Genomic DNA, 103,925 nt, shown 5'->3' on the forward strand with positions numbered 1-103,925 from the left:
GACCTACAACCCACTGCGCCCCACCCCTCATGTGTGCCCGGGGGCGGCGCTGGTGTCGGTGTGCAGGTCGCCTCTCGGCGAGTGGCACTACGCGGCTCCAGCCGGACGGTATTCCGCGAAGGCTATTTAGGTGAGGCCCGGGGACACTGGACACACCGACACCCCTGTCAACGAGCCGACCCCCGCTCGTGTTCCGTGCGCTGAGGTGTTGGCGGTCACACCGTCGTCGGCAGGGTGGCCCGCCGGGCCCGCACGGCCGAGGCGAGGTGGTCGAGCACCTCGGCGGTGTCGTCCCAGCCCAGGCACGCGTCGGTGACCGACCGGCCGTACTCCAACTCCCGAGTCGGGTCGAGCTCCTGCCGGCCGGGCAGCAGGAACGACTCCAGCATCACGCCGGTGATCCCACGCTGGCCGGCGGCCAGCTGGGCGGCCACGTCCGCGGCGACCAGCGGCTGGTTGCGGTGGTCCTTGCCGCTGTTGGCGTGACTGGCGTCGATCACCAGCCGCTCCGGCAGATCGGCGGCGCGGAGCAGGTCGAGTGCCCCGGCGACCGACTGGGCGTCGTAGTTGGGTCGGCCGCCCCCACCGCGCAGCACCAGGTGCCCGTCGGTGTTGCCCCGGGTGTGCATGATCGCCGGGGTGCCGGAGAAGTCGATGCCGGGGAAGACGTGCGGCACACCGGCGGCGCGGATCGCGTCCACGGCCGTGCCGATGCTGCCGTCCGGGCGGTTCTTCATGCCGATCGGCATGGACAGGCCGGAGGCGAGCTGGCGGTGCACCTGGCTCTCCACGGTGCGGGCACCGATCGCGCCCCAGCCCACCGTGTCCGCGATGTACTGCGGGGTGATCGGGTCGAGGAACTCGCAACCCACCGGCAGGCCCAGGCGGAGCACGTCGAGCAGCAGCGCCCGAGCCAGCCGCAGGCCGGTGTTGACGTCCCCGCTGCCGTCCAGACCCGGGTCGTTGATCAGGCCCTTCCAGCCGACCGTCGAGCGGGGCTTCTCGAAGTAGACCCGCATGACGATCAGCAGGTCGTCGGCCAGCCGGTCGGCTGCCGTCCGCAGCCGCTGCGCGTAGTCGAGGGCGGCGGCCGGATCATGCACCGAGCAGGGGCCGACCACCACCAGCAGGCGGTCGTCCTCGCGGTCCAGTACGCGACTGACCGCGCGACGGCCGGTCAGCACGGCCGCCGCGAGCGGGGCGTCCAGGGGCAACTCGTGGTGCAGCAGGGCGGGCGTGGTCAGCGGCACGACACGGTCGATCCGCTGATCGCTGACCCGATCGGTCTCCGGGGTCGTCACGGTGGGCATCCTTCCGCCGACCGTGCCCGGGGCCGGTGCCCGGGACGAGCCGGCTGCTCGTACGCAAAAGGGCAGGAACGACAGCTCCTGCCCAGCCGGCTCGGTCCGTGGTGACGTCAGTTCATGGGGAAGTCACCGGCGTGCGAGCCGGCCGCCTAAACCATCGATAGGAACGCGTCACCGGGCCAGCGTACCCGACCGGAGGCGGTCACCCGGACTGTCGTCCCAAGATGCGGGGCGGACATCGCGTGCCGGGGGCGCGGTCGGGGTAACAGGGGTGCCATGACACACGAGCAGAGCGATCAGGAGCGGGTGGAGTCCCGCGCGCACCACCTCCTGCCTGAGGAGAAGGCGGTGGGCAGCGACGACCCGGAGGCGCAGGCGGAGGCCATCCTCGCCGAGTCGGACATCCGCGAGGCGGACCAGAACGCAGCCCCGGACACGGTGCTGGAGCGCCGTACCTCGGATCAGACAGTGGTGGCGGTCGAACCGCCGGACTGAGCGGTTGCTCCACGGGCCCGACGAGATCCCCGGTAGGTCTGGTCGCGCAGCCAGGCAAGCGGGCCTGCCACCCGCAGTTCGGGTGGCAGGTTGCGCACCGGGTCGAACGCGAGCGCCGCGTCCTCGTCGGCGCTGAGCTGAGCATCGAGGCTGACCTGCCCGACCAGCCGCCAGGGCCCCACGGCTGACGCGACCGCGAGCACCAGGCGCGGGGTGTCCGTCCGGGTCGCGGCGGCCGCCGAGGCCAGGCTGCGACCGAGGTCGGCCGAGTCGGGGTCGGCCAGCGCGGCCAGCCAGAGCCGACGCCGACCCGCGCGGTAGCAGGTGATCGTGCTGTACGTGCCGGTGAAGCGGCGTCGGGGCAGCGGCAGGTTCCGCAGCACCGGGGCCGCGCCGCTGGAGCTGACCAGCAGGTCGAACGGTCGGCCGCCGTCGCGGTGCAGGCGCAGTGCGAGGCCCAGAACGTCGGGCCAACTGCCGGGCGTGGGCGTCCCCTTGGAGAGCCGGATGATGGTCCGGTACCGGCCGGGGTGGTCCAGCAGGGCGACCCCGGTCGGCGGTCCGGGCGTACCCCAGATCACCGTCTCGCCGACGAACGAGCGACCGGCCGGATGCAGCAACCGGCCGCGGCGCAGCCGGCCGAGTGCGGTGCTGGCGCGTTCGACGGCGGTGGCGGCCCGGGACGGAGGCGGGGTGACGGTCATTGCTCACCGGTACCCCGCGCGGCGGCTCCGATGCGGCCCGGGTCGGCTCGCCGACCGACCGCACGTCACCTTTCCGCCTCCGAGATCGGATAGCGTCGGGGGCATGCCCGACAGCGGTTACCCCTGGCCCATTCAGACGTCCCGACTGGACAACGGCCTGCGCGTGGTGGTGAGTGAGGATCGCACCGCGCCCGCCGTGGCCGTCAACCTCTGGTACGACGTCGGCTCCCGGCACGAGCCGGCCGGGCAGACCGGTTTCGCCCACCTCTTCGAGCACCTGATGTTCGAGGGCTCGGTGAACGTGGCGAAGACCGAGCACATGAAGCTGATCCAGGGCTCGGGCGGCTCGCTCAACGCCACGACCAACCCGGACCGGACCAACTACTTCGAGACGGTCCCGGCCGAGCACCTGGAGCTGGCGCTCTGGTTGGAGGCCGACCGGATGGGCGGCCTGGTCCCCGCCCTCACCCAGGAGACGCTGGACAACCAGCGGGACGTGGTGAAGAACGAGCGCCGGCAGCGCTACGAGAACGTGCCGTACGGCGACGCCTGGCTGCGGTTGCTGCCGCTGCTCTACCCGCCGGGGCACCCCTACCACCACGCCACGATCGGTTCGATGGCCGACCTGAACGCCGCCGACCTGGGCACCTTCCAGGCGTTCCACCAGACCTACTACGCGCCGAACAACGCGGTGCTGACCGTGGTCGGCGACGCCACCGCCTCCGACGTGTTCGCGCTCGCCGACAAGTATTTCGGCGCGTTGCCAGCCCGCGACGACATCCCGCCGGCACCGGACGGCCGCAACGTCCCCGCCACCGGGCAGACGGCCGTCGAGTCGGTGAGCGCCGACGTGCCGGCGCCACGGGTCTACATCGCCCACCGCAGCTACCCGTTCGGCAGCGCGGGATACAACGTGATCACCGTGCTCGCCACCATCCTGGGCAGCGGCCGGGGCAGCCGGCTCTACCAGCGCCTCGCCGACGGCGAGCGGATCGCGCAACCGGACCTGGTCGGGGCGTACGGGGTGGACCTCGCACACGCCCCGGCACCGCTGATCGCCACCGCCACCGCCCGCCCCGGAGTGAGCGCCGAGCGGCTGGCCGAAGGGCTGGCCGAGGTCGTCGACGAGTTGGCCACGGTGCCGGTCACCGCCGCCGAGCTGGATCGCGCCAAGGCGTTGCTCAGCACCGGGTGGTGGCGTCAGCTGTCCACCGTCGACGGCCGCGCGGACCTGCTCGGCCGGTACACCACGCAGTTCGGTGACCCGGCCCGCATCGCCGAGCAGTTGCCGGCCCTGCTCGCGGTCACCGCCGAGCAGATCGCCGAGGCCGCCGCCGAGGTGCTCGCCACCGACCGGGTGACCCTGACCTACCTGCCCGAGGAGACCTCATGACGCTGATCGCCGACCGTCCCGGCCCGGGTGCCGCCCGCCCGTACCGGTTCCCGCCGGTGGTCCGCCGCGCCGCCGCCGGTGGTCAGGTCGTCGCCGCGCACCTGCCGGGGCAGAACCTCGCCGTGGCCCTGCTGCTGCTCGACGTGGGCGCGGGCCAGGAGCCGGTCGGCAAGGAGGGTCTGTCCGGCGTGCTGGCCAAGGCGTTGGAGGAGGGGACCGCGCAGCGGGACGCCGCCGCGTATGCGCTCGCCGTCGAAGGGCTCGGCACCGCGTTGTCGACCGGTCTGGACTGGGACTCGTTCCAGGCCAGCGTGGTGATCCCGGTGGACCGGCTGAGCGCGGCGGTGGAACTGCTCGCCGAGGCGGTCCGGACGCCCAGGCTCGACCCCGTCGACGTACGCCGGGTCCGCGACGACGAGGCGACCGCACTCCGGATGGACTGGGCCAACCCCGGCCCTCGCGCCGACGCCGCGCTGCGCGCCGACCTGTTCGGCGCCCAGAACCGCTGGGGACGGCCGATGCACGGCGACCCGGAGTCGGTCGCCGGGTTGGACGTGGAGGACGTGACGGTCTTCCACTCGGAGTGGTTCCTGCGCCCCGGCACCCTGATCGTCGCCGGTGACCTGGACCGGATCGACCTGGACGCGCTGGCCGCCGCGGCGTTTGCCGGCACCGGTGGTGGCCCCGCCGAGCGGGGCGGTCCCATCGAGGTGCCGCTGCACAGCGGTCGGCGGATCATCCTGGTGGACCGGCCCGGCTCGGTGCAGTCCACGCTGCGGCTGGGCCACCCGTCACCACACCGGGCGCACCCCGACCACGTGCCGATGACGCTCGCCGGCACTGTGCTCGGCGGGGCGTTCACCTCCCGACTCAACCACCTGCTGCGGGAGGTGCACGGCTACACCTACGGCATCCGGGGCGACTTCGCCGCGTCGCGGCGGTTCGGGCGGTTCGCTGTCAGTTCCGGCGTGCAGACGGCGGTCACCGCACCGGCCCTGGTCGAGGCGGTGGGCGAGATCACCCGTACCCAGGCCACCGGGGTGACCGAGGAGGAGCTGGAGGTGGCCCGCTCCTGGCGGGCCGGGCAGCTCTCGGTCGAGTTGCAGAGCCCTCGGGCGATCGCCTCCGCGCTGACCACTCTGGTGGTGCACGACCTGCCGGACGACTACCACGCGCGGTTGCGCGAGTCGTTGCTCTCCGCCGACGTGGACCAGGTCTCCGCGGCGGCAGCCACCCACCTGCACCCGGAAGCTCTCACCCTGGTCATCGAGGGCGACGCCGCAGTGATCCGCGACGACCTGGAGGCCACCGCCCTAGGAGATCTCCTCCCCTAACCCGCGCCGGACGAACGTCGTTGATCAAGAGGTTTGCGTCATCCGGAGCACGGTTTCTGACGCGAATCTCTTGATCGACAGATGTAGGGCGGGTGTGAGGTGGGACCCGGGGGGTGGGAAAGGGGTCCCGGTTTCGGGGGTGGGGTCGGTAGCCTCGCGGGCATGAGGATCGGCATTGTGGGGGCCACCGGCCAGGTCGGTGGCGTGATGCGGCAGGTGCTGGCGGAGCGGGAGTTCCCAGCGGAGCAGGTGCGGTTGTTCGCCTCGGCGCGGTCCGCCGGGCGTACGCTGCCGTGGCGCGACGGCGAGGTGACAGTCGAGGACGCCGCTACCGCTGACTATTCCGAGCTGGACATCGTGCTGTTCTCGGCCGGTAAGGGCACCGCTCGCGAGTTGGCGCCCCGGGTCGCCGAGGCCGGCGCCGTGGTGATCGACAACTCGTCGGCGTTCCGGATGGACCCGCAGGTGCCGCTGGTGGTCGCCGAGGTCAACCCGCACGCCGCCCTGGACCGACCCAAGGGCATCATCGCCAACCCGAACTGCACCACGATGGCCGCGATGCCGGTGCTGCGTCCGTTGCACGCCGAGGCCGACCTGGTCGGCCTGGTCGTCTCCACCTACCAGGCGGTCTCCGGTGCCGGGCTGGCCGGCGTCGCCGAACTGGACGAACAGGTCCGCAAGGTGGCCGAGCACGCCGCCGGGCTGGCCTTCGACGGGTCGGCAGTGGAGTTCCCCGCGCCCCGCTCGTTCACCCAGCCCATCGCCTTCAACGTTCTCCCGCTGGCCGGTTCGATCGTCGACGACGGCTCGTTCGAGACCGACGAGGAGCAGAAGCTCCGCAACGAGAGCCGCAAGATCCTGGAGATCCCCGACCTGTTGGTCTCCGGCACCTGTGTCCGGGTGCCGGTCTTCACCGGGCACTCGCTCCAGATCAACGCCCGGTTCGCCCGGCCGCTCACCCCGCAGCGCGCCCACGAACTGCTGGCCGACGCGCCCGGGGTGGCACTGACCGACGTCCCGACGCCGTTGCAGGCCGCCGGCCAGGACCCGACCTACGTGGGCCGGATCCGCGTTGACGAGACCGTCGAGTACGGGCTGGCGCTGTTCTGCTCCAACGACAACCTGCGCAAGGGCGCCGCGCTGAACGCGGTGCAACTCGCCGAGCTGGTCGCCGCCGAGCGCCGCTGACCGGCACGGTCGCCGAAACACCGAACTCTCACCGAGCCCTCGCCGTCCGTCGGCGAGGGCTCGGTGCCGTTCCGGGTGGTCGCCCCGCCGTTCCGGGTGGTCGCCAGCGGCGGCCGGCAGGTCGTGCTTGGATGGGTTCGAGACGATCGTCCAACCTGGAGGACACCATGCCGGATGACCACACCCAGCAGGCGTTGACCGATCTGGTGGCCGGCCGCTCGATGGGCGTGCTCGCCACCATCAAGCGGGACGGGCGTCCGCAGCTGTCCACGGTGCTCTACTCCTTCGACCGGGACGCGGGCCTGATCCGGGTCTCGGTCACCGACGGCCGCGCCAAGACCGCCAACCTGCGCCGTGACCCGCGTGCCAGCTTCCACGTGAGCAGCGAGGACGGCTGGGCGTACGCGGTCGTCGAGGGTCGCGCCGAACTGACCCCGCCGGCCACCGAACTCGGCGACGAGACTGTCGAGGAGTTGGTGGCGCTCTACCGGGGGCTGAGCGGCGAACACCCCGACTGGGACGAGTACCGCCAGGCCATGGTCGACGAGGGACGGATCGTGCTACGCCTGCACGTCGAGCGGCTCTACGGGATGCCGCCCCGGGGCTGACCCGCCCACAGCCGATCAGCCCGGCTCGATCACTGTCACGCCGGGCCAACGTTGCGCCGGCCGGTGCCGGGCCAACCGCTCCCGCGACCGGGCCACGTCCACCCGGGCCGAGTTGTGCCGCCACACCCCTGCCAGCAGATCCGTCAGGCCGTACGGGGCGCAGACCCGGAGTCGGCCGGCCGGGTCCAGGCTGACGGCCACCGCTGTCGCGTACTCCGGCCAGGTGGCGACCGCCTCGGCCACGCTGCGGTACGGCGCGATCGGGTCGCCCCCGAACTTGGCCGCGTACCAGGTGTGCACCGCCGCCTGGTTGCGCGCCTGCCATGGCGGCTGCGGCCACATCTCCGCCAGCCGGGCGGTGGCCCGGTCGTCGTCGACGCGGGTCAGCCGCACCGGGTCGAAGAAGACCACGTCGACGTCGCGGACCCGCGCCGGGTCGAACCCCTCGCCGTACCGCTCGCCCCAGACCAGGTCGCGCAGGGCGCCCGCGCCGATCCAGGCGTCCGGCAACCCGGAGTCACGCACCACCGTCAGCGCCCGGGTCAGCCAGTTGCTGCCGGCGACCAGTTCCCGCAGCTCATCCTCGCCCGTCATCATCCGCCCACCGTAGGCAGCCCGACCCTGCGGCGGGAAACCTCCCGGTTGCTGTCGTTCAGCGACGGGGTCCTCGCAATCACGAACTGCGACACCCGCGCGGATAGGCCGGGGCCGTCGGCGTTACCCCCTCCCGGGCGGCGGGTAGACGGGCCGTGCCGACACCGAGAGGGGAGCACCATGACAACGGTCGGAGAGTTCATGACGACCCGGTTGGTGACGATGGACGGCAACGACACGCTCATCGCCGCCGCGCAGGAGATGCGTGACAGCGCGATAGGCGACGTGGTGGTGACCGACGGCGACAGTGTGGTCGGCATCGTCACGGACCGGGACATCACGGTCCGAGGCGTCGCGGAGAACATGGACCCGGGCTCGACCCGGTTGAGCCAGATCACCACTCGCGACGTGATCACGGTGAGTCAGTACGACGATGCCGTGGCCGCCGCGGACCTGATGCGGACGTACGCCGTACGCCGACTTCCGGTGATCGACGACGGGCGCCTGATCGGCCTGGTGTCGATGGGTGACCTCGCGGTCGAGCGCGAACCGCAGTCGGTCCTGGCCGACATCAGCGCCGACGACCCGAACAACTGACCCGTCCGCCGCGGCGCGCGCCGGCTCTCCCTTCCGGGAGGGCCGGCGCTGTGGCGTCTCCACCGGGGCGGGGCGGGCTCACCCGATTTGGGCGAGGTTGACCAGGGGAGCGGCGGGGACCCGTGCGGGGACGTGCAACGCCGGCCGTCCGTGCGACGCGAGCGCGGTGGGTGGGATCCCCGGCCCGGCAACTGGGAGGAGTGGACCCGATGGTGGACGCGACCACGAGGTTCTTCGAGGACCTGGACCGGCGGGGGTACGAACCCCTGCTGGCCAAGACCTCCGGGACGCTGCGGATCGACCTGCACGAGGGGGCGCAGACCCGGCACTGGCTGCTGAGGATCGACCACGGCCGGCTGAACGTCAGTCAGGAGGACCAGGAGGCCGACACGGTGATCGGCGCGAGCCCTGTCCTCTTCGACGACATCGCCTCGGGGCGCGAGCACGGCCTGGCCGCGCTGTTGCGGGGGGACATGACGGTCTCCGGTGACGCTCGGCTCGTCGTACAGGTGGAGCGGATCTTTCCGGGTGCCCCGGACGCCCGTGGGCCGCGTCGGCGATTCGCCGGGGAGGTGCACTGATGGGGCAGAGCAACACGATCCGGATCCTGGACGGCAACACGTTCGTCGTCTGCGAGGACACCGGTGACATCGAGGCGACGCCGAGCGAGCCCACCGGGCTCTTCTCCATCGACACCCGGTTCCTGTCGACCTGGGTGCTGACCGTCAACGGTGAGCGACTCAACTCGCTCTCCTACGACGACCTGCAGTACTTCGAGTCGCGATTCTTCCTGGTCCCGGGAATGGCAACGCACTACGTGGACGCCAAGCTGTCGATCATCCGGGAGCGCACCGTGGGCGGCAGCTTCTGTGAGCAGCTGACCATCCTCAACCACGACGAGAAGCCGGTCGACCTGGAAGTCCGGATGGACGCCGCGTCGGACTTCGCCGACCTGTTCCAGGTCAAGGACGAGATCCTGAACAAGAAGGGCGAGATCTACACCGAGGTGGAGTCGGACCGGCTGCGGCTGGGGTACCGGCGGGGCAACTTCCGGCGGGAGACGGTCATCTCGTCGTCGATGTCGGCCCGGTACGACAGCAAGGGCTTCGCGTACACCGTGCACCTGGAGCCCAACGAGCAGTGGGACGCCTCGATCGACGTCCAGACCCACGCGGTGGGGCCCGGCGGCCGGGACCTGCGGTTCGGGCTGCGCAAACACGGCACCGAGCGGCTCGCTCTCCAGCACGACCTGGAGAAGTGGATCGCCGACGCACCGAAGGTCAACAGTGAGCACGGCCGGGTGGCCAGCACGTATCGGCGCAGTCTGATCGACCTGGCGGCGCTGCGCTTCTCGCCGCTGTCGCTTGGCGGCGCCACCCTGCCCGCCGCCGGTCTGCCCTGGTTCATGACCATGTTCGGCCGGGACAGCATCCTCACCTGTCTGCAGACGCTGCCGTTCACCCCGCAGTTGTCGAAGACGACGCTGCGCATCCTGGCGTCCCTTCAGGGCAGCCGGTTCGACGACTTCCGGGACGAGGATCCGGGGCGCATCCTGCACGAGATGCGCTACGGCGAGACCGCGGCCTTCGAGGAGCAGCCACACTCGCCGTACTACGGCTCGGTCGACGCGACGCCGCTGTTCATCGTGCTGCTCGACGAGTACGAGCGGTGGAGCGGGGACGTCGCGCTGGTCAAGGAGTTGGAGCAGGAGTCCCGGGCGGCGCTGAGGTGGATCGACAACTACGCCGACCTGGTCGGCACCGGCTACATCTGGTACGAGCGACGCAACACCGACACCGGCCTGGAGAACCAGTGCTGGAAGGACTCCTGGGACTCGATCTCCTACTCCGACGGCACGCTGCCGCCGTTCCCACGGGCCACCTGCGAGGTGCAGGGGTACGCGTACGACGCGAAGGTCCGCGCGGCGCGGTTGGCGCGCGAGTTCTGGGGTGACCCGGAGTTCGCCGACCAGTTGGAGCGGGAGGCGGCAGAGCTGAAGGAGCGGTTCAACCGGGACTGGTGGGTGGACGACGGCGAGTACTTCGCCCTGGCCCTGGACCCGGACGGCCGGCAGTGCGACATCCTCAGCTCCAACATCGGCCACCTGCTGTGGAGCGGGATCGTCGAACCGGAGCGGGCGGAGAAGCTCGCCGCGCACCTGGTCGGGCCGCGGCTCTTCTCCGGCTGGGGGGTGCGCACCCTCGCCGAGGGGGAGGCCCGCTACAACCCCATCGGCTATCACAACGGCACGATCTGGCCGTTCGACAACTCGTTCATCGCCTGGGGCCTGCGCCGCTACGGCTTCGCCGACGAGGCCGCGACCATCGCCAACGGCATCCTGGACGCGGCCACGTACTTCGACGGCCGGTTGCCGGAGGCGTTCGGCGGCTACCCGCGGGAGCTGACCAAGTTCCCGGTCGAGTACCCGACGGCGTGCAGTCCGCAGGCATGGTCGACAGGCACGCCGCTGCTGCTGCTGCGCACCATGCTCGGTCTGGAGCCGCACGAGGGTCACCTGGCGGTCGAGCCACGGCTGCCGGTGGGGATGGGTCGCATCGAGGTGCTGGACATCCCCGGTCGTTGGGGCCGGGTGGACGCGTTCGCCAGGGGTCGACTGGACCTGGACAAGCTCTCCGACTGACCGATCCGGCCGCCGAACCGGCGGTGGCGCGCCGCCCGCGTCGCCGCCGGTTCGCCACCCAGCCGATCCCCAGCCGGTCAGGGTAGATTCTGCGAATGCCGGAGCTCGTGTACCCGCCCGTTATCGCCGCCGCCAAGACGTTGTTCCGGGTCCTCGACCTGAAGATCACGATCGAGGGCGCCCACCACGTACCCCGCACGGGCGGGGCGGTGTTGGCCAGCAACCACGTCAGCTACCTCGACTTCATCTTCGCCGGTCTGGGCGCGAACGCGTCGGGCCGGCTGGTCCGCTTCATGGCCAAGGATTCGGTCTTCACACACAAGATCTCCGGCCCGCTGATGCGTGGGATGCGGCACATTCCGGTGGACCGGCAGGCCGGCGCGGCCTCGTTCCGCGCCGCCGTGGGGGCGCTCAAGAAGGGCGAGGTCGTCGGCGTCTTCCCCGAGGCGACGATCAGCCGGTCGTTCACCGTCAAGGAGCTCAAGAGCGGCACGGTCCGGATGGCCCGCTCGGCGAAGGTGCCGGTGCTGCCTGTCGCGTTGTGGGGCACCCAGCGCCTCTGGACCAAGGGCCGCCCGCGCACTCTGACCCGCCGGCACACGCCGATCACCATCCTGATCGGCGAGCCGATCAACCCGGCGGACTTCCCGGACCCGAACGTGCTGGCCGCCGAGCTGACCACCCGGCTCAGCGCCCTCGTCGACCGGGCGCAGCGGGACTATCCGGACACCCCCGCAGGCCCGGACGACACCTGGTGGCAGCCCGCGCACCTGGGCGGCAGCGCGCCGACACCGGAGGAGGCCGCCGCTCTGGACGCCGCCGCCGAACACCGCGCCCCCACGCCCTAGTTGGCCGGATCGTTCCGCACCCGGGCAGAATGGTGTCTGCCGGCGCGAACGCCGTCCGACCAGGATCGACGTCATGAGCAGAGCAGCACTCGTCGTGATCGACGTGCAAGAGTCCTTCCGTCAGCGCCCGATCTGGGCGTACGGCTCCAACCCCAACGTGATCCGCCAGGTCGACCGGCTGGTGACTGCCGCCCGGCAGCGCGGCGACCTGGTGGTCTGGGTCCTGCACTCGGAGCCCGGCACGGGCGGGTTGTTCGACCCTGCTCTCGGGTACGTCCGGCTGATCGACGGGCTGGTCCCCGCCGAGGGTGAGGCGACGCTGGTCAAGACCGCGCACAACGCGTTCACCACAACGAACCTCCAGCAGCGGCTCACCCAGGCGGGCATCACCGACATCACCGTCTGCGGCATCCGCACCGAGCAGTGCGTGGAAACCACCACCCGGGTCGGCGCGGACCTCGGCTACCGGATGACCTTCGTCACCGACGCCACGCTGACCTTCCCCATCCCACACCGGGACCTGCCGGAGACCGCCACGGTCGCGGAGATCCTCGCCGACCCGCGCACCCTGACGAACGAGGAGATCGTGACCCGGACCGAGTACGCGCTGGCTGGCCGCTTCGCGACCATCCGCACCGTGGACGAGGTCACCGGCGCGACCCTCGCCGGCAGCCGGGGCTGACGTCGTGACCCGGGTCGTCTTCCTGCTGGTCCCACAGCTGCACCTGCTGGACCTCGCCGGGCCGGCCCAGGTCTTCTCCAGCGCCGCCGACCTCGGGTACGACTATCAGCTGCACTACGTCGCGGAGCGCGAGCAGGTGCCCACCGTGCAGGGCGTACCACTGGTCGCCGACACCCGGTGGCCCGAGCTAGCCCCGGACGACCTGCTGATCGTGCCCGGTTGGCGGCCGGCGGCACACGGGCCGCAGGGACCGGTGTCGCCCGGCGACCTGCGGCGGCTCGCCGAGCACCACGCGGCCGGTGGCACCGTGGCCAGTGTCTGCGCCGGGGCGTACGCGCTCGGGCGGGCCGGACTGCTCGACGGCCGACGCTGCACCACCCACCACGAGGTACAGGACGACCTGGCCCGCCGGCACCCGGCGGCCCAGGTCGTCCGCGACGTGCTGTACGTGGTGGACGACCGGGTGGTCACCTCGGCGGGCATCGCCAGTGGCATCGACGTGGCGCTGCATCTGGTGGCTACCCGGCACGGCCCGGCGACCGCCGCGAAGATCGCCCGCACGCTGGTCGTCTACGCGCGCCGCAACGGCCACGAGCCGCAGGCCAGCGCGTTGATGCGGCACCGCTCACACCTGTCCGACTCGGTGCACCGGGTGCAGGATCTGATCGACAGCCGGTACGCCGAGCCCCTGCCGCTTGCCGAACTGGCCGCCGCGGGTGGCGTGGCCGAACGAACCCTGACCCGGCTCTTCCGGGCGAGCACCGGCCTCACCCCGCTCGGCTACCAGCAGCTGCTCCGGGTGGAACGGGCCGAACACCTGATCGGGCACGGCACCACTGTGGAAGCCGCCGCCCGGGCTGTCGGTTTCACCGATGCCCGGATGCTGCGCCGCCTGCGAGCCCGCCCCACTCTGTCGGATCCGGTCTCGAGCGGTAGTAGTCGTCCCGGGAGTGGAACTCCACAGGCAACGAGCCGGGCAGCGTGATCCGGGTGTCGCCGGCGAGCAGACCGGGGCCGGCCCGCACCAGCAGCACGTCGCGCTCCTGGGCCGAGAGGTCGACCAGTTGTGGACGGTTGAGCCGGAACATGGCCACCGCCCGGCGGACCTGCCGGGCCAGCGCCACGACCTCGGCGGTCGTTCCGCTGAGGGCCAGCGCCGGCTGCTGAATGGTGCGCAGCGCGTCGCAGACGATCAGCAACTGCGCCGGGGCGTCCGGCGCGCTCGCCGGAAGCTCCAACCGGGACGGCCACTGCCAGCGGACCTGACCGCTCATCAGGCCGTTCAGTCGAGCCGGCGGTCGGGCCCGGTGCGTGCCGTCGGCGACCAGCGACAGCTGCGAGCCACTGCCCACCCAGCAGATCCGCTGGTCGGTGACGGTCACCGCGACCGGCTCGGGCATCTGCCAACGGCGTCGTACCTCGCTGGGCCCGAGCAGGTAGCCCGCGACCAGCAGCCGGTGTCGCCGGAGCAGCCGCTCGCCGGGAATCGGTCGCAGGTTGTAGCGGCGGTCCAGGGTCGGGCCCACGTCGTCGTCGGGGGCGTCGAACCGGTGGGGACCGATGAAGAAGGGGGACGCGTCGGCGTGCATCGTCACGACCTTCCGGTCAGCTGGCTGTGTACTGAAGCCTTCCGGACCGCAGCGCCCCTGTCATGACGCCTGTTAGGGGGTCGGCCGGTCGTGTGTCGCCTGTGACCGGTAGATGCCGATCTCCTCCGGGCGGACGAGACCGTCCTCGATCGCACGGGCGAGCAGTGCCGCCTTTGTGGCGGCTGGTCGCCCCGCCCGGGTGTACTTGATCCGCGCCCGGTCGACGTACTGCTTCACTGTGTGCTCGCTGATCTGCATCCGCCGGGCCACCGACGCCTTGGACATCGACTGGAACCAGAGCAGCAGTGCCTCACGTTCCTTGTCGGACAACATCGGCCGGTCCGGCCGTGGGTCGCCGACCATCGCACCGGCCAGCGCCGGCGGCACGTACGGGCGGTCGCTCGCGGCGGCCAGCACCGTTTCCACGCAGTGTTCCCGGCCCTCGTGCTTGGCCAGGAACGCCACCGCCCCGGCGTCCAGCGCGGCGAGCATCGTCTGCGGGTCGGTGTGCTCCGAATAGACCACCACCCGCCGGCCGGCGGCGCTCAGCTCGGCCAACTTGTCCAACGCCATCCGCCCGTGCAGTCGCAGATCGAGCAGGACGACGTCGGCGTCCGGCGCGGCCCGCAGCACCGCGTCCGGGTCGTCGCCGGTGGCGAGCACCGTCAGGCGAGGCTCGGTGGCGAGCCAGGCGCGGACCCCCTCGACCACCACCGGATGGTCGTCGACGATCGCCACCCCGACCGGCCGATCGCCGCTCACCGCCGCCACCGGGTCTGCGCCCATCTGATGTTCCCGTCCCGTTCGTAGAGGTACTGCACCGGCCCGTCGTCGTGCTCCCCGGGGGGCGGGCCGGTCGACTCCGGCCCCTCCCGATCCGGGGTGACCAGGCTGACCACCACCTCGTCCGAGCCGGAGACCACCGTCAGACGCGCCCATCCCCGGGCGTCGGCGAGGGTGCCGGTGAGCGGGTCGGCCAGCCGGCGGCGGACCTCCACCGGCAGTGGCGGCGGGGTGCCGATGGTGACCAGGTCGATCGGAAGGCCGTTGCGTTCCGCCAGGTCGGCGGCGGCTCGCAACTCGTGCAACAGCGGGTCGGGCACGTCGTCGGACTCGGCGATCAGCCGGCGCAGCCGGGCGGCGGCCAGCATGCACCGGCGCTGCACCTCCGGGTCGTCCGGGTCGGCCTGGCCGCCGGCCAGGTCCCCGAGGACCCGCCCGGCCGCCGAACTGACCAGAGCGAGCCGGTCCCGGCGTTCCCGACGGCCCCGCTCGGCGGCATCCCGCTCTGCGGCCATCGCGTGACCGGTGGCCGAGACGGCGGCCCGTTCCCGAGCCAGGCCGACGATGACAGTGCTGCCCACGAAGACCGCCACCGGCAGGGAGAACGTGCCGTAGACGTACATCACGTAGCGTGCGACGTCGGCCGGATCGGGGCCGTGCACGAGCACGGCGACCAGGGCGATCAACGCGTGCGTGCTGAGGAGCGCGATCAGCCCCATGACGCGCCGGCCCCACACCGCGAGCACGAAGAACCAGCCCAGCGTGCCCCACACCCAGTTGGCGGCGGTGAACAACTGCCGCTCACCGGCCGCGGCGAAGACTGCCGCGTCGACGACCAGCAGCAGCCCGGCCAGCGGCCACGGCGGCAGTGGCGAACCTTGCAGTAGCCGTACCCCGGCCACCGCGCCGGTCACGGCGACCAGTATCCAGGCGCCGAGCACCACCGCTGGCGCGGCGAACTCCGCGCGGGCGGAGAGCACCGCCGGCAGCGCGATCGCGACGTGCCAGGCCAACGCGATGGCGACGGCGGCGATCCGGGCACCCCGGTCGGACGCGTGCGCCACGGCGGCCGGCGCGGCGAGCGCTGCGGGGGAGTCCGGCTCCCGGGGCGTCGGAACGCTGGTCCGGTCCGGTGCCTCCGGCGCGTCGGTGGGGTGTGCCGCGGCGTTCAGGTCAGCCGACACCGGGCCACTCCAGTCGGATCCGGGTGCCCGCGCCCATGGCCGAGTGCACGTCGGCCCGGCCACCGACCGTCGCCATCCGGCCGCGGATCGACTCGCGCAACCCGTACCGGTGCGGTGGGACGGTGGCCAGGTCGAAGCCGGGGCCGTCGTCGGCGACCTCGACCACGACGCCGATCGCGTCGCGGGTCAGTCGCAGGGTGGCCCCGGCGCCCGGCGCGTGGCGGACCACGTTGGACAGCGCCGCGTAGGCGCTCTCGCTGATCGCGTCGGCCACCCCGACCGGGACGGCGCAGGACGCCAGGTCCAGCCGTACCGCAAGCTCGGGCAGCCGGCCGACCACCAACCGCAACCGCCCGTCGAGCGGCACCGGGCCGTCGCCGGCCACCGGGCCGACGTCGGTGAGCGTGACGAGGGTACGCAGGTCGGCCGCGCACCGGTCCCGGAAGACGGCCGAGGGCCCAGCCACCGCGCCCAGCCCCACCATGGTCAGCGTCCCGAGCACCGTGTCGTGCAGGTCGCGGTTCTGCTGGCGTTCGGCCTCGCGGGCGGCGCGCGCGACCAACGCCTCCCGGGTCAGCCGCTGGTGCTCGACGAAGGCGCGGTCCGCCCGGCCGATGCGTCGGCGCATGACCGCCGCCATCATCGCCGTGCAGGCGGTCTGCGCCAGTAGCGTGGCCGCGTGCGCCCGAGCTTCGGTGGGGTTGCCGGCGGCCTGCGCCCCGGTCACGTAGGTGGCTATCACGAGCAGCCCGGCCGGGATCGACCAGCGGGCCGAGGTCGTGGCCTGTGTGTTGATCACCGTGGTGCTGGCCAGCACGGCGATCCAACTGCCCTCGCCGGGCAGCACCTCGGGCGCCACCAGCACCGGGATGAGCAGGCAGGTCAGCGCGGTGACCGCCACGTCACCGGCGACGAGGCCGGGGCCGATGCCGTGGCGCAACGCGCGGTGCGCGTACCAGAGGGACCAGCCGGTCAGCACGGCCACGGCGGGCAGCAACACCGCCTGCTGCACCGGCGGGGTCTGCACCGACACGGCCACCGCCGCGCCGAACAGCCCGCAGCTCAGCCGCAGCAGCGCTGGCAACGTGGTGAAGATGAGGCCCAGAGCCCCGCCGGCCGGATTGTCGAGCGTGGGCGGCGGCACGGTTGGGGTGGCAACGGCCGGCATCGGGAAGTGTCCTTCCGACAACGACCCGGTCCGGGTCCACGCGGCGTAGATCGACATCGGACAATAGCATGGTGGACCGTGACGGGGTGATCCTTTGTGTGCGGAGTGTCGCTAATGTGTCACTCTGTGCTGCGGGGCTGAAGGAGGTCCCAGCGGTTGCCGTAAATATCGACGAACACCGCTACCGAACCGTACGCCTCGTGCCGCGGTTCCTCCAGAAAACGCACCCCGGCCGCCACCATCCGGGCATGGTCCCGGGCGAAATCCTCCGTGTAGAGAAACAGCCCGACCCGGCCGCCGGTCTGGTCGCCGATCCGAGCCTGCTGCTCGGCGCTGCTCGGCCGGGCCAGCAGCAGTGCGGTCTCCCGGGCCCCCGCCGGGCGGACCACCACCCAGCGTGAACCGTCGGGTCGGGCGGTGTCCTCCACCAGTTCGAAACCGAGGTCGCCGACGTAGAAGTCGATCGCCTCGTCGTACTCCCTGACCAGCAGCGCGACAAGTCCCAGATGTGCCATTCGGCCATTCTGCCGGCGGACGCCCCGGGCCAGCCGGCGACGCCCCCACCGGTCGCCCACGTCACGCCTCGGGCTGGCCGGCCGGAACCGGACGCGTCTGTCGTCCGTCTCATCCTCGGGTGGAAGGGTGGTGAGCCGGATGCGCTCGTCCCGGACGGTACTGGCGGTGGCACTGCTCGGCATGGCGATGGGTGGCTGCGGTGGCACGGTGGTCGGGCCGGGCGATCCGAGGGAGCCCGGTCCGGCCCAGATCGTCGACGGGTGGACCTCCTGCGCCGAGGCGGCACCCCGGGCCGGCGAGATGATCACGGTGCCGACCACGGAGACGTCGCCACCGGCCGGGACAGAGCCGACGATCGGTCGCATCGACCCGGCGTTCACCCCGGTCGCGGCCGTGATCTGCGGGCGTGAGATTCGGCCGGGCCCCAACGGCGGCCAGGAGCAGATCGCCACCGAGCGACGCGCCGAGCAGATCGCACCGCTGCTCACCGCACTTCGCCTGCCCAGCGAGCAGACCGGCGGGGAGGTCGCCTGCACCCTCGAGATGGTCATCCCGCCGTGGTTGGCCCTGGTGGACGACCGGGGGCGCTGGCTGCGGCCCCACATCCCAACAGACTCCTGCGGCAAGCCTCGCGCCGAGGTGATCGCCGCGTTGGCCGGGCCGCGGTGGACCACTGTGGACACCCGTACCATCCGGCAGATCGAATCCGCGGCGGCCGAGGCCGCCGGATGCGCGCAGCAGTGGACGGACATGGTGTGGGTGGAGACCCGGAACGGTAGCCCCAGGCCGCCCGGGCCGGGGCTACCGCCGGCCGCCGGGCCGCTGCGCCTCTGCGTCTACCAGGTGCCCGCGTCGCTTCAGGAAGGCGAGAAACCCGCGGGCGACTTCGTGTACGGCGGTCCGCTGCCAACCGAGCGCCAGGCGGGCGTGCTCCGGGCGCTGTCCAACCGCCGGGCCGTGACCGACTGTGCCACCCCGGCGACCCGCTTCGCGGTGCTACGCCCGCTCGAAGGTGCAGGCCCCGACCGGTACGTGGAACTCGATGGCTGCCGCCGTTTCCTGGTCGCGCCGGCGAGCGGCGCTGCGCAGCTCGGCCAGGGCGACGACACGCTGGTCGCCCTGCTGAAGCCCGTCTGAGCCGACTCGGCAGGTCCAGGACGCCCGCCGTGTCGGGGCGGGCAACGCGGCTGCTACTTCGACAGGGCACGCTCCAATTCGCTCTTCGACATCGAGGAGCGGCCCTTGATGCCGCGTTGCTTCGCCTCGTTGTACAGCTGCTCCTTGGTGCGACCCTGGGCGCCGCTGTGGGAGCGCTTACCGCCACGGTGCCCTGACGACACGTCGTTCCGGGAGGACCGGCTCGCCGTTCGGGACTCACCGGAGCGGGCCCGTTCCTTGTTGACGGTGCGGGCCGCGATCTCCTTGGCCCGCCCCGAGGAGGCGCCCCGCTGTTGCGCGCTCTCCTTGATGTGCTCGTACTGTCGTTCTCTCTTCGGGCTTGATCCTGCTGGCATCGGTGCCTCCCACCTCCGCTGTCGGGTGCGGTCGAGGCCCGGCTCGTGCGCTGCTGAGCTGACGTCGGCACATTCCGAGCCGGGGCATGGTGTTCACGCTGTCTGAGCACGATGCCCCGCCGTCCGGGGGGTCAAACGGGTGCGCCCGAACCGATCCGGCTGCTTCGGGGACGTTCCACTCCGCGTCGTATAGTTGTCGCCGCAGCCGACGCCTGTGCGTCGGTCAGTCAGCGTCCAGCAGCGGGCGCCCGGGCTCGGTTGGCGAGTCCGTGCGGCGCCCCGTGCTCGCGGTGCGCCATCACCACGCGCGCTGCCGTCGCCTTCCTGCAACCGGTACGCGCCCCGGGCACGAGGACCTTGAAGTCATGGCACAGCAGCCCATTGACCCCAATGCGGCGATCTCCGAACTCGGTCAGATCAAGCTCGGCGAAACCGACCTGTCTGGAGTGTTGACCCAGGTCTCCGAGTTGGCACGGCGAACGGTCCCCGGCGCCGAGGAGGTGTCGGTGACGTTGCTGAAGCAGGAGGGTGCGCACACCGCAGCGTTCAGCGGTGAGATGGCGCTGCAGCTCGACGAACTGCAGTACGAGCATGGTGAGGGTCCCTGTCTGGAGGCGGCCAGAGACTCCGCCGTCGTGTCCGTCCCCGACATGTCCGAGGAGATCCGCTGGCCGCAGTGGGCGGCCGAAGCCGTGCAGGGCGGAGCGCACAGCTCACTGTCGATCGGGTTCCCGATCCAGGAGTCCGTGCTCGGTGCGCTGAACATCTACGGGGTCGAGGCGGGTGCCTTCGACGACGACGCGGTCGCCCTCGCAGAGACGTTCGCGGGGTACGCCGCTGTCGCCCTCGCCAACGCCCACCTCTACGACACCACCGCCACCATGGCCGCGCAGATGCAGTCGGCCATGCAGAGCCGGGCCGTCATCGAGCAGGCCAAAGGCATCATCATGGGCGAACGCCGCTGCACCCCCGACGAGGCGTTCGCCGTCCTGGCGAAGGTTTCCCAGGACTCCAACCGCAAGCTGCGGGAGGTCGCTGCCGCCCTGGTGGAACGGACCACCCGACCGCCGGGTCTCAAGCGTGACCGCGGTGCGTCCGGCAACCTACCGTAGGCTTCCGGCAACCGACTGCTGTTCTCCGGAAGTGGCGGCCCGCCAGCGCAGCACCGACTGAGGTCGGCCGGGAGCGGACGCGCGGAGTGGCGGACGACTGCCCAGGCGGTTATCGTCGAGGTTGGTCAAGCCACGCGCCAATCCTGTTACGGATTTCAACAGGAGGCGGGTGCTCCCATGACTGAGCGTTCCTGGCCCTTCCAGAGCCATCTCGACAGATCCCCGACGGCAGTCACCATCGGTCAGGTCACGTCAGCGGTGCTTGCCGGCAGCAAGTGGGACGGCCGCCTCGACCTCGACTCCTCCGGGCCGTCGTTCCAGGTGACCCGCTACACCGAGCCCACGAACATGTCCGCGACCATCTCGGCCGACCGGATGGTCGTCGCCCCGGTGGGGTACGTCGACATGGACACGGCGCCACGCCTGGCCACGGCCCTGATGATCGCCATCGACAGCCATCCGGAAGTCTGTTGCGACCTGACCGGCGTCGGCTTCTTCAGCGCCGCGGGCGTGCGCGTACTTCTGCTGGCGCGGAACCGGGCGGACCAGGCCGGCTCCCGCTTCTCGATCCGAGGCGCCTGGGGAATCACCCAGCGGGTGCTGCGGATCACCGGGGTGGAGCGGCTGCTCCTCGGCCCCGAACAAGACACCGGCCCAGCCGCGCGGCTCGGGTGATCCGCAGCTCATGAATCACACACCCTCGTCAGGTGGTGGCGTCACCAGGTGTCCGGGCGGTCGAGATCGCGGGCCGGCTGGTACCCGCCGAGGATCGCCAAGCCCTCCGCCTCGGTGTAGCCGTTCCCCCAACCCTTGCGAAACGCCTCGACGAAGCAGCGCTCGACCACCATCTCCAGCACGTCCCTGCCTTGTCGGCGGGCCCGGTAGGGGCCGGCGACAAGGTCTCCGCGGCGGGCGTCGTCGCCGGCCGGGGCGAGTTGCGCCCGAACGGTCAGCCAACGACCGGATGCGTCACCGACCACCAGAGAGCCCTCGACGAAGGAGTCCCGCGCCGACCGGCCGAGCGTGACCGAGCACTCCAGCAACCGTCCGTCGGGCGGCAGCGACTCCAGGCGGAACGGCACGACACAGCGGTGGGCACCATCGAACCGGACCCGGCTCGCCGTGCTGGCCGCCTCGTCCCGGGTGGTCGCGTAGATGTCCAACTGGGCCCAGAGCCCGTCGGCGGGTTGCCAGCGGACGAACCACAGCTTCCGGTCGCCGGACGGATCGAACCAGGCGGCCCCCGGGCGGTCGCCGACCCGCACCTCGGTCCGTCCCTGCGGTCGACCCTGCGAGGACAACGTCTGCTGAAGCCCGTCCAGCAATCCTTCGGTACGCGCCAACACGAAACGGGCCCCCCCGGTCGGGCCCCGAAACTCGACGCTCTCGATGCCGCGCCCGGTGCGCCACGACGCGGAGCTGGCATCGCTCACCAGCGTGTCGGTCGAGAAGTGCACGGTCGCGGGATCGGCACCGACCTCCTCGGGGCGTACGGTCCCATCGCTGTGTGCCTCCGGCAGCATCAACGCCGCGGCCGGCATGATCCGGTCATCGGTGGTCCCGCCGCCCGGAATCACCAGCACCACCGAGGTGAGAGCGGCACACGCCGCTGCCACGCCGCCGGCGATCAGTCCCCGTCGCCACACTCGCAACCGCCGGCCGCGATGCCGGGCCTGTTGCACGATCGGCGTCGGATCGATGTCGCCACCCGCCCGATGCTTGAGCGTGGTGGCGAGCTGCTCATCGAGGTCACTGAACATCAGAGCTCTCCTGCCCATGCGTGGGTAGCTGCAACCTGACGCTGACGCAGCGCCGCCAGGGCCCGCCTCGCGTGTGTGCGTACCGTCCCGGTCGAACAGGCGAGGATCTCGGCGATCGACGTGTCGTCCAGATCCTCGTAGTAGCGCAGGACGATCACGGTGCGCTGACGCGCCGGCAGATCACAGACCAACCGCCACAGTGCGTCGCGCTCGGCGACCCCGGCGGCCTCGTCCACCTCGCCAGCCCGATCGAGCACCGCAGCAACCGAGACCTCGCGGCTGCTGAGCCGACGCCACCACGAGTTGTGGGTGTTGACGAGCATGCGTCGGACATAGGCATCAGGACGGTCCGTCCGCGAGATGCGGCCCCACCGGGCGTACGCCCGCGCGAGGACATCCTGAACCAGATCCTCGGCTCGGTGCTCGTCACCGGTCAGCAGCCGGGCGAGCCGCACCAGCGCCGAAGTGCGAGCGAACGCGTACTCCTCGAACGTCACGCCCTATTAACGCCGTAGGCCGGCCGGTCCGTAGACACCCGCCGGGCACTTTGTGTGCAGCAGGCCCGATCGACCTCGACACGGCCCGACGCTGTCAGCGCAGTGCTGGTGCTGAGCGCCAGGAGACAGCCGTGCGCCGGCAGGACTATCTCCGTCCCCGGAGAAAATCTATGAGCGAAGCGCTAGACATTCGCGCCGCCGCCGACTAACGTTCCTGTGGTCGAGAGCAGAGCAAACAAAGACGCTGACGTTGCCGCCCCGCACGAGGGCGAAGGAGCGGGGCCCAGGGAACCTTGTGGGGCCTGCTCAGCTCGGCGGCAGACATTTGCCGCAGACGGACGTGTGACAGCGGGTGGGGCCGACGCTTGTTCAGGGCTTCACCCGAGGTTCAAGGAGGGTTCGTCGTACGTGTTGGGGCCATGAAGTCGCGTGGGGCTCGAACACCGACGGACAGCACGGAGTACTTCAGAGGAAATCAGAGGCAAGGGAGGGCATTGCACCGTTGGATCGCCCGCTGCCAGTCGCATTCGTGGGCTGGGCGCGGACACCGCAGTTTCCCTCGAACGAGAGGTGGTCTCCGGTCACGCTTATGCGATCCTCGCACCCCGAAGCCGTCCCTGACGGCAGGTGCGGACAAGACAAGCCGACGTTCTGTCGGTAGATGGTGTTCCTGACCCACAACCCTTGGGCCCCGGTGCTTCCGAGCACCGGGGCCCTCGTGATGGAGATTTCATGGCTCAACCCGACGACATGCTTGACGATGAGGACTACCCCGCCTACACGATGGGCCGTGCCGCCGAGATCCTCGGCTGCTCGCAGGATTTCCTACGCCGACTCGGCGATGCGAAACTGATCGACCCGCAGCGCTCCGCTGGCGGGCACCGCCGCTACTCCCGCTATCAACTGCGCCTTGCCGCGAGAGCCCGGGAGATGTGCGACCAGGGCACCGACCTGGCCTCGGCCTGCCGGATCATCATTCTTGAGGACCAACTCGAAGAGGCCCTTCGGCGCAATGAGCGTCACCAGCAGGGCTGACACACCGTTCCGCCCTCGGCCGGCATCCGATAGGTCTCGGTGAAGCCGAGACCGGCGTAGAACTCGGCGGCGCGGGAGACGTCCTCGCTGAAGAGGATCACCTGCGGGCTGCGGAACATCGACACCGTCCGACGCTATCAGCGCAGTGGCTTCTCGCTACGCGGGCAAGTCCGATGAACTTCCGCAAGCGCGCGTTCGCCCAGTATGCCCCCCGCTGCATCCGCGACGGCCACGAACGGCGTTGATGCGCCCGGCTCGACGACGCATCGAGCCGGGCGCGCCAGTTGAGCTACGCCACGAAGCGGGAACGGCGTCGGCGTCCGATCAGGTAGCCTGCGCCGCCGAGGAGCAGGAGCACACTGCCAATACCGGCCACGGTCGCGGTGTCAGCACCGGTCACGGGCAGCCCACCGCCCTCGCCATCCTCGCCGCCGGGTGTACCCGGGCTGCCGGAGACGGTAGGAGTCGGTACAGCGGTCGTCGTGGCGCTGGGCGTAGCGCTCGGTGTGGGCTGAGCCGTCGGCGTCGGGGTGGGCTGAGACGCGCAGTCAAGCTCACGGGCGGCGTACAGGCCGTCGTTCAGGTAAGCCAGGTAGGCATCGACCGTCGCCTCGCCGAGCACCTTCTGCGCGGCCGCCTCCACGTTGGCGCCGGCGTCCGTCAACGTTCGGACCACAGTGATCCGCAGGGCCGTTGACCAGGCATTCTGCACGCCCGTCTTGAGGAATGCGCGGAGCTCATCCTCAGTGCCCTTCAGCGCCTCCTGAATGGCGCCGGGCAGAACGGGCAACGAGTCGGCGTTCGCCGCGGCCAGGATCTGGGCAGCCAACACCCGTACCTCCTGCTCGGTGGCGGTATCCAGGTCGATGGTGACAAGCTCGCGGATGTCCTTGTACACCTTGCGCTCGACCGTTTGGCAGGCCTCGTTCAGCCCGGGTGATTCGAACTGCGCCGCCGCCGGAGCCGCCGGAATCAGAAAGGCCAGCGCCAATAGGGCGCCGGCCGGGAACTTCCATCGCATGTGGTCTTCCTCCCCGTTGCAAGCAAAAACACGGAGATACTACCGTCAGTGGGCGGAAGAGCAAGGACGGATGCACGTCCAAGACTGCGCAATGAGCACCACCGCAGCGGGATGGCTGCCCAACCCTCTCCACAAGGGAGGGAGTGCCTACCATTTGGTCCGTTTGGTGGGAACTCTTGGCAGGCTGTGGTCTCACCTCGATCTTCATTCGCTGCTCAGGAATTCGAGCCCTGGCCGCTGACGCTGAGGAATGCCGAGATAACGGTTCGTCAGCCACGAGGAGGCTCAGGCTGCGCTCGGCCAGAACGAGCCCGCGCCGGTGTCCAACGGACGTAACCAACTAGTGCTCGGCGAAGTTTCTTGGCAGACCCCGCCCAAGCCACTCGACGGCGGTTACTTCGCGATCTTCCTCATTGACAAGCGCACCAACCGCAAGGCGGGAAGCTTCAGCGCGTCTTCGCCACTGCCGGACGCCATCAGCGCCGGGAGCGCCGGAGTGGAAAACAAGATCCCCAGCGCTATCCCTGGCTGAAGGGCGCAGGCGACATCAAAGTTGGCGACACCTGGTGGACCCACGGCTCCAGACTGGCCGTGTTCGACGGGGGCGCTTCACCGCTAACGTTCGTCGCGCCCTTTTCGTATCTGGAGGGGGCGCAACGGGAAGCGGCCAGGGGAGCCACTGCACCGGTTGCGATGTCGGACCTGCTGCTGGCCCCTGGTCTACACGGGGCCCGATGGGCAGGTGTACCGGGCCCAGCGGCTCCAAGGCTAGGTAGCGGATCTCCGAGCTGTATGAATGGCCGTGCCGGGGTCGAGGTCATCGACGGGACCGGGCACGCAAGCCGCTGACCTGCGGTGGTGGGGTGCGCCCGGCAGGATTCGAACCTGCGGCCTTGGGATTAGAAGTCCCCTGCTCTATCCGCTGAGCTACGGGCGCGTGTGGCGTGGATGTCGCGCCCAGAGGGTACCGCCGTCCCACTGCTCGACGGCGAAAAGGGTGCCCGCGTCCACGTTGCCGAGCAGAGTCTCACGTCCGCCTCGTAGCGGGCATCCGGGTTACCGCGGACCGGCCTGGCCGCGGACCGTACCTTTGGCTGGTGTTGCTGGATTCCGATGCCGAGAGCAGCGTCGCCTACGAGCTGTGCCAGGTCGTCGGTCGCGCCATCCTGGCGTACCGGTCGTCGGGCGACGTCGGTACCGCGTTCTTCTTCCAGGGCGGCGACGACCCGGTGGGGGAGTCGCTGCTGACGGCGGCGGACCTGGTGGGCGGTTCGGGTGGTGAGTTGAGCCTGCGGGCGAGCGTCACCGAGCCGGCGGGGGTGGCCCCGGCCGTCATTTCCGAGGCCGAGATCGTGCCCGGTTGGGCCCGCTTCGCGGGCGACGGGGTTGCGGTGTTGCCAACCGCTGGCCTGCACCGGTATGCCGGCGACGGCGGCTGGCGGTGGCGCGTCCAGCCGGTGCCGGCGGGGATCGCCGCCGGGCCCGAGGTGGTCGCCCGTCTCGGCGCCGACGCCAGTTCCGCCTTCGTGCTGGCCCATGGGGTACGCGAAGACGGGTCGCGGCCGCTGGAGGTCGCGATCGAGCGGGTGGTCCGCGACGGGGACGCCGTGCTGATCACCACCGAGCTACCGCCGGGGTACGTCGGCGCGCCGGTCTTCATCGTTCAGGCCGAACCCACCGGTGAGGTCTCCCCGTACTGCCTGGGCCTGGTCCTGCCCGGTGTCGGCGCGCAACCGGTGGCGACCTTCGACCGGATCCGTGCCGTCCTCCCGGCGACGCCCGGGGACATCTGAACCGCGTGTTGGCCGGCCTGGTCAGCCGCCGGGCGTCGCCGCTCCCGTCACGTCGGCCGGGGCGGTGGGGCCGGCGGCGAGGAACGCCTCGGCCCAGCGGCCCACCTCGTCGAAGACCTTTTTGCGTACGGTGGGGCCGGAGAGCGTGAGGTCGTGCATCCCTCCGTCGAAGCGGGCCAGTGTGACGTGGCGCCCGAGGCGGGGCGCGTAGCGGACCATGTGTTCCACGTCCAGTACGGCGTCGGCCAGTGTCGCGTTGTCGTGCCACTTGGTGCCTCGGAAGGACCGGGTCGAGCAGGCCAGCAGCACCGGCACCTGGATGTCCAGCCCGGCGCGCAGCCGGCGTTGCCCGGTGCGGATCGCGTTCAGCCAGCCGGCCCGGACCGGGAATCCGGCCAGCGGCTTCCACGCCAGGTCGTAGGTCCACTCGCCGCGGTGGTCGGAGTGGATGCTCTCGCCGTACACGGTGCCCAACCCGAACGGGAGGATGCGGTGCGGCGCCCTGCGGCCCAGCCGCGACGCGGCGGCCGCGAGGGGTCGACGGACCGCCCAGGGGGCGTTCAGGTCGAAGAAGGGGCTGTTGAGCACCAGGCCATCGATGGTGCCGGTGTCGCGGCGGGCGTCCGCCCAGAGCGAGATGATCAGGCCACCGGTGGAGTGGCCCATCGCCAGCAGGGTGTCGTGCCCGTCATCGGAGCGGATGATCTCGGCGGCGGCGTCCAGCTCGGGGAAGTAGTCGCTGATGTCGCGACAGAAGTTGGGGGTCTGGGCGGGGAGCAGACTGCGGCCGTATTTGCGGAGGTCGAGCGCGTAGAAATCCCAGCCTCGCTCGGCGAAGAAATCGGCCAGATGTGTCTGGAAGAAGTAGTCGACGAAGCCGTGCACGTAGAGCACGGCCCGCCCGGTGGGGCGCTCGGCCCGCCGCCGGACCACTGTCGCGACGACGGGGCCTTCGTCGTCGGTGCCCAGGTCGATCGTCTGCCGCTCGTACGGCGGCCCCAACACGTCCGGTTCCACGAACGCGACGCTACGCCGCCAACCTACCCAGCGGTAGCCCGCCCCGCGCCCGCCCCGCGCCCGCCCCGCTCACCCCCGCGATCTTGCACTTTCTGTCCCGACATAACGGGGCAGTAGCCGCTGTTCGGGAGCTGAAAGTGCAAGATCGCGGGGGTGAGGCGTGGGTCAGACCGTCTCCGCGTCGGCGCGGGGGGCCGGGTTCTCCGACTCGTCGGCCTCGGTCTGCGGCTGGGGGAGGTCGCGCAGGTGCTTGTTGTGCCGCGGCTCCTGGCGGGTTTTGGCGTCGTTGAGCCTGCGGCGCAGGTCGTCACGGACGTCGTTCAGGGCGGCGTGCAGGTCCTCCTCCGCGGAGGTGGTGACGATCTTCTGCCGGCCGGCGATCCAGCACTCCAGGGTGACCTTCTGACCACGCGCCTCCCGGTCCTTCACCGACACCTCCAGCTCGGTGGCGTCAGCGTGGAAGCTGGCGAGCCGGGCGTCGAGGGTGGCGAACTGCTCGGCGATCCAGTTGCGGTCGCCCTGGGAGAACCCGGCGCCCACCCGCAGGCACTCAGCCACGGTGGCCGGGTTGGCCACGGCGCTCATCGCTGCGCCTCGGAAGCGTTCGCGGAGCCGATGGTAGTGATCATCATGGCGCTGACCTCTCGTCGACGTGCAGCTGTCGGTGGTGCTTGATCAAGTCCTTACCCAGTTCGGGTGGCCTGGGAAACCGTGGGCGGCGGGTCGGGCGGGTCGGGCGTACCACATCGGGGCGTGATCAGGGCGTTGTCCACAGGTGGGTTCGTCATCCACAGGTCGGGGATGGGCGCTCGCGATTGGCGCTCTCAGTGTCGATGCTCGGTGTCGAGTCGACTCGCGCTGGCAGGCCCCGATCCCCCTGGAGGGACGATGTTCGACACTTACGTGACAATCGTCGGCAATGTGCTGACTACGCCCGAGTGGCGGCGTACGACCCAGAGCAACACTCTGGTGGCCAACTTCAAGGTCGCCTCGACCGCCCGCCGACTCGATCGGGACAGCGGCCGGTGGGTTGACGGCAACTCGCTCCGCGTCCGCGTCAACTGCTGGCGCAAGCTCGCCGAGGGGGTGGCGGCCTCCGTCATGGTCGGCGATCCGGTGGTGGTCTGCGGGCGGCTCTACACCCGCGACTGGACCGACGACGGCGGTAACCACCGCACGCTCTACGAGCTGGAGGCGGTGGCCGTCGGCCACGACCTGTCCCGGGGTCGGGCCCGCTTCCTGCGCAACCGGCCGAGCATGGCGACCAGCACCGTGGAGGACGGTGAGGCCGAGAGCCGGGTGCGCGGCGAGCCCACCGAGCCGGTGCCGACCGGGCAGGCGCCCGTGCTGCCCGACGACCGTCCGCTGGATGACGACTTCGAGCTGCCCGACTACGCGGAGCTGCGAACCAGCCCGTTCGGCAACGTCCCGGGGGACGACGACAGTTCCCCGAGCGGCGGGGTCTTCGGTGACGGCGGAGCGCTTGCGAGCGGCGGGCAGGCCGGGCTGGCCGACGCTCCGCCGGACCTCGACGACGAGTTGGCCCCTCCGCCCGAGGCGGACGACGACAACAACGCCGACGGTGACCTGGACATCGAGTTGGGGCCGGTGTCCGACGAGGGGCAGCCGGAGCCGGCGCAGCCCGGTCGAGGGCGGCGTGGTCGGGGCCGGATCCCGCAGCCAGCCTGACCGGTCACGACGGGGGCGGGGTGGCGGCGCGACCGGCGTCGTCACCCCGCGTGACGGGCGTCGGCAGGTTGGGCTGCCTGTTCGCTCCACGGGTTCTCGTTGCCGGTGCGGGACCGTGGGTTGGGCTGGTTCACGGGGTGCTCGTCTAGGCTGGCCGGCCGGAGGTGGTGCGGGTGCGACGGACAGCGCCGATGGCGAACGCGGTGGGGCTGCTCGCCGGGTACGCGCTGGACAGGGTGCTCGGCGACCCCCGCCGGTGGCACCCGGTTGCCGGCTTCGGGCAGGCCGCGGGCGCGCTGGAGCGCCGCCTCTACCGCCCGGACCGAACGGCGGGCACGGCGTTCACCGCGCTGGCCGTCGGTGGGCCGGTGTTGCTCGGGGCGGTCGCCGCGGCGGCTACCCGGCACCGGCCGGTGACCCGGGCGGTGCTGGTGGCGGCCGGCACGTGGACCGTGCTGGGCGGCCGCACGCTACGGCACGAGGCGACCGTCATGGGTCGTACGCTGCGTGACGGTGACCTGCCCGCTGCCCGGCGACGCCTCGGTCACCTCTGCGGGCGGGACCCGTCGACGCTGGGCGAGTCGGAGCTGGCCCGCGCCACCGTCGAGTCGGTCGCGGAGAACACCTCGGACGCGGTGGTCGCTCCGCTGCTCTGGGGTGCGGTCGCTGGTCTGCCCGGCCTGCTGGGCTACCGCGCGGCGAACACCCTCGATGCGATGGTCGGGCACCGGTCGACGCGCTACGCGCGGTTCGGCACGCCGGCCGCTCGGCTGGACGACGCTCTCAACCTCGTGCCGTCCCGGCTGACCGGGCTGCTCACCATCGCCGTCGCGCCGGTCGCGCACGGGGACCGTCAGCGCGCCTGGCAGGTGTGGCGGCGGGACCGCAACGACCACCCGAGCCCCAACGCCGGTCAGTGCGAGGCGGCGATGGCCGGTGCGCTCGGGGTCCGCCTCGGTGGTCGCAACGTCTACTTCGGGCGCTCCGAGGTGCGGCCGTTCCTCGGCGACGGCCCTCGCCCGGAGGCGCGGCACCTGAAGCGGGCCGCCCGGATCTCCGGCGTGGTGGGGCTGGCCGCCGTCGGGTTGGCGGCCGCGTACCCGGTGACGCTCGGCCGGCTGGTCGGCGCGGTGAGCAGACGTGCACTGTTCGGCGCTGTGGGTCGGCGGGGGAGTGGGCGGTGAGCGGCGGGCTGCTGGTGGCCGGCACGACGTCCGACGCCGGCAAGAGTGTGCTCACCGCCGGCATCTGTCGTTGGCTGCACCGGCAGGGCGTGAAGGTGGCGCCGTACAAGGCGCAGAACATGTCGAACAACTCGGCGGTGGTCGTCGGGCCGGACGGGCGCGGCGGCGAGATCGGGCGCGCCCAGGCCATGCAGGCCGCGGCGTGCGGGCTCGCACCCGACCTGCGGTTCAACCCGGTGCTGCTCAAACCGGGCAGTGACCTGGCCAGTCAGGTGGTGCTGCTGGGCGAGGCGGTCGACACGATCACCGCCGGCACCTTCCGGCAGTTGCGTCCCCGGCTCGCCGAGACCGCGTACGCCGCGCTGGCCGAGCTGCGCGAGACGTACGACGTGGTGATCTGCGAGGGCGCCGGCAGCCCCGCGGAGATCAACCTGCGGGCCGGTGACTACGTCAACATGGGGCTGGCCCGGCACGCCAACCTGCCCACCATCGTCGTCGGCGACATCGACCGGGGCGGTGTCTTCGCCTCGATGTTCGGCACCGTGGCCCTGCTCGACCCGGCCGACCAGGCGCTGATCGCCGGGTTCGTGATCAACAAGTTTCGGGGCGACCTCGGGCTGCTCCAGCCGGGCCTGGACATGCTGCGTCAGGTCACCGGCCGCCCCACGTACGGGGTGCTGCCCTGGGCGCTGGACCTGTGGCTCGACGCGGAGGACTCACTCGCCTACGGCCGGGTGCTCGGCCGACCCGCCGCCCCGCACGGCAGTGAATGGCTGGACGTGGCCGTCGTCCGCCTACCCCGGATCAGCAACGCCACCGACGTGGAGGCGCTCGCCACCGAGCCGGGCGTCCGGGTACGCCTCACCATCGAACCGGCCGAACTGGCCGCCGCCGACCTGGTCGTCCTACCCGGCTCCAAGTCCACCGTCGCGGACCTCGCGTGGCTGCGCGAAACCGGTCTCGCCGACGCGGTGGCCACCCATGTGGCGGCCGGCAAGCCCCTGCTCGGCCTCTGCGGCGGCTTCCAGATGCTCGGCCGCGCCATCCACGATCCGGTGGAGAGCCGGCAGGGCAGCGTGCCGGGGCTCGGTCTGCTGCCCATCGACATCACCTTCGACCCGCGCAAGACCGTCCGGCAGTCGGTGGGCACCGGCCACGGTGGCCTCCCGGTGCGGGGCTACGAGATCCACCACGGGTACGTCTCGCAGGCCGACCCGAGCCTGACCCCGCTGCTGACCAGCGACGACGGTGTCGGGGAGGGGGCCGTGCTCGGCGTGGTGCACGGCACGCACTGGCACGGGGCGTTCGAGTCCGACGAGTTCCGCCGGTGGTTCCTCACCGAGGCGGCCCGGCTGGCCGGCCGCAGCGGATTCCGGGTCGCGCCGGCCACCAGCTTCGCCGCCGCCCGGGAGCGCTCACTCGACCTGCTCGGCGACCTGGTCGAGGAACACCTGGACACCGATGCCCTCTGGCGTCTCATCGAAGCCGGCCCCCCCGCCGACCTGCCCTTCATCCCACCCGGTGCCCCGTCCTGACCGGGCGCACCGTCCCTTGGGGAGGGTAAAGGGATCGTGCTCGATCATTGTTGGAGGGGCCTCGCCCACACAAGGAGGGGCCTGTTTCCTGGATCGAGCACGATCTTGCGTAGACCGACCGCCCGGAATGGCACTCGAGGGGCAAGGTCGGGGGGTCAGGGGCGGATGTCGGCCGGACGGTCGGTGGTGGGCAGGCCGGCGGCGAGCCAGGCGTCCATGCCGCCGATCATGTCGGTGGCCCGGCGCAGGCCGAGGGTCTGCAGGCTGGCAGCGGCCAGACTGGAGCTGTAACCCTGTCGGCACACCAGGATGATCTCCCGGTCGTACCCGGTGGCTTCCGGGATCCGCCAGGCGCTGGCCGGATCGAGGCGCCACTCCAGTACGGTCCGGTCGATGACGACCGCGCCCGGCAGGTCGCCCTGTTCGCGGCGCTGTAGTTCGGTGCGGGTGTCGACCAGCAACGCGCCGCCGCGGACCGCCTCGACGGTCTGCTGCGGAGTCAGTCGGTGCAGCCCGGCGCGGGCCTGTTCGAGTAGGGCGTCTATACCGGGGCTCATTACGTCTCGGAGCACCACCCGATCATGCCGATTCGGTGGCACCCCGGGCGGCGAACGGGCCGCCCGTCACCCGTCGCCGCACCAATTCCCCCGGACGTGACGGTGGCCGGCCAGGGCGATGGCGGCATACTTCGGTCATGCACCACGGGAGGCTGCGCTGAACCCGGGAACTGGCGGACCGACCGTGGCGGTTGTCGAGGCGTACGCCGAACTGGCTCGTCGGGTGCTCGCGGGCCCGGCGCGGTTGGGGCGGACCCGGCTGGTCGCGGTCGACGGGCCGAGCGGCGCGGGTAAGAGCCGGTTCGCCGCCCAGCTCGCGGATGCCCTGGCGGGGCCGCTCGGCGGCCGACCGCCGGTGGTGCACACCGACGACCTGCTCGACGGGTGGGACGACCAGGTCACCTTCTGGCCCCGGCTCGACGACTGGGTGCTCGCCCCGCTGCGTAACGGGGAGCCGGGCGCCTACCGGCGGTACAGCTGGGTCCGGCAGTCCTTCCTGCCCCGGCCGGTTCCGGTGCCGGTGGCTCCGGTGCTGGTGGTCGAGGGCGTCAGCGCCGCCCGAACGGTCGTCCGGCCGGAGCTGACGCTGGCCGTGTTCGTCACCGCGCCCGCGCCGCTGCGGCTGGCTCGCGCTGTCGCCCGGGACGGGCCGGAGATCCTGCCCGAGCTGCGCCGCTGGCATGACGGGGAGCGGGCGCACTTCGCCGCCGACGAGACCGTGACCCACGCCGACCTGTTGGTGGATGGCGCGCCGACACTGCCGTACGACGCGGACCGGTACTACGTGCGGCTTCGCTGAGCGGGGCATGGACGTGGGCCACCGACTGCGGCACGATGCGGAGAGCTACGGCGAACGGGGAGCCACCATGACGGCAGCGGACGCGCCAGCGCGGCGTCGGATCACCCTCACCGGCATCAGCTCGCGGGCCTGGGAGCATCCGGCCGACCGGGGTGCCCTGGTCGCGCTGCGGGAGCTGCGCGGTTTCGACGACGTGCTGCGGGCGTTCTTCGGGATGTGGAACGAGCGGGGCTTCCGGCTGTCCGTGCTGGCCTCCGGCATCGGGGTCGACCACCGGCAGTACCCGGCGGTGTGGCAGCGCTACACCGAGGCGGCGGCGGCGCTCGACGTGGCCGAACTGCCCGAGCTGTACGTGACCCAGTCGCCCTGGTTGGGCGCCGAGGCGGTCGGGCTGGAGCGGCCGTTCATCGTGCTGAACTCCGCCTGCGTGCAGCAACTCGACGAGGACGAGCTGCGCTGCCTGCTCGGCCACGAGTTGGGGCACGTGGGCAGCGGGCACGCGGTCTACAAGACCATGCTCATGATCCTCACCCGGTGGGCGGCCAACCTGAGCTGGTTGCCGGTCGGCGCGATCGCGCTGCGCGCCATCATCGCGGCGATGCTGGAGTGGTGGCGCAAGGCGGAACTCTCCGCCGACCGGGCCGGCCTGCTCGCCGGGCAGGATCCGGCCGCCGCGCTGCGGCTGCTGATGAAGCTCGCCGGCGGCGGTGACCTGTCCCAGGTCGACACCACAGCCTTCCTGGAGCAGGCCGCCGAGTACGCCGGCGGCGGCGACCTGCGCGACAGCCTGCACAAGATCCGGATGACCGCGTGGAGCACCCACCCGGTGCCGGTGGCGCGGGCGGCGTCGGTGCGCCAGTGGATCGACTCCGGGGCGTACGGGCAGGTGCTGGCCGGGGACTATCCACGCCGCGAGGACGACAGCTCGACAAGCGTGTCGGAGGAGATCAAGGCGGCTGCCGAGTCGTACCGGGAGGAGTTCAGCCGGTCCACCGACCCGCTGGTCGGGTTGCTGCGCCGGCTCGGCGACGGCGCGAGCGACGTCGGCGAGTGGGTGGGCGGCACCGCCGGCCGGGCCCGTTCCTGGATGGACGCGGCCACCGAGGCGGCGGGCCGCGCACACCGCGCCGGGCGGGCCGCACCGGGCGCGCGGGCCGGCGCCGGCCCCGCTGACAGCGGTGACGGTACGGGCTCCGCCGACACACCCCGGTAAGGCCGGCATACGATGCCGGTCATGACCTCACCGATCATGTCCGAGTCCGAGGTGCGGGCCGCCGTCGAGCGGGAGATGCCCGGCGTGCGGGCCGACCTGGAGCGCCTCGTCCGCATCCCCGGCATCGCCTTCGAGGGCTTCGACCACTCGCACGTGGAACGCTCCGCGGAGGCTGTCGCCGAGCTGCTGCGCGGCTGTGGCCTGGACGTCGACATCGTGCGATCCGGCGGCCAGCCCGCGGTGATCGGCCGTCGGGCCGCCCCGCCCGGCGCGCCCACAGTGCTGCTCTACGCCCACCACGACGTCCAGCCGGTCGGCGACCGGTCGCTGTGGGAGTCCGACCCGTTCGAGCCGGTGGAACGGGACGGCCGGCTCTACGCCCGGGGTGCGGCCGACGACAAGGCCGGCGTCATGGCGCACGTGGCGGCGCTGCGCGCGTACGGTGACGCGCTGCCGGTCGGCGTGGTCCTCTTCATCGAGGGCGAGGAGGAGTACGGCTCCGACTCGCTGGAGCAACTGCTGGCCGAGCACCGCGACGAGATCACCTCGGACGTCATCGTGATCGCCGACTCGGGTAACTGGGACATCGGCGTACCGGCGTTGACCACCTCGCTGCGGGGCATCGTCAACTGCTTCGTCGAGGTGCGCACGCTGGACCACGCGGTGCACAGCGGCATGTTCGGCGGTGCCGTGCCGGACGCGCTCACCGCGCTGGTCCGGCTGTTGGCGACGCTGCACGACGACGCCGGTGACGTGGCCGTGGACGGACTGGTCGGCCGGGAGGGTGCCGTCGTCGACTACCCGGAGGACCGGGTCCGGGCCGAGGCCGGGCTCGCCGAGGGCGTGCAGTTCATCGGCACCGGCCGGATCACCGACCGACTCTGGACCAAGCCGGCGCTGGCCATTCTCGGTGTCGACGCGCCGTCCACCGGCGAGGCGCCGAACGCCCTGGTCCCGGCCGCGAAGGCGAAGCTCAGCATCCGCCTCGCCCCGGGCGACGACCCCAAGCGGGCGTACGCGGCGGTGCGCGCGCACCTGGAGCAGCACGCGCCGTGGGGTGCCCAGGTGACTGTCACCTTCGAACACGACGGTGACCCGTGCGTGATCGACGCGACCGGGCCGATGTTCGACGCCGCCCGTTCGGCCTTCCGGACCGCCTGGGACGGCACCGACCCGGTGGACATCGGCGTCGGCGGTTCGATTCCGTTCATCGCCACCTTCCAGGAGATGTTCCCGAAGGCGGCGATCCTGGTGACCGGCGTGGAGGACCCGCACGCCCGCGCGCACGGCCCGAACGAGAGTCTGCACCTGGGTGAGTTCGCCCGGGTCTGCCTCGCCGAGGCACTGCTTCTGCGCAACGTGGCGGCCGTGAGCAGTTAGGTGTCAGAACGGCAACTTTGGGCCTGATCTGGGAGTTTACGGCGTGTCGGATGGTCAGCTGTTATAGCCTTTCGTACATGAGTACGAACGAGGTGATGGCCCGGTTGGGGGCCGCTGTCAGCGCGCTGGGAGATGTCGATGTCTCCGCGTGGTCCGAGGACACGCTCAACGAACAGCTCGGTGAGCTCTCCGCCGCACTGGTCGCCCTCGACTCGGTGCTCTCCCGGGTCGCCGGCGAGGTCCGCGCCCGAGGCTTGCGCATCGAGGAGCCCATCTCCGCCTAGGCCTGTCGTCCACGTGAGTGGGCGGCACCCTGCCGACACCGCCCGGGCACGGCAATGCCCGGGCGGTGTCGGAGGTGACTGGCAGGATGAGCTGCGTGCGGTTCCTCGATCTGGCAGCCACCTCCGCCGCCGTCGGCGCCACCAGCGGCCGACGGGCCAAGGTGGAGCTGCTCGCTGACGCGCTGCGCCGGCTCGATCCCGCCGAGGTCGAGCCCGGCGCCGGCTATCTCGCCGGTGAGCTGCGCCAACGGCAGACCGGGGTCGGCTATGCGAGCCTGCGTGACGTGCCGCCGCCGGCCGCCGAGCCGACGTTGACGGTGGCCGCCGTGGACGCGGCCATCGCGCAGATCGCCGCAGTGCACGGTTCGGGCTCACAGGCTCGGCGTCGGGCGCTGCTCGGTGCCCTCTACGCGGCGGCCACGGCCGACGAGCAGCGGCTGCTCACCGGCCTGTTCAGTGGCGAGCTACGGCAGGGCGCCCAGGCCGGCCTCCTCGCGGACGCGGTGGCCCGGGCCGCCGAGGTGCCGGTGGCGGCGGTCCGCCGGGCACTGCTGCTCGCCGGTGATCTCCGGGCCGTGGCGGTGGCCGCGCTGGCCGGAGGGGCCGCCGAGTTGGCCGGGTTCGGTCTACAGGTCGGCCGCCCACTGGCGCCGATGCTCGCGCAGAGCGCCCCCTCGGTCGACGAGGCGCTCGCCGCGACCGGCACGCCGGCGGTGGTCGACGTGAAGCTCGACGGCATCCGCATCCAGGTGCACCGCTCCGGCACCGACATCGCCGTGTTCACCCGCAGCCTCGACGAGATCACCACCCGGGTGCCCGAGGTGGTCGCCGCGGTCCGTGCCCTGCCGGGTCGGGAGTTGGTCCTCGACGGCGAGGCGATCGGCCTGGACGAGACCGGCCGCCCACTGCCGTTCCAGCAGACGTCGAGCCGGGCCGCCCGACGCACCACCCCCAGCACCACCGGGCGCACACCTGTCGCTCCGGCGGTGCTCGCGGCGGCCGCCAGCACGGGCGCGACGGTGCTCACCCCGTACTTCTTCGACCTGCTGCACCTCGACGGCCAGGATCTGATCGACCTTCCCGGCCGGGAGCGGTGGGCCGCCCTCGCCGGTTCGGTGGATTCGTCGCTGCTGGTCGGCCGGATGGAGGTCGACGGCCCGGAGCAGGCCGCCGCCGCGTTCGCCGCCGCGCTCGACGCCGGGCAGGAGGGCGTGGTGGTCAAGGCGCCGGACGCTCCCTACGACGCCGGCCGGCGCGGTGCTGCCTGGGTCAAGGTGAAACCGCGGCACACCCTCGACCTGGTGGTGCTCGCCGTCGAGTGGGGCAGCGGCCGACGCAAGGGCTGGCTGTCCAACCTGCATCTGGGTGCGCGTGACGCGCGCACCGGTGACTTCGTGATGCTCGGCAAGACGTTCAAGGGGCTCACCGACGAGTTGCTGCGGTGGCAGACCGAACGGTTCCTCGGCCTCGCCGTGGAACGCGGCGACTGGGTGGTCCGGGTCCGGCCCGAGCAGGTGGTGGAGATCGCCTTCGACGGGGTGCAGACGAGTTCGCGTTATCCCGGCGGGATGGCGCTGCGGTTCGCCCGGGTGGTGCGCTACCGCGATGACAAGTCCGCCGCGGAGGCGGACACCATCGACGCGGTCCGCGCCATCCACGCCGGCCGCGTGACTGGCTGACCGGGCGAGGTCAGGCGGAAGCGGTCGGCGTCGGCTCGGCGGCCCGGTCCAGGGGAGCCGGGGTGGTGCCGATGCCGGCGGCCCGGCGAGCCTCCCGACGGGCCACCCAGCCATAGCCGAAGAGGGCCATCACCGCGAACAGCCACCACTGCACGACGTAGCCGAAGTTCTGCCAGTTGTTGGCGTGCCCGACCGGCACCGCCTTGAACACCGGATCGGCTGCCGGGGTCTGCTCGTCGAGCAGCAGATACGCACCGTAGACCGGGTAGGGAAGCTCGCCGGCCAGCCGCGACACCCCGATCCGCCGGATCTCCAGCAGCCCGTCGCGTCGGGCCACCGCGCCGGCGCCGCTCTCTGTCTCGTGCACCCGGCCGACCACCGTCACGTCGCCGGTCGGCGCGGCCGGCACCGACGGCTGGGCGGTCGCCCCACCGGGCGCCGGCGGGATCCAGCCCCGGTCCACCAGCAGCGCCGTGCCGTCGGCGAGCACCAGCGGGGTGAGCACCTCGAAACCGACCCGGCTGTCCACCGTCCGGCCGCGGACCAGCACGGTGTTCGTGGGGTCGTACCGGCCGGTGACGGTGACCCGGGTCCAGACCTTGTCCTCGGCGGGGGCCGGACCGGCCGTCCCCGCGCCGCCGGCGGGCGCGCGCAGCGCGTCGGCGAGCGGCACGGGAGCCATCCGCTGGCCCGCGTCGATCCGCTCGTTGACCTCGGTGCGCCCCCGGTAGCGGTCCAGCTGCCAGTTGCCGAGGAACACCATGACGGCGGCCGCGACCAGGGTCAGCGCGAGAGCGCCCAGCCAGCGTGGGCTCAGCAGGAACCGGTACACGGCACCGAGGCTACTCGTATGACCGGCGCCACTGACCTGGACCGGGCCGGACCGGGCCGAGGCCGACGCCCCCGGGGGCACTGCCAGGGCCGGGCCGCCCACCCCGGTTGGCGGTGCTCGCGCCTTCAGCCGGGCGGGTATCGTCACGCCGACGGATCGGCCTTGGTCGTCCCGTCGCGTACCCGCCGCCGCTCGCGAGGAGTCGATGATGACCGTCGTGCCGCGCCTGGTGCTCAGCGCGCCGTCCTCCGGGCACGGTAAGAACGCGCTGGCGATCGGGCTGCTCGCCGCCCTGGCCGAGCGAGGGGTCGACGTCGCCGGGTTCAAGCTCGGGCCGGACCACGTCGACGCCGCCTACCTCGGCCTCGCCTCCGGTCGGCCGGGCCGGGTGATCGACCCCCGACTGGTCGGCCTGGACCGGCTCGCCCCGCTGGTGGCGCACGGTGCCGCCGGTGCCGGGCTGGCCGTGGTGCAGGGCAGCATGGGGCTGTACGACTCGGTCGGTGGCCGTCCCGAGCAGGAGTCCACGGCGGCAGCGGCAGCCGCGCTGCGCAGCCCGGTGGTGCTCGTTGTCGACGTGGCCGCGATGGGTCAGTCGGTGGCGGCCCTGGTGCACGGTTTCCGCTCGTACGACGAGCAGTTGTGGCTCGGCGGGGTGATCCTCAACCGGGTGGCGTCGTCGCGACACGAGGCGATGCTGCGCGAGGCGTTGGACGACGTGGGCGTGCCGGTCTACGGCGCGCTGCGTCGACAGGACCTGCCGGCGGTGCTGCCGTCGCGGCGGCACGGGGTGGCGCCGGTGGTTGACGACTCGGCCGATGCCGTCCGTGCGGTCCGCCGGCTGGGCGAGGCCGTCGCCGCCACTGTCGACCTGGAACGGCTGCTCGGGCTGGCCCGCTCCGCTCCGCCGCTGCCGGCGCCGGCCTGGTCTCCCGAGGAGGCCCTCGGCACGTTCACACCCCCGGCGAACCGCCCACTGGTGGCGGTGGCCGGTGGGCCGGGCGGCAGCTTCAGCCACCCGGAGACCACCGAGTTGCTCCGGGCCGCCGGCGCCGAGGTCGTCGTCGTCGACCCGCTGCGCGACGAGGCGCTGCCGGTCGGCACCCGCGCGCTGGTCGTCGGCGGCGCGTTGCCCGAGGCGTACGCCGAGCAGTTGTCGGCCAACCGGCGGCTCTGCATCGCGGTGGCCGAGTTGGCGCGGACCGGGCGTCCGGTGATCGCCGAGGGCGCCGGGCTGCTCTGGCTGGCCCGGGAGTTGGACGGGCTGCCCATGTGCGGTGTCCTGGACGCGGTCGGCGTCAGCCGCGAAGGTGTGGTGGCCGGCTATCGGGAGGCGACGGCCCAGACCGACAGCGTGGTCGCCGCCACCGGCACGGTGCTGGTCGGGCACAAGGCGCACCGTGCGGTGCTCACCCCCCGCGCTGGTCAGCGCCCGGCCTGGAGCTGGGACGGCGGCGCGCCGGAGGGCTTCGTCTGGCGCAACGTGCACGCCTCGCAGCTCACCCTGCACTGGGCGAGCCATCCGGCGACGGCGGCCCGGTTGGTCGCCGCGGCGGCGGCCGACCCGACGAGCGAGGTGGTACCGGCGCAGCCGGGCGAGGTGTCGGTGTGATCGGTCAGGTGGCGGTGCGCCGGTTCCCGGCGTTGACCGTCTCCACCCCGCGTACCGAGGTGCGTCAGCTCACGGCGGCCGACGCGGCGGCGGCCGGGGAGATCTTCGCCGACAAGCTGACCCGGCGTTGGCTGCCGCTGCCCGACGACTCCGGCCCGATCGACGGGCTGGCCTGGTGCACGGATCTGGCCCGGCAGCGGCGCGACAGCGGGGAGGGCGACCACTACGCGGTGCTCCGGCGCGAGGACGACCAGGTGGTGGGCTCGCTGTGGACCCGGCGCACCGACTGGGGCGCCCGCCTCACCGAGATCTCCTACGCGATGGCGGCGCACGCGCGGGGGTTCGGCTTCGCCGCCGAGGCGGTCGACGCGGTGGCCATCGCGCTGATCCTGGAGCACGGCTTCCAGCGGGTCGAGCTGCGGGTGGCTCCCGGCAACCTGGCCTCGCGCCGGGTCGCCGAGAAGGCCGGGTTCAGCTACGAGGGTCTGCTGCGTAACGCAGGGTTCGTCAGCGGCGGCCGGGTGGATCTGGAGCTGTGGTCGTTCGTCGCCGCCGACCTGCGCTGACTCTCGCGCCGGGTCAGCCGACGATGGCGTCCGACGGTGGGGTGAACTGGCGGGTCGGGATGCCTTTCAGGCCGTCGCGCAGGGTCTCCGAAACCGCCTTGATCGGGATCTGGGACTGCCCGTCACCGACCGCGTTGAACGGGTTGTCCGGGTCGGAGATGAAGCTCGCCGCGGCCAACTCCGGGGTGTAGCCCACGAACCAGGCCGACCGGGTGCTGTCGGTCGTACCGGTCTTGCCGGCCACCGGGCGTCCGACGGTGCCGCGCACGCTGTCGGCGGTGGACCATCCGCCGCAGCTGCCGCGCGCCGGGGTGTCTCCGGTCGGGCAGCGGGCCGCGTCGGTGGCCGCCCGCGCGGCGTCCGCGTTGACCACCTGCCGGCAGCGTGGCTTGGCCACCTCTCGTTGCAGACCGCCCGCGGTGGCGTAGGTGGCGGGTGTGCCGTCCCGGTTCATGATCGCTTGCACCGGGATGGCCTCGCAGTAGCGGCCGTCGGCCGCGATGGCGGCGTACGCGTTCGCCATCTCCAGTGGGGTGGCGTCGGAGACACCCAGGGTGAACGCGCCCCACTTCTTCGCCTTTGCCGGTGACGCGTGGTCCCGGTCGACGTCGGTGCGCCACCGCAGCCCGAGCTGTTCGGCCAACCGGACCGCCCGGTCCGCGCCGACCTTCTCCTCCAGCCACACGAAGTACGTGTTCACCGACTTGCCGAAGCCGGACCACATGGTCTGCTGGCCGGACATGGCGCCGCTGGCGTTGGAGGGCGCCCACCCGTCGTAGACCTCGGACCGGTAGCGGTGTGGGGCGTTGAACGAGGTGGAGAGGGGCATCCCCGCGTCGAGCGCGGCCAGCATCGGGAACATCTTGAACGTCGATCCGGCCTGGTAGCCGGCCAGGTCACCCCCACCGAGCAGTGGTGCCACGGTGTTCGGGTAGTTGGCCTTCACCTTCGGCCCGGCCTCGGGGTTGGAACTCTGCGGGTTGTCGGCCAGGTCCAGCGAGTACGTCCGGTTCACCGCCATGGCCTTCACCCGCCCGGTGCCCGGCTCGGAGACCACGATGCCGTTGGCGAACGGGCTGCCGGTGGCCTCCTTGGCGCCGACGCTCTTCTCCGCCGCCTCCTGGATCTTCGGGTCGAGGCTGAGCACGATGCGGTAGCCGCCCCGGCGCAGGTTGTCCATCCGTTCCAGTCGGTTCGCCCCGAACGCGGGCTGCGCGCTCCACCAGTTCTTCAGGTAGTCGCAGGCGAAGCCCCAGCTGTTGTACTTGTCCGCCACCGCGGCGCAGTCGTGCGGTGGGGTGGTCAGCTTGAGCCGGATCGGTTCGGACTTGGCGGCGGCGGCCGAGTCGGGGGAGAGGTAGCCGAGTTGGCTCATCCGGTCCAGCACGTAGTTGCGCCGCCCGGTGGCCTCCTTCTGGTCGGAGTCGGCCGGGTCGTACTCGGAGGGGGACTTGACCAGTCCGGCGAGGGTGGCGGCCTCGACCGGGGTGAGGTCCTTCGGGGTCTTGGAGAAGAAGATCTCGCTGGCCGCGTAGATGCCGTACGCCCGGTGCCCGAAGTACGCCGAGTTCAGGTAGCGCTCCATGATCTGTTCCTTGCTCAGCTCCTTCTCCAGGTCCAGCGCCATGCGCATCTCCCTGACCTTGCGCAGGCTGGTCTGCTGGGTGGCTTCCTGGACCTCCTTGGGCGTGGTCGCGCTGTCCCGCAGGGCCATCCGGACGTACTGCATGGTGAGCGTCGAGGCGCCCTGGGAGCCGCCGGAGCGGGCGTTGGAGACGAAGGCCCGGGCCACGCCCTTCGGGTCGACGCCGTGGTGCTGGTAGAAGCGGGAGTCCTCGGCGGCGACGATCGCCTGCTGGATGTTCGGCGACATGTCCGACAGCTTGGTGTACTGCCGGTACTCCTCGTAGAACATGGTCAGCACGGTCTTGCCGTCCGGGCCGTAGACGTACGAGGTCTCGGCGGGAAGGGCGGTCTTCAGCACCCGGGTCTTCTGCTCCACGGCGTGCGCGGTGGCCTTCGCGCCGAGCCCGGTGAGGGCGACCACTGGATAGGCGACGGCGGCGATCACGATTCCGGCGATCAGCCCGGCGCGGAGGAGAGGGACGAGACGACCAGCGGCAGCAAGGGGTCGGTTGCTCACCTGGTCAAGTTATGACATTTCCGATTCGTACATGAGAAAAACTCTTAAACCGGCGAGTGGTGACGCGGCTTACGCTGAGATCGACTGTCCCACTGGCCACCTTCCCGGCAGGATCGCGGACATGTCTGATCAGCCGAGCGCTGTCGCCCCGCCCACCGGGGTCGAGCCGGACCTCGCCCACCACGGCGACGCGGAGGCCACCGTCGGCCTGATCGACCTCGCCGTCAACGTCCGTCGGGCGCGGCCTCCCGCCTGGCTGGCCGACCCGATCGCCGCGACCCTGACCGACCTGGCCCGGTATCCGGACCCGGCGCCGGCCCGGGCGGCGGTCGCCGCCCGACACCGCCGTCACCCGAACGAGGTGCTGCTCACCGCCGGCGCCGCCGAGGGTTTCGTGTTGATCGCCCAGGCGCTGCGCGGCGTGCACCGCCCCGTGGTGGTGCACCCCCAGTTCACCGAGCCGGAGGCGGCGTTGCGGGCCGCCGGACACCCGGTCGAGCGGGTGCTGCTCGACGCCGCCGATGACTTCCGGCTCGACCCGTCCCGGGTGCCCGCCGACGCCGACCTCGTGATGATCGGCAACCCGACGAACCCGACCTCCGTGCTGCACCCCGCCCAGACGGTGGCCGCGCTGGCCCGCCCCGGCCGGGTGCTGGTTGTCGACGAGGCGTTCGCCGACACCACCATCGCCGCCGGGCGCCCCGGCGAACCGGAGTCGCTGGCCGAACGCCGTGACCTGCCCGGCCTGCTCGTGGTGCGCAGCCTCACCAAGACGTGGGGTCTGGCCGGCCTGCGGATCGGCTACCTGCTCGGCACCGCGCAGCTGCTGTCCCGGCTGGCCGCCGTCCAGCCGCTCTGGGCCGTCTCCACGCCCGCGCTGGCGGCCGCGTCGGCCTGCGCCGGCACCGTCGCGGTCCAGGCCGAACGCGCGATCGCCGCCGACCTCGCCGCAGACCGCGAGCACCTGGTCGCGCGCCTCGCCGAACTGCCCGGTGTACGCGTCGTCGGCCGTCCCGCCAGCGCGTTCGTCCTGCTGCACCTGCCGGGCGCGACACCGATCCGGGCCGCCCTGCGCGAGCGCGGCTGGGCGGTACGCCGAGGCGACACGTTCCCCGGCCTCGGCCCGGACTGGCTGCGGGTGGCCGTACGCGACCGAAACACCACCGACGCGTTCATCGACGTGCTGCGCGAGACCATGGAGGCATGATGCTGGAGACCACGATCGCGGCGATCCGCGCGGCGGACGAAGCGGCCATGGCCGCCGCCCGGGAGCTGCACGGTCGGCTGACCAAGCCGGCGGGATCGCTGGGCGCGCTGGAGGAGCTTTCGGTACGCCTCGCCGGCCTGGCCGGATTGTGCCCGCCACCGCTGCCCGAGCCGGCCGCGGTGGCGATCTTCGCCGGCGACCACGGGGTGCACGCCCAGGGGGTCAGCCCCTGGCCGCAGGAGGTCACCGCGCAGATGATCGGCAATTTCCTGGCCGGTGGAGCGGTGGTCAACGCGTTCGCCCGGCAGGCCGGCGCCTCGGTCACAGTGGTCGACGTCGGCGTGGCCACCCCGCTGCCCACCGACCCGGCTGTGCTCGAACCGACGGCCGTCGACCCGGCTGTGCTCGACCCGGCCGTGCCTCGGCTGGTTGTCGCGTCCGTCCGCCGGGGCACCGGCGACCTCACAGTGACCGCCGCGCTGACCCGGGACGAGGCGTTGGCGGCGGTGCAGACCGGCATCCGGATCGCCGACGAGCTGATCGATGCCGGCGCCGGCATCCTGCTCACCGGGGACATGGGCATCGGCAACACCACCCCGGCCGCCGTGCTGATCGCCGCGTTCACCGGCGCCGACCCGCTCGACACCACCGGTCGGGGCACCGGGGTCGACGACCCGACGTACGCGCGCAAGGTGGCTGTGGTGCGGGCCGCGCTGGCCCGGCACACCCCCGACCCGGCCGACCCGCTGGGGGTGCTGGCCGCCGTCGGTGGTCTGGAGCACGCCGCCCTGGCCGGGCTGATCCTGGGGGCCGCAGCGCGCCGCACGCCGGTGCTGCTGGACGGCGTGATCGCGGTCTCGGCCGCGCTCGCCGCCGCCGCGTTCGCCCCGGACGCGGTCTGCGCCATGGTCGCCGGCCACCGCTCGGCCGAGCCCGGTGCCACTGTCGCGCTGCGCCACCTCGGCCTCGACCCGCTGATCGACCTGGGGCTGCGCCTCGGCGAGGGCACCGGCGCGCTGCTGGCGTTGCCAGTGGTCACCGGCGCGGTCCGGGTGCTGCACGAGGTGGCCACCTTCGACTCCGCCGGGGTGGCCGAAAAGTGAGCACGCGCAGCGAACGATCCGTCCGCCCCGGTGGTGCGACGTGACCTCCAACCCGTACCCCCTGGGTTTGCGGCTGCACGGGCGGCGGGTGGTCGTGGTGGGTGGCGGCGCGGTCGCCACCCGGCGGGTGCCCGCGCTGCTGGATGCCGGTGCGGACGTCCTGCTGGTGGCCCCGGAGCTGACCCCGGCGCTACGCGCGCGGGTCGACGCGGGTCGGCTGCACTGGGTGCCGCGCCGGTTCGTACCCGAGGACCTGGACGGCGCGTGGCTGGTCCACGTGGCGATCGACGACCCGATGGCGGCGGCTTCGGTGAGCGCCGTCGCCGCCGAGCGGCGGATCTTCTGCGTCCGGGCCGACGACCGGACCGCCGCCACCGCCTGGACCCCGGCGGTGACCCGGCACGGCCCGGTCACCGTGGCGGTGCTCGGAGGCGGCGACCCTCGTCGGGCGATGACAGTCCGCGACGCCATCCGCGACCTGCTCGCCGTGCGTCTGGCACCGGACGGGATCGCTGGCCGGCCCGACGCTTCCACTGGGACGACCGGCGGACGGCAGGCCGGACGGCAGGCCGGGCGGGTGGCGCTGGTCGGGGCGGGGCCGGGGGACCCGGAGCTGATCACGGTGAAGGGCTGGCGGCTGCTCACCGAGGCCGACGTGGTGGTCGCCGACCGGCTGGTGCCCGGGCTGCTGCTCGACGAGTTGCGCCCGGACGTCGAGCTGGTGGACGCCTCGAAGATCCCCTACGGCCCGTCCCGGGCCCAGGAGGAGATCAACCAGATCCTGGTCGACAGGGCCCTGGCCGGCGCCTTCGTGGTGCGGCTCAAGGGCGGTGACCCGTACGTCTTCGGGCGCGGCGGCGAGGAGTTGCTGGCCTGCGCGGCTGCCGGCGTGCCGGTCACAGTGGTGCCGGGGGTGACCAGCTCGATCGCCGCGCCGGCAGCGGCCGGCATCCCGGTCACCCATCGGGGAGTGGCGCACGAGTTCACAGTGGTCTCCGGGCACCTGGCACCCGACGCGCCGGCTTCGCTGGTGCGCTGGGACGCCCTCGCCGGTCTGCACGGCACCCTGGTGATCCTGATGGGGTTGAAGAACCTCGCCGCCATCACGGCCACCCTGATCGCCCACGGTCGGTCGCCGCAGACGCCGGCCGCGGTCGTCCAGGAAGCCACGACGGGCACCCAGCGCGTGCTGCGGTCCACGCTGGGCGAGGTCGCGGCCGACCTGCGTGCGGCCGACCTGCGCCCACCCGCCGTCGTCGTGGTGGGCGACGTGGTGGGCGCGCTCGACGGCTGACCGGCGACCTCATCGAGGTCGCTGCAATGGCGTCCGGTCCGCCGGCGGACCCGGACATCGGAGGGCGCTGGCAGGCCAAATCGTGGACGGTTCCCGTTAGCGCGTAACGGGAACTGTCCAAGATTGCCGGCTGCGGCGGTTGTCGGTGGCTGTGGCTTCCGGTCCGGGACCCGGTTGTCCTGTTCGGCCTCGGCGGCGTCGGCGCGGCCCGTAAACCGAAGCTCGCTCGACCACACCGGCGACGCCCCACTACTGTGCCTGATCCACACCGGCAGCAGCGCTGTGCTGCCGTACGTGCACTGGGCGGTGCCCACCGACCTCGGCGCCCACCTGTACGGGTGGCAACCGAGCCTGCCGTACCCGCAGTGTCCGACGGGGCCGGAGCATGCGCTCCGACCCCGTCGTACGAGCTGTCGACTACTGCTTGAGCATGTTGTCCAGCAGCAGGGCACAGCGGACCAGACCGAGGTGGCTGTACGCCTGCGGGTGGTTGCCCAGGCCGCGCTCGGCGAGCGGGTCGTACTGCTCGGGGAGCAGCCCGGTCGGGCCGGCGGTCAGCACCATCTGCGCGAACAGCTCCTCGGCGTCGGTGCGGCGGCCGGTGCGCAGGTACGCCTCGATCAGCCACGCCGTGCAGATGTGGAAGCCGCCCTCACGGCCGGGCAGGCCGTCGTCCCAGTGGTAGCGGTAGACGACCGGGCCGCTGCGCAGGTCCGCCTCGATCCGCAGGACGGTGGACAGGAAGCGCGGGTCGTCACCCGGGAGCAGGCCGGAGAGGCCGATCCAGAGCGACGAGGCGTCCATGTCCTCGTCCCCGTACGCGACGCTGTACGCCTCGACGTCGGAGTGCCAGCCGTGCTCCAGCACGTTGGCGCCGATCCGGTCGCGCAGGTCCTTCCACTCGGGCCGGTCCTCGCCGCCGTGCTCGCGCATCACGTGCAGCGCGCGGTCGACTGTCATCCAGCACATCACCTTGGAGAAGACGTGGTGCCGGGGTGGCAGCCGGGCCTCCCAGATGCCGTGGTCGGGCTCGTGCCAGCGGCGGCGGACCGCCTCGACCATGTTCTCCAGGACCCGCCACTCGTCGTCGCGGACCGAACCGCGAGCGTCGGCGACGGCCGCGATCAGGTCGGCGATCGGGCCGAAGACGTCCAGCTGCAACTGGTGGTTGGCGAGGTTGCCGACCCGGACCGGCCGGGAGCCGGCGTACCCGGGCAGCGTGTCGATGACCGCCTCGGCACCCAGCTCGTAGCCGTCGATGGTGTAGAGCGGGTGCAGTCGCTCCGGGTGCCCGCCGGTGCGCTCGATGCAGCCGTCCACCCAGCGCAGCAGCGCCTCGGCCTCCTCGACGGAGCCCAGGTCGACAAGTGCGCGGGCGGTCAGCGCGGCGTCGCGCAGCCAGCAGTAGCGGTAGTCCCAGTTGCGGACGCCGCCCAGCTCCTCGGGGAGCGAGGTGGTCGCCGCGGCCAGGATCGAGCCGGTGGCTTCGTGGCAGAGCCCGCGCAGGGTGAGGGCGCTGCGCGCGACCAGGTCACGGGCGGTGGACGGCAGCCGCAGCGAGGCCACCCAGTCCTTCCACGGCTGCTCGGCGGCGGCCTGCCGCTCGTGGATCGGCACCCGGTGGTGCTCCAGGCTGTGCGTGCCGAAGCGCAGCTCCAGCACTACCTGCCCACCGGCGGCGGAGAGGTCGACGATCGCCTTGGCGGTCTCGTACCCTCCGTCGTTGCCGACCTCCCACTCCACGCCGGGGGCGTAGAGCGCGACCGGTTCGTTGGAGCCGAGCACCAGCAGGCCGTCGCCGAGCGGCTGCAACTGGACGGCCACCTGACCGAACTCGGGCCTCGGCGCGAACTCCACCTTGGCCTTGCCGCTGCCGGTCAGCACCCGGACCAGGGTCGAGTCGCCGGTGATGACCGCCGGGCTGTCGTCCGGGGTGGTTTCCCGGGCCGGCTTGTCCAGCCAGTCGGTGACGGTGAGCCCGGACCAGCGGGTTTCCACTGTCATCGTGCCGGAGCGGTAGCGCTGGCCCAGCGGGATGCCGCCACGTTCCGGGGTGATGCTGAAGTGGCCGGCCGGGCTGCCACCGACCAGGTCGGCGAAGATCGCCGCCGAATCCGGCTTGGGGTGGCAGAGCCAGCTCACCTTGGCCTCGGGGGTGAGCAGAGCGACGGTACGACCGTTTGCCAGCATGGAGTGCCGTTCGATCGGCACCGCCCGCTCACCGAACAGCCAGTGCCGCCGGGTCTCCAGCAGCAGAGCCAGCGCGCGGGCGGCCTCCAGCGGGTCGGCCACCCGGTAGCTGGCCTGGGTGTCGCCGGGGCCGATCTTGATGCCGAGGTCGGGACCGTGCAGGTGGCCGAACCCGTTCTCGTCGGTGATGTCGTCGCCGATGAACAGCACCGCGCTGGAGGCGAGCTGGGTCCGCAGCTGGTCGAGTGCGGTGCCCTTGTGGGTGGCCACCACGGAGAGTTCGATGACCTCCTTGCCCTGGGTCACCGTGACGCCGTCGAAGGTGGCCGGACCGTTGCGGACCGCCTCGATGGCGGCGGCGGCGATCTGAGGGTCGACCCCACGGGTGTGCATCGCGACGCTCGCCGGTTTGCGTTCCAGCCGGATGCCCGGGTGCTGGGCGGCGATCTCACGCAGCGCGTTGCGGACCTGGGTCCGCACGGCGACCAGCTCGGGGGAGAGCCGCTCGACGAAGCCGATGTCGAACTCGGAGCCGTGACTGCCGACGAGGTGCACCTCGCTGGGCAGCCGCGAGAGTGCGGCCAGGTCGCGCAGCGCCCGACCGGAGACCACAGCCACTGTGGTCTGCGGCAGCGCGGCGAGCGCGCGGACCGCGGCGACCGACTCGGGCAGCGGTACGGCCGTGCTCGGGTCCTCCACGATCGGCGCCAGCGTGCCGTCGTAGTCGCAGGCGACCAGGAGTTGGGGGACCCGGGCGATCCGGCCGATGGCGGAACGCAACTCAGGGTCCATGACCCCGGTGGCGTTTGCCGCCCCATCGTTGACGGACGTGTTCACTCGGCCTCCGCCTCGGGAACTCCGAGCTCCGAGAGGAAAGACTTGGCCCAGTGGCCCACGTCGTGGGTACGCAGGTGACGTTGCATTGTCCGCATCCGGCGGCGTGCCTCGGTTTTCTCCACGTGCACTGCCCGGAGGAGGGCGTCCTTGACCGCGTCCGGGTCGTGCGGGTTACACAAAAATGCCTGGCGAAGCTCGGTGGCGGCACCGGCGAACTCACTGAGTACGAGCGCGCCACCCTGGTCGGCACGTGATGCTACGTATTCCTTCGCCACGAGGTTCATTCCGTCTCGCAGCGGGGTCACCATCATCACGTCGGCAGCAACGTACATCGCCGCCAGCTCAGTGCGACTGTACGACTGATGGAGGTAATGGACCGCAGGCACGCCGACCCTGCCGAACTCGCCGTTGATCCGACCGACCTCGCGCTCCACCTTCACCCGTAGTGCCTGGTAGTGCTCCACGCGCTCGCGGCTGGGCGTGGCGACCTGAACCATGACCGCGTCGGGAACTGTCAACTTTCCGTCAGCCAGCAGCTCCCGGAAGGCCTTGAGTCGCAACTCGATGCCCTTTGTGTAATCCAGCCGGTCCACGCCCAGGATTATCGTCTTCGGGTCGCCCAGCTCGGCGCGAATCTGCTTGGCCCGGGCCTGGATCGCCGGATCGGCGGCCATCCGCTCCATCTCCTGGGTGTCGATCGAGATGGGGAAGGCGCCCGCCTTCACCTGCCGACCGTCGACCTGGATCATCTGCCCCTCGTAGCGCAGCCCGAGCAGGTGCCGGGCCAGCCGGACGAAGTTCTGCGCGGCCAGCCGCTGCTGGAACCCGACCAGGTCGGCGCCGAGCAGACCGCGCAGGATCTCGGTACGGAACGGCATCTGCATGAACAGCTCGATCGGCGGGAACGGGATGTGCAGGAAGAACCCGATCCGCAGGTCCGGGCGGAGCTCACGGAGCATCGCCGGCACCAACTGGAGCTGGTAGTCCTGCACCCAGACCGTCGCGCCCTCGGCCGCCACGTCGGCTGCGGCCTCCGCGAACCGGGCGTTGACCAGGCGGTACGCCTCCCGCCACCGGCGCTTGTAGGCCGGCGTCTCCACCGCGTCGTGGTAGAGCGGCCAGATCGTCGCGTTGGACTGGCCCTCGTAGTAGCGCTCCAGCTCCTCGGCGCTGAGCGGGACCGGGTGCAGCCGGATCCCCTCCAGGTCGAACGGCTCGGGGGCGGCGCCGGTGCCACCGGCCCAGCCGACCCAGGTGCCCTTGTGTTCGGCGAGTACGGGATGCAGCGCGGTGACCAGCCCGCCAGGGCTGCGTCGCCACTGCCGGCCCTCGGGTGTGCTCACCTCGTCGACCGGCAGACGGTTCGCCACTACGACAAAGGAGCTACGGACGGTCACGATCGGCCACCTCCGGGTACTGACGGGTCCACCGCGATGAGCGTACTGAGCGTAGCTGCGGCGTCTTGTGCCCCGTGCCGGAGTCTCCTACCCGCCTCGGTGCGACCGAATCCTAAGGGTGATCTTGTCGACAGCCCGTCGGTCAGAGGTCGATGATCGGCCATTCCTTCGGCAGTACCTCGCCGAGCAACTCCCGCCGATCCGTCATGATCGGTGTAATCGCCCGAGCCGCCTCCATCGCAGCCTGGGCCAGGTCCATGCCGCCGAGGGTTCGCGACCAGCCGCCGAGAATGGCGCACATGTCGTGCTCGACGGGCGTGACCATGACCTGCTCCAGGTCGCCGACGATGTCGAGCAGTGGCCAGCCGTCGCTGGTCACCTGGCGGTACGCGGCTGCGAGGCAGAGCGCGGGGACGATCACGCCTTGCCCCTTGTCCGCGACTTTCGCAATCTGCTCCCCGACCGCTTCCATGCCTTCCGAGTAGGCGAGGAGGCAGCCCGTGTCGAGGACGAGGCCGGCATCAGTCACGAATGGTCATCCGTCCGCGAGACGCCGCGCCCAGCAGGGCAGCTGCCTTGGATCGCAGTTCCGGGGTGATCTTCGCCTGTGCCTCGTCGAGTTGCCTGCCCGCCTCGGCGAGACCTTCATCAGTGAGCCGGAAGCCCACCTGTCGAAGTGCCCGCCGCGTGCGCTCGCCAGCCATCCGCTGACGAACGGAGTCGGTGATGAAGGCGGAGACGTTGGATTCCTCGGCCAGCCGCTCCGCCACGTCATCCGGCACGCTGATGGCGATCTTCTTGGTCATACCAGGTACGCTAGCGGGTGATACCACGGTCGGCAAGGAGGCGCGCTCGGGTACACCTGGGGCGGGGTGATGTGGGCGAAGCGCGCCGTACCTGTCAGGATTGACGATGGCGTGCGCGCGGCCGGCTCCCGGCCGGCGGCGGCGGGCGGTCCTCGCAGCCCGCGCCGCGCCGCCGATCAGCGACAGCAACCGACGGAGGTAGCCCGCACCGTGGCCCAGTACATCTACGTTCTGGAAAAGGCGCGCAAGGCGCACGGCGACAAGGTCGTGCTCGACAACGTCACGTTGAGCTTCCTGCCGGGAGCCAAGATCGGTGTGCTCGGTCCGAACGGCGCCGGTAAGTCCAGCCTGCTCAAGATCATGGCAGGGCTGGACAAGCCGAGCAACGGCGAGGCCCGACTCATGCCCGGCTACACCGTCGGCATGCTCGCTCAGGAGCCCCCGCTCAACGAGGCCAAGACCGTCCTCGGCAACGTCGAGGAGGCGGTCGCCGAGACCAAGGCCAAGCTGGAGCGGTTCAACAAGATCGCCGAGCAGATGGCCACCGACTACTCCGACGAGCTGATGGAGGAGATGGGCAAGCTCCAGGAGGAGCTGGACCACCTCGACGCCTGGGACGTCGACTCCAAGCTCGAACTGGCCATGGACGCGCTGCGCTGCCCGCCGCCGGACGCCGACGTGACCCAGCTCTCCGGTGGTGAGCGTCGCCGGGTCGCGCTCTGCAAGCTGCTGCTGGAGGCGCCCGACCTGCTGCTGCTCGACGAGCCCACCAACCACCTGGACGCCGAGAGCGTCTCCTGGCTGGAGCAGCACCTGGCGAAGTACGCCGGCACCGTCATGGCGATCACCCACGACCGGTACTTCCTCGACAACGTGGCCGGCTGGATCCTCGAGCTCGACCGCGGCCGGGCCATCGGCTACGAGGGCAACTACTCCACCTACCTGGAGAAGAAGGCCGCCCGGCTGGCCGTCGAGGGCCGCCGCGACGCCAAGATGAAGAAGCGCCTCACCGAGGAGCTGGAGTGGGTCCGCTCCAACGCCAAGGCCCGGCAGACCAAGTCCAAGGCCCGCCTGGACCGGTACGACGAGATGGCCAACGAGGCGGAGAAGACCCGCAAGCTCGACTTCGAGGAGATCCAGATCCCGCCGGGCCCGCGCCTGGGCAGCACGGTGATCGAGGCGGTCGACCTCAGCAAGGGCTTCGGCGACCGGCTGTTGATCGACAACCTGTCGTTCTCGCTGCCGCGCAACGGCATCGTCGGCATCATCGGCCCCAACGGCGTCGGCAAGACCACCCTGTTCAAGACCATCGTCGGGCTGGAGGAGCCGACCGGCGGCCAGGTCCGGGTCGGCCCCACCGTCTCGCTGTCGTACGTCGACCAGAACCGCGAGGGCCTCAACGGCGACAAGACCGTCTGGGAGGTCGTGTCCGACGGGCTGGACTACCTGATGGTGGGCAAGGTCGAGATGCCGTCGCGGGCGTACATCGCCGCGTTCGGCTTCAAGGGACCGGACCAGCAGAAGCCGACGAAGGTGCTCTCCGGCGGTGAGCGAAACCGGCTCAACCTGGCGCTGACCCTGAAGATCGGCGGCAACGTCATCCTGCTCGACGAGCCGACGAACGACCTGGACGTGGAGACGCTGTCCAGCCTGGAGAACGCGCTGCTGGAGTTCCCCGGCTGCGCCGTGGTCATCTCGCACGACCGGATGTTCCTGGACCGCGTCGCCACGCACATCCTGGCCTGGGAGGGCGACGACCAGGACCCGTCCCGGTGGTTCTGGTTCGAGGGCAACTTCGAGGCGTACGAGAAGAACAAGATCGACCGTCTCGGCGCGGAGGCTGCCCGGCCGCACCGGGTGACCTACCGCAAGCTGACCCGCGACTGACCGGCCGAGAAGGTGTCTGACCGCTTCGTCTACCACTGCACCCTGCGCTGGTCCGACCTGGACGCGTACGGCCACGTCAACAACTCGCGCTTCCTCACCCTGTACGAGGAGGCGCGGGTGGCGTTGATGTTCGCCGGCGGCCGGGCCTGGGGCGTCGGGTCGTTCGCCGACGGGGTGGTGATCCGCCGGCACGAGGTCGACTACCTGCGCCCGGTCGACTACGCGCTCGGCCGGGCCACCGCGGAGGCGGCACCCACAGTGCGGATCGAGCTGTGGGTGGAGGAGATCCGGGCCTCCCGGTTCACAGTCGCCTACGAGTTGTACGACGGTGAGGTGCTGGCCAGCCGGGCCCGCTCGGTGCTGGTGCCGTTCGACCTGACCCGCCAGGTGCCCCGGCGGATCACCACCGAGGAACGGGACTTCCTGCTCACGTACGCGCCGCAGGGCGGTGTGGCGTGACCCGGCCGGGCACCGCCGAGCCGGGCCGGACGGCGGCGTCCACCCACGGTGTCGCCGGGGTGGCGGACGCGGGCGCCTTCCTGGCCAGGCTGGTCCGGTTGGATCCGGTCGCGCCGGTCCGGCTGCGGCCGGCCGGCGCACCGGGCCGGGTCGCCCTGTGGGCCCGGCTGCCGTGGCAGGTCCTGGTGGTCCGCACGGTTGCCGGTGGGCCGGCCGACGGCGTCGCGGAGGACGTCACAGTGGCGGCCGCGGAGCTGCTCGCCGAGCTGGAGCGGGGCGGTACGACCCGGCCGACCCGCCGGGACGCCCAGTGGCGGTGGCCGCTGCCGCCGACGCGGAGCCGCCAGGTGGAGGCGTTGCCAGTTGCCGAGTTGCGCCGGATCGCCGACGCGGCGGCGGGCACCCTGCGGACGGCGAGCGAGCAGGGTGTGGCCGGCCGTGCCGTCGGCCAGCGGGCCCTGCGTGACGCGTTGCTCGACCACGTGGCGGTGCTGATCACCCCGGACGGGACGCCCGCCGCGCCGGTCGAGGTGCCGCAGCGGCTGGTGCAGGGGGTGGTCCGGATGGGCTTCCTCGGCGCCGCCCACGGCCCGGCGGCTGCCGAGGGCGGGGACGCCGTTCAGGTGCGGGTGGCCGGTCGTTGGGTCGGCCTGGTGGGACCGCACGGAGCGGCTTGGTTGCAGAAGGCCACGGATCTTGCCGTGACACCCCTGAGCGCTCGTCCGAACGGATGACCCCGGATCATTCTTCTGGTCAGGGGCGGTCGTTGGGGGGGTGCTTCAACCCGGCTGTCCGGGTACCGTCCATCCTCGGATCCAACGCACCGTAGGCGACTGGATCCGCTGGGGAGTGAGGTGCGCGAGCGATGCCGTGGTGGTCATGGCGCCCCGGTCCCGCCGACGGCGGCGATCCGGAAACCCGAAGCGGGATCACAGTCGATAACGCGGTCCGGATCGGGCCGCCCAGCCCTCGACAGCCGGGGGACGACTGCCCGTCCAACGAGCGGCCCGTGCTGACCGAGATGCCCGCCACCGTCGAGCCGGTGAGTCTGCGCCGGGTCTGTGACGCGCTCGATCTGCTCGACGTGCGTTATCTGGCCGACGGCGACGGCAACCTGCTGGCGATGTGGGAGCGGCACGCGGTGCTGGTCACCCTCGAAGGGCCGGAGGACGAGATCCTGGTCATGCGGGCACGTCCGCACGCCACGGTCCCGCCGGACTGGGCCGACCGGGCGTACCGGGTGGTCAACGAGTGGAACCACACCCGTCGGTTCTGCAAGGCGTACATCGGTGACCCGACCGAGCGCGGTCAGCTACCGATCTACGCCGAGCTTCAGGTGCCCCTGGGTGCCGGCACCCACGACGCGCTCCTGGTCGAGATGCTCGACTGCGGCGCGGCGGTCGCCACCAGCTTCGTGGACTGGCTGCACGACGAGGGCGCGCTGCTCTGACGCCGCTGCCGGTGGGGTGGGTCAGCCGCCGTTTGCCGGGTCGTCCTCGACGTTGACCATGAAGTACGCGGCCCGCTCCAGGTAGTCCCAGAGGGTCGCGGCGATCTCCGGCTCAAGGTCGAGCCGGTCCACGGCGCGGCGCATGTTCCGCAGCCAGGCGTCCCGTTCGGCCGCGCCGATCCGGAACGGCGCGTGGCGCATCCGCAGCCGCGGGTGCCCGCGCTGGGCGGAGTACGTGTTCGGTCCGCCCCAGTACTGCATCAGGAACAGGGTCATCCGGTCCGCGGCGGGGCCCAGGTCCTCCTCCGGGTACATGGGTCGCAGCAGGAGGTCGGTGGCGACGCCGGCGTAGAACTCGTCGACCAGCTTGCGGAAGGTGGGTTCGCCGCCGACCGCTTCGAAGAGGGTCATCGACGCACCGGGACGGTCGGATTCACCTGCGGAAGTCACCGTTCCATCCTGCCAGGTGTGTCCGGTGACGACCCGACCCGCACGGCGTGCGTCGGATCACGCCGGGTCGACAACCCCGAATGTCGGGCACCCGGCCTGCACGGGCAGAGGTCGGTGCGGCGGTCAGGTGACCGCGTGCCGGCGGTGGCCGTCACCGGCATGCGGGTCGGACGTGCCTTCCACCGGGCGGTCGCTGGCCGGGTCGCCGAGCCCGGAGGGCGGCGGATCGCCGTTGGCCAACGAGGCGGCAGTGATCGCATCGTCCACCGTCTGCCGGTCCGGCCAACGCAGCGTGGCCACCGCCATCAGCACCACCCCGGCTGCGCTCCAGACCCCCACCACGATCGGAATGGGGAACCGTTCGGCGAGCATCCCGGTGACCAGCACCGCGAGGCCCTGGATGACCTGGATGCCGGTGGCCATCACCCCGAAGGCGCGGGCTCGGAAGCCGTTGGGCAGCGCCTGGACGAACAACCCATTGGCCATCGGCATCATGCCGGCGACCGCGAACCCGCAGAGCGCGGCGAGCAGCGCGACCACCAGCGGCGGGGGGTCGAGCAGCACCGGTACGAGCATCAACGGGGCGAGCACCGCGAGCGGCCGCATCAGCTTCAGTCGGCGAGCCGGCCCGAACAGGCGACTCACCAGCAACCCACCGAGGATGAAGCCGATCGGGTTGGCCACCATGATCGCCGCCTGTGCGGTGCCCGCGCTCACCGCGCCGCGGCTCTCCTCGTTGGCCCAGGCTGCGGCCAGACCCTCGGGAACGATCGAGAAGAGCATCGAACTGAACACCAGCACCGCGATGGCCCGCAGCACCGGTGTGCGGAAGACCATGCCGAACCCCTGCCGAGTCTCCTGCAGCAGGTGGCTGCGGTGCTCCGGGTTCATCACCGCCGGGCGGTGGCGCACACCGAGGCGAACCAGCAGCGCCGAGAGACCGAACGTGACCGCGTTGAACAGCAGCGCCGCCTCCGGGTCGACAGCGGCGACAGCGGCGCCGAAGACGTACCCCACGACCTGGGCGGCCTGCCCGACGCTGCTGTTCAGCGACAGCCCCAGCACCAGTCGGTCCCCGGTGAGCAACTGCGGGATCAGCGCGGACTTCGCCGCCTGGCTCGGCGGGTTGGCAAGCGTGGCGGCGAAGATGAGCACCAGCACCGCCTGGTACGGCAGGCCCGGAATGGCGATGAGCAGCATCAGCGCCATCCGGATGAGGTCGCATGCCACCATCACCCGTCGGAACGGGTACCGCTCCGCGAGTGCGGCGAGCACGGGACCGCCGAGCAGCCAGGGCAGGAAGCTGACCGCGAAGGCAGCCGCGGAGAGCGCGACGGACCGGGTCTGCTGATAGACGAGCAGGGTGACGGCGGCCTTCGCGACATAGTCGCCGACCCAGGACAGAGCGCCAGCCACGAACACAGCCCGGAACTCGTGCTGGCCGAAGACTTCGCGGAATGTGGCGGGGCCTTCCGCGGAAGGTCGCTCGTCAGGCACCGTCGCCTCCATCGGCCCCGGCTCGGCCACTCGTGGCAGCCCGGCCGGAAGCGCTCGTCAGATCTACGGATCAGCGAGGATGTGATCACGCTTTGGTGGGAACGCGTGCTCCGGATTCTGCCCGATCGTCTGACAACTAGCTAGGTCGAACGGGCCGTTCGTCGCCTCCCCGACTGAACGAACGGACGATACCCGAGGGGCCGGCCGGATCGCGACCCCTGAATTGCCGGACAGTGTCGGCGGTGTCAGGTGGCGCCGCCCTGACCGGTCTCACCCTCGGGCAACGGCCGGGGCGACAGGCCGGGATAGATGCGGGCCGCAGCGATCTGCGCGGTGATCCCCGAATTTTCCAGCGCCTCGGCGAGACGCCGACGCAGTTCCCGGCCCACCGCGAACTGCCCGTCCGCTGTCGTCTTCACCACGGTGCGGATGACCGCGCCGTCCACCGTCACCTGCTCGACACCCAGCACCTCGGGCGCCTCCACGATCTCCGGTGACAACTCCGGGTCCATCGCGACCGAGGCGGCCGCGGTCCGTAGCACCGCGGTGGCCTCCTCGGTGCTGTTGAAACCGATCGGCAGGTCCACCACCACGAGGGCCCAACCCTGGCTCTTGTTGCCCACTCGGATGATCTCGCCGTTGCGGATGTACCAGAGCACGCCGCGGCCGTCGCGCACCGTGGTGACTCGCAGGCCGACCGACTCGACCACGCCCATCGCCTCGCCCAGGTCGACGTTGTCACCCACGCCGTACTGGTCCTCGATCAGCATGAACAGGCCCGCGATCAGGTCCTTTACCAGGCTCTGCGCGCCGAAGCCCAGCGCGACGCCGGCGATCCCCGCGCTGGCCAGCAGCGGTGCCAGGTCGAAGCTGAACTCCCGCAGGATCATCAGCAGCGCGATGCCGAAGACGAACGCGGTGGTCAGGCTGCGCAGCACCGATCCGATCGCCTCGGCCCGCTGCCTCCGTCGCTCGGGCACGAACTCGGCGGGGTCGACCGCGGCGGTGGGTACCCGCTCGCGCAGCGGCCGCAGCATCGTCGGCACCGCACCGTCGGTGGTCGTCCGAACCAACCGGTTGATCGTCCGGTGCAGCGCCCAGCGGGCCACCATCGCCAACGCCAGGATCAGCAGCACCCGAAGCGGTTTGAGCAGGATCCAGTAGCTTCCCTCGGCGAACCAGGCCGACCCGGTGATCCGGTAGATCCACTCGCAGGAGGTGCTGCCCTGGCAGCTCACCGAGACGGCGTCGGACAGGGCTAGGGGCGTCACGCTGGCGGCACTCACTATGTCTTCGTACCGCAAGGGGCCCGAGCGCCCGCCGCCGACCCACCGGCCGGGGCAGGTCCGGTACCGGTGAGACCGGCGGCGGGGTGTCGCACGTCAGCGTCCGCCCAGGCTGGAGCAGCTGCCCGTCCCGGCGCGGGTGATCCGCTTACCAGAAGAGAGATTAGTACGTGCAATCCGGGGTCCGATCAGGGACTATTGGCGCAACGGACGTCGGTGATCGGCCCGGCGCCGACCGTGTGGGCCCTTGTGCCCGGCCCCGGTCGGCGGCGGTCCCCAGCAGCCGCTGAACCGGGAGGGTGAGCGCGATGCCTGACATACGACCCACGGTGGGCTCCGGCGCGCTGGTTCTCAACGCCACCTACGAGCCGCTGTGTGTCGTGTCGGTGCGTCGCGCCGCGATCCTGGTCCTCTCCGCCAAGGCGGTCTGCGTCGCCGACGGTGACGGCATCCTGCACAGCGCCCGGGACGCGCTCCCGGTGCCATCCGTGGTCCGGCTGACGCGCTTCGTCCGGGTGCCGTACCGAACGCATGTCGGGCTGTCCCGCCGGGCGATCTTCGCCCGGGACGGGTGGCGGTGCGCCTACTGCCGGGGTCCGGCCGAGACCATCGACCACGTCTTTCCGCGTAGCCGGGGTGGCCGGCACGCCTGGGAGAACGTGGTCGCCGCGTGTGCCCGGTGCAACCACACAAAGGGCGACAAGACGCCGGCCGAGATGGGGTGGCGGTTAAACGCGTTGCCGGCCGCCCCGAAGGGCACCGCCTGGCGAGTGCTGGGCCACCGCGCCCCCGATCCCCGCTGGGCCGACTGGCTGGACCTGCGGGAGCCCGAGGCAGCCGCCTGACCCCGCACGGCGTGGTCAGGCTCCGGATTGCGGGCGGATTGCCCGGCGCGCTGCGCGTTCGTGGCGGTCGACCGCTCGGCGGTGCGCGATCGCGAGTAGCCGGTCGATCTCGGGCAGCAGTTGCGGACCGGGCATGACGATGCTGGCGAAGCCGTACTGTGCGTAGCCCGGGTGCGGTACGAGGGTGTCCAGTCGGGCGAAGTCGAACTCGTGCCGGTGCTCCTCGAACGCCTTGGGCGGGAAGCCGAACAGCCGCTCGAACTCGGCCCGGCCCAGGTCCAGGTTGAGGCGGAAGACGCCGGGCCGGTCAAGCTGTGCGGCCTCGTCGAAGCCGGGCACGTCGTGCTCGACGATGGTGGCGAACGGCTGGCGGCGGTCCGGGCCGACGAAGAAGAACCGGTCGCCCCAGGCCGCCTCGGGCGATCCGTTCTCCTCGCTCGCCACGATCTGCTCGACGCCGGGCAGTGCGGCGATCCGGTCGGCGAGCACGCCCGTGTCGACACCGGTCGGGACGTGCAGGACCGCGTCGGCGTGTTCGATGGTGGCCTGGTCCAGCGGGAAGTAGCGGTAGTCGTGGGTCCGCTGCTCGGCCGCTCCGATGCCGGACGTCGGCAGGTACCGGGGAAGGTTGGTCTCCTGCTGGAGCCGGCCCTCGTAGGTGGCAGGGGCGGGCGGCCCGATGCCGAGTGCCGGGCTCGCGCCGAGGCTGCCGGCGATCACCGCGTACCGGTCGCCCAGCAGCGACGCGATGATGGCGCCGGCGCCGGCCCAGGACACCTGCGAGTCGGCCAGCGTCATCGTGCTCGGATGACGCTGGAGGTGCGTGTTGTGCGCGAAGACCAGTGTGGGCCCGCGGTGTGCCTCGGCCGATCGGATCGCGAGCAGGTTCTCGGCCATCAGCGCGTCCCGGACCGCTGCCAGGCGGGCGAAGCGTTCCTCCTGGGCCAGTGGTGCGGCGGCCGCGGCGTGGTAGCGCAGCAACGCGACAGCGGCAGTGGCGTGCACGAATGCCGCCCGCCAGCCCGCTGACTTCCCCGGCGCCCGCAGGTACAGCTCGGTCAGCAGGTCGTCGGCGAGCACCCGCAGTCGCTGGGCGTCGGTCGAGCGCCCGACCGATCGACCGGGTTCCCAGATCGCGGCCGTGTCACTCCACCGCGCCTCGTCCCCGATCAGGTCGTCGATCTCGGCAGCCCGGTCCAGGCCGAGGAACCGGCAGACCTGGGTGAGGTGCCGGCGCGGGCTCGGAGCACTCTCCAGCTCGACCGGGGCGTCGAAGCCGTGGAACGTCAGGCGCTCGGCGGCCGGCCGTCCGGCGTTCCACTCCCGCATCCGCAGCAGGAGGTCGCGGTTGGCCGGGGCTGCCCCGAATCCGTGGCTGAACCCTTCGGCGAGCGCCTGGTCGAGCGTCACGGCGGCGACGCCCTGCACGAACTCGTCGGCGATCAGCCCGGCCGCCCGGTCGCTCTCCACGGCGATCGAGCGGTAGCCGCGCTCGGTCAGCGACAGAAAAGCCTCGTTGCGGAGTTGGAGGAAGGCGGACTCACCATGCGTCGGTTCGCCGAGCGCGAGCAGGTCCGGGGATACCGCCAGCAGGTCGAGAAAAGATGACATTCCATGAACCGTATCGTTGAACCAGCGGTTGAAACTCACGAGCGGCGGAGCGCGGTGGCAGCAACAAAACCTTCAAACCCAGTGGTACGCCGACCGGTCGATCTCGCGCGCGTCCACGGCCTCTCCGCGCAGGCCGTACGCAACTACGAACGAGACGGCGTCCTGCCGCCGGCCCAGCGCACCCCGAACGGCTACCGTCGCTTCACCGAGCTGCACGTCAAGGCGCTGCGTGCCTACCTCGCGTTGATCCCGGGCCACGGCCATGCGGCCAGCGGCGAGATCATGCGGGCCGTCAACCGGGGTGCGATCGACACGGCGTTGCGCACGATCGACGAGGGTCATGCCCTGCTCCAGCGCGATCGCGAAACCCTGGACGCGGTCGAGGCGGCGGTGGCGACGCTCACCGGAACGAGACCGCAACCGCAGAGCCAGAAAGCCGTGCCGATCAGCGTGTTGGCTCACCGGCTCGGTCTACAGCCGGCCACGCTGCGCAAGTGGGAGCGGGCCGGGGTGCTGCGACCGGTACGTGATCCGGTGACCCGCTACCGGCTCTACCGTGCCGACGACGTCCGGGACGCCGAACTGGCCCACCTGTTGCGCCGCGGTGGCTACCGGCTCGACCACATCGCCGGCGTGCTGCGTCGAGTGCGCGACGCTGGCGGTGCCGAACCGCTCGCCGCCTCGCTGTTCCAGTGGCGGCAACGGCTCACCGAGCGAGGCCGGGCCATGCTCACCGGGGCCGCCCGGCTCGCCGATTACGTCGACGCTGGTTCGGCAGGAGGCGTGCAGCGCTGACCTCGTCTCCTGGCTCAACAGCCACGGAGACGTCCCGCTGGCTTCCTCCGCCCTCGTCGAGGTTGAGGTGCCCAGAGCGTTGCGCCGATCAGCCCCGCAAGCGTTGATGGGCCGTAGGGTTGCCCGTGGCAAGCCCAGGCCAGAACTGACCCGTGGTTCAGATCTGTCCGCCCTCACCCGGACCGCGCCTTGACCAGTGAAGCGAAGACCACCACGTTGTCCGCGTAGCCGGTCTCGCCGCCGACCCACTGGCCGCCGCAGGTGATCAGTCGGAGGCTCGGGCGGCTGAAGTCGCCGTACACCTCGTCCACCGGCAGCCGGCCCTTGTCGAACTTCTCCACCGAGTTGACCTCGAAGACCGCCACGCGCTGGTCGGTGCGGGTGACCTCGATCTCGTCACCGGAGCGCAGCTCGCGGAGCTTGTGGAAGACCGCCGGCCCGCTGTTGGTGTCGACGTGCCCGACGATCACGGCTGGGCCGTACTGGCCCGGGGTGGGCCCCTGGTCGTACCAGCCGGCCTCCTGGGCGCGGGCCGCGTCCGGCACGGCGATCGTGCCGTCCGGGGCGATACCCACGTCGTGTACGGGCGCCCGCACGTCGATCTTCTCGATGGCGAGGCTGGTCGGTTGGCTGGCCGGCAGCACCGGGAACTTCTTCGGCGGCGGTCGCAGTCCGGCGCTGAGCCGGTCCGGCAGCAGGCTCATGCCGGTCACCTGCTCGACGCCGAGCATCGCCACGATCAGCACCATCAGCGCGGCGATGGCCAGCACCGGGAACCCGGGGCTCGTACCGAACCGGTGTCGGGCCGACGACGGCCCGGCCGGGCGCCGCGGTGGCAGCGGGCGGGCGGCCGGATCGGTGGTGGTGACGCTGGCCGACACGGCCTGCCCGGCGACCCGGCGCAGCCGTCCGGAGACGCGGGCCACCACCCGGCCGGACGCGCGCAGCGCCGGCCCGGCCCGGAGGCGGACGCGGCGGTTCGGCCGCGCACGCGCGGATCTGCGGGTCATGGGTGATCCGGCTCAGGAGCCGGCTCCCGGTCGACGTCGGCCGCCGGCCATCCCGAGCACGATCGCGGTGGCCACCAACGCCACGCCACCGAGCACCAGCAGCGAGCCGGTGCCGCGCCCGCCGGCCATCCCACCGCCACCGGTCGCCGGGCCCTTGCTGGGCGAGGCCATGTTCAGCACGGTCAGCGTGGTCGACGACGTCTGGCCGTTCTCGCAGCGCAGGTCGACCGGGTAGTCACCGGCCGGCTTGTCCCTTGCGATGGTGACCTGCGCGGTCAGGAAGCCCTTGTCCGGTTTGAGCTGAACGTGCCCGAACGCGTCGGAGTGCACGCTGGACTGCCGGTTGTTGTTGTCGTTGTCGCAGCTCGCCTTGATGCTGACCCGGCTGCCGGCCTGGGCGCTGTTCGGTGTCACTTCGACGAAGACGTTCTCGCCGGCTCGCGCCGGCGCGACCGACAACAGGACGAACGCCCCGACCAGCCCCACCAGTGTCAGTGCGGACGAGAGCGCGCGGTTGATCGTGCGGATTGCCTGCATGATTTCCCCCCAACCGGCGACGACCGCCGGAACCCTCCCCTGGGCACGCGCGCTGCTTTCCCGCTGGCGGGGAGGCAAACCCGCCCCGCACCCCGCCCCGCACCCACCAACGCTCGCGATCTTGCACTTTCTGCGGTGACGAATCGGCGCTTAGCCGGCATTTCACCAACAGAAACTGCAAGATCGCGGGGAGGTGGGGTGGGGTGGGGTCAGCGTGGGCGGGGGATGGGGCCGGTGGTGGGGAGGGGGGTGACGGGGTGCCAGTTCAGCGGGGAGGAGAGGACCATCGTGCTCGACGGTTGGCCGTACGGGGCGAGACGGTCGATGACCCCCTCGAACGCGCCGATCGAGCCGGCCGCCACCTTCAGCACGCTGCACGCGTCCCCGGTGATCCGGTGGATCTCCAGGATCTCCGGCCAGTCGGCCACCGCCGGGTCGTGCAGGATGCACCGCGCGCCGTAGCAGGACATCCGGATCAGGGCGACCACGGTACGGCCGGCGCGGCTCAGGTCGACGTGGGCGTGGTAGCCGGTGATGATCCCGGCCTCCTCCAGCCGGCGGACCCGCTCCGCGACGGACGGTGGCGACAGGTGCACCCGCCGGGACAACTCGCTGAAGGAGAGCCGCGCGTCGGCCTGCAACTCACGCAGCAGCGCCCAGTCCATGTCGTCCACGCTCAGACCTTACTTTCGTGAACCGACTTCGCCTAGTTGCCTTTGGTTTGCCAGGAGAAGCCGGCGAGAGCCGTTGATTCGGCATTCCGCAGGCCGATCCGACCGCGAGATCATGACGTCGGCTAGTCCGGGGGAGGGAGACGAGATGGTGGATCAGACGGAGCGGCGGGCGCCGAACCGCCGTGCCACGGTGCAACCGGTGACCCCCGGGCAGCGTGCCGCGCAGGCGGAGCGCACCGGCGGCGAGCCGACCCTGGAGTTCGCCGACATGGTGCCGTACGACGCGTACGTGCAGGCCAGCGCCCTGCACAAGATGCAGCACCCACTCAGCAGCGACCCGGGCGAGATGTCCTTCCTGATGGTCAGTCAGATCATGGAGCTGTACTTCGGGCTGACCTGCCACGAGCTGCGGGAGACCCAGCGGCTGATCCGCGCCGACCAGATCTGGGAGGCGTTGGCCCCGCTGGGCCGAGCCAAGCTGCACCTGGAAGGGCTCAACGCCGCCTGGCAGGGCCTGCGCTGGATGAGCCCGGCCGACTTCAACCGGTTCCGCAATCTGCTCGGCGAGGCCTCCGGCTTCCAGTCGGCGATGTACCGGCAGTTGGAGTTCCTGCTCGGGCTGCGCGACCCGACGCTGATCCGCCCGTTCCGCCGGCAGGCCGAGGTGCATGCCGAGCTGAGCGCCGCGCTGTCCACCCCGAGCCTCTGGGACGACGTGCTCGCGCTGCTCGCCCGGCGCGGCTTCGACCTCCCCGCCGACCTGCTCGACCGGGACGTGGCCGTCGAACACGACCCGCACCCGTTGGTCGAGGCGGCCTGGGTACGGATCTACGACGACGCCAGCCCGGACAATCACCTGCGGCTGCTCGGCGAGGCGCTGAGCGCTGTCGCCGAGGAGTTCGGCGACTGGCGCTGGAACCACGTCAAGGCGGTGCAGCGGACGATGGGCGCCAAGGTCGGCAGCGGCGGCTCCGCCGGCCTGGCGTGGTTGCAGCGCAGCATGGCCCGGGTGGTCTTCCCGGAGCTGTGGTCGGCCCGCACCGCGATGTGACCGGAGAGCGAGAACAAGCAATGACGACCCCTGAAGCCGAGTCGCACCACCTCGCCGCCGGCGAGGCGGAAGCGCATCGCCGTGACGAGGCCGACCCCGGCCACCGGCACCTGTTCCACGTGCCGCCGGCCGACGGCGGCGACCACCCCGAGTCGGCGTACCTGGCCGGCAACTCGCTCGGCCTGCAACCTCGGGCCACCCGCGACGAACTCCTGGCCGACCTGGACGCGTGGGGACGGCTCGGCGTGGAGGGGCACCTGGAGGCGGAGCGCCCCTGGCTGCCGTACCACGAGTTGTTGACCGGGCCGGCCGCGCGACTGGTCGGCGCCCGGCCCGCGGAGGCCGTGGTGATGAACTCGCTCACCGTCAACCTGCACCTGCTGATGGTGAGTTTCTACCGACCGGCCGGCGCGCGCACCCGCATCGTCATCGAGGACGCCGCGTTCCCCTCGGACAGCTACGCCGTGCGCAGCCAGGCCCGGTTCCACGGCCTGGACCCGGACGACACGGTGGTCCGGTTGCGTCCGCGCGCGGGTGAGGACGCCCTGCGCACCGAGGACGTCACCGACTACCTGGCCGCCGAGGGCGACCGGGTGGCGCTGCTGCTGCTCGGCGGGGTCAACTACCTCACCGGTGAGCTGCTGGACATCCCGGCGATCACGGCTGCCGGCCGGGCCGCCGGCGCGGTGGTCGGTTGGGACCTGGCCCACGCGGTCGGCAACGTGCCGCTGGCCCTGCACGACTGGGACGTCGACTTCGCCGCGTGGTGCTCCTACAAGTACCTGAACTCCGGCCCGGGCGCGCTGGCGGGCGTCTTCGTGCACGAGCGGCACCTCGGCGACGAGAACCTGCCCCGGTTCGAGGGGTGGTGGAGCACCGCGGCGGCCACCCGGTTCGAGATGACGCCGGTGTCCCGGCCGCCGGCCACCGTGGAGGCCTGGCAGATCTCCAACCCGCCGATCTTCGCGATGGGCCCGGTGCGTACCTCGCTGGAGTTGTTCGACGCGGTGGGGATGACCGCGCTGCGCGCGCGCAGCCAGCGCCTCACCGGCTGGCTGGAGTCGCTGTTCGACGAGGTGAGCGTCGGCCGGCCGCTGCGGGTGGTCACCCCGCGCGACCCGGCCCGCCGGGGCTGCCAGCTCTCCGTGCGCATCGGTTCCGGCAGCGCCGCCGAGCTGACCAAACGCCTACGGTACGAACACGGGGTCGTCGCCGACGCCCGCGAACCGGACGTCGTGCGGTTCGCGCCGGTGCCGCTCTACTCCACGTACCTCGACTGCTGGCGTGCCGCCACCGCGCTCGCCGCGACGGTGGGGGCGACCTCATGACCGCGCGGCGTGACGAGATCGCGATCATCGGTGCCGGGCTGGCCGGTTGTCTGGCGGCCTGCTTCCTGGCCCGGCGTGGCTACCCGGTGGCCCTCTACGAGCGCCGCTCCGACCCGCGCGCCGGCACCACCGAACGCGGTCGCTCGATCAACCTGGCGCTCTCCGAGCGCGGCCTGGACGCGTTGCGCCGGATCGGGCTGGCCGAGCAGGTGATGACCGACGCGCTGCCGATGCGCGGCCGGATGATCCACCCGGTCGAGGGCGAGCAGCAGTTCCAGTCGTACAGCGCGGCCGGCGACCGGGCGATCAACTCGATCAGCCGGGGTGCGCTGAACAACGCCCTGCTGGACGAGGCCGCCGCGCTGCCGGGCGTGCGGGTCGTCTTCGACCACCGGCTGGTCGGGCTCGACCCGACCGACGGCGCCCTGAGCTTCGAGACCCCGCAGGGCACGGTCGCGGCGAAGGCGTCGGTCGTGCTGGGTGCCGACGGCGCCGGCTCCGCGGTGCGCGGGCAACTGCTGGCGTACGGGCTGCTGGACGAGAGCGTGGACTTCCTCGACTACGGCTACAAGGAGCTGACGATTCCGCCGCTGGGCGGGGACTTCGCCCTGGACCCGGACGCGCTGCACATCTGGCCGCGGGGCACCTCGATGATGATCGCGCTGCCGAACCCGGACCGCTCCTTCACCTGCACGCTGTTCTGGCCCAACGACGGCGCCGGCAGCTTCGCCTCGCTGACCGGCCCGGCGGAGATCGAACGGCACTTCACCGAGCACTACCCGGACGTGGTCCCGCTGGCCCCGAACCTCGTCGACGACTACCAGCACAACCCGGTGGGCGTGCTCGGCACCGTGCGCTGCACCCCGTGGCAGGTCAACGGCAAGGTCGGCCTGCTCGGCGACGCCGCGCACGCCATCGTGCCGTTCTACGGCCAGGGCGCCAACTGCGCCTTCGAGGACGTGGTGGAACTGGACCGCTGCCTGGACGAGTGCGCCGACGACTGGCTGGCGGCGCTGCCGCTGTTCCAGCGGCGCCGACAGGAGAACGCCGAGGCCATCGCGACGATGGCGCTGACCAACTTCGTGGAGATGCGGGACAAGGTCGCCTCCCCGGTCTTCCAGACCCGGCGGCGGGTGGAGCACGCACTGGAACGGGCCCTGCCCGGCCGGTACGTTTCCCAGTACGAGCTGGTGTCGTTCTCCACCACCCCGTACGCGGAGGTTCGCCGCCGGGTGCGCCGACAGCACCGGGTGCTCGGGGCGGTCGTCGGCGGGGCCGCGCTGCTGCTGGTCGGCGCGGTCGGTGCGGCACTGAGCCGAGGGAGGCGGGCATGACCGGCAACTGGGATCCGCGGCTGATGACCGGCCACGCGCCGAGTGGCCCGCAGCGGTTGCGTAACTTCGTCGCCGGCGAGTTCGTCGACGGCGGAAACACGTTCGCCAAGGCCAGCCCGGTCACCGGGGAGCAGGTCTTCGAGGTGGACGAGGCATCGCAGTCCGCTGTGGATGACGCGGTCGCGGCCGCCCGGGCGGCGCTGCGGGGGCCGTGGGGCCGGATGGGGGAGCGCGAGCGCGCCGAGGTGCTGCGCCGCGTCGCCGACGAGCTGGAGCGCCGCTTCGACGACCTGGTCACCGCCGAGGTCGCCGACACCGGCAAATCCATCGCCCAGGCCCGCACCCTGGACATTCCGCGCGGCGCTGCGAACTTCCGGGCGTTCGCGGAGATCGTGGCGACCGCCCCCACCGAGTCGTTCACGACTGTCACCCCGACTGGCGGCCGGGCGCTCAACTACGCGCTGCGCAAGCCGGTCGGCGTGGTCGCGGTCATCGTGCCGTGGAACCTGCCGCTGCTGCTGCTCACCTGGAAGGTGGCTCCGGCACTGGCCTGCGGCAACGCCGTCGTGGTCAAGCCCAGCGAGGAGACTCCCGCCTCGGCGACGGTGCTCGCCGAGGTGATGGCCGCCGCCGGCGTACCGGCCGGGGTGTTCAACCTGGTGCACGGCTTCGGGCCGGACTCGGCGGGCGAGTTCCTCACCCGCCACCCGGGCGTCGACGCGATCACGTTCACCGGCGAGTCGGCCACCGGCGGCGCGATCATGCGGGCCGCCGCCGACGGGGTGAAGGCGGTGAGCTTCGAACTCGGCGGCAAGAACGCCGGCCTGGTCTTCGCCGACGCCGACCTGGACGCCGCGGTTGCCGGCTCGGTGCGGTCCAGCTTCACCAACGGCGGGCAGGTGTGCCTCTGCACCGAACGCATCTACGTGCAGCGCCCGGTCTTCGAGGAGTTCACCGCCCGGCTGGCGAAGCGGGCCGGTGAGCTGGCGTACGGCTGGCCGACCGACGAGGCCACCGCCACCATGCCGCTGATCTCCCACCAGCACCGGGCGAAGGTGCTCGGCGCGTACGAGCTGGCCCGCTCCGAGGGCGCTGAGGTGCTCACCGGTGGCGGCACGCCCACCTTCGGCGACACCCGCGACGGCGGGTCGTACGTGCAGCCGACGGTGCTCACCGGGCTCGGCCCGGACGCCCGCACCAACCGCGAGGAGATCTTCGGCCCGGTGGTGCACGTCGCGCCGTTCGACACCGAGGACGAGGCGTACGCCCTGGCCAACGGCACCGAGTACGGCCTGGCGGCGACCGTGTGGACCCGGGACGTGGGTGTCGCGCACCGGGCCGGCGCCCGGCTCGACGCCGGCATCGTCTGGGTCAACACCTGGTTCCTGCGTGACCTGCGCACCCCGTTCGGCGGGGTGAAGGCGTCCGGGATCGGTCGTGAGGGCGGCGTGCACTCGCTGAACTTCTACTCCGAACTCACAAACGTCTGCGTGGACCTGTCGTGAGCCGTAGCGAGGGAGCGGGCATGGAAGCTGACATCGAGGCCGCCAACCGGGAGTTGGCCGACGCCCGCAGCACGGGCAAGCCGTGCGCGCCGCTGCGGGGCCGGCTGCTGCCGGAGGGCGACGTCGAGGCCGCGTACCGGGTGCAGCAACTCCAGGCGCGGGCCTGGCAGGGCCGCGGCGAACGCCGGGTCGGCGCGAAGATCGGCTTGACCTCCCGGGCCGTGCAGGAGACCTTCGGGGTGTTCCAGCCGGACTTCGGCATGCTGACCGACGCCATGGCGGTCGGCGACGGGGTCGAGGTGCCCATCGACCGGCTGCTCCAGCCCCGCGTGGAGGCGGAGATCGCCTTCGTGCTCGACAAGGACCTCCCGAACCCGCAGCTCACCACTGTCGACCTGATCCGCGCGGTCGACCACGTGCTGCCGGCGATCGAGATCGTCGACTCCCGGATCGCCGCCTGGGACATCTCCATAGTGGACACCGTCGCCGACAACGCCTCCAGCGGGCTCTTCGTGCTCGGCACCACGCCACGCCGGCTCGCCGACGTGGACCTGCGACTGTGCGGGATGGTGCTGGAGCACGCCGGCGAGCCGGTCTCGGTGGGCGCGGGCGCCGCCTGCCTGGGCAACCCGCTGCACGCCCTGCAGTGGTTGGCAGGCACCCTCGCCCGCGCCGGTGACCCGCTGCGCGCCGGGGACGTGGTGCTCTCCGGGGCGCTCGGTCCGATGGTGCCGGTCACCCCGGGTGCCGCGTACGAGGCCCGGATCTCCGGGCTCGGCTCGGTGCGGACATCCTTCAGCGACAGGGGCGGCAAGTGACCACCAACGTGGCGGTGCTGGGATCGGGAAACATCGGCACCGACCTGATGATCAAGGTGTTGCGGCTGAGTGACAGCCTGCGCATGGTGGCGATGGCCGGCATCGACCCAGCCTCCGACGGCCTGGCGCGCGCTCGCCGGCTCGGCGTCGCCACCACCGCCGACGGCGTGGACGGGCTCGTCGCGCTGCCCGAGTTCGCCGATGTCGAGTTGGTGTTCGACGCCACCTCGGCCGGCGCGCACCGACGCCACGACGAGGTGTTGCGCGCTCACGGCCGCACTGTGGTCGACCTGACCCCGGCCGCGCTCGGCCCGTACGTGGTGCCGCCGGTCAACCTCGACGAGCACCTGCACCAGCCCAACGTCAACATGGTCACCTGCGGCGGGCAGGCGACAGTGCCGATCGTCGCCGCGGTACGCCGGGTCACCCCGGTGGCGTACGGGGAGATCGTCGCGTCGATCGCCTCGAAGTCCGCCGGGCCGGGCACCCGGGCCAACATCGACGAGTTCACCGAGACCACGGCCCGCGCCATCGAGGTGGTGGGCGGTGCCGAGCGGGGCAAGGCGATCATCGTGCTGAACCCGGCGGACCCGCCGCTGCTGATGCGGGACACCGTCTACTGCCTCTGCCCGGACGCCGACGCCGACACCGACGCCATCGCCGCCTCGGTCGCCGAGATGGTGGCGGCCGTGCAGGAGTACGTCCCCGGCTACCGGCTCAAGCAGGACGTGCAGTTCGACAGGGTCGAGACGTACCTGCCGACACTCGGGCGGCGGCTCACCGCCCTGCAGGTGTCGGTCTTCCTGGAGGTCTCCGGCGCCGGGCACTACCTGCCCGCGTACGCCGGGAACCTGGACATCATGACCTCGGCCGCGCTGCGCACCGCGGAGCGGCTGGTCGCCCTGCGTTCTTCGGAGGTGGCCGCGCCATGACCGAGCTGTACATCCAGGACGTGACGCTGCGCGACGGCATGCACGCCATCGCCCACCAGTACACAGTCGACCACGTACGCACCATCGCCGCCGCGTTGGACGCCGCCGGGGTGGCCGCCATCGAGGTGGCGCACGGTGACGGCCTCGCCGGCTCCAGCGTCAACTACGGCCACGGCGCCGCCAGCGACGCGGAGTGGATCTCGGCGGCGGCCGAGGTGCTGACCACCGCGAAGCTGACCACCCTGCTGCTGCCGGGCATCGGCACGATCGCCGACCTGAAGGCCGCGAAGGCGCTCGGGGTGACAAGCGTCCGGATCGCCACCCACTGCACGGAGGCGGACATCTCCGCCCAGCACATCTCCTGGGCCCGGGAGAACGGCATGGACGTGGCCGGGTTCCTGATGATGTCGCACATGAATGACCCGGTCGGGTTGGCCGGGCAGGCCAAGCTCATGGAGTCGTACGGGGCGCACTGCGTCTACGTCACCGACTCCGGCGGCCGGCTGCTGATGTCCGACGTGGCGCAGCGGGTCGACGCGTACCGGCAGGTCCTCGCTCCGGAGACGCAGATCGGCATCCACGCCCACCACAACCTGTCGCTCGGGGTCGCCAACAGCGTGCTCGCCGTCGAGCACGGCCGGGTCACCGGGTCCGCGCCGGTCGGCCCCGACGCGGTGCACGGCCGGACCGTTCGCGTCGACGCCTCCCTCGCGGGCATGGGCGCGGGCGCCGGCAACGCCCCGCTGGAGGTCTTCGTCGCGGTTGCCGAGCTGCACGGCTGGAAGCACGGGTGTGACGTGTTCGCGCTGATGGATGCCGCCGACGACATCGTCCGCCCGCTTCAGGACCGGCCGGTCCAGGTGGACCGCGAGACGCTCTCCCTGGGGTACGCCGGGGTCTACTCCAGCTTCCTGAGGCACGCCGAGCGGGCCTCCACGAAGTACGGCGTGGATGTCCGGTCGATCCTCGTCGAGCTGGGCCGCCGCCGGATGGTGGGCGGCCAGGAGGACATGATCGTGGACGTCGCACTCGACCTGGCCGACAAGGGGCAGGCTGTGAGCGCGAGGAGTGAGCCGGGTTTGCGAGCCCCGCAGGCGCGAACGGAAGGTGGCGCAGCATGATCGGCGTGGACATCACGGGGATCGCCGAGAAGTTGGGCGCGGCGGCCGACACGGCCACCGCGATCCCGCAGCTCGCCGCCGAGACCGGCCTCGACGTGGACACCGCGTACGCCGTGCAGGCCGCGCTGCTGCAACGCCGGCTGAACGCCGGTGAGCGGTTGGTCGGGCTGAAGATGGGGCTGACCAGCAGGGCGAAGATGGCCCAGGTCGGCGTGGACGAGGTGATCTGGGGGCGGCTCACCAACGCGATGCGGGTGCCCGACGGTGGCGCGGTGGACCCGGCCGCGTACATCCACCCCCGGGTCGAGCCGGAGGTGGCGTTCCTGCTGGACCGGCTGCCCGAGCCGGGCGAGCCGGTCGGCGACTTCGCCACGGCGGTCCGCGCGGTCGCCCCGGCCATCGAGTTGATCGACTCCCGGTACGCGGACTTCCGTTTCTCGCTGCCGGACGTGGTAGCGGACAACACCTCGGCCGCCGCCTTCGTGATCGGGCCGTGGGCGCCGGTGCCGGCGGGGCTGGACAACCTGGGCGTGCTGCTGGAGGTCGACGGGCGGGTGGCGCAGGTCGGCTCGACGGCGGCGATCCTCGGTGATCCGCGCCGGGCGCTCGACGAGGGCATCCGGCTGGCGGGCCGGCACGGGGTGCGGCTGGAGTCCGGCTGGGTCTTCCTGGCCGGCGCCGCCACCGCCGCTGTTCCGCTGCGTCCCGGCGCCCACGTCCGCGCCGTCGTCGAGAAGCTCGGCACGGCCTCGCTGCGGGCGTCGTCATGACCGCCCGGGTGGTGGCCGGGAAGGCCGTCCCGCGGGGGGCTTTTCCGCACGTCAAGGTCGCCGGTGGGTTCGTCTTCGTCTCCGGTACGTCGTCGCGGCGCGCGGACAACACCTTCGCCGGTGTGGAGGTGGACGGGTTCGGCACCACCAATCTCGACATCCGTGCGCAGACGCGGGCCGTCATCGAGAACGTGCGGGATCTGCTGCGTTCGGTCGGCGCGGACCTCACCGACCTGGTGCAGGTGACGACGTACCTGGTCAACATGAACGACTTCGGTGGTTACAACGAGGTGTGGGCCGAGTTCTTCGACGCCGCCGGACCGACCCGTACGACGGTGGCGGTGCACCAGTTGCCGCACCCGCACCTGCTGATCGAAATCCAGGCCGTGGCCCTTCTTCCCTCGGGAGGTCAGTCGTGAGTGAGATCGCCGAACCGTTCAGCTTTCCGGGCTGGATCGCCGACAACCAGCACCTGTTGAAGCCCCCGGTGGGCAACAAGGAGATGTTCCCCGGCGGGGACGACTTCATCGTGATGGTGGTGGGCGGGCCCAACCAGCGCACCGACTTCCACGTGGACCCGTACGAGGAGTTCTTCTACCAGGTCAAGGGCAACATGCACATCAACCTGGTCACCCCGGAGGGGCCGCGTACTGTGCACGTGCGCGAGGGCCAGATGTGGATGCTGCCGCGCAACACCCCGCACTCGCCGCAGCGGCCGGAGGCCGGCTCGATCGGCGTGGTCGTCGAGCGGGTCCGCGAGGAGGGCACGCTGGAGACGTTCCAGTGGTACTGCCCGGAGTGCGGCAGCAAGGTGCACGAGGTCGAGTTGCAGGTCCGCGACATCGCCGCCGATCTGCCCCCGGTGTTCCAGGCGTTCTACGCCGACGAACAGGCGCGCACCTGCGCCGACTGCGGCACCCTGCACCCGGGCAAGGGCTGATGCCCGCAGGCGTGGTCGACGTGCACACGCACGTCGTACCGAAGGGTTGGCCGGACCTCGGCGCGGCGTGCGGCGGGTCCGGTTGGCCGTGGTTGCGGGTCGACTCCGAGCGTGCCGCCATGATCATGGTGGGGGAGACGGAGTTCCGCCCGGTCGGCGCGGAGTGCTGGGACGCGTCGCGCCGACTGGCCGACATGGACGCCGACGGCGTGGCCGTGCAGGTGGTCTCGCCCACCCCGGTCTTCTTCAGCTACGACCGCCCGGCCGACCAGGCGGTGAAGGTCGCCCGAATCTTCAACGACCTGACCCTGGAGGTCACCGCGGCCGGGGGTGACCGACTGGTGCCGTTCTGCCAGGTGCCGCTCCAGGACCCGGACGCCGCCTGTGCCGAGCTGGACCGCAGCCTCGCCGCCGGGCACGTGGGCGTGGAGATCGGCAACCACGTCGGCGACCGGGACCTGGACGACGCCGGCGTGGTCACCTTCCTGCAGCACTGTGCCGAGGTGGGCGCGCCCGTCTTCGTCCACCCGTGGGACATGTCCGGCGGGCCGCGACTGGACCGCTGGATGGCCCGTTGGCTCACCGGCATGCCCGCCGAGACGCACCTGTCGGTGCTGGCGATGATCCTCGGCGGTGTCTTCGACCGGGTGCCCGAGACGCTGCGGATCTGTTTCGCGCACGGCGGCGGCAGTTTCCCGTTCTGGCTCGGTCGCGCCGACAACGCCTGGCACCGCCGTGGCGACCTGGTCCGGGGCGCGTCCGCCGGCCCGCCCAGCAGCTACCTCGACCGGTTCAGCGTCGACTCGGTGGTCTTCGCGCCACCCGCCCTGCGGCTGTTGGTCGACACGCTGGGGGAGGATCGGGTGCTGGTCGGCAGCGACTACCCGTACCCGCTGGGCGAACGGCCGGCCGGCGCGGTGGTTCACGCGGCCGACTTCCTCAGCGACGACCAACGCGACAAGCTCCTGTCCACCAACGCCCTGCGTTTCCTTGGCCTGTTGCGTATATAAACTTTGCCTTCGTGGATATACTCCGCTCATGAAGACCGTTATAGATCTTGATGATGAACTTCTCGACCGGGCCCGTCGCGAACTCGGCACCAAGAGTAAAAAGGACACGATCCATGCGGCATTGCGGCTCGTCGCGGAGCGCAGCGAACGGATGGAGGCCATCCGGGAGCTGATTTCGATCTCCATCGAACAGGACTGGACCGGCTTGGTCGAGGACGACAAGACGCCGCGCGGCGAGCAGGACGCCGCATGACCCCACCGGCCGGGCTCTACCTAATCGACACGTCGGCCTGGAGTCGCCTCCGCCAGCCGGCGGTGGCTAAGCGGATCACGGCCATTCTCGAGGAGCGGCTCGCGGCGACCTGCGTTCCGCTTGATCTCGAGAATGGGCGAAGTGCCCGCGACTTTCGTGACGCCATGACGGTGCGGGCACGCCGGGCAGAACTGATGATCGACCTTCCGATCACTCCGGCCTTGGCGACTAGGGCGCGCGACCTGCAACTGGCGCTGACAGTCCGTGGCCACCACCGGGCGGCCAGTCCCGTCGACGTCCTGGTCGCGGCGGCCGCTGCCGAATACTCCGCGACCGTCCTGCACTACGACCGGGATTTCGATCTGATTAGTGACATCGGTGGGCCCCGCAGTGAGTGGGTGGCGCCGGCGGGCACGCTGGACTGATGGTCGGCCGCCGTGTCGGCCGCCGACATCCGCTCCCAGCGGGCAGGATGACGGGATGGCCGAGCCGCACGACCTGACCGCGTTGGAGCAGGCCGCCGCGATGACCCGCGGCGAGCTGTCCAGCGTCGAGCTGGTCGAGCATTCCCTGCGCCGGGTGGCGGCGCTCGGCGACACAGTGGGCGCGTTCGTCACCGTCACACCGGACCTCGCCCGGCAGGCCGCGCGCGCCGCCGACGCGGTGCCGAACGAGGAGCGCGGCCCGCTGCACGGCGTGCCGACAGCGATCAAGGACCTGACGCTCACCGCCGGGGTCCGCACCACCTTCGGTTCGGCCGCCTTCTTCGACTTCGTCCCGCCGGTCGACGCCGACGTGGTCCGCTTCATCAAGGCCGCCGGTCTGGTCAGCCTGGGCAAGACGACCACCTCCGAGCTGGGCTGTTCGCTCTACTCGGAGGGCCGGGTCGCTCCGCCGGCCCGCAACCCGTGGCAGCTTGCGTACACGGCGGGCGGGTCCAGTGGCGGCGCCGCGGCGGCGGTCGCGGCCGGGCTGGTCCCGGTCGCCCAGGGGTCCGACGGCGGTGGGTCGCTGCGCATCCCGGCGTCGCTCTGCGGTCTGGTCGGCTACAAGCCCAGTCGGGGCGTCGTCTCCGGGGGGCCGATCGGCTCCGGCGCGTTCGGCCTGCCCACCAACGGCCCGCTCGGGCGGACGGTCACCGACGTCGCCGCGCTGCTCGACGTCATGGCCGTTCCGGTCCCCGGCGAGCCCTACCTGCCGCCACCCGCGCCGCCCGGCGGCTACCTGGCCGTCGCGCGACGGGCCGAGCCCGGCCCGCTGCGGATCGGCCGGTTCACCACGCCGATGCTCGCCGACGAGCCGGTGCACCCCGACTGCGTGGCCGCCGTGGACCGGGCCGCCGCGCTGCTCACGGCGGCCGGCCACGAGATGGTCGAGGTGCCGCCGCCGCTGGGGCCGGCGGCGTGGCCGCTGTTCGAGATCCTCTGGTACGTCCTGGCGCTCGCCCCGGTGCCACCGCAGCGGGAGGCGGAGCTGCTGCCGTTGACCCGGCTGCTCCGGGCCCGGGGCGCCGAACTCTCCGCCGGCACCCTGACCGCCACCCTCGGGGAACTGCAGGCGCAGGTACGCATCGGTGCCCGCCGCACCGCCGGCTGCGACCTGCTCCTCTGTCCCACCCTGGCCACCCCGCAGGCACCCGTGGGCTGGTTCACCGCCGACGCGGACCCGGCCGCCGACTTCGACAGGCAACGCCGGTTCTCGCCCTACTGCGCCATCTTCAACGTCACCGGCGATCCCTCCGTCTCCCTGCCACTGGGTACCACCACCGACGGCCTGCCCGTCGGGGTGCTGCTCACCGGCCGTTACGGCGACGACGCGCGGCTTATCGCTACCGCTGCGCAACTGGAGAACTCCAGTGACGGATGGGATCGGCACCCCGCAATCTGGCGGGCCGTCGACTCCGCTAACGTGAATGGCGACGGAGTCGGGCGGTCGGCAGCGTGATCGTCCATCCGACCCGGTTGTTCAAGGTCGTCCTTCTTCCGCCTGGGGGCGTTGGGATTGTCTGTTACCGAGACGTTGCTGGTCTTCGTCGGCATCCCGTTGGCCGCGGTGCTGGTCATCGCCGGCCTGTCGTACGCCGGTAGCCGTGGGGGTGCCACCGGCGGTGGCGGTGGCGCCAAGCGCTACCGTCCGGGCCGGCCCTTCGACTTCACTCCGGTCTGGTTCCTGGGCCGCCCGGAGCAGCTGGCCGACTCGGCCGGCACCGCGCTGACGGCGGGGGCGCAGGCGCCCGCGTTGACCAGCCACAAGCTTGAGCAGGCCAGCGTCGAGGCGCCGGCCGGTGGAACCGGAGGCGCAAGTGACCGTTGGTGAGAAGCAGACCGGGTCGGAGAATCCGCCCGAGGTGCTCGACGGGCCGTTCTCGACCCGCCAGCTGCTGCGCATCGACGAGGCCCTGCGCCTGGCCGACAAGGGCACCGGCCTGGTCTTCTCGGTCTTCGTCGGTGGTCTCGACGAGCCGATCCGCGAGCACGCCCAGCGGCTGCACCGTCAGCTCGCCGAGCCCGACAAGTCGGTGCTGATCGCCGTGTCGCCCAACCAGCGGCAGCTGGAGATCATCACCGGGCGGTACGCCCGCAAGCGCATCCCCGACACGTACGCCAAGCTGGCCGCGCTCTCCATGGTCGGCGCGTTCAGCGGCGGTGACCTGGCCGGCGGCATCATCAACGGTCTCGACCAGCTCGCCAGCCACGCCGGCAAGGGCTGACCGGCACACACGACGAAGCCCGGCCCACGATCATCGGGCCGGGCTTTCGTGTTTCCGGGTGTCTCAGCGCGGCCAGGCGCTCGGGTCCAACCTCATCGTCCACGGCTCATCCACTGTCACCGCGTCGTCCGGACCAATGGTGCCGACCAGGTCGTAGTGCACGTCCTTGATCAGGCGGTAGCGGTAGATGATCGGGCCGAAGTCGCCTCGCTCCACACGCCAGTAGTGCGGAATCCCCGCTTCGGCGTAGAGACCGGGTTTGGTGAAGCGGTCATGCCGGCGGCTCGTCGGCGACTCCACTTCGACAACGAGACTGACGCCTTGCGGTTGATGCCAACGCACACCACGTGGGGTGTTTGGCTTCAGCACCGTCACATCCGGAATCAGGTTGCCCGACGGCAGCCCCAGCCCGATCTCACGAATAATCCGCCATCCATCTGGTGCCGCAGCCCCGATAGCCGTCCGAATGCTGTCGGCCAGCTCGTGGTGATCGTCGTCGGCCGGTGGGGTCACGTGCAGGCTCCCGTCGATGATCTCGTAGCGGTTCCCATTATCGGGAAGGTTGAACAGGTCCTGCTCGCGCCACGCGCGCGCAACGGGCCGCCACTCGTCGGTCGGGTGTGCCATCACGTCCACCTCCTCCCGCCACGATAACGTTCGGGGCCGGCGCGGGCTCACACCCACGCCGGCCCCGGACCGGGCAACGCCGCTCAGGCGCTCTCGGCGTCCTTCGCGCGGGCCTTCAGCGCCCGCACCACACCGTCGCGGCCCTCGGCCACCAGTCGACGCAGCGGGGCCGGGTGCCCGTCACCGGCCAGCCACGCGTCGGTGGCCGCCACCGTGTCGTCCTCCACCAGGTAGGTCGGGTACGCCAGCTGGGCGAACTCCTGCGCCGGCTCGCTGTCCCGGGTGGCCCACACCTGCCCGACCGCCGCGAAGTACCGCTCCCGGTACGGGGCGACCAGCTCCACCTGCGCCGGGTGGGCGAAGCCCTGCAACAGCGCCCGGTGCCGCCAGTTGGGCAGCGCGTCCGGGCCGGTGAGCAGGGCCCACACGGCGGCCTTGTTCTCGGCCGTCGGCATCAACGCGTGCGCGTAAGCGGCTTCCCGCTCGCCGCTGGCCGTGCGGTCGCCGCTCAGCTCCGCCTCGATCTCGGCGGTCCCGGCGGCACCGTTCGCCACCAGCGCGGCGAGGACCGACCAGCGCAGCTCGGTGTCGACGGTCAGCCCGGCCGGCATGCCGGTGCCGTCCAGCCAACCGCGCAGCGTGGCCAGGTCTTCCGCTGAGCGGACCGCCGAGGTGAACGCACGGGCCCAGGCCAACTGGAACCCGCTGCCGGGCTCGGCGGCAGCGAGTGCGTCGCGGGCGGTACGGGCCAGGTCGGCCCAGCCGGTCGGCGCCCAGGCCGGGTCGGCGTACAGGGTGAGCGCGGTGGTCGCCTGCCGCAGGGTGGCGGTGACCAGGTTGATGTCGGTCTCCGCGGGCAGCCCGCTCAGCGTCAGCGCCACGTAGTCGCGGGCGGACAGCTCGGCGTCGCGGATCATGTCCCAGGCGGCGGTCCAGCAGAGCGCGCGGGCCAGCGACGAGTCGAAGCCACCGATGTGCTGCACCACTGTCGCCATCGAGCGCTCGTCGAGGCGCAGCTTGGTGTAACTGAGGTCGTCGTCGTTGAGCAGCAACACGTCGGCCGCCCGGACGCCGCGCAGCGCGGCAAGATCCGTGTGCTCGCCGGTCACGTCAACCTCGTACCGCTCCCGACGGACCAGCCGTCCGTCGGTCAGGTCGTACAGGCCCACGCCGATGCGGTGGGTCCGCAGCGTCGGGTACGCCGCCGGGGCCTCCTGCCGCACCAGCACCTGCTCGTACGTGCCGTCGGCCCCGATGGTCACCTCCGGGCGCAGCGTGTTGACCTGCGCGGTCTCCAACCACTGCGCGGCGAACTTGCGCAGCTCCCGCCCGGATGCGGCCTCCAGCTCGGTGAGCAGGTCGTCGAAGGTGGCGTTGCCCCAGGCGTGCTTGCCGAAGTAGGCCCGCAGCCCGGCCACGAACGGCTCCTCACCCACGTACGCGACGAGCTGCTTGAGCACGCTCGCGCCCTTGGCGTAGGTGATGCCGTCGAAGTTGACCTCCACGGCCTCCATGTCCGGCATCTCGGTGTAGACCGGGTGGGTGGAGGAGAGCTGGTCCTGCCGGTAGCCCCAGTTCTTCCGGATGGACAGGAAGGTCGTCCACGCCTCGGTGAACCGGGTCGCGTTGGTGTTGCACCAGTGGCTGGCCCACTCGGCGAACGACTCGTTCAGCCACAGGTCGTTCCACCAGCGCATGGTGACCAGGTCACCGAACCACATGTGGGCCAGTTCGTGCAGGATCGTGTTGGCCCGCTGCTCGTACTCGAAGTCGGTGACCTGCGAGCGGAACAGGTAGTGCGACTCGGCGTGCGTCACGCAGCCGAAGTTCTCCATCGCGCCGGCGTTGAAGTCGGGCACCCAGAGCTGGTCGTACTTCGGCAGCGGGTAACGCACGTCGAACTTCTCGTGGAAGAAGTCGAAGCCCTGCTTGGTGATCAGGAACAGGTCGTCGGAGTCCAGGTACTGTGCCATCGACGCCCGGCAGAACACCCCCAGGTCGATGCCGTCGTGTGCGTCGCGCACCTCGTGGTACGGCCCGGCGCACATCGCCGTGATGTAGGTGCTCATCCGGGGCGACTCGGTGAAGTGCAGCGTCTTGAGCGCCTCACCCGCCGGCTCCTCCCGCTGCACCGGCATGTTGGAGACCGCCCGCCAGTGCGCCGGCACTGTGACGTGCCAGGTGTAGACGCTCTTCAGGTCGGGCTGGTCGAAGCAGGCGAACACCCGCTGCGCGTCGGCCGTCTCGAACTGGCTGTAGAGGTACGTCTCGCCGTCCACCGGGTCGACCGTCCGGTGCAGACCCTGGCCGCTGTTGGAGTAACCGAAGTCGGCGTCGACCACCAGGACGTTGTCGCTGTCCAACCCGGACAGGGTCAGGCCCTTGTCGGCGGACCAGTCGGCGAGGTCGACGGGTGTGCCGTTCAGCGTCGCGGACCGCACCGACTCGGCGGCCAGCTCGATGAAGGTGCTCGCGCCCGGTTCGGAGCAGCGGAACCGGACCTCGGTCGTCGACCTGAACGTGCGGCCGTCGGCCGCCAGCACGGCGCTGGACAGGTCCAGACTGATGTCATACCCCGTCACGTTGAGCAGGCGTGCCCGCTCGGTCGCCTCGACCTGCGTCAGGTTGCGCACTCCCGGCACTGTTCGTCTCCATCCCACATGTCGCCGTACGCCCGGCGGCGCCCGTTCGCCTACCGCTCGTGACGGCTGGCCCGATTCGAGTCTTCCATGTACGGGCAGCCCGCGGTGGCCGAGGTCACGCTCTCATTCGGGTGCCGGCTGATGCGCTGCGGGGTGAGGATTCTCCTGAGACGCCGACCTGTCGGCGTCACCCGTCGTGAAGGGATCTCACAGTGACCGAACGTGTCACCGCCGACATGTGGTTCGACCCGGCCTGCCCGTGGGCGTGGATCACCTCCCGCTGGCTGCTCGAGGTCGAGCAGATCCGGGATGTGGACATCCGCTTCCACGTGATGAGCCTGGCCGTGCTCAACGACGGCCGGGACGAGCTGCCCGAGGACTACAAGGAGTTCCTGAAGACCGCGTGGGGCCCGGTGCGGGTCTGCATCGCCGCCGAGCAGCTGCACGGCAATGACGTGTTGCGCCCGCTCTACACCGCGCTCGGCACCCGGATCCACCTGCAGAAGCAGGAGCGGGGTCCGGAGCTGTACGTGGCCGCGCTCACCGAGGCCGGCCTCGACCCGGCACTGGCCGCGGCCGCCGACAGCACCGACTACGACGAGGCGCTGCGGGCCAGCCACGAGGCGGGCATGCGCCCGGTCGGGCAGGACGTGGGCACTCCGGTCGTGCACGCGCCCGGCCCGGACGGCACCCCGGTCGCGTTCTTCGGCCCGGTGATCACTCCGGCTCCGAAGGGGGAGGCCGCCGGCCGGCTCTGGGACGGCGTGCTGCTGGTCGCCGGCACCCCGGGCTTCTACGAGCTCAAGCGCACCCGCGAGCAGAGCCCAATCTTCGACTGAGCGACGACCGCCGCGCACCCGTCCGGGCTTCGTCAGTGGCGCGGACGGGGGCGTTTCTCGTGGGGTGCCGAGGTCGGCGGAGGGTCGTGGCGTCACCGGGAGGCGGGCGGCGTCGTTTCCCTCGGTGTCCGCCGCAGCGACCCGCAGGGCCGCACGCCGCAGTTCGTGGAGGCAAATCCCGATGGCCAAGCACCGTGCGTCCGGTGACGATCAGTTGACCCGGCAGGGGGTGATCGAGACTCCCGGCGCGGACTACTGGTCCGTTGACGACTCCCGCTGGCCGACGGTCCGCCCGGACCTGCCCGCCCACCTGGTGGATCTACTCGCGCCGCCCATCGTGGTGGGCGTGGCCCGGGTCCCGGTGACCTCCCGGCTCACCCCGCCCAGGGCGGTCGACCCACTGCCGTCGTCCGCCGGCGCGGTGCCGACCGACGCGCCGGCGCTGGTGCCGTCGGGGGCAGCACCGGCCGAACCGGCTCCTCCGCCGCCGGCGCCGGCTCCTCCGCGCCCGGTGCCGACGCCGCCGCTGAGCCCGCGGCCCGTTCCCACACCGCCTCCCGACCGTCCCGTGCCGGGGCCGCCCGCGTCGCCTCGCCGCGCCCTGAACACCGGGCCGATCGGGGCCGGTCGGCGTGGCAACGGTGGGCCGCTGAGCGCGGGTAGGCACCGCCGAGGCACCTCAGACCGCGCCGGCTGACCGGCCGGGCCCCACCGGGCGCTTTCATCTGGTGGACGCCCCGCGGGTCCCCGTCGGCGGCGACACCGTCGCCGGTAGCGTCAGTGGGCATGACGGTCGTGCATCCGATCACCCGGGCCTGGGTCACCACTGGCGGCACCGGCGCGCAAAACTACGACGAGTTCGCCGACGACGCGGAGATCACCGCGATCATCGAGTCGAACCCGCACAGCGCTCTCGGCATCGAGATGCCGCACCGCGCCCCGCAGAGCCTGGGCAGGTCGTTCCTCGACGCGCTGCCGGACGCGGTGGCCCGCCTCGCCGAGGCCAAGGCCGACGGCAGTTACACCCCCGCCGAGCAGGTGGTGGTGCTCTACCGGATCAGCGCACCCGGCGAGGAGCCGGCGTACGGGCTGTTCGCGATGGTGGACACCGACCAGATCTCCACCCGGGCAGACGAGCCGGGCCTGGTCATCCGCAACGAGGACGTCTTCATCGCCAAGGTGCGCGAGCGGGTTGCGCTGGCCGACGCGCTGGGCCACCTGCTCTCACCCGTACTCCTGCTCCAGACCGGGCGTGGTGACGAACTGCACGCCGCGCTCGCGGCGGCGACCGACACGGCCGGTGCGCCCGCCGCGACGGACACCGACCAGGCGGGTCGCACGCACGCCATCTGGCTGCTCGGCCCCGGCCCGGAGCAGGCCACGCTGACCGCTCTCGCCGGCGGCGGGGACCTGGTCGTCGCGGACGGCAACCACCGCAGCCTGGCCGCCCAGACCGGCGGGCTGCCCCGCTTCCTGGCCGTGGTCACCACCCCCGCGTCGGTGGCCATCCAGCCGTACAACCGGCTGGTCAGCGAGCTGACCACCACCCCGGCCGAGCTGCTCGACCGGCTGCGGGCCGCGGGCGCCGAGGTCGAGCCGATCGACGGCCCGGTCGAGGTCCCGGCTGCCGGCGGCACCGTGCACCTCCGCCTCGACGGCCAGGGGTACGCGGTGCGCCTGCCCGCCACCGCCTCCGCCCGCCTGGAAAACCTGGACCACGCCCTGGTCGAGCGGCTGGTGCTGCGCGACGCGCTCGGTCTGGACCCGGGCGACAAGCGGATCACCTACGTCGGCGGTGACTACCCGGCGAGCTGGCTCACCGGTGAGGTCGACGCCGGGCGGGCCGAGTTGGCCATCCTGATCGCGCCGGTGACCGTGGCGGATTTCGTCGCTGTCAACCTGGCCAGGGAGAAGATGCCCCGCAAGAGCACCTGGTTCACCCCGAAGGCGCGCGGCGGTCTGGTCGTCGCCGAGCTGCCGCGTTGAGCGTCATCCTCACGACCGTGTGACGAACCCGGCTCGGGGACGCCGCCCCTGTGACGTCCCCGAGCGCGGCCTGACAGACTGCCCGGTATGCGCGTCTACCTGGGATCCGATCACGCCGGTTTCGAGTTGAAGGTGCACCTGGCCAACCACCTGGCCATGCAGGGCTACGACGTGGTCGACGTCGGCCCGCACAACTACGACCCGGACGACGACTACCCCACGTTCTGCCTGCACACAGGCGACCAGGTGGTGGCCGACGAGACGGGCCTCGGAGTGGTCATCGGTGGCTCCGGCAACGGTGAGCAGATCGCCGCGAACAAGGTCGTCGGCGTCCGCGCCGCGTTGGCCTGGAGCGTCGAGACCGCTCAGCTGGCCCGCCAGCACAACGACGCGAACGTGGTCGCCATCGGTGCCCGCCAGCACACGCTGGACGAGGCGACCGGCATCGTCGAGGCGTTCCTGAACACGCCGTTCTCCGGCAACGAGCGGCACGCTCGTCGGATCGCCCAGGTGGCCGAGTACGAGCGGACCCGGAAGCTGCCGGACCTGCCCTGACTGTGCGGCGCTCAGCGCGGCGAGCGGGGCAGCTCCTCGCGGGGCACCCAGTTTCGCCGGACGACCACCACCCGGGCTTCCGCCTCGGCCAGGTCGTCGTCGGTGGGACGGGCCGCGTCCCGGGCCCGTAGCGCGGCGCTCAGCCCCACCTGGGACGAGCCGGAACCGACCAATCCGCGCAGCCCCCGCTCGCCGTCGCGCTCGTCGCCGCCCGTGTTCCTGCGTCGCGGCGGCGGCTCGTCACCGTCGTGCACGCCCGGCGTGCTGACCGTCGGGCCGTCCGCACCCGGTCTGGCCGGCTCGGTGTCGGAGTGGTGGCGCAGGCGTCGCCGTCGTCGGTCGGGGTCACCCATCAGCCGACCGTACCCTGGCGGGGTTCGATCCGGCACCGTCGTGGGCCGCGCGTCCCGGCCGGGGTCGGCGACCGATTTGCCGGCTGGCTACCCTCGAATCAAGGCGGTGCTGTTGCCGTCGGTCAGGGGGAGGACGAGATGGCAGACCAGACGCAGCCGTGGGCGGAGCGGACCGTGGAGGTGCCACCGCAGGCCGGCGTCGGGGTGCCGCCGCAGCGTGACGGGTTCCGCCGCGGGGTCGCTCCGGTGGGTGAGCCTCGCACTCCGCGGACGGAGCCGTTCCCGGTGGTCGAGCAGGAGCCGACCGGCACCGGTTGGCCCGGCGAACCGGTGCCCCGCCGCTCGCTCAGCTCGCGGATGGCGCAGCTGCGGCGCGGCGGTGAGTGGAGCGCCGCGGCAGGCCTTTTCGCGTTCGTGTGTTGGGGGATCTGGGCGCTGTCGGGCCAGGGTGACCTGAGCGGCCCGCTGCTGGTGCTGGTGCTCAGCCTGCTGGTGGCGGTCGGCCTGTTCGCCCTGTTCCGGCTGGTCGGCCGGGTGGTGCTGGAGCGGCAGCTGGGCCGGGTCCGGCGCAGCGCCCGAGGTGCGCACCTGGCGACGGCGGTGTTCCTCGTCGGCCTCGGGGTGGCGTGGCTCCAGCAGACCGAGTGGGTCGTCTCGGCCTGGAACTGGATCTCCTCGAACTGACCGGGCGTGCACGGGCGGGCCGGTCCAGGACCGCCCACCCGTGCACCCGGTCGTCTCCCCACCAGGCAAGGTCGCTGCTTACCCGGCCGGCCGCGGTTCATCCGTGGCCGGCCGCTCCGACCGGTACCTCGTTCGTGGGCTTGCGTGATCCCGATGGTGCGGCGGTCAGTGGGTGCCGCCGTGCCCCTCGGCGTCGGCTCGGGGCGACGCGACCCGGGCGGCCGGATCCTCGACGCCGGGCTCGCCGCCGTCCGGGGCGACCGCCCCGTCGTAGTTGTAGATCGGTCGACCATCGTCGTGCTGCTTGGTGGTCTTGATGTAGCGGTGCATCAGGCCGTCGATCTCCACCTCGACGAGTGCCTCGTTGCCGGTCTCGTGGGTGCTGCCGTCTCGGGGGCCGCCCACCAGGTGGGCAGTGGTGTTCGTGTCCATGGACGGGCCCTACCCGCCAGGCGCCAGGCGGAAACGGTCGACATCCGGCCAGCGGCGCCGGCGCGTTCGCTCAGTGCTCGGGCTTGTGCGCCCGGACCAGGATGCGCTGGGCGTGGGCCACGAACGGACCGTGGTGGCGGATGTGGTCGTGCAGATCGGCGAGCCGGGCCCGGTAGCGGTCCACGGTGAAGTCCGGCACCGTCCAGATGACCTTGCGGAGGAAGTGCACCACCGCTGCCACGTCGTTGAAGGTGGTCGGCAGCGCTTCGTGCCGCAGCTCGTCGATGACCAGGCCGGCGGCTCGCGCGTCGGCGGCGGCGCGGGCCGGGCTGCGTTCGTCACTGATCTCGCGGGGACCGGTGAGGAACTGGGCCAGCTCCCGGTTCGAACCGGGGCCGATCTGCTGGGCCAGGTACCGCCCGCCGGGAGTCAGCACCCGTGCGATCTCGTCCCAGAGCACGACGTTGGGATGCCGGCTCACGACCAGGGCGAACGTCTCGTCGGGAAACGGGAACGGAGCGTCCTCGGCAACGTCGACCACCCGCACGCCGCGCGGTTCGAGCGCGCGTCGGGCCAATCGGAGGTTGGGCGGCCAGTGTTCGGTGGCCACGGTCACCGGTGGGAACGCCGGCACCTCGGAGAGCACCTCGCCGCCGCCGGTCTGGATGTCCAGTGCGGCGCGGGCCACCCTCATCTGGGCCGCCATGAGCTTCAGATAACCCCAGGACGGCCGCTGTTCGGTCGCGCGGCCGTCGAACCAGGAGAAGTCCCAACCGTCCACTGATGCGTCGGCGCCTTCGCGGAGCAGATCCTGGAAGGTCGCCGTGTCCTGCATTGCGTCAGGCTGACAGGCCGCAGTGGTGATGGCAAGCAGATGTGTCCCGTGTCGGCGCAGGGTGCACGCAATGACTCCTGTCAGTGATCTGACACCAATTCCGAACGATCTTTCGGCGAGAATTTGTCACGTGGCGGATCTCCTTCGTTCCGAGACTGATCAGGGCGTCCTCCTCGTCGAGGAGCACGCCGGCACCGATCTGGAACGAGTCGGTCTGCTCGACCGGATCCGCCCCGCCCGGCAGACGCTGGAAACGGCACTGGCCCACATCAAACCCGCGCTCGACGCGGCGCTGGGCGTGGTCCGGGGAGTGGCGGTGCGTCCCGACCAGGTGGAGGTCGAGATCGGCGTCACCCTCACCGCGGAGGCTGGTGCCGTCGTCGCCCGCACCAGCGCCCAGGGCCACCTCAAGGTCAAGCTGATCTGGACCTCGCCCGTCCCCGCGCTGCCGTCGCCGGCTGAGGACGGGGCCGCCGCGCAGGAGAACGCCGCGCAGGAGAACGCCGCGCAGGAGAACGCCGCGCAGGAGAACGCCGCGCATGACTGACCGCAGCACCGGCCGTCGGCCGCCGGCCGTCCTGGTCGAGTGGTTGGCGGAGCACGGATGACCGGCACCCGGTCGCTCGCCGGCCGGGTGCGGATACTCGGTGGCCACTCCTCGTCGGTCGTCGGCGCCGGCATTCAGTTGACCGGTGACCTGGTGTTGACCTGCTGGCATGTCGTCGATGACGGCACCGAGGCCAGCCCGCCCGGGGTGCTCGTCGACACACCGAGTCACCCCGGCACCCGGGTCGCCGCCGAGGTGACCTGGTCGCGGGGTGTCGGCCCGGCGGGCGACGGCGACCTGGCGGTCCTGCGCTGCGCCACACCGCTGCCGTCCGCCCCCGCCACCCTTGCCGATCGTGGCGACGACGAGTTCGACGTGCGGATCGTGGGTTTTCCGGCCAACACCCCGGCGTCCGTCATGGTGCTGGCGCGGGCCGTCGGTCCGGTCGACGCGGGCACCGGATGGCGTCAACTCGACCGAATCTCCCCTGCCACTGCCGGAATCGACAGGGGGTTCAGTGGTTCCGGGGTGTACGCGCCGGACGGCGCCGTGGTGGGCATGGTGCTGGCCCGCGCGAGCGTCGGCCAGCAGTTGGTCGGCTGGATGTTGCCGGTGGGGCAGTGGCGTGCCCTGCTGCCGCCCGGCCTGCTGGCACCTGCCCTGCTGCCGTCCGGCCCGCTGGCGGCCGTCGCCCGGGCGACGCGCCGGCCGGCACCCGCGCCGCTCTCATTCGCGCAAAAGATGGCGTTGGCCCGACTGCTGGAGGAAATCCCGGTACTCCGGCACCCCGACAGCCGTCAATTGGTCATTCAGTCGCTGCCATCGCACATCAGTCGGATGGTGAATCCATTCGGGCCATTGGGTCTCGACATGTTCGGCCTGATTCGGACGGGCTTAGAATACGAGGACGGGATCGCGGCTCTCTATCGCGTCCTGCTGTTGACGGAAGGGCCGGCGAGTAGGCCACTGCGGGCCTTCCGTGACCTTGCCGAGAGCCTCGGTCTGCTGACGGGTACGGAGGACAATCGGTGACGACGCCCCGGATGCCGAGCGCTCAGGTGCAGGCCATCTGCGACGCGCTGCTGTCGATGAGTTCGATCAACGACGGGAACACCCGGGCCCTCTACCTCGACGAGGTCGAGGGAGAGCTGCGCAAGCCACTGTCGGTGCCCCGGCACTCCGAGGTCCGGTACGACGTCTACCGCATCGTGCGCGCCTGCGCGCAGGAGCCCCGGGGCATGTCGACGCTGTTGCAGGTGATCGGCAACCTCCACCCGGGTGCCGGCGCGGTCACGTCCGCCCAGCAGATCTACCTCTCCTGGCTTCTCGCGCAGTTGCTCACGGACGTCCCGCCCGAGGTGGTGACCGGAGCCGTCGCGGCGGTCGCGGATCATCCACTGTCACCGGAGGACCTGCCCGGCCTGGTGGAGGCCGTCGGCTGGCAACCGGTGGGTGACTGGCAGGTCCCGGCCGCCGTGGCGCTGGCGGGCCTGGTCATCGCCGGCCTCGAGTCGGACGGCAAGCCGTTCGAGCAGTGGTTGCGGGATGCCGCGGCGGCTCTGCGGCTCACCACCGCCGACCTCGACGACATGCGCGTGGCTGCGAAGGCGCACTGGACGTCGCTACGATCCCCGCACCAGGCGGCACCGGCCGAGGCCGGTGGAGAGGAACCTGAATCCGACATGCGCAGGACGATCATCATCGAGGAGACGACGCCCCAGCGATCCCGAACTCTCATCCGGGGCGGCGTCCCACCGCGCAACCTGTACTTCACCGGCCGGGAGAAACAGCTCGTCGCGCTCGACGAGCTTCTGTCGGCACAGCACCGGGCCTCGGTGCTGCCGGAAGCGGCGCTGCGCGGTGTCGGTGGGGTCGGCAAGACCCAGCTCGCTGTCGAGTTCGCCTACCGGTACGCGGACCGTTACCAGCTGATCTGGTGGATGCCCGCCGAGGATCTCAGTGCGCTGCGTACCTCGATCGCGGCCCTCGGCGAGCGGCTCGGCCTGGCCGCGAGCGCCAGCCTGGAGCAGACCGTGCGGACGGTCCTCGACTCGCTGTCGACGAGTTCGCTCAGTTGGCTGCTGGTCTACGACAACGCCGACGACCCGCACGAGCTGGCTCCGCTCATGCCCTCGTCGAACCTCGTCGGCGAACGCGGCCACGTCCTCGTCACGTCGCGGAACATGGCCTGGTCGGCGAGCGCACTGACCCTGGACGTCGACGTGTTCACCCGAGCCGAGAGCGTGGAACTGCTGCTCAAGCGGCGTCCCGAGACCAGCCCTGACGACGCCCGCCGGCTCGCCGCCGAACTTGGCGACCTGCCACTCGCCCTGGAGCAGGCCGTCAGTTGGCTGCTCACCATGCTGTCGTCGGTCGACGAATACCTTGTCGACCTCAAGGAACACGCCCGGGAGTTGCTGGGTGAGGGGCAACCCCGGCAGTACCGGGGCACCGTGTTGACTGTGGTGTCGATGGCGCTCGCCGCGGTACGCGAGCAGAATCCCGCCGCCGCGCAGCTGATCCAGCTACTCGCCTTCCTCAGCCCCGACCCGGTCCCGATGCGCCTGCTCTGGGAGGGGCGCCGCGCCGGGTTGGACGAACCGTTGCGCACCAGCCTCCAGGAGCGCAACGACATCGCCCGGGCCATCCGGCAACTGGCGTCGCTCGGGCTCGCGAAGGCGGACAACGCCAGCCGGCACGTACAGGTGCACCGACTGGTGCAGGCGGTCATCCGGGAGGGGCTCGCCGAGCAGGGCGACGACAGCCCGCTGACGAACGCCCGCCGGCTGCTGGCCGCCGCCAACCCGGGTTTCCCCGACGACCGGAGCACCTGGCCCCGCCACGCCGACATCGCGCCACACGTCCGCGTCGCCGGTCTGATCCACGGTGACCTCGACGCCCGCCGGACGGCGATGGACCAGTTGCGCTACATCTACAACCTGGGTGACTTCGAAGGCTGTCGGGACTTCGCGGAGGAGATCCTGGCGGCCTGGGACCAGCCCGGTCCAGACGGCCAGCGCAGCGGCGATCCGCTGACCCTGCTGGCGATGCGACGGTACGCGGACGCCCTGCGGCTGCTCGCCGACCCGCGCGCGGCCGCGTTCGGCCTCGAGGCGCTGGAGCGAATGCGGACGAGCCTCGGCGAGGAACACGAGTACACCCTGGGTGCGGCGAACAGCGTCGGCGCGGATCTGCGGCGGATCGGCGACTTCGCGGGCGCTGCCGACCTGGACCGGCGCAACCTCGACGTGCACCGCCGGGTGCTCGGCGACGGGCATCCGAGCACGCTGCGGGTGATGAACTCGATGGCGATCAACCTTCGCCTGAGCGGTGACTTCGAAGGGGCGTACGAACTCAACCTCGAAGTGGCGCGGCACGCCGGTGCGGCGGCGGAGGACGGCACCTATGCGCTGGTGCTGGCCCAGGAGGCCCAGGCGCGTGATCTCTACCTCCTGGGCCGGTACGCCGACGCGCTGGAACTGCTGGACAGCTCCCTGCCGGTGCAGCGGTCGTTGCTGGGCGCGGAGCACCTCACAGTGCTGCGCGCCACCTGCATCCACATCGCCTGCCTCCGCAAGACCGGGCGGCTCGACGCCGCCGTGACCGAGGGCGCGGCCAACTACCGGCTGGTGACCCGCCGCTTCGGGACCGATCATGTGCTGGCTGCGGAGGCGGGCATGACCTGCGCCAACGCCATGCGCGCGGCGGGCGACGCGACCCAGGCGTACGCCCTGGCCTCCCAGGGGCACGCCACCTTCCGCGCCGTCTTCGGGGAGCGGCATCCGGTCACGCTCTGCGCTGCGGTCAACCTCGGGGTGATCCTGCGGGCTCGCAACTTCGACCGTGAGGCGCGGGAGTTGGGCGCGGCCACCTTGCAGGCGATGGGCGAGGCGTTGCCGCCCACCCATCCGTACCTGCTGAGCGCGCGCACCGCGCAGGCGATCAACCTGGTCCGGTCGCACCGGCTGGAGCAGGCACAGGTGCTCTCCGAGACGATCCTCGAGGATTCGCGTCGCCTGCGTGGGCCGGGGCATCCGTACACGCTCTACTGCGCGGTGAACGCGTCGGTCGATCTGATCGAGGTCGGCGAGGAGGCTCGGGGCCGCGAGCTGCTCGACGAGGCCGCCGGGGCGCTGGAGGCGTTGTTCGGGCCGGACCACCCGGAGGTGGACGCCGCGCGGGGTCAGCGGCGCATCGAGTGCGACATCGAGACCGTCGGGCTGACCTGACGCCTCGCCCACCGGCGGCCGTCGTGCCGAGCCTGGGGTTCATCCGGTGGTGATCGTCGGTCGGTGGGCGCGCTCGGCCTCCGCCACATCCCGCCGCCCGGCGGCGTCGACGGACGCCGGGACCGGCACGGCGGCCAGCCTGCCGATCCGTCCGGCCAGGCGATCTGCCCAGAGCTGCCCGGCCGAGGTGAGACTTCCGGCCCGGGCGAGCTCGACCAGGGCGCGCTCCAACTGCGCCCGTACCACAGCGAACCGCGCGGTGGCCTGGACCGCCAGTTCCGGATGGGCCCGCAGCGCGGCCCACACCTCGGCGACGGCGGTGAACGCGTAGGTGCCGTGCAGCAGCCCGCCGATCGGACGCGGGTCAGGACGCCAGGGCGCGAAGTACCGCACCGGGTCGGCGGGTTCGTGCAGCTGGACCAGGCCGAGGACAGCGTTGAGTTTGCTGTGTTGCAGCTCGTGCACCATCGTCACGGCCAGATCCACCGGGTCGAGGTTGGCGTCGGCGGCCAACGCTCCGAAGGCGTCGGCGTGCGTGACACTGTGCCCGCGCTCGGTGCCGTCCGCCAACGGTACGAAGGTGCTGATCCCGGCGGCCACCTCGGCGGCGTGCGTCGGGGCGTACCCGACGAGCAGGTGCCAGGCGTGCCCGACGGACCGTTCCAGCTCCGCGGCCTGCGGTGTGGAGAGCCGGGCGGCGACCGGTAGCCCGAAGCAGTCGCGGTAGGGGTCCAGGTCGTCGACGCGGAGGTCGAGGGTGACCGACTGGTCGGTGAAGCGCCACCAGCGGGTGGGCGTCCACTGGCGCCCGGTCAGGTCGGCCGGCGTCACAGTTGTGGTGCCGCGTCGGCGCAACACCCCGAGGCCCGGCACGGGCACCAGGCCCGCACGCGGCGTGACCGGCACCGCCGCGTCCGGCCGACCGCTGAGGGCGGCCGCCGCGAGCGCCGCGAACGGAAGGTAGTCGGGTCGGTCGGTGGCGCCGCGCCGGACCCGATCGACCGCCCAGACAGCCAGCCACGGATGATCGAGCAGCACGTCCGCGGCGGCCGGGTCGAGGCGGTGGGCGTGGCCGAGCAGGTGCGCCGACGTCGCCAGGGCGTCGTCGGTGTCGGCGAGGCTCTTGAGGACGAGCATCGTGCGGTTGCGTTGCGCGCGCCGCAGAGCGCGGATGGCAGCCGGGCCAGCTTGGCCGTCGGCCAGGCGGGTGAACTCCGAGCGGGTCAGCTGGAGTCGGCGCCGGGATCGAGGAAGCTGTTCCAGCCGGCCAGCGTCGTCTGCCGGGGACTCTTCAGTGTCGCGACCAGTTCCTCGATCCATCGGGCCAGTTCCGGATCCTCGTCGCGTAGCAGGTGGCTCAGACCCTGCGTCAACACGTCGACCACAACGAGGTGATCAGGTGCGGGTTGCTCAGTCATCGATGTCCCGGGTCGGCGCAGGCGTGCTGACATGAAAACACGTCAACGTCTGTGATCACCATCGGCTTACCGTCCGTCACCCAGGGTCGCGGGTCATGGGCCGTACCGCCGCCGGTGGCAGCCGGCGGCGGTACGGAACCCGCGGGTCAGCCGGCGGCCGCCTCGGCGGCGGCGTAGTCGCGGGCCACCCGGACCATTTCCACCAGCCCGCCGGCGTACTCCTGGGATTCGCCGTGCGCCTCGTCGAACGGCGGCTGGAAGCCGACGCCCTCCCACTGGTTGGTCGCCGGGTTCCACCGGTCGTTGCCGACCTCGAAGTCCCAGGCGAAGATGCCCAGCTCGTAGTAGAGCTGGTCGGCCGAGTTGCCGGCGGCCGAGTAGAGAACGTCGGCGACCGGTCCGGTCTGCGACGGCCAGGTGACGGTGCCGCGCTCCTGGGCGATGGCGCCGACGATCCGCCGGGCGCTGTTGAGGAACAGCGTCGACTCGTCGATCGACGGTCGCGGCAGGGTGACCCTGCCGTCGGCCCGGTACGCCCCCGGCGGCCACATGAAGTACCCGCCGTAGGAGTGCACGTTCATCGCGAACTTGATGTTCGGGTGGTCCTGAGCGAGGGCGATCACGTTGCCGCTCTCCGCCTCGGACAGCTCGGCGGTGCCCGCGTAGGTGCCGGACAGGCAGTTGGCGCTGGCGCCCACGTAGCCGTCGAAGTACGACCCGACGGTGTAGTTGCGGTTGATGTCGACGCCCCACGAGGTGCGGTTCTTCGGGTCGCGGGCCGCCCCGGTGCAGTGGTTGACGAGGTTCTTGCGCTGGAAGTTGAAGTCGTTGAACGAGTAGTTCGCGCCGTCCGGGTTGACCATCGGGATGACGAAGATGTCGACCTGCTCCAGCAGCTCACGGGTGGCCGGGTCGGTCCGGGCGTTGGCCAGCATCCGCTCGGCGAACTCCAGCGTCACCAGCGGGGTGGCCCACTCCCGGGCGTGTTCCTGGGAGTACGCGAGCACCCCGACCCGGGAGCCGTCCCGGTGTACGCCGAGGCGCAGCGCCTGCACCGTCCACGGCCGTGCCGGCACCTCGGTGCCCTGGAGGCCGTCGTCGAGTCGGGTGGGGCCGGCGACGGGCATCGGCAGCCCGGCCGAACCGTCCTCGACGGTGGCCCGGAACCGGTCCGGTTGACGGGCGTTGATCGCCGCCGCGACCTCGTCGGTGGTGCTCACCGTCCTGCCCGCGGTGTCGGTGGCCAGTGACACGGTGAGGACACGGTCGCGGTAGCCGACGGTCAGTGGCCGGTTGGCCCGGCCCGGGTCGACCGTCCGTACCTGTACGCCGTTCATGTTCTGGTCGCCGAAGCGGACCGACTCGACGACCAGGGCGGCCACTGCCGGGTCGCCCAGGTAGCCGGCGGCGGTGCGTCGGTATCCCTGGGTCTTGTTCGGCAGGTCGATCACGTCCACCAGGTCCCGGTACTGGCGGGCCAGCCGCTTCATCCGCGCCTGGATGTCCACCGGCGTCAGGTACGCGTCGATGAAGTCCTTCTGGTAGCCGGCCGGAAGCGGCGGCGGCGAGGCGTTCGGCCAGAGCGCCGGGGTGACCGCCCGGCTGACCCCGCCGAGGCTGGAGGTGGCGGTCAGCTGAACCGGTCGGCTCGGCACCGGCTGGGGGAGCGCGTAGTGGTACTGGTACTCGCCGGAGTCCTCGAACCGGTACAGCGGGAACGAGCCGGTGACGCCGTCCGCCGTGCGCCAACTGACGGTGATCTCCACGTCCGGGTCGTCGGTGGCGGTGGTGGCCACCTGGGCCTGCAGGAAGGTCTGTCCGGTAGTGGTCCACCAGTACGCCTGCTGCACCTGGAGGGTGTCCACCGCGGTGGCGGCGGTGGACCGCTGGCCTGCGGCCGGCGCCCGCAGCCCGGCGGCGGTGCGGGCCTGAGCCGCGCGGACGCTGTCGGCGTAGTGCCGGTTGCCGTCCCCGGCGCGTTGCACGATCTGCAGGGCCGTCGCGCCCTGCGCGGTCAGGTCGCCGAGCTGCGCGCCGCTGAGCACCAGGTCGGCGATGATCCGGCCGTCCCGCGTCCGGGGCCGGTTGGCCAGGTCCGCGCTGGTGGCGACGAGCCGGTCCAACTGGGCCTGATCGCGCAGCTGGACCCGGACCACTGCGGTTTCGGTGGCGCTCAGAGCGATCGGGGCGGCCGGGTCGGCGGGTGCGGCCGTTCCGGAAGCGGGATGGGACAACACTGCGCTGAACAGGATCACTGTGGTGGCGGCAGCTGTCCACCGTCGTCGGACGATCATGTGCCCTCCTGTGACGGACGTCGATGTGTTTGGTCCTTACACCAGTGCACGGATCGACACCTGTCAAGGCGTCCTTCGCGCCCTTGCCGGCGTTGATCCCGTGACATGTCCGCGAGATCCGGAGCAACCCCCTGGGGCAGACCCCGCGTGACTAACTCGAAACGGGGATCGGAGGCCTGAATGAGCGATCGCGACGAGGCGTTCGCCGAGTACTTCGCGGCACGGTCCGGTGCCATGCGCGGCACCGCGTACCTGCTGTGCGGCGACTGGCACCGTGCCGAAGACCTGGTCCAGACCACGTTCGTCAAGCTCTACCGGGTCTGGAACCGGATCTCCCGGCACGAGGTGCTCGACAGCTACGTGCGCCGGATCCTGATCCGGACCTTCCTCGACGAGCGCCGCCGCGGCTGGTGGCGGCGTGAACGGGTGGGTGGGGAGGACGCCGAACAGGTGGCCCCGCCCGACTCGCCGGAGAGCCGACTGGTGCTGTTGCAGGCGCTGACCCGGGTGGCGCCGCGTCAGCGGGCCGTGCTGGTTCTGCGGTACTGGGAGGACCTGTCGATCGAGGACGTCGCGGCGCTGCTGGAGTGTTCTCCAGGGACGGTGAAGAGCCAGGCGGCACGCGGGCTCGACACCTTGCGCGGCCTCCTGACCCCCACGTACAGCGGGATCGAGATGGGGGAGCGATGAACGAGCAGGAGTTGCGCGAGGGGCTGCGCAGCGAGATGGCGGGGACCACCCCGCCACCACCATTGAGTACGACAGCCGCGCTCGGCGCGGCACGGCGGACGCGCTTCCGTCGACGCGCGCTGTGGGCGTCCCTCGGATCGGCGGCTGTCGTGCTGGCCGTCACCGGCTTCGCGGCCGTCGCCACCCCGGGCGGCCACGTCTACCAACCGGCGGGTCAGGGGCCGCTGGCTTCTCCGGACACCAAGGAGCCGTGGCCGACCGGGCCGGACGGGCAACCGCAGGAGGACCGGACCGCGCGGGCCGGGTCCAGGTACGAACAGGGAGCTCACCTGCTCAGCGAGGCTGTCTCGGTCATACCCTCCGGCTACACCGCGCCGGAGGACCCGTCGAGCCAGTCCGTCGAGGAGCGGACGCTGCGGACCCACCAGTCGCAGTTCGAGGACAAGGTGGACGGCGTCGACGTGTGGAGTTACTCGTCCTCGGTGGCCGTCGCGCAGGGCGAGGGCACCGGCCGCGTGATCGTCGAGGTGCACGCCGCCGGCAACCAGCTGCCGACCGAGCCGTGCGACCTGGCCCAGAAATTCTGGGGCATGCGGGGCGAGTGTCAGGTCGAGACCGTCGGAGCTTTGCGGGTCGGCGTGGTGGTCCGACCGGGCAGCGACGATCGGCTCGACCAGTGGTCGGCGTACCGGCACCCGGACGGTGTGGTGGTCTTCGTGGCGCAGGGCGTGCGGTTGGACGAGAGCCGGCCGGCGTTGACGAAGCTGCCGTTCTCCGTGCCGCAGTTGGCGGCTCTCACTGTCGACGAACGGTTCCACCTGAAGTGACACGCGACTCGGCCTCGCCGAGTGGGTCCAGGTGCCGCCACCGTGCGGTCCACCTGGGCCCTGCTGTGTGTCGACGCCCGCAGCGACCGCCCGGCATCCCGGCGGGTGGGCGGACCGCAGCGGCCCGTGCGCCGAGTCCTGTACACCAAAGAGCCCTCACGACCTGGGCCGGAGGGCGTTGGAGCGGGCGACGAGAATCGAACTCGCGTAGTCAGTTTGGAAGACTGAAGCTCTACCATTGAGCTACGCCCGCGTGCATCCCGCCGAAACAGGACGCGCCTACAGCGTACCCAATGTCGACGCCCGACGCGTAACCGCGTCGCCGCCGACGCGGCGGCGCCCTGGGGATCTCGGCGACACGTGGGCGGAGCGGAATGGTAATTTTCGGGTGATCTGTCCGGGTGGGGCATGCCCCGGCACCGACTGAGGCGCGGCGACGGCATAGACTGCACGTCGCCACGGGGTGTGGCGCAGCTTGGTAGCGCACTCGCTTTGGGAGCGAGGGGCCGTGGGTTCAAATCCCGCCACCCCGACTGTCGTCCGCGGCCGGGCCGCCCCGGGTGCCGCCCAGTGCGGTCCCCGGGCGATGCCGGAGCGTCAGGCCGGCTCGCCTACACTCGATGGGCTGAATCACGCCCAGACTCAACTGAGATCCGTCAAGGAGTACGCCTGTGAAGAGCACCGTCGAGACTCTGAGCCCGACGCGCGTGCGGCTCGCCATCGAGGTGCCGTTCGTCGAGCTCGAGCCGAGCCTCAAGAAGGCGTACCGGGAGATCGGTTCGCAGGTCCAGGTTCCGGGCTTCCGCCGGGGCAAGGTGCCGACCGCGGTGATCGACCAGCGGGTGGGCCGGGGCACCGTCCTCAACGAGGCGGTCCAGGAGGCCATCCCGGAGAACATCCTCGCCGCTGTGCGCGAGCACGACCTGAAGACGCTGGGGCGCCCGGAGGTCGAGATCACCGAGTTCAACGACGGTGACTCGCTGAACTTCACGGCCGAGGTCGACGTCCGCCCGGAGATCACCATCCCGGACGCGAGCACCATCGAGGTGACCGTCGACGAGCTGCAGATCGACGAGAGCGAGATCGACGAGCAGGTGAAGAACCTGCGGGAGCGTTTCGCGACCCTCAAGACCGTCGAGCGGGCCGCCGCCGAGGGCGACTACGTCCAGATCGACCTGAACGCCACCGTCGACGGCGAGGACGTGCCGGGCGGCCAGGCGAGCAACATCTCCCACGAGGTGGGCAGCAAGCAGCTCCTGCCGGGCCTGGACGAGGCAGTTGTCGGCCTCGCCGCCGGTGACGACACCACCTTCACCACCCAGCTGGTCGGCGGCGACTTCGCCGGTCGGGACGCCGACGTGGCGGTGACTGTGCGCACGGTCAAGGAGAAGGAGCTGCCGGAGCTGAACGACGAGTTCGCCCAGATGGCGAGCGAGTTCGACACGATCGAGGAGCTGCGCGGCGACCTGCGGTCCCGGGTCACCCAGGGCAAGCAGGTCGAGCAGATCTACGCCGCTCGGGACAAGGCCCTGGCCCAGCTCGTCGAGGCCGCCGACATCCCGGCCCCGGAGGGTGTCGTCCGCGAGGAGGTCGAGAGCCGCAAGCAGGCGATGGTCGACCAGCTGGAGCGGATCGGCGCCTCGATGGAGGAGTACCTCGCGGCCGAGGACAAGACCGAGGAGCAGATCGACGCCGAGCTGACCGAGGCGGCGACCGAGGGCGTCAAGGTGCAGCTCCTGCTGGACACGCTCGCCGACGCGGAGGACGTGCAGGTCTCCGACGACGAGTTCGGGCACGAGATCGTGCACCGGGCGCAGCGCGCCGGGATGGCCCCGCAGCAGTACTACGACCAGCTGGTGCGCTCCGGCGCGGCCGCAGCGGTCTTCGGCGACGTGCGGCGGGGCAAGGCGCTCGCTGCCGTCATGGAGAAGATCACGATCAAGGACTCGGCCGGCAACGGGATCACCCTCGACGCCCTGCGCGCCGCCAACGAGGCGGAGCACAACCACGACCACTGATCGTCGGGTGCGGCCGCCGTGGGGGCGGGTGCGGGCGGGGGGGCGGCGGGCGACACGTCGAGGGAGCAGCGCGCGGGAGACGAACACGCGAGAGGACACCCACCCCCCCCCCCCCCGCGGGGGGGGGGCGCCGCCCGCGCCCGGGCCCCCCCCCCCCGGCGGCCGTTTCCCTTTCCGGGCACGCCCGGGCGGTAAGCACTGCCGGGTACGCCCGAGCAGCAAGCACTGCCGGGTACGCCCGGAAGCCCGCGCCGCGGGTACGCCCGACACAGCTGCGCTGAGAGCGAACACTGCCCCGACCGGGACTCTGCCGCCCCGCACAGCGGTTAGTGTCGGGAAAGACGGTACGGAGAGCGAAGGGCTGCCATGACCGACATGCACATCCCCAAGAAGTCGCTCCGGGCGATTGACGCGCGCGGTGGCGACTCCATTGGCAACCTCGACGACTCGGTCTACAACCGGTTGCTCAAGGAACGCATCATCTTCCTGGGCAGTGAGGTGACCGACCAGGTCGCCAACCGCATCTGCGCGCAGCTGCTGCTGCTCGCCGCGGAGGACCCGGACCGCGACATCAACCTGTGGATCAACTCGCCGGGTGGCTCGGTCTACTCCGGCATGGCGATCTACGACACCATGCAGTTCATCGACAACGACGTGTCGACCGTGGCGATGGGCATGGCTGCCTCGATGGGTCAGCTGCTGCTCTGCGCGGGCACCAAGGGCAAGCGGTACGCCCTGCCCCACGCACGGATCATGATGCACCAGCCGTCCGGTGGTCTGGGCGGCACGGCGTCCGACATCGCCATCCAGGCGGAGCAGATGCTCTACACGAAGCGGATGTTCCAGGAGCGGGTCGCGCACCACACCGGCCAGAGCCAGTCGCAGATCGAGGCCGACTCGGACCGGGACCGTTGGTTCACCGCCCAGGAGGCCATGGACTACGGCTTCATCGACAAGGTGATCATCGGGGCCGCACAGGTTCCGGATGGCGCCGGGACCCTGAGCTGAGGAGCTGACGATGACCGATCTGAGCCTGCCGCCCCAGTTCGCGGCCGTGCACAACCGCTACGTGCTGCCGTCGTTCGTCGAGCGCACGTCGTACGGGGTCAAGGAGTCGAACCCGTACAACAAGCTCTTCGAGGACCGGATCATCTTCCTCGGCGTCCAGGTGGACGACGCGTCGGCCAACGACGTGATGGCCCAGCTGTTGACGCTCGAGGGCACCGACCCGGACCGCGACATCATCATGTACATCAACTCGCCGGGTGGTTCGTTCACCGCCATGACGGCGATCTACGACACCATGCAGTACGTCCGTCCGGACATCTCGACGGTCTGCCTCGGGCAGGCGGCGAGCGCGGCGGCGGTGCTGCTCTCGGCGGGCACTCCGGGCAAGCGGATGGCCCTGCCGAACTCGCGGATCATCATCCACCAGCCGGCCACCGAGGGCGGCTACGGGCAGGGCTCGGACATCGAGATCCAGGCCCGGGAGATCCTGCGGATGCGTACGCAGCTGGAGGACATGCTGTCCCGCCACTGCAACCGCCCGATCGAGCAGGTTCGCAAGGACATCGACCGTGACAAGATCATGACGGCCGAGGAGTCCAAGGAGTACGGGCTGGTCGACACGATCCTGACCAGCCGCAAGAAGGGTCTGCTGGCGGCCAACGCCGCCCGCTGAGCTGTACCGGGTCAGAGGTTGGCCGGGGCTCCGTTCCCGGCCGACCTCTGACACACCCGTTTTGGGGGTCGGAGAATGCCCCGCCAGCGGGTAACGTCGGGTCCGTACCGCTTCGCCGGTTGGGCCGGCGGCGCGAACTAAGCCGGGCGGCGCGCAACGTCCGCAGGTCAGGGCCGGGTCTCCGGCCGATGAGTGCAGGGAGAACGTAGGTGGCACGGATCGGTGACGGCGGCGACCTACTGAAATGCTCCTTCTGTGGCAAGTCGCAGAAGCAGGTCAAGAAGCTCATCGCGGGCCCAGGGGTCTACATCTGCGACGAGTGCATCGATCTCTGCAACGAGATCATCGAAGAGGAGCTGGCCGAGTCCGGCGAGGTGAAGTGGGAAGAGCTTCCCAAGCCGATGGAGATCTGCCAGTTCCTCGACACCTACGTCGTGGGCCAGGATCAAGCCAAGAAGGCGCTCGCCGTAGCGGTCTACAACCACTACAAGCGGATCCAGGCCGAGGCGGCCGGTGCGCCGGGCTCCGGCAGTGACGCCGTCGAGCTGGCCAAGTCCAACATCCTGCTGCTCGGCCCGACAGGGTGCGGCAAGACCCACCTGGCGCAGACCCTCGCCCGGATGCTGAACGTCCCGTTCGCCATCGCCGACGCCACCGCGCTGACCGAGGCGGGCTACGTGGGCGAGGACGTCGAGAACATCCTCCTCAAGCTGATCCAGGCCGCCGACTACGACATCAAGCGCGCCGAGACCGGCATCATCTACATCGACGAGGTCGACAAGATCGCCCGCAAGTCGGAGAATCCGTCGATCACCCGGGACGTCTCCGGTGAGGGTGTGCAGCAGGCCCTGCTCAAGATGCTCGAGGGCACTGTGGCCAACGTGCCGCCGCAGGGTGGCCGTAAGCACCCACACCAGGAGTTCATTCAGATCGACACCACCAACGTGCTGTTCATCTGTGGTGGGGCGTTCGCCGGCCTCGACCAGATCATCGAGTCCCGCACCGGGCAGGGCGGCACCGGCTTCGGCGCCCGACTCCGGTCGGTCTCCGACCGGTCGACCGACGACATCTTCAGCCAGGTCATGCCGGAAGACATGCTCAAGTTCGGGCTGATCCCCGAGTTCGTCGGCCGGCTGCCGGTGATCACCAACGTGCGCAGCCTGGATCGCAGCGCTCTCGTTCGGATCCTCACCGAGCCGCGCAACGCCCTGGTCCGGCAGTACCAGCGCCTGTTCGAGCTGGACGGTGTCGAGCTCGAGTTCGACGAGCCGGCGCTGGAAGCCATCGCCGATCAGGCGATGCTGCGGGGCACCGGTGCCCGTGGTCTGCGGGCCATCATCGAGGAGGTGCTGCTCTCCGCGATGTACGAGGTGCCGAGCAACCCCGACGCCGCCCGCGTGCTGATCACCCGCGAGGTCGTCCTGGAGAACGTCAACCCGACGATCGTGCCGCGTGAGTTCACCGGGCGCCGGGCCCGGCGCGACCGCGAAGAGAAGTCCGCCTGATCCTTCCCGCGTCACGCCGGCCGTTCGATCCTGAGCGGCCGGCGTGATCGTGTTCGGCGCCGTTCGCCAGTGTGACCACCACCCGTGCCGGCCAGACCGTGACGCTGTCCGTCAGAGCCCTCCAGCCGTACCCTTTGCTCATGCGTGTCGCCGTCTGCCAGCTGAACGCCAGGGACGACCGTAAGGCCAACCTGGCGGCCGCGGAGGCCCTACTGGAGCGCGCCGCCGCCGGCGGCGCGGATCTCGCCGTCCTCCCGGAGTACGTCGACTACCTGGGTCCCGCCGCTGGGCTGCCCGAGTCGGAGCCGGTCGACGGTGAGGTGGGCAGCTTCTTCGCCGGGGTCGCCCGGCGGCTCGGGATCTGGTTGGTGGCCGGCTCGTTCCACGAGGCCGGCCCAGACCCGGACCACACCTGGAACACCTCGCTGGTCTTCGACCGTTCCGGCAGCCTGGCCGCGACCTATCGCAAGATCCACCTGTACGACGTGGAGATCCCCGGTCGGGTCTCCTACCGGGAGTCGGCGAGTGTCGCGCCCGGGGTCCAACCGGTGGTGGTCGACGTCGAAGGGCTGCGGGTCGGCCTGTCGATCTGCTATGACCTGCGCTTCCCGGAGCTGTACCGGCTGCTCGCGTCCGGCGGCGGCGCGCAGCTGTTGGTGGTTCCGGCCGCGTTCATGATGCACACCGGCCGGGACCACTGGGAGGTCCTGCTGCGGGCCAGGGCGATCGAGAACCAGTGTTTCGTGGCGGCGGCCGGTCAGACCGGCGACCACGAGCCAGGTCGCACCTGCTTCGGCCGCAGCATGGTGGTCGACCCGTGGGGGACGGTCATCGGCCAGGTGCCGGACGGCCCGGGGGTCTCCGTCGTCGACCTGGACCTGGACCGGCTCGACACGATCCGCGCCGAGCTGCCCAGCCTGGCCAACCGCCGGCTCTGAACCTCAGCCCTCCAGCAGGACGCCGATCACCGCGAACCCGGCGATGGCCGCGGCGGTGACCAGCAGCGCGGTGGTCATCCGGGACCTGCCGCGTCGGGCCAGTCGTCCCACCGAGAGCACAAGTACGACCAGCACGACCGCGCCGATCACCACCTGCCAGAACGGCCCGATGAGGCCGAGCAGGGCCTCCTCGGCGAACACCCTGGCACCGTGCCCGGACTCATCCATGACTGACACTCTGGCACGTCGAGGTGGCCCGCGTCCTCGGCTGTGCCGGGGAGCCGAGGTGCTCGCGTCCTCGGCTGTGCCGGGCACCGGTGGTCGCTGTTCGCCCAAACCAGTGATGAACCCTGATTTGCCTTCTCCGAGCCGTCCGCGTAACTTTCTCTCTGCACGGGGGAGGCCGGACAAACCGGCCGAGAACGGGCACCAGGCTCGTGGCGGGAACGCCGAGCGAGACTGAGGATCGGGCGGTGCGGAACACTCCGGAAACGGGGTTGCGAACGCGGAGCCGACCGGGTAGAGTTTCGGAGCCGGCAGGAGCCGGGCGGAGAGCCGCGAAGCGGTGATCGGCCGGTCTGCGGCTTCCCACGACAGAAACGAACGTCGGTAACGACGTGCGTCATCGTGGACTCGAGCAAGCAAGACTATCCGCATTATCGGGTTGAAGCATGGCGAACCGCGAAATATCGGTTTGACACGGCGGAAACGAGCGGGTAACGTAGTAAAAGTGCCTGGCGCTGAAAGCGCCGGGTGTGGGAGCGGGAATTAGCCCCGGTTGGGGTTCCACTGTGGTGGGGCTTCTGGTCGGTGTGTGGTTGTTCTTTGAGAACTCAACAGGGTGCTTGTAAAGCCAGTGCCAATT

104 protein-coding genes, 3 tRNA genes and 1 pseudogene are annotated in these 103,925 nt (G+C 71.4%); 68 read left to right on the forward strand and 40 right to left on the reverse strand.

Annotated elements, in window-relative coordinates; translation table 11 throughout:
* Nucleotides 1-215 precede the first annotated feature (215 nt).
* Nucleotides 216-1,310 (reverse strand): 3-deoxy-7-phosphoheptulonate synthase, encoded by a 1,095-nt coding sequence (locus tag ABZ794_RS27045; protein WP_210784558.1) that lies wholly within the window; start codon nucleotides 1,308-1,310, stop codon nucleotides 216-218.
* A gap of 273 nt (nucleotides 1,311-1,583) precedes the next feature.
* On the opposite strand from ABZ794_RS27045, the gene ABZ794_RS27050 reads away from it, so the two are divergent.
* Entirely contained in the window at nucleotides 1,584-1,802 is a 219-nt protein-coding gene (locus ABZ794_RS27050) for a hypothetical protein (RefSeq protein WP_210784559.1), read from the forward strand.
* Here ABZ794_RS27050 and ABZ794_RS27055 read toward each other — a convergent pair.
* Nucleotides 1,769-2,506: a phosphodiesterase gene (locus ABZ794_RS27055; RefSeq protein ID WP_210784560.1), complete on the reverse strand. Its 738-nt coding sequence runs from the start codon at nucleotides 2,504-2,506 to the stop codon at nucleotides 1,769-1,771. The genes ABZ794_RS27050 and ABZ794_RS27055 overlap by 34 nt on opposite strands.
* 103 nt (nucleotides 2,507-2,609) lie before the next feature.
* Here ABZ794_RS27055 and ABZ794_RS27060 point away from each other — a divergent pair, with 103 nt between their 5' ends.
* From ABZ794_RS27060 to ABZ794_RS27075, 4 genes are all read left to right on the forward strand, one after another.
* Nucleotides 2,610-3,899 (forward strand): pitrilysin family protein, encoded by a 1,290-nt coding sequence (locus ABZ794_RS27060; protein ID WP_210784561.1) that lies wholly within the window; start codon nucleotides 2,610-2,612, stop codon nucleotides 3,897-3,899.
* A complete protein-coding gene (locus tag ABZ794_RS27065; protein WP_357518180.1) occupies nucleotides 3,896-5,233 on the forward strand; it encodes a pitrilysin family protein in 1,338 nt (445 codons plus the stop codon). The genes ABZ794_RS27060 and ABZ794_RS27065 overlap by 4 nt, the downstream gene beginning before the upstream one ends.
* A 162-nt stretch (nucleotides 5,234-5,395) precedes the next feature.
* Nucleotides 5,396-6,421: an aspartate-semialdehyde dehydrogenase gene (locus ABZ794_RS27070; protein WP_357518182.1), complete on the forward strand. Its 1,026-nt coding sequence runs from the start codon at nucleotides 5,396-5,398 to the stop codon at nucleotides 6,419-6,421.
* Nucleotides 6,422-6,588: 167 nt separating this feature from the next.
* The gene (locus tag ABZ794_RS27075; RefSeq protein WP_210784591.1) at nucleotides 6,589-7,029 is read left to right on the forward strand and encodes a PPOX class F420-dependent oxidoreductase; all 441 of its coding nucleotides are present in this window, start codon (nucleotides 6,589-6,591) and stop codon (nucleotides 7,027-7,029) included.
* Nucleotides 7,030-7,044: 15 nt separating this feature from the next.
* Here the strand turns inward: ABZ794_RS27075 and ABZ794_RS27080 are convergent, their stop codons facing one another.
* Nucleotides 7,045-7,623 (reverse strand): nucleotidyltransferase family protein, encoded by a 579-nt coding sequence (locus tag ABZ794_RS27080; RefSeq protein ID WP_357518184.1) that lies wholly within the window; start codon nucleotides 7,621-7,623, stop codon nucleotides 7,045-7,047.
* Nucleotides 7,624-7,803: 180 nt separating this feature from the next.
* On the opposite strand from ABZ794_RS27080, the gene ABZ794_RS27085 reads away from it, so the two are divergent.
* From ABZ794_RS27085 to ABZ794_RS27110, 6 genes are all read left to right on the forward strand, one after another.
* Nucleotides 7,804-8,220 carry a CBS domain-containing protein gene (locus ABZ794_RS27085; protein ID WP_091405600.1) on the forward strand — a complete coding sequence of 139 codons (417 nt, stop codon included), beginning with the start codon at nucleotides 7,804-7,806 and terminating at the stop codon, nucleotides 8,218-8,220.
* 209 nt (nucleotides 8,221-8,429) lie between these two features.
* Nucleotides 8,430-8,801: an SCP2 sterol-binding domain-containing protein gene (locus ABZ794_RS27090; protein ID WP_210784565.1), complete on the forward strand. Its 372-nt coding sequence runs from the start codon at nucleotides 8,430-8,432 to the stop codon at nucleotides 8,799-8,801.
* On the forward strand, nucleotides 8,801-10,861 hold the full coding sequence (locus ABZ794_RS27095; RefSeq protein WP_357518187.1) for a glycogen debranching N-terminal domain-containing protein: 2,061 nt from the start codon (nucleotides 8,801-8,803) through the stop codon (nucleotides 10,859-10,861). Before ABZ794_RS27090 ends, ABZ794_RS27095 begins: the two co-directional genes overlap by 1 nt.
* Nucleotides 10,862-10,956: 95 nt before the next feature.
* Nucleotides 10,957-11,709 carry a lysophospholipid acyltransferase family protein gene (locus ABZ794_RS27100; RefSeq protein WP_210784567.1) on the forward strand — a complete coding sequence of 251 codons (753 nt, stop codon included), beginning with the start codon at nucleotides 10,957-10,959 and terminating at the stop codon, nucleotides 11,707-11,709.
* A gap of 73 nt (nucleotides 11,710-11,782) precedes the next feature.
* Nucleotides 11,783-12,391 carry an isochorismatase family protein gene (locus ABZ794_RS27105; RefSeq protein ID WP_357518189.1) on the forward strand — a complete coding sequence of 203 codons (609 nt, stop codon included), beginning with the start codon at nucleotides 11,783-11,785 and terminating at the stop codon, nucleotides 12,389-12,391.
* Between the two features lie 4 nt (nucleotides 12,392-12,395).
* The gene (locus ABZ794_RS27110; protein ID WP_238688570.1) at nucleotides 12,396-13,376 is read left to right on the forward strand and encodes a DJ-1/PfpI family protein; all 981 of its coding nucleotides are present in this window, start codon (nucleotides 12,396-12,398) and stop codon (nucleotides 13,374-13,376) included.
* Here the strand turns inward: ABZ794_RS27110 and ABZ794_RS27115 are convergent.
* The 5 genes from ABZ794_RS27115 to ABZ794_RS27135 all read right to left on the reverse strand — a co-directional run bounded on the left by ABZ794_RS27115 (nucleotide 13,258) and on the right by ABZ794_RS27135 (nucleotide 17,630).
* Nucleotides 13,258-13,980 (reverse strand): hypothetical protein, encoded by a 723-nt coding sequence (locus ABZ794_RS27115; protein WP_357518191.1) that lies wholly within the window; start codon nucleotides 13,978-13,980, stop codon nucleotides 13,258-13,260. The two genes, ABZ794_RS27110 and ABZ794_RS27115, sit on opposite strands and share 119 nt — an antisense overlap.
* A 72-nt stretch (nucleotides 13,981-14,052) precedes the next feature.
* A complete protein-coding gene (locus ABZ794_RS27120; RefSeq protein ID WP_210784571.1) occupies nucleotides 14,053-14,766 on the reverse strand; it encodes a response regulator transcription factor in 714 nt (237 codons plus the stop codon).
* On the reverse strand, nucleotides 14,739-15,947 hold the full coding sequence (locus ABZ794_RS27125; protein WP_357518193.1) for a hypothetical protein: 1,209 nt from the start codon (nucleotides 15,945-15,947) through the stop codon (nucleotides 14,739-14,741). The genes ABZ794_RS27120 and ABZ794_RS27125 overlap by 28 nt, the downstream gene beginning before the upstream one ends.
* The gene (locus tag ABZ794_RS27130) at nucleotides 15,937-17,115 is read right to left on the reverse strand and encodes an ATP-binding protein (RefSeq protein WP_357518256.1); all 1,179 of its coding nucleotides are present in this window, start codon (nucleotides 17,113-17,115) and stop codon (nucleotides 15,937-15,939) included. The genes ABZ794_RS27125 and ABZ794_RS27130 overlap by 11 nt, the downstream gene beginning before the upstream one ends.
* A gap of 119 nt (nucleotides 17,116-17,234) precedes the next feature.
* Complete coding sequence (locus ABZ794_RS27135; RefSeq protein ID WP_210784573.1) at nucleotides 17,235-17,630, reverse strand: VOC family protein; 396 nt, start codon at nucleotides 17,628-17,630, stop codon at nucleotides 17,235-17,237.
* A 139-nt stretch (nucleotides 17,631-17,769) separates the two neighbouring features.
* Between ABZ794_RS27135 and ABZ794_RS27140 the strand changes: the two genes are divergently transcribed.
* Complete coding sequence (locus ABZ794_RS27140; RefSeq protein ID WP_238688574.1) at nucleotides 17,770-18,768, forward strand: hypothetical protein; 999 nt, start codon at nucleotides 17,770-17,772, stop codon at nucleotides 18,766-18,768.
* Nucleotides 18,769-18,821: 53 nt separating this feature from the next.
* On the opposite strand, the gene ABZ794_RS27145 is transcribed toward ABZ794_RS27140, so the two are convergent.
* Nucleotides 18,822-19,145, reverse strand: coding sequence for a plasmid stabilization protein (locus ABZ794_RS27145; RefSeq protein WP_091405580.1), 324 nt, complete (start codon nucleotides 19,143-19,145; stop codon nucleotides 18,822-18,824).
* A 365-nt stretch (nucleotides 19,146-19,510) separates the two neighbouring features.
* Here ABZ794_RS27145 and ABZ794_RS27150 point away from each other — a divergent pair, with 365 nt between their 5' ends.
* Nucleotides 19,511-20,257, forward strand: a complete 747-nt coding sequence (locus ABZ794_RS27150) for a GAF and ANTAR domain-containing protein (RefSeq protein WP_357518197.1) — start codon at nucleotides 19,511-19,513, stop codon at nucleotides 20,255-20,257.
* Between the two features lie 177 nt (nucleotides 20,258-20,434).
* The gene (locus ABZ794_RS27155) at nucleotides 20,435-20,932 is read left to right on the forward strand and encodes an STAS domain-containing protein (RefSeq protein WP_357518198.1); all 498 of its coding nucleotides are present in this window, start codon (nucleotides 20,435-20,437) and stop codon (nucleotides 20,930-20,932) included.
* Between the two features lie 41 nt (nucleotides 20,933-20,973).
* Here the strand turns inward: ABZ794_RS27155 and ABZ794_RS27160 are convergent, their stop codons facing one another.
* Nucleotides 20,974-22,017, reverse strand: a complete 1,044-nt coding sequence (locus tag ABZ794_RS27160; RefSeq protein WP_357518200.1) for a hypothetical protein — start codon at nucleotides 22,015-22,017, stop codon at nucleotides 20,974-20,976.
* A complete protein-coding gene (locus tag ABZ794_RS27165) occupies nucleotides 22,017-22,514 on the reverse strand; it encodes a SigE family RNA polymerase sigma factor (RefSeq protein ID WP_210784578.1) in 498 nt (165 codons plus the stop codon). The genes ABZ794_RS27160 and ABZ794_RS27165 overlap by 1 nt, the downstream gene beginning before the upstream one ends.
* A 732-nt stretch (nucleotides 22,515-23,246) precedes the next feature.
* On the opposite strand from ABZ794_RS27165, the gene ABZ794_RS27170 reads away from it, so the two are divergent.
* Complete coding sequence (locus ABZ794_RS27170; protein ID WP_210787733.1) at nucleotides 23,247-23,549, forward strand: MerR family transcriptional regulator; 303 nt, start codon at nucleotides 23,247-23,249, stop codon at nucleotides 23,547-23,549.
* Here ABZ794_RS27170 and ABZ794_RS27175 read toward each other — a convergent pair.
* Entirely contained in the window at nucleotides 23,534-23,674 is a 141-nt protein-coding gene (locus ABZ794_RS27175) for a hypothetical protein (protein ID WP_357518203.1), read from the reverse strand. The genes ABZ794_RS27170 and ABZ794_RS27175 overlap by 16 nt on opposite strands.
* 164 nt (nucleotides 23,675-23,838) lie before the next feature.
* On the reverse strand, nucleotides 23,839-24,570 hold the full coding sequence (locus ABZ794_RS27180) for an LPXTG cell wall anchor domain-containing protein (RefSeq protein WP_357518205.1): 732 nt from the start codon (nucleotides 24,568-24,570) through the stop codon (nucleotides 23,839-23,841).
* Nucleotides 24,571-24,889: 319 nt separating this feature from the next.
* Here ABZ794_RS27180 and ABZ794_RS27185 point away from each other — a divergent pair, with 319 nt between their 5' ends.
* A complete protein-coding gene (locus ABZ794_RS27185) occupies nucleotides 24,890-25,102 on the forward strand; it encodes a hypothetical protein (protein ID WP_357518207.1) in 213 nt (70 codons plus the stop codon).
* 332 nt (nucleotides 25,103-25,434) lie between these two features.
* On the opposite strand, the gene ABZ794_RS27190 is transcribed toward ABZ794_RS27185, so the two are convergent.
* A tRNA-Arg gene (locus ABZ794_RS27190) sits at nucleotides 25,435-25,507 on the reverse strand.
* A 160-nt stretch (nucleotides 25,508-25,667) separates the two neighbouring features.
* Between ABZ794_RS27190 and ABZ794_RS27195 the strand changes: the two genes are divergently transcribed.
* The gene (locus ABZ794_RS27195; protein ID WP_357518209.1) at nucleotides 25,668-26,363 is read left to right on the forward strand and encodes a hypothetical protein; all 696 of its coding nucleotides are present in this window, start codon (nucleotides 25,668-25,670) and stop codon (nucleotides 26,361-26,363) included.
* A gap of 21 nt (nucleotides 26,364-26,384) precedes the next feature.
* Here the strand turns inward: ABZ794_RS27195 and ABZ794_RS27200 are convergent, their stop codons facing one another.
* Both ABZ794_RS27200 and ABZ794_RS27205 read right to left on the reverse strand, forming a co-directional pair.
* A complete protein-coding gene (locus ABZ794_RS27200) occupies nucleotides 26,385-27,380 on the reverse strand; it encodes an alpha/beta hydrolase (protein WP_238688585.1) in 996 nt (331 codons plus the stop codon).
* Between the two features lie 165 nt (nucleotides 27,381-27,545).
* Nucleotides 27,546-27,965, reverse strand: a complete 420-nt coding sequence (locus ABZ794_RS27205; RefSeq protein WP_238688586.1) for an HPF/RaiA family ribosome-associated protein — start codon at nucleotides 27,963-27,965, stop codon at nucleotides 27,546-27,548.
* A 303-nt stretch (nucleotides 27,966-28,268) separates the two neighbouring features.
* Between ABZ794_RS27205 and ABZ794_RS27210 the strand changes: the two genes are divergently transcribed.
* From ABZ794_RS27210 to ABZ794_RS27220, 3 genes are all read left to right on the forward strand, one after another.
* Entirely contained in the window at nucleotides 28,269-29,069 is an 801-nt protein-coding gene (locus ABZ794_RS27210; RefSeq protein WP_357518212.1) for a single-stranded DNA-binding protein, read from the forward strand.
* A gap of 191 nt (nucleotides 29,070-29,260) precedes the next feature.
* Nucleotides 29,261-30,253: a cobalamin biosynthesis protein gene (locus ABZ794_RS27215; RefSeq protein WP_357518257.1), complete on the forward strand. Its 993-nt coding sequence runs from the start codon at nucleotides 29,261-29,263 to the stop codon at nucleotides 30,251-30,253.
* On the forward strand, nucleotides 30,250-31,788 hold the full coding sequence (locus tag ABZ794_RS27220) for a cobyric acid synthase (RefSeq protein WP_357518214.1): 1,539 nt from the start codon (nucleotides 30,250-30,252) through the stop codon (nucleotides 31,786-31,788). Before ABZ794_RS27215 ends, ABZ794_RS27220 begins: the two co-directional genes overlap by 4 nt.
* 155 nt (nucleotides 31,789-31,943) lie before the next feature.
* Here the strand turns inward: ABZ794_RS27220 and ABZ794_RS27225 are convergent, their stop codons facing one another.
* Nucleotides 31,944-32,345, reverse strand: a complete 402-nt coding sequence (locus ABZ794_RS27225; protein WP_203126299.1) for a rhodanese-like domain-containing protein — start codon at nucleotides 32,343-32,345, stop codon at nucleotides 31,944-31,946.
* A 184-nt stretch (nucleotides 32,346-32,529) separates the two neighbouring features.
* Between ABZ794_RS27225 and ABZ794_RS27230 the strand changes: the two genes are divergently transcribed.
* The 5 genes and pseudogenes from ABZ794_RS27230 to ABZ794_RS27250 all read left to right on the forward strand — a co-directional run bounded on the left by ABZ794_RS27230 (nucleotide 32,530) and on the right by ABZ794_RS27250 (nucleotide 37,700).
* Nucleotides 32,530-33,144 (forward strand): hypothetical protein, encoded by a 615-nt coding sequence (locus tag ABZ794_RS27230; protein WP_210786140.1) that lies wholly within the window; start codon nucleotides 32,530-32,532, stop codon nucleotides 33,142-33,144.
* Nucleotides 33,145-33,211: 67 nt separating this feature from the next.
* Nucleotides 33,212-34,189 (forward strand): annotated as a pseudogene (locus tag ABZ794_RS27235) (M48 family metallopeptidase); the annotation flags it as partial.
* 204 nt (nucleotides 34,190-34,393) lie between these two features.
* On the forward strand, nucleotides 34,394-35,737 hold the full coding sequence (locus ABZ794_RS27240) for a dipeptidase (RefSeq protein WP_357518259.1): 1,344 nt from the start codon (nucleotides 34,394-34,396) through the stop codon (nucleotides 35,735-35,737).
* Nucleotides 35,738-35,814: 77 nt separating this feature from the next.
* Nucleotides 35,815-36,021, forward strand: a complete 207-nt coding sequence (locus ABZ794_RS27245) for a hypothetical protein (protein WP_030488220.1) — start codon at nucleotides 35,815-35,817, stop codon at nucleotides 36,019-36,021.
* Nucleotides 36,022-36,107: 86 nt separating this feature from the next.
* Entirely contained in the window at nucleotides 36,108-37,700 is a 1,593-nt protein-coding gene (locus ABZ794_RS27250) for an ATP-dependent DNA ligase (RefSeq protein WP_247670121.1), read from the forward strand.
* A gap of 10 nt (nucleotides 37,701-37,710) precedes the next feature.
* Here the strand turns inward: ABZ794_RS27250 and ABZ794_RS27255 are convergent, their stop codons facing one another.
* Entirely contained in the window at nucleotides 37,711-38,532 is an 822-nt protein-coding gene (locus tag ABZ794_RS27255) for an SURF1 family protein (RefSeq protein WP_112622584.1), read from the reverse strand.
* Nucleotides 38,533-38,740: 208 nt separating this feature from the next.
* Here ABZ794_RS27255 and ABZ794_RS27260 point away from each other — a divergent pair, with 208 nt between their 5' ends.
* Nucleotides 38,741-40,144 (forward strand): cobyrinate a,c-diamide synthase, encoded by a 1,404-nt coding sequence (locus ABZ794_RS27260; RefSeq protein WP_238688591.1) that lies wholly within the window; start codon nucleotides 38,741-38,743, stop codon nucleotides 40,142-40,144.
* The gene (locus ABZ794_RS27265; protein ID WP_091405515.1) at nucleotides 40,141-40,710 is read left to right on the forward strand and encodes a GNAT family protein; all 570 of its coding nucleotides are present in this window, start codon (nucleotides 40,141-40,143) and stop codon (nucleotides 40,708-40,710) included. Before ABZ794_RS27260 ends, ABZ794_RS27265 begins: the two co-directional genes overlap by 4 nt.
* A gap of 13 nt (nucleotides 40,711-40,723) precedes the next feature.
* Here ABZ794_RS27265 and ABZ794_RS27270 read toward each other — a convergent pair whose 3' ends face one another.
* A complete protein-coding gene (locus ABZ794_RS27270) occupies nucleotides 40,724-42,853 on the reverse strand; it encodes a transglycosylase domain-containing protein (RefSeq protein WP_357518217.1) in 2,130 nt (709 codons plus the stop codon).
* Between the two features lie 121 nt (nucleotides 42,854-42,974).
* On the opposite strand from ABZ794_RS27270, the gene cobC reads away from it, so the two are divergent.
* From cobC to cobA, 3 genes are read left to right on the forward strand one after another with little or no spacing between them, the layout of a single operon-like run.
* Nucleotides 42,975-44,060: an Rv2231c family pyridoxal phosphate-dependent protein CobC gene (gene cobC, locus ABZ794_RS27275; protein ID WP_210786146.1), complete on the forward strand. Its 1,086-nt coding sequence runs from the start codon at nucleotides 42,975-42,977 to the stop codon at nucleotides 44,058-44,060.
* Complete coding sequence (cobT, locus tag ABZ794_RS27280; protein ID WP_238688622.1) at nucleotides 44,060-45,163, forward strand: nicotinate-nucleotide--dimethylbenzimidazole phosphoribosyltransferase; 1,104 nt, start codon at nucleotides 44,060-44,062, stop codon at nucleotides 45,161-45,163. The genes cobC and cobT overlap by 1 nt, the downstream gene beginning before the upstream one ends.
* Nucleotides 45,164-45,203: 40 nt before the next feature.
* Nucleotides 45,204-46,457, forward strand: a complete 1,254-nt coding sequence (gene cobA, locus ABZ794_RS27285) for a uroporphyrinogen-III C-methyltransferase (protein ID WP_357518220.1) — start codon at nucleotides 45,204-45,206, stop codon at nucleotides 46,455-46,457.
* 417 nt (nucleotides 46,458-46,874) lie between these two features.
* Here cobA and otsB read toward each other — a convergent pair whose 3' ends face one another.
* From otsB to ABZ794_RS27305, 4 genes are all read right to left on the reverse strand, one after another.
* Nucleotides 46,875-49,439 (reverse strand): trehalose-phosphatase, encoded by a 2,565-nt coding sequence (gene otsB, locus ABZ794_RS27290; RefSeq protein WP_210786158.1) that lies wholly within the window; start codon nucleotides 49,437-49,439, stop codon nucleotides 46,875-46,877.
* Nucleotides 49,440-49,480: 41 nt separating this feature from the next.
* Entirely contained in the window at nucleotides 49,481-50,881 is a 1,401-nt protein-coding gene (locus ABZ794_RS27295) for a trehalose-6-phosphate synthase (RefSeq protein WP_124817234.1), read from the reverse strand.
* Between the two features lie 142 nt (nucleotides 50,882-51,023).
* A complete protein-coding gene (locus ABZ794_RS27300; protein WP_210786149.1) occupies nucleotides 51,024-51,410 on the reverse strand; it encodes a hypothetical protein in 387 nt (128 codons plus the stop codon).
* A complete protein-coding gene (locus ABZ794_RS27305; protein WP_210786150.1) occupies nucleotides 51,403-51,687 on the reverse strand; it encodes a hypothetical protein in 285 nt (94 codons plus the stop codon). The genes ABZ794_RS27300 and ABZ794_RS27305 overlap by 8 nt, the downstream gene beginning before the upstream one ends.
* Before the next feature lie 210 nt (nucleotides 51,688-51,897).
* Between ABZ794_RS27305 and ettA the strand changes: the two genes are divergently transcribed.
* From ettA to ABZ794_RS27325, 4 genes are all read left to right on the forward strand, one after another.
* Nucleotides 51,898-53,574 carry an energy-dependent translational throttle protein EttA gene (gene ettA / locus ABZ794_RS27310; protein ID WP_210786151.1) on the forward strand — a complete coding sequence of 559 codons (1,677 nt, stop codon included), beginning with the start codon at nucleotides 51,898-51,900 and terminating at the stop codon, nucleotides 53,572-53,574.
* A gap of 12 nt (nucleotides 53,575-53,586) precedes the next feature.
* Nucleotides 53,587-54,033 carry a thioesterase family protein gene (locus ABZ794_RS27315; protein WP_112584127.1) on the forward strand — a complete coding sequence of 149 codons (447 nt, stop codon included), beginning with the start codon at nucleotides 53,587-53,589 and terminating at the stop codon, nucleotides 54,031-54,033.
* Nucleotides 54,030-54,767, forward strand: a complete 738-nt coding sequence (locus ABZ794_RS27320; RefSeq protein ID WP_210786152.1) for a hypothetical protein — start codon at nucleotides 54,030-54,032, stop codon at nucleotides 54,765-54,767. Before ABZ794_RS27315 ends, ABZ794_RS27320 begins: the two co-directional genes overlap by 4 nt.
* Before the next feature lie 131 nt (nucleotides 54,768-54,898).
* Nucleotides 54,899-55,483: a YbjN domain-containing protein gene (locus ABZ794_RS27325; RefSeq protein ID WP_112676053.1), complete on the forward strand. Its 585-nt coding sequence runs from the start codon at nucleotides 54,899-54,901 to the stop codon at nucleotides 55,481-55,483.
* Between the two features lie 21 nt (nucleotides 55,484-55,504).
* Here the strand turns inward: ABZ794_RS27325 and ABZ794_RS27330 are convergent, their stop codons facing one another.
* From ABZ794_RS27330 to ABZ794_RS27340, 3 genes are all read right to left on the reverse strand, one after another.
* Nucleotides 55,505-55,933 carry a globin gene (locus tag ABZ794_RS27330; RefSeq protein ID WP_357518223.1) on the reverse strand — a complete coding sequence of 143 codons (429 nt, stop codon included), beginning with the start codon at nucleotides 55,931-55,933 and terminating at the stop codon, nucleotides 55,505-55,507.
* 123 nt (nucleotides 55,934-56,056) lie between these two features.
* Nucleotides 56,057-57,442 carry an MFS transporter gene (locus tag ABZ794_RS27335; RefSeq protein WP_238688593.1) on the reverse strand — a complete coding sequence of 462 codons (1,386 nt, stop codon included), beginning with the start codon at nucleotides 57,440-57,442 and terminating at the stop codon, nucleotides 56,057-56,059.
* Nucleotides 57,443-57,675: 233 nt separating this feature from the next.
* Nucleotides 57,676-58,686: a mechanosensitive ion channel family protein gene (locus tag ABZ794_RS27340; RefSeq protein WP_247670130.1), complete on the reverse strand. Its 1,011-nt coding sequence runs from the start codon at nucleotides 58,684-58,686 to the stop codon at nucleotides 57,676-57,678.
* Nucleotides 58,687-59,024: 338 nt separating this feature from the next.
* Between ABZ794_RS27340 and ABZ794_RS27345 the strand changes: the two genes are divergently transcribed.
* Nucleotides 59,025-59,561 carry an HNH endonuclease gene (locus ABZ794_RS27345; protein ID WP_203150542.1) on the forward strand — a complete coding sequence of 179 codons (537 nt, stop codon included), beginning with the start codon at nucleotides 59,025-59,027 and terminating at the stop codon, nucleotides 59,559-59,561.
* Nucleotides 59,562-59,576: 15 nt separating this feature from the next.
* Here the strand turns inward: ABZ794_RS27345 and ABZ794_RS27350 are convergent, their stop codons facing one another.
* Nucleotides 59,577-61,172: a DUF6194 family protein gene (locus ABZ794_RS27350; protein WP_357518226.1), complete on the reverse strand. Its 1,596-nt coding sequence runs from the start codon at nucleotides 61,170-61,172 to the stop codon at nucleotides 59,577-59,579.
* 81 nt (nucleotides 61,173-61,253) lie between these two features.
* Here ABZ794_RS27350 and ABZ794_RS27355 point away from each other — a divergent pair, with 81 nt between their 5' ends.
* Nucleotides 61,254-61,967, forward strand: coding sequence for a MerR family transcriptional regulator (locus tag ABZ794_RS27355; protein WP_238688595.1), 714 nt, complete (start codon nucleotides 61,254-61,256; stop codon nucleotides 61,965-61,967).
* Between the two features lie 173 nt (nucleotides 61,968-62,140).
* On the opposite strand, the gene ABZ794_RS27360 is transcribed toward ABZ794_RS27355, so the two are convergent.
* The 3 genes from ABZ794_RS27360 to ABZ794_RS27370 all read right to left on the reverse strand — a co-directional run bounded on the left by ABZ794_RS27360 (nucleotide 62,141) and on the right by ABZ794_RS27370 (nucleotide 64,188).
* Nucleotides 62,141-62,914, reverse strand: a complete 774-nt coding sequence (locus tag ABZ794_RS27360) for a class F sortase (protein ID WP_238688624.1) — start codon at nucleotides 62,912-62,914, stop codon at nucleotides 62,141-62,143.
* Between the two features lie 75 nt (nucleotides 62,915-62,989).
* A complete protein-coding gene (locus ABZ794_RS27365) occupies nucleotides 62,990-63,514 on the reverse strand; it encodes a hypothetical protein (RefSeq protein WP_210787614.1) in 525 nt (174 codons plus the stop codon).
* 209 nt (nucleotides 63,515-63,723) lie between these two features.
* A complete protein-coding gene (locus ABZ794_RS27370; RefSeq protein WP_238688596.1) occupies nucleotides 63,724-64,188 on the reverse strand; it encodes an Lrp/AsnC family transcriptional regulator in 465 nt (154 codons plus the stop codon).
* Between the two features lie 148 nt (nucleotides 64,189-64,336).
* Here ABZ794_RS27370 and ABZ794_RS27375 point away from each other — a divergent pair, with 148 nt between their 5' ends.
* The 16 genes from ABZ794_RS27375 to ABZ794_RS27450 all read left to right on the forward strand — a co-directional run bounded on the left by ABZ794_RS27375 (nucleotide 64,337) and on the right by ABZ794_RS27450 (nucleotide 77,960).
* Nucleotides 64,337-65,239 carry a tryptophan 2,3-dioxygenase family protein gene (locus ABZ794_RS27375; protein WP_210786069.1) on the forward strand — a complete coding sequence of 301 codons (903 nt, stop codon included), beginning with the start codon at nucleotides 64,337-64,339 and terminating at the stop codon, nucleotides 65,237-65,239.
* 20 nt (nucleotides 65,240-65,259) lie between these two features.
* A complete protein-coding gene (gene kynU, locus ABZ794_RS27380) occupies nucleotides 65,260-66,567 on the forward strand; it encodes a kynureninase (protein WP_210786066.1) in 1,308 nt (435 codons plus the stop codon).
* Nucleotides 66,564-67,901 (forward strand): NAD(P)/FAD-dependent oxidoreductase, encoded by a 1,338-nt coding sequence (locus tag ABZ794_RS27385; protein WP_210786065.1) that lies wholly within the window; start codon nucleotides 66,564-66,566, stop codon nucleotides 67,899-67,901. The genes kynU and ABZ794_RS27385 overlap by 4 nt, the downstream gene beginning before the upstream one ends.
* A gap of 23 nt (nucleotides 67,902-67,924) precedes the next feature.
* Complete coding sequence (locus ABZ794_RS27390; protein WP_210786068.1) at nucleotides 67,925-69,406, forward strand: 2-hydroxymuconic semialdehyde dehydrogenase; 1,482 nt, start codon at nucleotides 67,925-67,927, stop codon at nucleotides 69,404-69,406.
* Between the two features lie 20 nt (nucleotides 69,407-69,426).
* Nucleotides 69,427-70,224, forward strand: coding sequence for a fumarylacetoacetate hydrolase family protein (locus ABZ794_RS27395; protein WP_210786064.1), 798 nt, complete (start codon nucleotides 69,427-69,429; stop codon nucleotides 70,222-70,224).
* Nucleotides 70,221-71,156: an acetaldehyde dehydrogenase (acetylating) gene (locus ABZ794_RS27400; protein ID WP_238688599.1), complete on the forward strand. Its 936-nt coding sequence runs from the start codon at nucleotides 70,221-70,223 to the stop codon at nucleotides 71,154-71,156. The genes ABZ794_RS27395 and ABZ794_RS27400 overlap by 4 nt, the downstream gene beginning before the upstream one ends.
* Nucleotides 71,153-72,277 carry a 4-hydroxy-2-oxovalerate aldolase gene (dmpG, locus tag ABZ794_RS27405; protein WP_247670094.1) on the forward strand — a complete coding sequence of 375 codons (1,125 nt, stop codon included), beginning with the start codon at nucleotides 71,153-71,155 and terminating at the stop codon, nucleotides 72,275-72,277. Before ABZ794_RS27400 ends, dmpG begins: the two co-directional genes overlap by 4 nt.
* Nucleotides 72,274-73,047: a fumarylacetoacetate hydrolase family protein gene (locus ABZ794_RS27410; protein WP_210786062.1), complete on the forward strand. Its 774-nt coding sequence runs from the start codon at nucleotides 72,274-72,276 to the stop codon at nucleotides 73,045-73,047. Before dmpG ends, ABZ794_RS27410 begins: the two co-directional genes overlap by 4 nt.
* Nucleotides 73,044-73,466, forward strand: coding sequence for a RidA family protein (locus ABZ794_RS27415; RefSeq protein ID WP_210786061.1), 423 nt, complete (start codon nucleotides 73,044-73,046; stop codon nucleotides 73,464-73,466). Before ABZ794_RS27410 ends, ABZ794_RS27415 begins: the two co-directional genes overlap by 4 nt.
* On the forward strand, nucleotides 73,463-73,987 hold the full coding sequence (locus ABZ794_RS27420) for a 3-hydroxyanthranilate 3,4-dioxygenase (RefSeq protein WP_238688601.1): 525 nt from the start codon (nucleotides 73,463-73,465) through the stop codon (nucleotides 73,985-73,987). The genes ABZ794_RS27415 and ABZ794_RS27420 overlap by 4 nt, the downstream gene beginning before the upstream one ends.
* On the forward strand, nucleotides 73,987-74,997 hold the full coding sequence (locus ABZ794_RS27425; protein ID WP_357518232.1) for an amidohydrolase family protein: 1,011 nt from the start codon (nucleotides 73,987-73,989) through the stop codon (nucleotides 74,995-74,997). Before ABZ794_RS27420 ends, ABZ794_RS27425 begins: the two co-directional genes overlap by 1 nt.
* A 28-nt stretch (nucleotides 74,998-75,025) precedes the next feature.
* Nucleotides 75,026-75,250: a type II toxin-antitoxin system VapB family antitoxin gene (locus ABZ794_RS27430; RefSeq protein ID WP_210786058.1), complete on the forward strand. Its 225-nt coding sequence runs from the start codon at nucleotides 75,026-75,028 to the stop codon at nucleotides 75,248-75,250.
* Nucleotides 75,247-75,675, forward strand: coding sequence for a PIN domain-containing protein (locus ABZ794_RS27435; RefSeq protein ID WP_210786057.1), 429 nt, complete (start codon nucleotides 75,247-75,249; stop codon nucleotides 75,673-75,675). Before ABZ794_RS27430 ends, ABZ794_RS27435 begins: the two co-directional genes overlap by 4 nt.
* Nucleotides 75,676-75,730: 55 nt before the next feature.
* On the forward strand, nucleotides 75,731-77,194 hold the full coding sequence (locus ABZ794_RS27440) for an amidase (protein WP_357518234.1): 1,464 nt from the start codon (nucleotides 75,731-75,733) through the stop codon (nucleotides 77,192-77,194).
* Between the two features lie 75 nt (nucleotides 77,195-77,269).
* Entirely contained in the window at nucleotides 77,270-77,566 is a 297-nt protein-coding gene (locus ABZ794_RS27445) for a hypothetical protein (protein ID WP_112584149.1), read from the forward strand.
* The gene (locus tag ABZ794_RS27450) at nucleotides 77,553-77,960 is read left to right on the forward strand and encodes a DUF5130 family protein (protein WP_091405419.1); all 408 of its coding nucleotides are present in this window, start codon (nucleotides 77,553-77,555) and stop codon (nucleotides 77,958-77,960) included. Before ABZ794_RS27445 ends, ABZ794_RS27450 begins: the two co-directional genes overlap by 14 nt.
* 63 nt (nucleotides 77,961-78,023) lie before the next feature.
* Here ABZ794_RS27450 and ABZ794_RS27455 read toward each other — a convergent pair whose 3' ends face one another.
* The gene (locus ABZ794_RS27455; protein ID WP_210786055.1) at nucleotides 78,024-78,587 is read right to left on the reverse strand and encodes a Uma2 family endonuclease; all 564 of its coding nucleotides are present in this window, start codon (nucleotides 78,585-78,587) and stop codon (nucleotides 78,024-78,026) included.
* 83 nt (nucleotides 78,588-78,670) lie between these two features.
* The gene (gene pepN / locus ABZ794_RS27460) at nucleotides 78,671-81,220 is read right to left on the reverse strand and encodes an aminopeptidase N (protein WP_210786054.1); all 2,550 of its coding nucleotides are present in this window, start codon (nucleotides 81,218-81,220) and stop codon (nucleotides 78,671-78,673) included.
* Nucleotides 81,221-81,441: 221 nt separating this feature from the next.
* Between pepN and ABZ794_RS27465 the strand changes: the two genes are divergently transcribed.
* The 4 genes from ABZ794_RS27465 (at nucleotide 81,442) to ABZ794_RS27480 (ending at nucleotide 84,609) form a co-directional block, all read left to right on the forward strand.
* Nucleotides 81,442-82,068, forward strand: a complete 627-nt coding sequence (locus tag ABZ794_RS27465) for a disulfide bond formation protein DsbA (RefSeq protein WP_210786053.1) — start codon at nucleotides 81,442-81,444, stop codon at nucleotides 82,066-82,068.
* Between the two features lie 181 nt (nucleotides 82,069-82,249).
* On the forward strand, nucleotides 82,250-82,765 hold the full coding sequence (locus ABZ794_RS27470) for a hypothetical protein (RefSeq protein WP_210786052.1): 516 nt from the start codon (nucleotides 82,250-82,252) through the stop codon (nucleotides 82,763-82,765).
* 89 nt (nucleotides 82,766-82,854) lie between these two features.
* Nucleotides 82,855-84,054 (forward strand): DUF1015 family protein, encoded by a 1,200-nt coding sequence (locus ABZ794_RS27475; protein ID WP_145789636.1) that lies wholly within the window; start codon nucleotides 82,855-82,857, stop codon nucleotides 84,052-84,054.
* Between the two features lie 87 nt (nucleotides 84,055-84,141).
* Nucleotides 84,142-84,609: a ribose-5-phosphate isomerase gene (locus ABZ794_RS27480; RefSeq protein WP_210786051.1), complete on the forward strand. Its 468-nt coding sequence runs from the start codon at nucleotides 84,142-84,144 to the stop codon at nucleotides 84,607-84,609.
* An 11-nt stretch (nucleotides 84,610-84,620) separates the two neighbouring features.
* Here ABZ794_RS27480 and ABZ794_RS27485 read toward each other — a convergent pair whose 3' ends face one another.
* Nucleotides 84,621-84,962 carry a hypothetical protein gene (locus tag ABZ794_RS27485; RefSeq protein ID WP_210786050.1) on the reverse strand — a complete coding sequence of 114 codons (342 nt, stop codon included), beginning with the start codon at nucleotides 84,960-84,962 and terminating at the stop codon, nucleotides 84,621-84,623.
* Between the two features lie 138 nt (nucleotides 84,963-85,100).
* On the opposite strand from ABZ794_RS27485, the gene ABZ794_RS27490 reads away from it, so the two are divergent.
* Entirely contained in the window at nucleotides 85,101-85,646 is a 546-nt protein-coding gene (locus tag ABZ794_RS27490) for a hypothetical protein (RefSeq protein ID WP_112623012.1), read from the forward strand.
* 165 nt (nucleotides 85,647-85,811) lie between these two features.
* On the opposite strand, the gene ABZ794_RS27495 is transcribed toward ABZ794_RS27490, so the two are convergent.
* Both ABZ794_RS27495 and ABZ794_RS27500 read right to left on the reverse strand, forming a co-directional pair.
* Nucleotides 85,812-86,078 carry a hypothetical protein gene (locus ABZ794_RS27495; RefSeq protein WP_357518239.1) on the reverse strand — a complete coding sequence of 89 codons (267 nt, stop codon included), beginning with the start codon at nucleotides 86,076-86,078 and terminating at the stop codon, nucleotides 85,812-85,814.
* Nucleotides 86,079-86,148: 70 nt separating this feature from the next.
* Nucleotides 86,149-86,913, reverse strand: coding sequence for a methyltransferase domain-containing protein (locus tag ABZ794_RS27500; protein WP_357518241.1), 765 nt, complete (start codon nucleotides 86,911-86,913; stop codon nucleotides 86,149-86,151).
* A 130-nt stretch (nucleotides 86,914-87,043) separates the two neighbouring features.
* On the opposite strand from ABZ794_RS27500, the gene ABZ794_RS27505 reads away from it, so the two are divergent.
* From ABZ794_RS27505 to fxsT, 3 genes are read left to right on the forward strand one after another with little or no spacing between them, the layout of a single operon-like run.
* Nucleotides 87,044-87,460, forward strand: a complete 417-nt coding sequence (locus ABZ794_RS27505) for a CU044_2847 family protein (RefSeq protein WP_357518243.1) — start codon at nucleotides 87,044-87,046, stop codon at nucleotides 87,458-87,460.
* A 57-nt stretch (nucleotides 87,461-87,517) separates the two neighbouring features.
* The gene (locus ABZ794_RS27510) at nucleotides 87,518-88,492 is read left to right on the forward strand and encodes a trypsin-like peptidase domain-containing protein (protein WP_357518245.1); all 975 of its coding nucleotides are present in this window, start codon (nucleotides 87,518-87,520) and stop codon (nucleotides 88,490-88,492) included.
* Nucleotides 88,489-91,689 (forward strand): FxSxx-COOH system tetratricopeptide repeat protein, encoded by a 3,201-nt coding sequence (gene fxsT, locus ABZ794_RS27515; RefSeq protein ID WP_357518247.1) that lies wholly within the window; start codon nucleotides 88,489-88,491, stop codon nucleotides 91,687-91,689. Before ABZ794_RS27510 ends, fxsT begins: the two co-directional genes overlap by 4 nt.
* A gap of 39 nt (nucleotides 91,690-91,728) precedes the next feature.
* Here the strand turns inward: fxsT and ABZ794_RS27520 are convergent, their stop codons facing one another.
* From ABZ794_RS27520 to ABZ794_RS27530, 3 genes are all read right to left on the reverse strand, one after another.
* Nucleotides 91,729-92,826: an HEXXH motif-containing putative peptide modification protein gene (locus ABZ794_RS27520; RefSeq protein WP_357518249.1), complete on the reverse strand. Its 1,098-nt coding sequence runs from the start codon at nucleotides 92,824-92,826 to the stop codon at nucleotides 91,729-91,731.
* Nucleotides 92,827-92,912: 86 nt separating this feature from the next.
* Nucleotides 92,913-93,107: a hypothetical protein gene (locus ABZ794_RS27525; protein ID WP_146765853.1), complete on the reverse strand. Its 195-nt coding sequence runs from the start codon at nucleotides 93,105-93,107 to the stop codon at nucleotides 92,913-92,915.
* A 146-nt stretch (nucleotides 93,108-93,253) separates the two neighbouring features.
* A complete protein-coding gene (locus ABZ794_RS27530) occupies nucleotides 93,254-95,401 on the reverse strand; it encodes a M14 family zinc carboxypeptidase (RefSeq protein ID WP_357518251.1) in 2,148 nt (715 codons plus the stop codon).
* Between the two features lie 180 nt (nucleotides 95,402-95,581).
* On the opposite strand from ABZ794_RS27530, the gene ABZ794_RS27535 reads away from it, so the two are divergent.
* Together ABZ794_RS27535 and ABZ794_RS27540 are read left to right on the forward strand one after the other, a co-directional pair.
* Nucleotides 95,582-96,091 carry a SigE family RNA polymerase sigma factor gene (locus ABZ794_RS27535; protein WP_210786042.1) on the forward strand — a complete coding sequence of 170 codons (510 nt, stop codon included), beginning with the start codon at nucleotides 95,582-95,584 and terminating at the stop codon, nucleotides 96,089-96,091.
* The gene (locus ABZ794_RS27540; protein WP_210786041.1) at nucleotides 96,088-96,918 is read left to right on the forward strand and encodes a hypothetical protein; all 831 of its coding nucleotides are present in this window, start codon (nucleotides 96,088-96,090) and stop codon (nucleotides 96,916-96,918) included. Before ABZ794_RS27535 ends, ABZ794_RS27540 begins: the two co-directional genes overlap by 4 nt.
* A 179-nt stretch (nucleotides 96,919-97,097) precedes the next feature.
* Here the strand turns inward: ABZ794_RS27540 and ABZ794_RS27545 are convergent.
* Nucleotides 97,098-97,171, reverse strand: a tRNA-Gly gene (locus ABZ794_RS27545).
* A gap of 206 nt (nucleotides 97,172-97,377) precedes the next feature.
* Between ABZ794_RS27545 and ABZ794_RS27550 the strand changes: the two genes are divergently transcribed.
* The 6 genes from ABZ794_RS27550 (at nucleotide 97,378) to ABZ794_RS27575 (ending at nucleotide 103,060) form a co-directional block, all read left to right on the forward strand.
* Nucleotides 97,378-97,451: transfer RNA gene (locus tag ABZ794_RS27550), tRNA-Pro, on the forward strand.
* A 138-nt stretch (nucleotides 97,452-97,589) separates the two neighbouring features.
* On the forward strand, nucleotides 97,590-98,936 hold the full coding sequence (gene tig, locus ABZ794_RS27555) for a trigger factor (RefSeq protein ID WP_145789660.1): 1,347 nt from the start codon (nucleotides 97,590-97,592) through the stop codon (nucleotides 98,934-98,936).
* Nucleotides 98,937-99,302: 366 nt separating this feature from the next.
* On the forward strand, nucleotides 99,303-99,944 hold the full coding sequence (locus ABZ794_RS27560; RefSeq protein ID WP_007464111.1) for an ATP-dependent Clp protease proteolytic subunit: 642 nt from the start codon (nucleotides 99,303-99,305) through the stop codon (nucleotides 99,942-99,944).
* A gap of 10 nt (nucleotides 99,945-99,954) precedes the next feature.
* The gene (locus ABZ794_RS27565) at nucleotides 99,955-100,617 is read left to right on the forward strand and encodes an ATP-dependent Clp protease proteolytic subunit (protein WP_030333536.1); all 663 of its coding nucleotides are present in this window, start codon (nucleotides 99,955-99,957) and stop codon (nucleotides 100,615-100,617) included.
* A gap of 209 nt (nucleotides 100,618-100,826) precedes the next feature.
* Nucleotides 100,827-102,122 carry an ATP-dependent Clp protease ATP-binding subunit ClpX gene (gene clpX, locus ABZ794_RS27570; RefSeq protein WP_112676080.1) on the forward strand — a complete coding sequence of 432 codons (1,296 nt, stop codon included), beginning with the start codon at nucleotides 100,827-100,829 and terminating at the stop codon, nucleotides 102,120-102,122.
* Nucleotides 102,123-102,262: 140 nt separating this feature from the next.
* Nucleotides 102,263-103,060: a carbon-nitrogen hydrolase family protein gene (locus ABZ794_RS27575; protein WP_357518254.1), complete on the forward strand. Its 798-nt coding sequence runs from the start codon at nucleotides 102,263-102,265 to the stop codon at nucleotides 103,058-103,060.
* Between the two features lie 3 nt (nucleotides 103,061-103,063).
* Here the strand turns inward: ABZ794_RS27575 and ABZ794_RS27580 are convergent, their stop codons facing one another.
* Nucleotides 103,064-103,288, reverse strand: a complete 225-nt coding sequence (locus tag ABZ794_RS27580; RefSeq protein WP_112584164.1) for a hypothetical protein — start codon at nucleotides 103,286-103,288, stop codon at nucleotides 103,064-103,066.
* Nucleotides 103,289-103,925: the final 637 nt, after the last annotated feature.

The organism is Micromonospora sp. NPDC047187, from assembly GCF_040643355.1.
Lineage (GTDB): Bacteria > Actinomycetota > Actinomycetes > Mycobacteriales > Micromonosporaceae > Micromonospora > Micromonospora salmantinae.

Coding starts and splice junctions, on each gene's coding strand:
- ABZ794_RS27045 (WP_210784558.1), bottom strand. CDS start 1,310: ATGCCCACCGTGACGACCCCGGAGACCGATCGGGTCAGCGATCAGCGG.
- ABZ794_RS27050 (WP_210784559.1), top strand. CDS start 1,584: ATGACACACGAGCAGAGCGATCAGGAGCGGGTGGAGTCCCGCGCGCAC.
- ABZ794_RS27055 (WP_210784560.1), bottom strand. CDS start 2,506: ATGACCGTCACCCCGCCTCCGTCCCGGGCCGCCACCGCCGTCGAACGC.
- ABZ794_RS27060 (WP_210784561.1), top strand. CDS start 2,610: ATGCCCGACAGCGGTTACCCCTGGCCCATTCAGACGTCCCGACTGGAC.
- ABZ794_RS27065 (WP_357518180.1), top strand. CDS start 3,896: ATGACGCTGATCGCCGACCGTCCCGGCCCGGGTGCCGCCCGCCCGTAC.
- ABZ794_RS27070 (WP_357518182.1), top strand. CDS start 5,396: ATGAGGATCGGCATTGTGGGGGCCACCGGCCAGGTCGGTGGCGTGATG.
- ABZ794_RS27075 (WP_210784591.1), top strand. CDS start 6,589: ATGCCGGATGACCACACCCAGCAGGCGTTGACCGATCTGGTGGCCGGC.
- ABZ794_RS27080 (WP_357518184.1), bottom strand. CDS start 7,623: ATGACGGGCGAGGATGAGCTGCGGGAACTGGTCGCCGGCAGCAACTGG.
- ABZ794_RS27085 (WP_091405600.1), top strand. CDS start 7,804: ATGACAACGGTCGGAGAGTTCATGACGACCCGGTTGGTGACGATGGAC.
- ABZ794_RS27090 (WP_210784565.1), top strand. CDS start 8,430: ATGGTGGACGCGACCACGAGGTTCTTCGAGGACCTGGACCGGCGGGGG.
- ABZ794_RS27095 (WP_357518187.1), top strand. CDS start 8,801: ATGGGGCAGAGCAACACGATCCGGATCCTGGACGGCAACACGTTCGTC.
- ABZ794_RS27100 (WP_210784567.1), top strand. CDS start 10,957: ATGCCGGAGCTCGTGTACCCGCCCGTTATCGCCGCCGCCAAGACGTTG.
- ABZ794_RS27105 (WP_357518189.1), top strand. CDS start 11,783: ATGAGCAGAGCAGCACTCGTCGTGATCGACGTGCAAGAGTCCTTCCGT.
- ABZ794_RS27115 (WP_357518191.1), bottom strand. CDS start 13,980: ATGCACGCCGACGCGTCCCCCTTCTTCATCGGTCCCCACCGGTTCGAC.
- ABZ794_RS27120 (WP_210784571.1), bottom strand. CDS start 14,766: ATGGGCGCAGACCCGGTGGCGGCGGTGAGCGGCGATCGGCCGGTCGGG.
- ABZ794_RS27130 (WP_357518256.1), bottom strand. CDS start 17,115: ATGCCGGCCGTTGCCACCCCAACCGTGCCGCCGCCCACGCTCGACAAT.
- ABZ794_RS27135 (WP_210784573.1), bottom strand. CDS start 17,630: ATGGCACATCTGGGACTTGTCGCGCTGCTGGTCAGGGAGTACGACGAG.
- ABZ794_RS27140 (WP_238688574.1), top strand. CDS start 17,770: ATGCGCTCGTCCCGGACGGTACTGGCGGTGGCACTGCTCGGCATGGCG.
- ABZ794_RS27145 (WP_091405580.1), bottom strand. CDS start 19,145: ATGCCAGCAGGATCAAGCCCGAAGAGAGAACGACAGTACGAGCACATC.
- ABZ794_RS27150 (WP_357518197.1), top strand. CDS start 19,511: ATGGCACAGCAGCCCATTGACCCCAATGCGGCGATCTCCGAACTCGGT.
- ABZ794_RS27155 (WP_357518198.1), top strand. CDS start 20,435: ATGACTGAGCGTTCCTGGCCCTTCCAGAGCCATCTCGACAGATCCCCG.
- ABZ794_RS27160 (WP_357518200.1), bottom strand. CDS start 22,017: ATGTTCAGTGACCTCGATGAGCAGCTCGCCACCACGCTCAAGCATCGG.
- ABZ794_RS27170 (WP_210787733.1), top strand. CDS start 23,247: ATGGCTCAACCCGACGACATGCTTGACGATGAGGACTACCCCGCCTAC.
- ABZ794_RS27180 (WP_357518205.1), bottom strand. CDS start 24,570: ATGCGATGGAAGTTCCCGGCCGGCGCCCTATTGGCGCTGGCCTTTCTG.
- ABZ794_RS27205 (WP_238688586.1), bottom strand. CDS start 27,965: ATGAGCGCCGTGGCCAACCCGGCCACCGTGGCTGAGTGCCTGCGGGTG.
- ABZ794_RS27210 (WP_357518212.1), top strand. CDS start 28,269: ATGTTCGACACTTACGTGACAATCGTCGGCAATGTGCTGACTACGCCC.
- ABZ794_RS27215 (WP_357518257.1), top strand. CDS start 29,261: ATGGCGAACGCGGTGGGGCTGCTCGCCGGGTACGCGCTGGACAGGGTG.
- ABZ794_RS27225 (WP_203126299.1), bottom strand. CDS start 32,345: ATGAGCCCCGGTATAGACGCCCTACTCGAACAGGCCCGCGCCGGGCTG.
- ABZ794_RS27240 (WP_357518259.1), top strand. CDS start 34,394: ATGTCCGAGTCCGAGGTGCGGGCCGCCGTCGAGCGGGAGATGCCCGGC.
- ABZ794_RS27245 (WP_030488220.1), top strand. CDS start 35,815: ATGAGTACGAACGAGGTGATGGCCCGGTTGGGGGCCGCTGTCAGCGCG.
- ABZ794_RS27250 (WP_247670121.1), top strand. CDS start 36,108: ATGAGCTGCGTGCGGTTCCTCGATCTGGCAGCCACCTCCGCCGCCGTC.
- ABZ794_RS27260 (WP_238688591.1), top strand. CDS start 38,741: ATGACCGTCGTGCCGCGCCTGGTGCTCAGCGCGCCGTCCTCCGGGCAC.
- cobC (WP_210786146.1), top strand. CDS start 42,975: ATGTCTGATCAGCCGAGCGCTGTCGCCCCGCCCACCGGGGTCGAGCCG.
- cobT (WP_238688622.1), top strand. CDS start 44,060: ATGCTGGAGACCACGATCGCGGCGATCCGCGCGGCGGACGAAGCGGCC.
- otsB (WP_210786158.1), bottom strand. CDS start 49,439: ATGGACCCTGAGTTGCGTTCCGCCATCGGCCGGATCGCCCGGGTCCCC.
- ABZ794_RS27305 (WP_210786150.1), bottom strand. CDS start 51,687: ATGACCAAGAAGATCGCCATCAGCGTGCCGGATGACGTGGCGGAGCGG.
- ABZ794_RS27325 (WP_112676053.1), top strand. CDS start 54,899: ATGCCGTGGTGGTCATGGCGCCCCGGTCCCGCCGACGGCGGCGATCCG.
- ABZ794_RS27335 (WP_238688593.1), bottom strand. CDS start 57,442: ATGGAGGCGACGGTGCCTGACGAGCGACCTTCCGCGGAAGGCCCCGCC.
- ABZ794_RS27345 (WP_203150542.1), top strand. CDS start 59,025: ATGCCTGACATACGACCCACGGTGGGCTCCGGCGCGCTGGTTCTCAAC.
- ABZ794_RS27350 (WP_357518226.1), bottom strand. CDS start 61,172: ATGTCATCTTTTCTCGACCTGCTGGCGGTATCCCCGGACCTGCTCGCG.
- ABZ794_RS27365 (WP_210787614.1), bottom strand. CDS start 63,514: ATGCAGGCAATCCGCACGATCAACCGCGCGCTCTCGTCCGCACTGACA.
- kynU (WP_210786066.1), top strand. CDS start 65,260: ATGACGACCCCTGAAGCCGAGTCGCACCACCTCGCCGCCGGCGAGGCG.
- ABZ794_RS27385 (WP_210786065.1), top strand. CDS start 66,564: ATGACCGCGCGGCGTGACGAGATCGCGATCATCGGTGCCGGGCTGGCC.
- ABZ794_RS27390 (WP_210786068.1), top strand. CDS start 67,925: ATGACCGGCCACGCGCCGAGTGGCCCGCAGCGGTTGCGTAACTTCGTC.
- ABZ794_RS27395 (WP_210786064.1), top strand. CDS start 69,427: ATGGAAGCTGACATCGAGGCCGCCAACCGGGAGTTGGCCGACGCCCGC.
- dmpG (WP_247670094.1), top strand. CDS start 71,153: ATGACCGAGCTGTACATCCAGGACGTGACGCTGCGCGACGGCATGCAC.
- ABZ794_RS27410 (WP_210786062.1), top strand. CDS start 72,274: ATGATCGGCGTGGACATCACGGGGATCGCCGAGAAGTTGGGCGCGGCG.
- ABZ794_RS27415 (WP_210786061.1), top strand. CDS start 73,044: ATGACCGCCCGGGTGGTGGCCGGGAAGGCCGTCCCGCGGGGGGCTTTT.
- ABZ794_RS27425 (WP_357518232.1), top strand. CDS start 73,987: ATGCCCGCAGGCGTGGTCGACGTGCACACGCACGTCGTACCGAAGGGT.
- ABZ794_RS27430 (WP_210786058.1), top strand. CDS start 75,026: ATGAAGACCGTTATAGATCTTGATGATGAACTTCTCGACCGGGCCCGT.
- ABZ794_RS27435 (WP_210786057.1), top strand. CDS start 75,247: ATGACCCCACCGGCCGGGCTCTACCTAATCGACACGTCGGCCTGGAGT.
- ABZ794_RS27440 (WP_357518234.1), top strand. CDS start 75,731: ATGGCCGAGCCGCACGACCTGACCGCGTTGGAGCAGGCCGCCGCGATG.
- ABZ794_RS27455 (WP_210786055.1), bottom strand. CDS start 78,587: ATGGCACACCCGACCGACGAGTGGCGGCCCGTTGCGCGCGCGTGGCGC.
- ABZ794_RS27470 (WP_210786052.1), top strand. CDS start 82,250: ATGGCCAAGCACCGTGCGTCCGGTGACGATCAGTTGACCCGGCAGGGG.
- ABZ794_RS27475 (WP_145789636.1), top strand. CDS start 82,855: ATGACGGTCGTGCATCCGATCACCCGGGCCTGGGTCACCACTGGCGGC.
- ABZ794_RS27480 (WP_210786051.1), top strand. CDS start 84,142: ATGCGCGTCTACCTGGGATCCGATCACGCCGGTTTCGAGTTGAAGGTG.
- ABZ794_RS27485 (WP_210786050.1), bottom strand. CDS start 84,962: ATGGGTGACCCCGACCGACGACGGCGACGCCTGCGCCACCACTCCGAC.
- ABZ794_RS27490 (WP_112623012.1), top strand. CDS start 85,101: ATGGCAGACCAGACGCAGCCGTGGGCGGAGCGGACCGTGGAGGTGCCA.
- ABZ794_RS27495 (WP_357518239.1), bottom strand. CDS start 86,078: ATGGACACGAACACCACTGCCCACCTGGTGGGCGGCCCCCGAGACGGC.
- ABZ794_RS27500 (WP_357518241.1), bottom strand. CDS start 86,913: ATGCAGGACACGGCGACCTTCCAGGATCTGCTCCGCGAAGGCGCCGAC.
- ABZ794_RS27510 (WP_357518245.1), top strand. CDS start 87,518: ATGACCGGCACCCGGTCGCTCGCCGGCCGGGTGCGGATACTCGGTGGC.
- ABZ794_RS27520 (WP_357518249.1), bottom strand. CDS start 92,826: ATGCTCGTCCTCAAGAGCCTCGCCGACACCGACGACGCCCTGGCGACG.
- ABZ794_RS27525 (WP_146765853.1), bottom strand. CDS start 93,107: ATGACTGAGCAACCCGCACCTGATCACCTCGTTGTGGTCGACGTGTTG.
- ABZ794_RS27530 (WP_357518251.1), bottom strand. CDS start 95,401: ATGATCGTCCGACGACGGTGGACAGCTGCCGCCACCACAGTGATCCTG.
- ABZ794_RS27535 (WP_210786042.1), top strand. CDS start 95,582: ATGAGCGATCGCGACGAGGCGTTCGCCGAGTACTTCGCGGCACGGTCC.
- ABZ794_RS27540 (WP_210786041.1), top strand. CDS start 96,088: ATGAACGAGCAGGAGTTGCGCGAGGGGCTGCGCAGCGAGATGGCGGGG.
- ABZ794_RS27560 (WP_007464111.1), top strand. CDS start 99,303: ATGACCGACATGCACATCCCCAAGAAGTCGCTCCGGGCGATTGACGCG.
- ABZ794_RS27565 (WP_030333536.1), top strand. CDS start 99,955: ATGACCGATCTGAGCCTGCCGCCCCAGTTCGCGGCCGTGCACAACCGC.
- ABZ794_RS27575 (WP_357518254.1), top strand. CDS start 102,263: ATGCGTGTCGCCGTCTGCCAGCTGAACGCCAGGGACGACCGTAAGGCC.
- ABZ794_RS27580 (WP_112584164.1), bottom strand. CDS start 103,288: ATGGATGAGTCCGGGCACGGTGCCAGGGTGTTCGCCGAGGAGGCCCTG.